The organism is Burkholderia sp. B10, from assembly GCF_004368385.1.
Classification (GTDB): Bacteria; Pseudomonadota; Gammaproteobacteria; order Burkholderiales; family Burkholderiaceae; genus Burkholderia; species Burkholderia vietnamiensis.
In genome coordinates this window covers 1-81,117 of record NZ_PQMX01000027.1, presented here as the reverse complement: position 1 = coordinate 81,117, position 81,117 = coordinate 1, and the positions used below count along the sequence as shown (strand labels likewise).

73 protein-coding genes and 1 pseudogene are annotated in these 81,117 nt (G+C 66.1%); 50 read left to right on the top strand and 24 right to left on the bottom strand.

Translation table 11 applies throughout. The annotated features are described in order from the left end of the window. Positions 1 to 48: 48 nt before the first annotated feature. The gene (locus tag C3Y15_RS15930; protein WP_011883431.1) at positions 49 to 852 is read right to left on the bottom strand and encodes an EAL domain-containing protein; all 804 of its coding nucleotides are present in this window, start codon (positions 850 to 852) and stop codon (positions 49 to 51) included. A gap of 89 nt (positions 853 to 941) precedes the next feature. Here C3Y15_RS15930 and C3Y15_RS31750 point away from each other — a divergent pair, with 89 nt between their 5' ends. The 6 genes from C3Y15_RS31750 to fahA are packed head-to-tail and all read left to right on the top strand — an operon-like array spanning position 942 to position 7,211. Next, positions 942 to 1,247 carry a hypothetical protein gene (locus C3Y15_RS31750; protein WP_166677051.1) on the top strand — a complete coding sequence of 102 codons (306 nt, stop codon included), beginning with the start codon at positions 942 to 944 and terminating at the stop codon, positions 1,245 to 1,247. Between the two features lie 7 nt (positions 1,248 to 1,254). Further along, positions 1,255 to 2,931, top strand: coding sequence for an FAD-dependent oxidoreductase (locus tag C3Y15_RS15925; protein WP_043290810.1), 1,677 nt, complete (start codon positions 1,255 to 1,257; stop codon positions 2,929 to 2,931). A 40-nt stretch (positions 2,932 to 2,971) separates the two neighbouring features. Further along, positions 2,972 to 3,202 carry a DUF2783 domain-containing protein gene (locus tag C3Y15_RS15920; RefSeq protein ID WP_011883434.1) on the top strand — a complete coding sequence of 77 codons (231 nt, stop codon included), beginning with the start codon at positions 2,972 to 2,974 and terminating at the stop codon, positions 3,200 to 3,202. Continuing rightward, on the top strand, positions 3,199 to 4,560 hold the full coding sequence (locus C3Y15_RS15915) for an MFS transporter (RefSeq protein WP_059559026.1): 1,362 nt from the start codon (positions 3,199 to 3,201) through the stop codon (positions 4,558 to 4,560). Before C3Y15_RS15920 ends, C3Y15_RS15915 begins: the two co-directional genes overlap by 4 nt. A gap of 15 nt (positions 4,561 to 4,575) precedes the next feature. Continuing rightward, positions 4,576 to 5,910: a homogentisate 1,2-dioxygenase gene (gene hmgA / locus C3Y15_RS15910; RefSeq protein WP_011883439.1), complete on the top strand. Its 1,335-nt coding sequence runs from the start codon at positions 4,576 to 4,578 to the stop codon at positions 5,908 to 5,910. After that, complete coding sequence (gene fahA / locus C3Y15_RS15905) at positions 5,907 to 7,211, top strand: fumarylacetoacetase (RefSeq protein WP_059559024.1); 1,305 nt, start codon at positions 5,907 to 5,909, stop codon at positions 7,209 to 7,211. Before hmgA ends, fahA begins: the two co-directional genes overlap by 4 nt. Before the next feature lie 260 nt (positions 7,212 to 7,471). Here the strand turns inward: fahA and C3Y15_RS15900 are convergent, their stop codons facing one another. The 5 genes from C3Y15_RS15900 to C3Y15_RS15880 all read right to left on the bottom strand — a co-directional run bounded on the left by C3Y15_RS15900 (position 7,472) and on the right by C3Y15_RS15880 (position 13,238). Then, a complete protein-coding gene (locus C3Y15_RS15900; RefSeq protein ID WP_124260101.1) occupies positions 7,472 to 8,632 on the bottom strand; it encodes an MFS transporter in 1,161 nt (386 codons plus the stop codon). A gap of 118 nt (positions 8,633 to 8,750) precedes the next feature. Then, positions 8,751 to 9,920: an MFS transporter gene (locus C3Y15_RS15895; protein WP_011883445.1), complete on the bottom strand. Its 1,170-nt coding sequence runs from the start codon at positions 9,918 to 9,920 to the stop codon at positions 8,751 to 8,753. Between the two features lie 409 nt (positions 9,921 to 10,329). Then, positions 10,330 to 11,067: a 5,6-dimethylbenzimidazole synthase gene (gene bluB / locus C3Y15_RS15890; protein ID WP_046426247.1), complete on the bottom strand. Its 738-nt coding sequence runs from the start codon at positions 11,065 to 11,067 to the stop codon at positions 10,330 to 10,332. A 155-nt stretch (positions 11,068 to 11,222) separates the two neighbouring features. Then, positions 11,223 to 12,221 (bottom strand): 2-hydroxyacid dehydrogenase, encoded by a 999-nt coding sequence (locus C3Y15_RS15885; protein WP_011883448.1) that lies wholly within the window; start codon positions 12,219 to 12,221, stop codon positions 11,223 to 11,225. A 30-nt stretch (positions 12,222 to 12,251) separates the two neighbouring features. Beyond that, entirely contained in the window at positions 12,252 to 13,238 is a 987-nt protein-coding gene (locus C3Y15_RS15880) for a LysR family transcriptional regulator (RefSeq protein WP_069246146.1), read from the bottom strand. A 705-nt stretch (positions 13,239 to 13,943) separates the two neighbouring features. On the opposite strand from C3Y15_RS15880, the gene C3Y15_RS15870 reads away from it, so the two are divergent. Then, complete coding sequence (locus C3Y15_RS15870; protein WP_059739323.1) at positions 13,944 to 15,155, top strand: alanine--glyoxylate aminotransferase family protein; 1,212 nt, start codon at positions 13,944 to 13,946, stop codon at positions 15,153 to 15,155. Positions 15,156 to 15,176: 21 nt separating this feature from the next. On the opposite strand, the gene C3Y15_RS15865 is transcribed toward C3Y15_RS15870, so the two are convergent. Next, on the bottom strand, positions 15,177 to 16,112 hold the full coding sequence (locus tag C3Y15_RS15865) for an AraC family transcriptional regulator (protein WP_034194478.1): 936 nt from the start codon (positions 16,110 to 16,112) through the stop codon (positions 15,177 to 15,179). A 133-nt stretch (positions 16,113 to 16,245) separates the two neighbouring features. Here C3Y15_RS15865 and C3Y15_RS15860 point away from each other — a divergent pair, with 133 nt between their 5' ends. After that, positions 16,246 to 17,136, top strand: coding sequence for an EamA family transporter (locus C3Y15_RS15860; RefSeq protein ID WP_014722528.1), 891 nt, complete (start codon positions 16,246 to 16,248; stop codon positions 17,134 to 17,136). A 357-nt stretch (positions 17,137 to 17,493) separates the two neighbouring features. On the opposite strand, the gene C3Y15_RS15855 is transcribed toward C3Y15_RS15860, so the two are convergent. After that, positions 17,494 to 18,708: an MFS transporter gene (locus C3Y15_RS15855; protein ID WP_011883456.1), complete on the bottom strand. Its 1,215-nt coding sequence runs from the start codon at positions 18,706 to 18,708 to the stop codon at positions 17,494 to 17,496. Positions 18,709 to 19,048: 340 nt separating this feature from the next. On the opposite strand from C3Y15_RS15855, the gene xdhA reads away from it, so the two are divergent. The 6 genes from xdhA (at position 19,049) to C3Y15_RS15825 (ending at position 25,267) form a co-directional block, all read left to right on the top strand. Beyond that, positions 19,049 to 20,647 carry a xanthine dehydrogenase small subunit gene (xdhA, locus tag C3Y15_RS15850; protein ID WP_069246147.1) on the top strand — a complete coding sequence of 533 codons (1,599 nt, stop codon included), beginning with the start codon at positions 19,049 to 19,051 and terminating at the stop codon, positions 20,645 to 20,647. 18 nt (positions 20,648 to 20,665) lie between these two features. Next, a complete protein-coding gene (gene xdhB, locus C3Y15_RS15845; RefSeq protein ID WP_011883458.1) occupies positions 20,666 to 23,029 on the top strand; it encodes a xanthine dehydrogenase molybdopterin binding subunit in 2,364 nt (787 codons plus the stop codon). A gap of 87 nt (positions 23,030 to 23,116) precedes the next feature. Then, positions 23,117 to 23,770 (top strand): xanthine dehydrogenase accessory protein XdhC, encoded by a 654-nt coding sequence (xdhC, locus tag C3Y15_RS15840; protein ID WP_069246148.1) that lies wholly within the window; start codon positions 23,117 to 23,119, stop codon positions 23,768 to 23,770. A gap of 326 nt (positions 23,771 to 24,096) precedes the next feature. Further along, entirely contained in the window at positions 24,097 to 24,330 is a 234-nt protein-coding gene (locus tag C3Y15_RS15835; RefSeq protein ID WP_011883461.1) for a DNA-binding protein, read from the top strand. Then, on the top strand, positions 24,317 to 24,736 hold the full coding sequence (locus C3Y15_RS15830; protein ID WP_059894711.1) for a type II toxin-antitoxin system VapC family toxin: 420 nt from the start codon (positions 24,317 to 24,319) through the stop codon (positions 24,734 to 24,736). Before C3Y15_RS15835 ends, C3Y15_RS15830 begins: the two co-directional genes overlap by 14 nt. Positions 24,737 to 24,865: 129 nt before the next feature. Then, on the top strand, positions 24,866 to 25,267 hold the full coding sequence (locus C3Y15_RS15825; RefSeq protein ID WP_046426267.1) for a polyketide cyclase: 402 nt from the start codon (positions 24,866 to 24,868) through the stop codon (positions 25,265 to 25,267). A gap of 40 nt (positions 25,268 to 25,307) precedes the next feature. Here C3Y15_RS15825 and C3Y15_RS15820 read toward each other — a convergent pair whose 3' ends face one another. From C3Y15_RS15820 to C3Y15_RS15810, 3 genes are all read right to left on the bottom strand, one after another. Beyond that, positions 25,308 to 26,252 (bottom strand): LysR family transcriptional regulator, encoded by a 945-nt coding sequence (locus C3Y15_RS15820; RefSeq protein ID WP_069246149.1) that lies wholly within the window; start codon positions 26,250 to 26,252, stop codon positions 25,308 to 25,310. 69 nt (positions 26,253 to 26,321) lie between these two features. Continuing rightward, positions 26,322 to 26,960: a 2-hydroxychromene-2-carboxylate isomerase gene (locus C3Y15_RS15815; protein WP_011883469.1), complete on the bottom strand. Its 639-nt coding sequence runs from the start codon at positions 26,958 to 26,960 to the stop codon at positions 26,322 to 26,324. A gap of 94 nt (positions 26,961 to 27,054) precedes the next feature. Further along, positions 27,055 to 28,488 (bottom strand): TAXI family TRAP transporter solute-binding subunit, encoded by a 1,434-nt coding sequence (locus C3Y15_RS15810; RefSeq protein ID WP_011883471.1) that lies wholly within the window; start codon positions 28,486 to 28,488, stop codon positions 27,055 to 27,057. Between the two features lie 468 nt (positions 28,489 to 28,956). On the opposite strand from C3Y15_RS15810, the gene C3Y15_RS15805 reads away from it, so the two are divergent. The 3 genes from C3Y15_RS15805 to C3Y15_RS15790 all read left to right on the top strand — a co-directional run bounded on the left by C3Y15_RS15805 (position 28,957) and on the right by C3Y15_RS15790 (position 34,007). Next, on the top strand, positions 28,957 to 29,322 hold the full coding sequence (locus C3Y15_RS15805; RefSeq protein ID WP_059567237.1) for a BON domain-containing protein: 366 nt from the start codon (positions 28,957 to 28,959) through the stop codon (positions 29,320 to 29,322). 151 nt (positions 29,323 to 29,473) lie between these two features. Further along, complete coding sequence (locus C3Y15_RS15800; protein WP_059622092.1) at positions 29,474 to 31,564, top strand: 3-hydroxybutyrate oligomer hydrolase family protein; 2,091 nt, start codon at positions 29,474 to 29,476, stop codon at positions 31,562 to 31,564. Between the two features lie 607 nt (positions 31,565 to 32,171). Next, complete coding sequence (locus C3Y15_RS15790; RefSeq protein ID WP_069246150.1) at positions 32,172 to 34,007, top strand: peptidase S1; 1,836 nt, start codon at positions 32,172 to 32,174, stop codon at positions 34,005 to 34,007. Positions 34,008 to 34,177: 170 nt separating this feature from the next. Here C3Y15_RS15790 and C3Y15_RS15785 read toward each other — a convergent pair whose 3' ends face one another. From C3Y15_RS15785 to C3Y15_RS15770, 4 genes are all read right to left on the bottom strand, one after another. Next, the gene (locus tag C3Y15_RS15785; RefSeq protein ID WP_011883481.1) at positions 34,178 to 34,966 is read right to left on the bottom strand and encodes a sulfite exporter TauE/SafE family protein; all 789 of its coding nucleotides are present in this window, start codon (positions 34,964 to 34,966) and stop codon (positions 34,178 to 34,180) included. A gap of 285 nt (positions 34,967 to 35,251) precedes the next feature. Next, positions 35,252 to 36,691 (bottom strand): DHA2 family efflux MFS transporter permease subunit, encoded by a 1,440-nt coding sequence (locus C3Y15_RS15780; protein WP_060122187.1) that lies wholly within the window; start codon positions 36,689 to 36,691, stop codon positions 35,252 to 35,254. Between the two features lie 112 nt (positions 36,692 to 36,803). Further along, the gene (locus tag C3Y15_RS15775; protein ID WP_059462536.1) at positions 36,804 to 37,538 is read right to left on the bottom strand and encodes a DsbA family oxidoreductase; all 735 of its coding nucleotides are present in this window, start codon (positions 37,536 to 37,538) and stop codon (positions 36,804 to 36,806) included. A gap of 146 nt (positions 37,539 to 37,684) precedes the next feature. Next, entirely contained in the window at positions 37,685 to 38,332 is a 648-nt protein-coding gene (locus tag C3Y15_RS15770; protein ID WP_034194486.1) for a PAS domain-containing protein, read from the bottom strand. A gap of 703 nt (positions 38,333 to 39,035) precedes the next feature. On the opposite strand from C3Y15_RS15770, the gene C3Y15_RS15765 reads away from it, so the two are divergent. The 9 genes from C3Y15_RS15765 (at position 39,036) to groL (ending at position 46,658) form a co-directional block, all read left to right on the top strand. After that, the gene (locus tag C3Y15_RS15765; protein ID WP_134206847.1) at positions 39,036 to 40,682 is read left to right on the top strand and encodes a hypothetical protein; all 1,647 of its coding nucleotides are present in this window, start codon (positions 39,036 to 39,038) and stop codon (positions 40,680 to 40,682) included. Between the two features lie 292 nt (positions 40,683 to 40,974). Next, positions 40,975 to 41,334 carry a hypothetical protein gene (locus tag C3Y15_RS15760; RefSeq protein WP_059462534.1) on the top strand — a complete coding sequence of 120 codons (360 nt, stop codon included), beginning with the start codon at positions 40,975 to 40,977 and terminating at the stop codon, positions 41,332 to 41,334. A gap of 49 nt (positions 41,335 to 41,383) precedes the next feature. Continuing rightward, positions 41,384 to 41,899, top strand: coding sequence for a sigma-70 family RNA polymerase sigma factor (locus C3Y15_RS15755; RefSeq protein WP_059462533.1), 516 nt, complete (start codon positions 41,384 to 41,386; stop codon positions 41,897 to 41,899). After that, positions 41,899 to 42,690, top strand: coding sequence for an anti-sigma factor (locus C3Y15_RS15750; protein WP_011883496.1), 792 nt, complete (start codon positions 41,899 to 41,901; stop codon positions 42,688 to 42,690). The genes C3Y15_RS15755 and C3Y15_RS15750 overlap by 1 nt, the downstream gene beginning before the upstream one ends. Before the next feature lie 31 nt (positions 42,691 to 42,721). After that, entirely contained in the window at positions 42,722 to 43,141 is a 420-nt protein-coding gene (locus C3Y15_RS15745) for a hypothetical protein (protein WP_059462550.1), read from the top strand. Continuing rightward, on the top strand, positions 43,138 to 43,770 hold the full coding sequence (locus C3Y15_RS15740) for a membrane protein (protein ID WP_014722546.1): 633 nt from the start codon (positions 43,138 to 43,140) through the stop codon (positions 43,768 to 43,770). Before C3Y15_RS15745 ends, C3Y15_RS15740 begins: the two co-directional genes overlap by 4 nt. A 23-nt stretch (positions 43,771 to 43,793) precedes the next feature. Continuing rightward, positions 43,794 to 44,303: an SRPBCC family protein gene (locus C3Y15_RS15735; protein WP_011883502.1), complete on the top strand. Its 510-nt coding sequence runs from the start codon at positions 43,794 to 43,796 to the stop codon at positions 44,301 to 44,303. Between the two features lie 374 nt (positions 44,304 to 44,677). After that, positions 44,678 to 44,971 (top strand): co-chaperone GroES, encoded by a 294-nt coding sequence (gene groES / locus C3Y15_RS15730; RefSeq protein WP_004186661.1) that lies wholly within the window; start codon positions 44,678 to 44,680, stop codon positions 44,969 to 44,971. Between the two features lie 46 nt (positions 44,972 to 45,017). Next, positions 45,018 to 46,658, top strand: coding sequence for a chaperonin GroEL (gene groL / locus C3Y15_RS15725; RefSeq protein WP_011883504.1), 1,641 nt, complete (start codon positions 45,018 to 45,020; stop codon positions 46,656 to 46,658). A gap of 148 nt (positions 46,659 to 46,806) precedes the next feature. On the opposite strand, the gene C3Y15_RS15720 is transcribed toward groL, so the two are convergent. Continuing rightward, on the bottom strand, positions 46,807 to 47,673 hold the full coding sequence (locus tag C3Y15_RS15720) for a hydroxymethylpyrimidine/phosphomethylpyrimidine kinase (RefSeq protein WP_034194489.1): 867 nt from the start codon (positions 47,671 to 47,673) through the stop codon (positions 46,807 to 46,809). Positions 47,674 to 47,928: 255 nt separating this feature from the next. On the opposite strand from C3Y15_RS15720, the gene C3Y15_RS15715 reads away from it, so the two are divergent. The 8 genes from C3Y15_RS15715 to C3Y15_RS15680 all read left to right on the top strand — a co-directional run bounded on the left by C3Y15_RS15715 (position 47,929) and on the right by C3Y15_RS15680 (position 54,526). Beyond that, positions 47,929 to 48,099 (top strand): rubredoxin, encoded by a 171-nt coding sequence (locus C3Y15_RS15715; RefSeq protein WP_004186709.1) that lies wholly within the window; start codon positions 47,929 to 47,931, stop codon positions 48,097 to 48,099. Positions 48,100 to 48,203: 104 nt separating this feature from the next. After that, positions 48,204 to 49,505, top strand: a complete 1,302-nt coding sequence (locus C3Y15_RS15710; protein ID WP_124260100.1) for a hypothetical protein — start codon at positions 48,204 to 48,206, stop codon at positions 49,503 to 49,505. Between the two features lie 182 nt (positions 49,506 to 49,687). Beyond that, the gene (locus C3Y15_RS15705) at positions 49,688 to 50,266 is read left to right on the top strand and encodes a YqgE/AlgH family protein (RefSeq protein ID WP_011883507.1); all 579 of its coding nucleotides are present in this window, start codon (positions 49,688 to 49,690) and stop codon (positions 50,264 to 50,266) included. Continuing rightward, a complete protein-coding gene (gene ruvX, locus C3Y15_RS15700) occupies positions 50,263 to 50,712 on the top strand; it encodes a Holliday junction resolvase RuvX (protein WP_011883510.1) in 450 nt (149 codons plus the stop codon). The genes C3Y15_RS15705 and ruvX overlap by 4 nt, the downstream gene beginning before the upstream one ends. After that, the gene (gene pyrR, locus C3Y15_RS15695; protein WP_011883512.1) at positions 50,699 to 51,214 is read left to right on the top strand and encodes a bifunctional pyr operon transcriptional regulator/uracil phosphoribosyltransferase PyrR; all 516 of its coding nucleotides are present in this window, start codon (positions 50,699 to 50,701) and stop codon (positions 51,212 to 51,214) included. The genes ruvX and pyrR overlap by 14 nt, the downstream gene beginning before the upstream one ends. A 74-nt stretch (positions 51,215 to 51,288) precedes the next feature. Then, positions 51,289 to 52,320, top strand: a complete 1,032-nt coding sequence (locus tag C3Y15_RS15690) for an aspartate carbamoyltransferase catalytic subunit (protein ID WP_014722549.1) — start codon at positions 51,289 to 51,291, stop codon at positions 52,318 to 52,320. A gap of 51 nt (positions 52,321 to 52,371) precedes the next feature. Continuing rightward, complete coding sequence (locus C3Y15_RS15685; protein ID WP_046426289.1) at positions 52,372 to 53,649, top strand: dihydroorotase; 1,278 nt, start codon at positions 52,372 to 52,374, stop codon at positions 53,647 to 53,649. Positions 53,650 to 53,668: 19 nt separating this feature from the next. Further along, positions 53,669 to 54,526 carry a lysophospholipid acyltransferase family protein gene (locus C3Y15_RS15680; protein WP_046426291.1) on the top strand — a complete coding sequence of 286 codons (858 nt, stop codon included), beginning with the start codon at positions 53,669 to 53,671 and terminating at the stop codon, positions 54,524 to 54,526. A gap of 33 nt (positions 54,527 to 54,559) precedes the next feature. On the opposite strand, the gene C3Y15_RS15675 is transcribed toward C3Y15_RS15680, so the two are convergent. Further along, positions 54,560 to 55,399, bottom strand: a complete 840-nt coding sequence (locus tag C3Y15_RS15675) for a symmetrical bis(5'-nucleosyl)-tetraphosphatase (protein WP_069246152.1) — start codon at positions 55,397 to 55,399, stop codon at positions 54,560 to 54,562. Between the two features lie 333 nt (positions 55,400 to 55,732). On the opposite strand from C3Y15_RS15675, the gene rfbB reads away from it, so the two are divergent. From rfbB to glf, 11 genes are all read left to right on the top strand, one after another. Beyond that, positions 55,733 to 56,794: a dTDP-glucose 4,6-dehydratase gene (gene rfbB, locus C3Y15_RS15670; protein WP_034194494.1), complete on the top strand. Its 1,062-nt coding sequence runs from the start codon at positions 55,733 to 55,735 to the stop codon at positions 56,792 to 56,794. 11 nt (positions 56,795 to 56,805) lie between these two features. Then, entirely contained in the window at positions 56,806 to 57,699 is an 894-nt protein-coding gene (gene rfbA / locus C3Y15_RS15665; RefSeq protein WP_034194495.1) for a glucose-1-phosphate thymidylyltransferase RfbA, read from the top strand. After that, positions 57,684 to 58,235: a dTDP-4-dehydrorhamnose 3,5-epimerase gene (gene rfbC / locus C3Y15_RS15660; RefSeq protein WP_059558988.1), complete on the top strand. Its 552-nt coding sequence runs from the start codon at positions 57,684 to 57,686 to the stop codon at positions 58,233 to 58,235. The genes rfbA and rfbC overlap by 16 nt, the downstream gene beginning before the upstream one ends. A 5-nt stretch (positions 58,236 to 58,240) precedes the next feature. Continuing rightward, a complete protein-coding gene (gene rfbD / locus C3Y15_RS15655; protein ID WP_080484326.1) occupies positions 58,241 to 59,125 on the top strand; it encodes a dTDP-4-dehydrorhamnose reductase in 885 nt (294 codons plus the stop codon). Positions 59,126 to 59,129: 4 nt separating this feature from the next. Continuing rightward, on the top strand, positions 59,130 to 60,038 hold the full coding sequence (locus tag C3Y15_RS15650; RefSeq protein ID WP_051974451.1) for a glycosyltransferase family 2 protein: 909 nt from the start codon (positions 59,130 to 59,132) through the stop codon (positions 60,036 to 60,038). 39 nt (positions 60,039 to 60,077) lie between these two features. Continuing rightward, the gene (locus C3Y15_RS15645) at positions 60,078 to 60,860 is read left to right on the top strand and encodes an ABC transporter permease (protein WP_034194515.1); all 783 of its coding nucleotides are present in this window, start codon (positions 60,078 to 60,080) and stop codon (positions 60,858 to 60,860) included. A gap of 10 nt (positions 60,861 to 60,870) precedes the next feature. Then, positions 60,871 to 61,617, top strand: coding sequence for an ABC transporter ATP-binding protein (locus C3Y15_RS15640; protein ID WP_059459216.1), 747 nt, complete (start codon positions 60,871 to 60,873; stop codon positions 61,615 to 61,617). Positions 61,618 to 61,720: 103 nt separating this feature from the next. Next, positions 61,721 to 62,425: a sulfotransferase family 2 domain-containing protein gene (locus C3Y15_RS15635; RefSeq protein WP_166677050.1), complete on the top strand. Its 705-nt coding sequence runs from the start codon at positions 61,721 to 61,723 to the stop codon at positions 62,423 to 62,425. Positions 62,426 to 62,496: 71 nt separating this feature from the next. Then, positions 62,497 to 63,417, top strand: a complete 921-nt coding sequence (locus C3Y15_RS15630; RefSeq protein WP_059558984.1) for an NAD-dependent epimerase/dehydratase family protein — start codon at positions 62,497 to 62,499, stop codon at positions 63,415 to 63,417. Positions 63,418 to 63,423: 6 nt separating this feature from the next. Next, complete coding sequence (locus tag C3Y15_RS15625; protein WP_080484264.1) at positions 63,424 to 65,337, top strand: DUF4422 domain-containing protein; 1,914 nt, start codon at positions 63,424 to 63,426, stop codon at positions 65,335 to 65,337. A gap of 1 nt (position 65,338) precedes the next feature. Further along, entirely contained in the window at positions 65,339 to 66,487 is a 1,149-nt protein-coding gene (gene glf / locus C3Y15_RS15620) for a UDP-galactopyranose mutase (RefSeq protein WP_034194501.1), read from the top strand. Positions 66,488 to 66,538: 51 nt separating this feature from the next. On the opposite strand, the gene C3Y15_RS15615 is transcribed toward glf, so the two are convergent. Together C3Y15_RS15615 and C3Y15_RS15610 are read right to left on the bottom strand one after the other, a co-directional pair. Next, on the bottom strand, positions 66,539 to 67,498 hold the full coding sequence (locus tag C3Y15_RS15615) for a glycosyltransferase (RefSeq protein WP_072465536.1): 960 nt from the start codon (positions 67,496 to 67,498) through the stop codon (positions 66,539 to 66,541). 3 nt (positions 67,499 to 67,501) lie between these two features. Further along, the gene (locus tag C3Y15_RS15610) at positions 67,502 to 69,937 is read right to left on the bottom strand and encodes a glycosyltransferase (protein ID WP_080484262.1); all 2,436 of its coding nucleotides are present in this window, start codon (positions 69,935 to 69,937) and stop codon (positions 67,502 to 67,504) included. Between the two features lie 393 nt (positions 69,938 to 70,330). Between C3Y15_RS15610 and C3Y15_RS15605 the strand changes: the two genes are divergently transcribed. Genes C3Y15_RS15605 through C3Y15_RS15590 form a run of 4 tightly spaced genes read left to right on the top strand, consistent with a single transcriptional unit; the run spans position 70,331 to position 75,050 of the window. After that, complete coding sequence (locus C3Y15_RS15605; protein WP_230946776.1) at positions 70,331 to 71,170, top strand: glycosyltransferase; 840 nt, start codon at positions 70,331 to 70,333, stop codon at positions 71,168 to 71,170. Then, positions 71,167 to 72,132, top strand: coding sequence for an SDR family oxidoreductase (locus C3Y15_RS15600; protein ID WP_059559037.1), 966 nt, complete (start codon positions 71,167 to 71,169; stop codon positions 72,130 to 72,132). Before C3Y15_RS15605 ends, C3Y15_RS15600 begins: the two co-directional genes overlap by 4 nt. A gap of 5 nt (positions 72,133 to 72,137) precedes the next feature. After that, on the top strand, positions 72,138 to 73,154 hold the full coding sequence (locus tag C3Y15_RS15595) for a glycosyltransferase family 4 protein (protein ID WP_059695544.1): 1,017 nt from the start codon (positions 72,138 to 72,140) through the stop codon (positions 73,152 to 73,154). A gap of 12 nt (positions 73,155 to 73,166) precedes the next feature. Beyond that, the gene (locus tag C3Y15_RS15590; RefSeq protein WP_034194506.1) at positions 73,167 to 75,050 is read left to right on the top strand and encodes a nucleoside-diphosphate sugar epimerase/dehydratase; all 1,884 of its coding nucleotides are present in this window, start codon (positions 73,167 to 73,169) and stop codon (positions 75,048 to 75,050) included. Positions 75,051 to 75,142: 92 nt separating this feature from the next. Here the strand turns inward: C3Y15_RS15590 and C3Y15_RS15585 are convergent, their stop codons facing one another. Genes C3Y15_RS15585 through C3Y15_RS15565 form a run of 5 tightly spaced genes read right to left on the bottom strand, consistent with a single transcriptional unit; the run spans position 75,143 to position 80,581 of the window. After that, entirely contained in the window at positions 75,143 to 76,249 is a 1,107-nt protein-coding gene (locus C3Y15_RS15585) for a glycosyltransferase (protein ID WP_069246153.1), read from the bottom strand. Between the two features lie 27 nt (positions 76,250 to 76,276). Continuing rightward, complete coding sequence (gene galE, locus C3Y15_RS15580) at positions 76,277 to 77,299, bottom strand: UDP-glucose 4-epimerase GalE (RefSeq protein WP_011883551.1); 1,023 nt, start codon at positions 77,297 to 77,299, stop codon at positions 76,277 to 76,279. Positions 77,300 to 77,313: 14 nt separating this feature from the next. Then, positions 77,314 to 78,450 carry a glycosyltransferase family 4 protein gene (locus tag C3Y15_RS15575; RefSeq protein WP_069246154.1) on the bottom strand — a complete coding sequence of 379 codons (1,137 nt, stop codon included), beginning with the start codon at positions 78,448 to 78,450 and terminating at the stop codon, positions 77,314 to 77,316. A gap of 41 nt (positions 78,451 to 78,491) precedes the next feature. Next, entirely contained in the window at positions 78,492 to 79,316 is an 825-nt protein-coding gene (locus tag C3Y15_RS15570; RefSeq protein ID WP_069246155.1) for a glycosyltransferase, read from the bottom strand. Then, positions 79,313 to 80,581, bottom strand: coding sequence for an oligosaccharide flippase family protein (locus C3Y15_RS15565; protein WP_045579390.1), 1,269 nt, complete (start codon positions 80,579 to 80,581; stop codon positions 79,313 to 79,315). Before C3Y15_RS15565 ends, C3Y15_RS15570 begins: the two co-directional genes overlap by 4 nt. Before the next feature lie 217 nt (positions 80,582 to 80,798). Here C3Y15_RS15565 and C3Y15_RS15560 point away from each other — a divergent pair. Then, positions 80,799 to 81,117: pseudogene (locus tag C3Y15_RS15560) on the top strand (phosphomannomutase/phosphoglucomutase); the annotation flags it as partial.

The following is an 81,117-nucleotide window of genomic DNA, read 5'->3' as shown; positions in this document are numbered from 1 at the left end:
CCCCAGCCCCCAGCACAGCACTCACCGCACCCACACGCGCAGCGCCCCTCAGGCCGTCACGACCTTCGCGAACACCGGCCCCTGCATGAAGCGCACGTCGTGCTGACGCAGCAACTCGCACTGCGTCTCGTCGACCACGCCATCGAATATCAGCGGAATCCGCACGCGCTGCGCATACGCGACCAGCGCCTTCACCATCCCGTCGCGCAGCGCGATGCCCGCATCCATCTTGATGTAATCGGGCCGCGCCATCTCCGATTCGACCGCGAGGATCCGGCCGGGGTCGGGCAGCTTGTCCGCGACCTTGAAACCGTGATGCTGATAACTGCGCGTCAGGTAGCCGAGGAAGGTCTTGTGCGCGACCGCGGCCGCCGGCAACTCGATCACGATCCGCTCGGCCGGCAGGCCGAACCGCTGCAGCACCGACGAGAAATGCTTGCCGTGATCGTACTTCACGCTCTTGAGCAGCCGTTCGTGCACGCGCAGGAACAGCAGCCCGTGGCGCTGCGCACCGAAGAAGTTGATCGCGTGCAGCGCCCGCGACAGCCGGTCGATCGCGACGAGCGTCTGGTCGTCGACGGCCGAGTCGACCGGGTCGTGCGCGGCGCCGCTGACCAGCGTGATGGCCTGGAAGCCGAGCTCGTCGCCGTAGCGCTCGATGGCATCCGCGAACGACGTCGACTGCGGCGCGCCGGGCATCGTCACGTCGTAGATCGGCTCGTAGGCGCTCGCGAGCGTGCGCTCCGGCAGATTCGCGCATGCGGTGCCGCCTTCGGCAAGCGCGAGGTGTTCCCGCAGATAAGGCAGTTGCCCGGCACGGGCGACCAGCTCGGGAATGTTGGGCGGGATCATCGGCGTAGGAAGAAAACGGCGGCCGAAAGGGCCGCCTCGTATCTCGATATTAGCAGCGCCCGTCGGGCTCGGCTCGGCGTTTCTCTCATATGGTTATCCCGTTGCCGAACCCATCGCTAGGGTTAACGTTGATTTCACTATACGTAATTGGTTTTACTATTCGTAAATCTAAAGATTTGTTGCCGATCAAGAAAAGCGGCGTTCGGGCGCCGGCAGCGGCGTCGTTTCCCGAACCGAATCAACCAGGAAGCAAGGAGCGAGACGTGGCGGTGGACAGCAGGCGGATGGAGCAGGGCAGGCCGCGCGAGCGGTTGAAGGCGGGCACGAAGGCGGCCATGAACGGCGGCACAAGCGCGGCGGCGCCGCGCGTGCCGGCGCACGTGCGGCGCGGCTGAGGAGCGGATGGCGACCATGAGCATCGATTACCAGACGCTGAAGTTCGATTACCGGCCGCGCGCGGCGCGGGCCGCGCAGGCCGATGCGGCCGTTCACCCGGTGATCGTGGTGGGCGCGGGCCCGGTGGGCCTGGCCGCCGCGATCGATCTGGCGCAGCGCGGTGTGCCGGTCGTGCTGCTCGACGACGACGACACGCTGTCCACCGGCTCGCGCGCGATCTGCTTCGCGAAGCGCACGCTCGAGATCTTCGACCGGCTCGGCTGCGGCGAGCGCTTCGTGGACAAGGGCGTGAGCTGGCACGTCGGCAAGGTGTTCCTGCAGGACGAGCAGCTTTACGCGTTCGACCTGCTGCCCGAGCAGGGCCACGCACGCCCGGCGTTCGTCAACCTGCAGCAGTACTACGTCGAAGGCTATCTGGCCGAGCGCGCGTTCGAACTGCCGAACCTCGAGATCCGCTGGAAGCACAAGGTGACGGGCGTCGCGCAGTCGGCGGAGCACGCGGCGCTGACCGTCGAGACGCCGGAAGGCATCGAGACGCTGCGCGCGCAGTACGTGATCGCGGCCGACGGCTCGCGCAGCCCGCTGCGCGCGGCGATGGGGCTCGAAAGCCGCGGCCGCACGTTCAAAGACCGCTTCCTGATCGCCGACGTGAAGATGAAGGCGGAATTCCCGACCGAGCGCTGGTTCTGGTTCGATCCGCCGTTCCACCGCAACCAGTCGGTGCTGCTGCACCGTCAGCCGGACAACGTGTGGCGCATCGATTTCCAGCTCGGCTGGGACGCCGACCCGGTCGCCGAGAAGCAGCCGGAGCGCGTGATCCCGCGCGTGCGCGCGCTGCTCGGGCCGGACGCCGAATTCGAGCTCGAATGGGTCAGCGTCTATACGTTCCGCTGCCAGCGGATGGATACGTTCCGTCACGGCCGCGTGCTGTTCGCGGGCGACGCGGCGCACGGCGTGTCGCCGTTCGGCGCGCGCGGCGCGAACAGCGGCGTGCAGGACGCCGACAATCTCGCGTGGAAGCTGCAGCTCGTGCTCGACGGCCGCGCGCCCGAGCGCCTGCTCGACACGTATGCGAGCGAGCGCGAGTTCGCCGCGGACGAGAACATCCGCAACTCGACGCGCTCGACCGACTTCATCACGCCGAAGAGCGCGGTGTCGCGCGTGTTCCGCGACGCGACGCTGAAGCTCGCGCGCGACTGCGAATTCGCGCGCCGGCTCGTGAACAGCGGCCGTCTGTCGGTGCCGGCCGTGCTGACGGATTCGCCGCTGAATACGCTCGATCGCGCCGGCGACGCGTTCGCGTGCGCGATGCGTCCCGGCGCGGTCGCGGCCGACGCGCCGGTGCGCGCGCAACAGGCGTCCGGCTGGCTGCTGCGTCATCTCGGCGACGGCTTCGCGGGCGTGCTGTTCGGCCTGCCCGGCGATGCGGGCGCGCTCGCGCAGGCGCTCGACGGTCTCGCGCTGCCGGTGCGGCCCGTGCTGATCGTGCCGGCCGGCCATGCGCAGGCGGTGCCCGGCGTCGACGTCCTCGAAGACGTCGACGGTCTCGCCGCGCAGCGCTACGACGCGCAGCCCGGCACGTTCTACCTGCTGCGCCCGGACCAGCACGTGTGCGCCCGCATGCGCACGCTCGACCGGCACGCGATCGCCGACGCACTCGCCCGTGCGAGCGGCGCATGCTGAACCCGCCTCGAACACGACAACGACACCGGAGACACCCGACATGCCCCCCCTCGACACCCGCCCGCGCCTGGCCGACCCGGACGCGTTCTACGAAGCGCTGATCGACATGCATCGCGATTTGTCGGACGCCGACAGCCAGCTCGTCAACGCGAAGCTGATCCTGCTGCTCGCGAACCAGATCGGCGACGCCGACGTGCTGCGCGAAGCGATGGCGCTCGCGCGCCAGGGCGTGAATCCGCCCGTGCATCCGAACGCCGAGGTGGCGCAATGAGCGCGGCGCCGGCCAACGCGCGCGTGCTCGAAGTCGAGCGCGTGATCGACGACACCCATCGTCCGGGCTTCCACTGGATGCTGCTGGTGCTGTGCGGGCTGTGCCTGGTGGTCGACGGCTTCGACGCGCAGGCGATGGGCTACGTCGCGCCGAGCGTGATCGCCGAGTGGCATGTGCCGAAGCAGGCGCTCGGGCCGGTGTTCAGCGCGAGCCTGTTCGGCATGCTGCTCGGCGCGCTCGGGCTGTCGGTGCTGGCCGACCGCATCGGCCGGCGGCCGGTGCTGATCGGCTCGACGCTGTTCTTCGCGGTGACGATGCTCGCGACCCCGTTCGCGAGTTCGATCCCGGTGCTGATCGCGCTGCGCTTCGTCACGGGCCTGGGCCTCGGCTGCATCATGCCGAACGCGATGGCGCTGGTCGGCGAGTTCAGCCCGGCCGCGCACGGCGTGAAGCGGATGATGATCGTGTCGTGCGGCTTCACGCTGGGCGCCGCGCTGGGCGGCTTCATCAGCGCGGCGCTGATTCCGGCGCTCGGCTGGCGCGCGGTGTTCTTCGTCGGCGGCGCGGTGCCGCTCGTGCTGGCGATCGCGATGCTCGCGCGGCTGCCCGAGTCGCTGCAGTTTCTGGTCCTGAAAGGACGCGTCGCGCAGGCCCGCGACTGGCTCGCGCGGTTCGCGCCGCACGCCGGCATCGATGCCGACACGCGGCTCGTCGTGCGCGAGCGAGCGGCGAGCGGCGCACCGGTCGCCGAACTGTTCCGCGCCGGCCGCCTGCCGGTCACGCTGCTGCTGTGGGCGATCAGCTTCATGAACCTGATCGACCTGTACTTCCTGTCGAACTGGTTGCCGACCGTGATGCGCGACGCCGGCTATACGCCCGGCACGGCGGTGATCGTCGGCACGGTGCTGCAGACGGGCGGCGTGATCGGCACGCTGTCGCTCGGCTGGTTCATCGAGCGCTACGGCTTCGTGCGCGTGCTGTTCGCGTGCTTCGCGTGCGCGGCCGTGTCGGTGGGGCTGATCGGCTCGGTCGCGCATGCGCTGCCGTGGCTGCTGGTCGTCGTGTTCGCGGGCGGCTTCTGCGTGGTCGGCGGGCAGCCGGCCGTCAATGCGCTGGCCGGCCAGTATTACCCGACGTCGCTGCGCTCGACCGGGATCGGCTGGAGCCTCGGCATCGGCCGGATCGGCTCGGTGCTCGGGCCGCTCGTCGGCGGCCAGTTGATTGCGCTGAACTGGAGCAACGGCGCGCTGTTCCATGCGGCCGCGCTGCCCGTGCTGTGCTCGGCGCTGTTCGTGCTCGGGCTGGCCGGCGTCGCGCGGCGCGGCGGCGCGCACGCGGCGAATGCCGCGATGAATTGATGGAGAAAGGAAACGATGACGCTTGACCTGTCGAAACCGGCGACCGCCGGCTACCTGAGCGGTTTCGGGAACGAATTCGCGACCGAGGCGCTGCCCGGCGCGCTGCCGCACGGCCGCAACTCGCCGCAGCGCGCGCCGTACGGGCTGTATGCGGAGCAGCTGTCGGGCACCGCGTTTACCGCGCCGCGCGGCCACAACCGCCGCGCGTGGCTGTACCGGATCCGGCCGGCCGCCGTGCACCGGCCGTTCGAGCCGTTCACGGGGCGGCAGCGGCTCGTCGCGGAGTTCGGCGACTCGGCCGACGTGCCGCCGACGCCGCCGAACCAGCTGCGCTGGGACCCGCTGCCGATGCCGGTCGAGCCGACCGATTTCGTCGAAGGGCTCGTGACGATGGCCGGCAACGGCTCGGCGGCCGCGATGAACGGTTGCGCGATCCACCTGTATGCGGCGAACCGCTCGATGCAGGACCGCTTCTTCTACAGCGCCGACGGCGAATTGCTGATCGTGCCGCAGCAGGGGCGGCTCTTCATCGCGACGGAGTTCGGCCGGCTCGACGTCGAGCCGGCCGAGATCGCGGTGATTCCGCGCGGCGTGCGCTTCGCGGTCGCGCTGCCCGACGGCGACGCGCGCGGCTACATCTGCGAGAACTTCGGCGCGCTGCTGCGCCTGCCCGACCTCGGCCCGATCGGATCGAACGGGCTCGCCAATCCGCGCGATTTCCTGACGCCGCAGGCCGCGTACGAAGACCGCGAAGGCGCGTTCGAGCTGATCGCGAAGCTGAACGGGCGCCTGTGGCGCGCGGACATCGGCCACTCGCCGTTCGACGTCGTCGCATGGCACGGTAACTACGCGCCGTACAAGTACGACCTGCGGCTGTTCAACACGATCGGCTCGATCAGCTACGACCATCCCGATCCGTCGATCTTTCTCGTGCTGCAGTCGCAGAGCGACTCGCCGGGCGTCGACGCGATCGATTTCGTGATCTTCCCGCCGCGCTGGCTCGCGGCCGAAGATACGTTCCGCCCGCCGTGGTTCCACCGCAACGTCGCGAGCGAGTTCATGGGCCTCGTGCACGGCGCGTACGACGCGAAGGCCGAAGGCTTCGTGCCGGGCGGCGCGAGCCTGCACAACTGCATGTCCGGTCACGGGCCGGACGCCGATACGTTCGAGAAGGCGTCGGCGATCGACACGACCCGCCCGCACAAGGTCGACGCGACGATGGCGTTCATGTTCGAAACCCGCACGCTGATCCGGCCGACGCGCTACGCGCTCGACACCGCGCAGCTGCAGGCCGACTACTTCGAATGCTGGCAACGCATCGAGAAACACTTCAACCCGGAGCAACGATGAGCGACACCCGAGACTGGCGTGCGACGCTCGACCCGGCTCGCAAGAGCTGGGTCGACACGGCGAACGATCCCGCCTGCGATTTCCCGATCCAGAACCTGCCGTTCGGCATCTTCAGCGACGCGGCGCAGCCGGCGCGCCGCGCGGGCGTGGCGCTCGGCGACCGGATCGTCGACCTCGCCGCGCTCGCGCGTGCGGGCCTCGTGACGGTGCCGGCCGGCGCCGACGTGTTCGCCGAGCCGACGCTCAACGCGTTCATCGCGCTCGGCCGCGATGCGTGGCGCAGCGTGCGCGTTCAGCTGTCCGAGCTGTTCGCGCGCGACGCTGCGCGGCTCCGCGACGACGCGGCGTTGCGTGCGCGCGTGCTCGTCGCGCAGCGCGACGCGACGCTGCATCTGCCGGTCGACATTCCCGGCTACACCGATTTCTATTCGTCGAAGGAGCACGCGACCAACGTCGGCTCGATGTTCCGCGATCCGAAGAATGCGCTGCTGCCGAACTGGTCGGAGATGCCGATCGGCTACAACGGCCGCGCGTCATCGGTGGTCGTGAGCGGCACGCCGGTGCGGCGGCCGAACGGACAGCTGAAGCTGCCCGAGCAGGAGCGTCCGGTGTTCGGCGCGTGCCGCAAGCTCGACATCGAACTCGAGACGGGCTTCATCGTCGGGCGGGGCAATGCGCTCGGCGAGCCGATCGCCTGCGAGGATGCCGAAGCGCACATCTTCGGGATGGTGCTGTTGAACGACTGGAGCGCGCGCGACATCCAGCAGTGGGAATACGTGCCGCTCGGCCCATTCAACTCGAAGGGCTTCGCGACGACGATCTCGCCGTGGATCGTCACGCTCGACGCGCTCGAACCGTTCCGCGTCGCGCAGCCCGAGCAGGCGCCGCAGCCGCTGCCGTATCTGCGGCACGCGGGCAAGCATGCGTTCGACATCGCGCTCGAAGTCACGCTGCGGGCGGACGGCGCCGCCGAGCCGACGTCGATCTGCCGCACCAACTTCCGGCACATGTACTGGACGATGGCGCAGCAACTCGCGCATCACACGGTCGCGGGCTGCAATACGCGCGTGGGGGACCTGATGGGTTCGGGCACGATCAGCGGGCCGACGCGCGACTCGTTCGGCAGCCTGCTCGAGCTGACGTGGAACGGCAAGGAGCCGCTCGCGCTGAAGGGCGGCGGCAGCCGCACGTTCATCGAGGACGGCGACGAGCTGACGCTCGCGGGCTGGTGCGAGGGCGATGGCTATCGCATCGGCTTCGGGACGTGTACGGGGAAGATCCTGCCGGCGCGTAGCGCGTAGCGGATTGCCGCGCGACGGGTCGCGCGCAGTCCGGAACGGCACGGCGGCCCGCTTGATGCGGGCCGGTTTCGTTTTTATTGGCGGGGGCGGGAGGGGATAGGGCGCTGAGTATGTGTCGCTGGCCACAGGTCACGGATTGCGGGCCACGCGCCACGAGTCACGAGTCACGAGTCACGGATCACGAACCTTGAACCATGCGCGTTCGGCGCAGCGCCCGCGCCGCCGCGTGTGAACATCGAGGCCGTCCGCCGGCCGCCGCGTCAGATCGCGCGCCGCAACGCCGCGCGTCGCTCCCACAATGCGGCCGCGACGAACGCCGCGACGCAGCCGACCAGCACACCGATCAGCGCATTGCTGCCGAGTTGTTCCATCAACGCGCCGGCGACGAGCGGCCCGCCGAAGCTCGCGGCGCTCCACGATGCCGAGACGAGCGAGCTCGCGGTGACGAGCGCCGCGCCGCGGAAGCGCTCGCCGCATGCGACCAGCGACAGCGTGTAGATGCTGCCGGCCGCCGCGCCGAGCACGAACAGCAACGGCCAGCACAGCCACGGGTTCGCAATCACCAACGGCAGCAGCGGCAGGCCCGCGAGCACGATGCAGCCGGCGCCGAGATGCACGCGCTCGCGACCGAGCTTGTCGGCGAGCCAGCCGATCGGGAACTGCATCGCGGTGTCGCCGCACAGCATGATCGACGCGAGCAGCACCGCGGTCGCGCTCGCGACGCCGTGGTCCATCGCGTAGAGCGGCAGCAGCGACAGCGCGAGCGTGTCGAACAGCGCGAAGAAACCGGTGCCGATGATCAGCGCGGGCATGCGCGGCAGCACCGCGAGCCAGCTGTCGTGGGCGGCCTGGCGCGCGTCGTCGCCGGCCAGCGGCGCGCGCCGGATCGTCGCGAGCGTCGGCAATGCAAGCAGGAACAGCGCGCCGCACAGCGCGAAGCGGATGCTGGTGGCGCCCGCGATCTGGCTGACCAGCACGGGCCCGGCCATCTGGAACAGCGTGAAATTGGTCGCATAGATCGCGACCACGCGGCCGCGCGTCGAATCGTCGGCGAGCTGGTTGACCCACGCTTCGCCGATCGTGAACAGCAGCATCAGCGCCGCGCCGCACAGCACGCGCAACACGCCCCATACGATCAGGTTCGACGTGAACTGCATCAGCGTGGTGGCCGCGGCGAGCAGCACGACCGACACGACGATCGCGTGGCGCGCGCCCAGGCGCCGCGCGAGCGCGGTGACGAACGGGACGATCGCGAGGCCGCCGAGCGCCTGCGCGGCGGTCAGCATGCCGACCACGTTGGTGCCGTGGCCGGCTTCGGTCAATGCGAGGGCGGTGAGCGGCAGCGTCGCGCCGGTGCCGAGCCCGACCACCGCGACGCTCAGGATCAGCGCGACGAAATCGCGGGAGAGAACGTTTTTCATCGGGCCGGATGCTACACCGCGGACCTTGAAAGGTCCATGAAGGCCGTCATGCGCGCATGGTTGCGCGCGAAACGCAATGCGGCGGCGCCGTGCGGGCGCCGCGTCGCGCGTCATGGCGTCACACGTACCCGGCGGGCGCGCGGGCCGGACGGCGTTCGAGCGACGCCGACCACAGCGTGAGCGCGAGCGCCGCGACCGCCATCGCGACGCCGACCCACGGCAGGCTCACGAGCGGCACGCCGGCGCCGATCGCCGCGCCGCCGAGCCATGCGCCGGTCGCGTTGCCGAGGTTGAACGCGCCCTGATTGAGCGTCGACGCGAGGTTCGGCGCATCGCTCGCGCGGTCGACGATCAGGATCTGCAGCGGCGGCACGATCGCGAACGCGAGCACGCCCCATACGAAGATCGTCGCCAGCGCCGCGAACGGCACGTGCATCGTGCCGGCAAACAGCGCGAGCACGATGCCGATCAGCGCGAGCGTCGCGATCAGCGACGGCATCCGGCGCCAGTCCGCGAGCCGGCCGCCGAGCGTGCCGCCGACGGTCAGGCCGAGCCCGAACAGCAGCAGCACGTAGGTGACCTGGTGTGGCGAGAAGCGCGTCACGTCCTCGAGGATCGGCGTGATGTACGTGAACACGCTGAACAGGCTCGCGGACGCCAGCACGCTGATGCCGAGCACCATCAGCACCTGCGGGTGCCGCAGCACGCCGAACTCGCGCGTGATGCTGGTGTCGGGCATCGCGAGATGCTTCGGCAGGCACACGGCGAGCGCGGCCGCCGCCGCGATGCCGATGCCGGTGACGGCCCAGAACGTCGCGCGCCAGCCGTAGGCCTGACCGAGCGCGGTGCCGAGCGGCACGCCGAGCACGTTCGCGAGCGTGAGGCCGGTGAACATCAGCGCGATCGCCTGCGCGCGCCGGTTCGGCGCGACGAGGCTGCTCGCGACCACCGAGCCGATCCCGAAGAACGCGCCGTGACAGAACGCAGTGACCACGCGCGCGGCCATCAACACCGCATAGCCGGGCGCGAGCGCGCACAGCAGGTTGCCGGCGATGAACAGTCCGATCAGGCCCATCAGCGCGCGCTTGCGCGGCATCTTCGCGGTGACGACCGCGAGGATCGGCGCGCCGATCGTCACGCCGAGCGCGTAGCCCGACACGAGCATCCCGGCAGCCGGGATCGACACGCCGAGGTCGCGCGCGACGTTCGGCAGCAGCCCCATGATCACGAATTCGGTGGTACCGATTCCAAATGCGGCGACGGCGAGGGCGAAAAGGGGCAAGGGCATCGCGATGGGTCAGGGAAAGAGCCGCGGCCGGGATTCGGCGCGGGATGCGCACGATGGCTGGGCGGGGACGTCAGCCGCGATTCTACGTGAGAGAAAACCCGGACGCTCGGGGCCGGAACGTATTGTTTCGCGGGCCATGCTGGGGCGGCCGACGTCACGCTACGGTGGGGATTTCGATGGGCGCGATTGCGGCGGCGCCGGAAGACGTCGCACTTCCGCAATGCCCGACGCCGCTGCGCTCGGTGCCCACGCCGGTAGGGCGATCATTGCTCGCGCGACATGTCCGGCGGAGCTGACGCACCGCCACGGTGGCGGGACTTCGACGGGTGCGATCGCAGCGGCGCAGCCCGATGTAGCGATGTAGCGATGCCCGGCGCCGCCGCGCTCGGCGCCCACGCCGGAGCGGTGGTCATTGCCCGCGCAGCATGTCCGGCGGCGCGTCGGCGGCGTGCTCCAGCGTTGCCGCGCCGTCGCGGGTCGGCGTCGATTCGGCGCTGGGGTTCGCCTGCGCCGGTGCGTCCCAAGTGTTTTCGAACAGGCACGCTTCGATCGGCATCCGCGCGGCCCAGCGTTGCTGCTCGAGCATCGGCTGCGCGTAGAACGCGTCGACGTGCCCGATGCACAGCACCGCGATCGGCTGCGCGCCGGCCGGCATGCCGAGGAGCGTGCGCAGCGCGTCGACCTCGAACAGCGACACCCAGCCCATGCCCAGCCCCTCCGCACGGGCGGCGAGCCACATGTTCTGGATCGCGCAGGCGGCGGACGCGAGATCCATCTCCGGCAGCGTGCGGCGGCCGAACACGTGGCGCTCGCGATCGTCGGTGAGCGCGACGACCAGCAATTCGCCGCATTCGCGCACGCCTTCGACTTTCAGCCGCATGAACTCGTCCTGGCGCTCGCCGAGCGCGTCGGCGGTCGCGCGGCGCTCGGCCTCGACCAGCCCGTGAATCGCGGTGCGCAGCGCGGCGTCGGTGATGCGGATGAAGCGCCACGGCTGCATGAAGCCGACGCTCGGCGCGTGATGGGCCGCGCGCAGCAGTCGCGCGAGCGTGGCCGGATCGACGGGCGCCGACGTGAAGTGACGCATGTCGCGCCGTTCGAAAATGGCCCGGTAGACCGCAGCGATGGCGGAGTCGTCGAAACGCATGGGGGAGCGGAAGCAAAGGGAAGTCGGCGCAACGATAGCAGAGCGCGGGCGCCGCGCGTTACATCAGGCGAATGAATGGGTCGGCGCGATGCCGGTGCGGTGGGTGTGGAGCGGAGGCACGCGGAACGCCGCAAGCCGAAAGCCAACCCCGCGCTTCAGCGCCCGCCAGTGACGACGTTGGTCGGCGCGCCCGCGCGCCATGCGTCGACGTTCAGCAGCGTCGTATGCGCGATCTCGGCGAGCGCCTCGCGCGTGAAGAACGCCTGATGCGACGTGACGATCACGTTCGGGAAGGTCAGCAGCCGCGCGAGCACGTCGTCCTGCAGCGGCAGGTCCGAGTGATCCTCGAAGAACAGGCCGCTTTCCTCCTCGTACACGTCGAGCCCGAGATGACCGAGCTGGCCGCTCTTGAGCGCCTCGACCAGCGCCTGCGCATCGACCAGCCCGCCGCGCCCGGTATTGATCAGCATCGCGCCGTGCTTCATGCGCGCGAGCGTCTGCGCGTTGATCAGATGATGCGTCGACGGCAGCAGCGGACAATGCAGGCTCACGATGTCCGATTGATGCAGCAGCTCGTCGAGTTCGACGTAGCGCGCGCCGAACGCGATCAGCTCGTCGTCGTGAGGCGGCAGCGAATGCGCGAGCACGCGCATCCCGAAGCCCATCATGATCTTGGCGAACACGCTGCCGATCAGCCCCGTGCCGACCACGCCGACGGTCTTGCCGTGCAGATCGAAGCCGAGCAGCCCGTTCAGCGAGAAGTCGCCCTCGCGCGTGCGCGCGACAGCGCGCGGCAGCCGGCGGTTGAGCGCGAGGATCAGCGCGACCGCGTGCTCGGCGACCGCGTGCGGCGAATACGCGGGCACGCGCACGACCGCGATGCCGAGCCGCTCGGCAGCCGCGAGGTCGACGTGGTTGAAGCCGGCCGAGCGCAGCGCGATCAGGCGCGTGCCGCCGTCGGCGAGCCGCTGCAGCACCGCCGCATCGACGGTGTCGTTGACGAACGGACAGACGACGTCGTAACCGTGCGCGAGGATCGCGGTCTCCGCATCGAGGTGCGACGGCTGAAAGTGCAGCCGATAGCCGAACTGGCGGTTTGCGGCGGTAAACGACTCTTCGTCGTACTGCCGGCTGCTGAACAGGATCACACGCACGCTGCACCTCCGATGGCTGACGCGTGCAGTTTACTGCAGGCCAGCCGGCCGCCCCGCGACGAGATCGGCGCGCTCGGGGGTGCGCAGGAAGCCGTATTCGGAGCGCTCCTGCGCCGCCTGCTGCCCGAAATGCTCGAGCGCATGTTCGACGAAGCTGCGCGTGCGGGCCGGCACGTACTGGCGATTCGGATAGACGAGCGACAGCTGCGCATCCGGATCGTCGATCCGATAGCCGGGCAGCAGCCGCACCAGCGTGCCGGCGGCGAGCGCATCGGCGACGCACGACTCGGGCAGCACCGCGATGCCCGAGCCGGCGAGGGCCGCCGCGTGCACGAGCGCGAGCTGGTTGACGGTGCACGCCGGGCGCACCGTGACCGAATGCGCGGCGCCGTCGTGGCCGACCAGCCGCCACGCGGGCGCATGCTGATGCGGCGCGAGCGCGACCCAGTCGTGACCGGGCAGGTCGTCGGGCGCGCGCGGCTCGCCGCGCCGTTCCAGATACGCGGGCGCCGCGCACGCGACGAACGGGTTCGGCGCGAGGGTGTGACCGATCAGCGTCGGATTGCCGTCGAGCCGGTCGCCGGTGACGATGCCGACGTCGTAGCCCGAATCGAGCACGTCGAGCGGCCCGTCGGCGACGGTCAGCTGCACGCGCAGTTCGGGGTAGCGGTGCCGGAAACCGCTGACGAGCGGCGTCAGCGTGAGCGGCGACAGCAGACCCGACGTGACGACGCGCAGCGTGCCGGCCGGCTCGCGCACCGCGTGCGCGACGGACGCCTCGAGATGATCGAACTCCTCGAGCAGCGCACGGCAGCCGTCGAGGTAGCGCAGCCCGGCTTCGGTCAACGACAGGTTGCGCGTGGTGCGGTGGATCAACCGCGTGTTCAGATGGGACTCGAGCATCGCGATCGAACGCGTGACGAGTGCATTGGACACGCCTAGATGGTGCGCCGCGCGCCGGAAACTCTGCTGCTCGGCAACGCAGACGAACACTCGCATGGTCTGAATCTGGTTCATGTCTCGCGTATTTCTGGCCCGGTGGATTGATTTTGCTTGGAATTTTTCGTCGCGCGACCGGGATTGCCGGTGTGCGTCGTCCGATTTTCGTTCGTATCGAAAAAGCGGCTCTCGATTCCGCAGACGATTGTTCATTACGGAGGCGATATCCGTCAACCTGAGAAAATGGGCGGGTTGCGGAAAATCGAAATCGCGGCTATCGGATTTATGCGGCGGTCTCGTTGGTTTCCCGGCAGTATTGAAACCGGTAGTTCGGTATCTGAATGTTGCTCAGTAAAATCAACGCGTTATGTGTTTTGTACGATGCTTCGCAGCGGTAATTTTCGAACTCTGTCACTAATAGATGCCGCGATAATCGATGTTTTTCCGGCGCATCGGCATTTGGTGGATCCATTCGGTCCGCGCGGTTTTTATCCTGATGCGGCGTATTTCCGACTAATTGGGTCGTCTATTACTGAAGCGGGCGCATCCGCACGCACCGCAATATGGCCGGGAAAATCGCCTGTACCGGGCCGCGGCGGGGCCGCCGGCGTGCTCGCTCGCGATGCGCGGCCGGCTGGCCCGGTCGTCCGACCGAGCCAGCGTCGCGCCGTCCGGCCGCGCGCGCCTCTTGCGCGCGGGCGCGGAACACGGAATCATCGATCGATCCGCCATGCCCTGTGGCGGGCGACGCTCGAGCGTCTTTCTTCATCTTTTTTGCCAGCCATGTCCCTCGACCATTCGCCGATTCCCTGTCCCGTCGTCGTGCCGCTCGACGCGATCCTGCCCGAAGAACCGCTGCTGATGATGGGCGCCGGCCCGGTGCCGATCCCGGCCGCGGTCGCGAAGGCGAACACGATCGTGATCAACCACCTCGGCGCGACGATGGCGAAGATCATCGAGCAGGTGAAGGAGATGGCGCGCTACGTGTTCCAGACCCGCACGAAGTGGGTGCTCGGCGTCGCCGGCCCCGGCTCCGCCGCGATGGAAATGGCGATTTCCAACCTCGCCTGGCGCGGCACGCGCGTGCTGTCGATCCGCAACGGCTTCTTCAGCGCGCGCATGGCCGAGATGGCCACGCGCGTCGGCGCCGACGTCGCGACGCTCGAAGTGGCCGACCGCTCGGTCGCGAGCCTCGAGGAGATCGCCGACGCGATCGCGCGCGAACGCCCGGAGATCGTCACGATCGTGCAGGGCGAGACGTCGAACACCGTGTGGAACCGCGACCTGCGCGAGATCGCGGCGCTCGCGAAGGCGGCCGGCGCGCTGGTGGTCGTCGACGCGGTGTGCACGCTGTCGACGATGCCGCTCGAGATGGACGCATGGGGCATCGACGCGGTCATCACGGGCGGTCAGAAGGGGCTGTCGTCGATTCCCGGCGTGTCGCTGATCGCGTTCTCCGACGCCGCGTGGGACCGGATGAAGCAGCGTCCGGAACCGAACGCGCACTGGTGCCTCGACATGGCGCTCGCGGAAAACTTCTGGCACAACGCGGGCTACCACTACACCGCGCCGGTGTCGGGCGTGCTCGCGCTGCACGAGGCGCTGCGCCTCGTGTGCGCGGAAACGCTCGAAAGCCGTTTCGCGCGCCATCTGCGCTGCACGCTGGCGCTGCAGGCCGGCATCGAGGCGATGGGCCTCGCGCTCTACACGCCGAAGGAATGCCGTCTCAATTCGGTGGTGGGCATCGAGACGCCGGCCGGGCTCACGCCCGGAATGGTCTGCGGCCACATCTCGAAGCAATATCAGGTCGAGATCTCCGGCTCGTTCGGCTTGCCGATCGTGCGGATCGGCCAGATGGGCGAACAGTGCCGCGAACACAACCTGTTCCGCACGCTGCATGCGTTCGGCCGGACGATGGTCGATCTGAAGGTGCCGGTCGACCTGCCGGCGGGCGTTGCCGCGCTCGAGCAGGAACTGTCGCGGCGCGGCATGTAAGCGCGGCCGGCGGCGCGGCGCTCAGCCGCCCCGCATCGCGCGCCGGTATGCGTTCGGCGTCGTCCCGTGCGCGTCGCGAAAGCGGTGGCTGAAATGGGCGGCGTTCGCGTAGCCGCACTCGGCGGCGACCTGCGCGAGCGGCAGCGCCGTCGTGCGCAGCAGCAGGCGCGCGCGGGCCAGCCGCTGCTCGGCCACCCAGGCGTGCGGCGCGCGGCCGAACGACAGCCGGAACATCCGCGAAAAGTGATATTCGGACAGCGCGGCGACGTTCGCGAGTTCGCCGAGCGTGAGCGGCTGCGACAGGTAGCTGTCGATATAGTCGCGCACGCGCCGGCGCACGGCGGGCGCCAGGCCGCCGCGCAACGGCGCGTCGGCGCGCGCGGCGCCCTGGCCGCGCAACAGCAGGCTCAGCACGTCGTGCGCGGCCTCGTTCACGCGCAGTCGCCCGTCCGCATCGTCCCAGCGCTCCAGTGCGAGCGAACGGAACTGCGCGGCGACGCGCGCATCCTCGAAATAGGTGCGGTCGGCGAGTTTCAGTTCGCGCGGTTCGCGGTCGAGCTCGCGGATCGCGCGCTGCGTGAAGTGCTCGGGCAGAAAGTACAGGTGGATGAAGTGCATCTCGCCGCGCACCCACCAGCGCGATTCATGGTCGCCCGGCAGCGTGCACAGCAGGCTCGGCGCGCCGTAGCGCGGCACGCGCTCGCGCTCGGTCCGGTAGCCGCCGTCGAGATAGCACGACAGCGTGTGGTGGCCGGGCTGTTCGTAGACCGTCTCGCTTTCGTCGGTGATGCGCGTCCATTCGGCGATCGCGAGGTGGTCGCCGAGCCACGTGAAGCGCTCGAGCGTCGCGTTCGCGTCGGCGAGCGTGCGGCACACCGACTGCAGCCCGAACGGCATCGTGTCGCCCGCGAGGGCGGCGGCGTGGTCGACGGGCGGAGCGTACAGGGGCGAACTCATGGTGCGACGAGTATAAGCGCGCGCACCGCGTGCCGTGCGCCGGAGCGAAAAAGACCGCAAATCCGGACAATGCGTGCGCGCGGCGCGGCCGCATAGTCGGAATCCGTTCCACTCGTTCCGCTGCGTTGCCGCCATGAATCTGTCGCTTTACTTCATCACCGTGCTGATCTGGGGCACCACCTGGATCGCGATCAAATGGCAGTTGGGTGCCGTGCCGCCGCCCGTGTCGATCGCATGGCGCTTCTGGCTCGCCGCCGCCGTGCTGTTCGCGCTGCTGCGCCTGATGCGCCGGCCGGTGCGTCCGCCGCGCGAAGCGTGGCGTTATCTCGTCGCACAGGGCGTCGCGCTGTTCTGCCTGAATTTCCTGTGCTTCTACTATTCGGAGCAGGTCGTGCCGAGCGGACTCGTCGCGGTGATCTTCTCGACCGCGCCGCTGCTGAATTCGATCAACGGGCGCGTCTTCATGGGGCGGCCGCTGCGGCCGTCCGCGATCGCCGGCGCGCTGCTCGGGCTGACCGGCATCGCATGCCTGTTCTGGCAGCAGATGGCCGGGCATCTGGACGACCACGCGACGTGGATCGGTCTGGCGATCGCGTTCGCGGGCACGATGTGCTTCTCGGCCGGCAACCTGCTGTCGAGCCGGATGCAGGCGATGGGGCTGCACCCGCTCGCGACCAACGGCTGGGCGATGCTGATCGGCGCGGCGATCCTGACGGTCGGCAGCGCCGCGGCCGGATTGCCGTTCGCGCTCGATCCGAGCCCGCGCTATCTCGGCGCGCTCGTCTACCTGGCCGTGCCGGGCTCGGTGATCGGCTTCACCGCGTACCTGACGCTGGTCGGCCGGATCGGGCCGGAGCGCGCCGCGTACTGCACGGTGCTGTTCCCGATCGTCGCGCTGGCCGTGTCGACGGTATTCGAGGGTTATCAGTGGTCGCCGCTCGCCGTGGTGGGGCTGCTGCTCGTGGTGGCCGGCAATCTGGTGGCGTTCGATCTGACGCGCCGGCTGTTTCTGCGCACCGCGTGACGGCTGCGCTGAATGAAAGGCGCCCCGCGCGAAGCGGGTTGAGGGCTGGTTCGCGCCGTGAGCGGAAGATGGTTGCTCGGCATGCAGATGGGGTCGGCCTGTTGGCCTGTCGGGCCGCCAGCCCGATGACGGCCTGATGGGCCGTTAGCCCGAAAGCCGTACAGCCTGATGGCCCGAGAGCCCGAGAGCCCGAGAGCCCAAAAGCCCAAAAGCCCAAAAGCCCAAAAGCCCAAAAGCCCAAAAGCCCAAAAGCCCCACGACCCGACTGCCGCCGTTGGCCCAGCCCCGGCGGCTAGTCGCCGGACGCCGGGCCAACTGCCCACCAGCTAGCTCGACAGCCGCCCGCCGTACCGCCCCTCAAGCCGCCGCGCCGCTCCCCGCCACGCGCGCCTGCCGCTGATACAGCACCATCGACAGCGCGACGCCCGCTGCGGCGGCCGCCGCAGCGAACAGGAACACCTGCGGATACCCGAATGCGCCGGCGATGTAGCCGGCGAGCGGGCCGGTGATCCCGAGCGACAGGTCGAGGAACACCGAATACGCGGACAGCGCCGCGCCGCGGCTCGCCGGCGGCACCAGCGCGACGGCCTCCACGCCGAGCGCCGGGAAGATCAGCGCGAAGCCGAACCCGGTGAGCGCCGCACCGACGAGCGCGACGTGCGGCACCGGCGCGAGCCACAGCAGCAGGAGGCCCGAGGATTCGAACGCGAACGACACGATCGCGACGCGGAAGCCGCCGTAAGTCTTGATCATGTTCGCGAACAGCAGGCGCGCGCCGATGAACAGCGTGCCGAACACGGTCAACGACAGCGCCGCGTTGGGCCAATGGCGCGCCGCGTAGTAGAGCGTGACGAAGGTCGCGATCGAGCCGAAGCCGGCCGAGCCGAGCGCGAGACCGAGGCCGTGCGGCAGCACGCGCGTGAACACGCTCGCGTACGACATCCGTTCGCCGTGCACGAGTGGCACCGCGTCGATCAGGCGGGCCAGATAGAAGCCGGCCGCCGCGAGGGCGATCACGAGCACGCCGATCAACGCCGGATTGAGCGCGTGCGCGATCGCGACGCCGACCGGCGCGCCGAGCGCGAGCGCGCCGTAGGTCGCGATGCCGTTCCACGAGATCACCTTCGCGTTGTGCGCGATGCCGACCCGGCCGATGCCCCACAGGATCGCGCCGGTGCCGCACAGGCTTTCGCCGACGCCGAGCACGAGCCGGCTGCCGATCAGCAGCACGAGGCTCGCGGCCGGCCAGCGCGCGAGCAGCAGCGCCACCAGCAGCAGCACGCCCGACACGCCGCAGCCGATCAGCCCGCGCAGCACCGTCTGCTTCGGCCCCAGCGTATCCGCGAAGCGCCCGGCGAGCGGACGCGACGCGAGCGTCGCGAAATACTGGACGCTGATCGCGGCGCCCGCGACGATCGCGGAATAGCCGAGATCGTCGTGGACGAAGCCCGGCAGCACCGCGAGCGGCAGCCCGATGGTCAGATAGCAGACGAACGTGAAGCAGACGACGGACACGATTTGCAGCGTGACGGCGAGCCCGCTGCGCGGCGGTGTGGCGGAATCGGTGGACATGGGGTCGGATTAGATGAACGAAGCGGGACGACGATCGCGACAGATGCAGCCAAACAACGGAATCCGGATTTTCCCATGGAACCGGTTTTCCCGCAGGTACTACTTAGTTAATCGTGACCCGTTTTAGCGCTGCAATGGGCCCGGCGAAAACAGCCAGCGCCACGCGCATGCTGCACAGCTGGCGGCCCGCCGCCCCCATATCGCGGCCGTGATATGAGCCGCATGCGCGTTCGGCTATGGGTTGCGAAATTTGACGGTGATAGCGTGCAAACTGTCAGAGAAACGTCGGTCGTGCGCTGAGCGCCGGCCGCCTTGCCCCCACTTGAACAACGATTGAGACATGAGTGAGCCGATCCGCTTCTACCATCGTCACGCGGTCCGCGAAGTCAGCGGCGCGGACGTCACCCGCACCGTGCTGCAGTATCTGCGCGAGGATGCGCGCTGCACCGGCACCAAGGAAGGCTGCGCGGAAGGCGACTGCGGCGCGTGCACGGTCGTCGTCGGCGAGCTGACCGACGCAGGCGCGGTGGCGTTCAAGGCCGTCAACGCGTGCATCCAGTTCCTGCCGACGCTCGACGGCAAGGCGCTGCTCACGGTCGAGGACCTGCGCCGGCCGGACGGCTCGCTGCATCCGGTGCAGCAGGCGATGGTCGATTGCCACGGGTCGCAATGCGGTTTCTGCACGCCGGGCTTCGTGATGTCGATGTGGGCGCTGTACGAGCAGCACGGCCATGAGCGCTGCGGCAGCGCAGCTTCGAACGCATCGTGCGTGCAGAGCGTCGCCGGCGTGCCGAGCGTGCCGTCCCGCACCGAGATCGCCGATGCGCTGACCGGCAACCTGTGCCGCTGCACCGGCTACCGGCCGATCATCGACGCGGCGGTGCGGATGTTCGACGCGAGCGGCGAACGCACGCCGGCGCAGGACTCGCCGGTCGACGCGGCCGCGCTCGCGCGCACGCTGGCGTCGCTGCGGCGCGAGCGCACGTTCGAATACGCGGCCGCCGACGGCGCGCGCTTCGCCGCGCCGCGCACGCTCGACGCGCTGGCCGCGCTGAAGGCCGAGCGCCCCGACGCGCGGCTGTTGGCCGGCAGCACCGACATCGGCCTGTGGGTGACCAAGCAGATGCGTCGCCTCGACGACCTGATCTACGTCGGCCAGGTCGCCGAGCTGCAGCGGATCGTGCACGGCGACGACTGGATCGAGATCGGCGCGGGCGTGACGGTCGAGCGCGCGTATGCGGCGCTCGCCGGCACGTATCCGGAGCTGACCGAAATGTGGAAGCGCTTCGCGTCGCTGCCGATCCGCAACGCGGGCACGCTCGGCGGCAACGTCGCGAACGGCTCGCCGATCGGCGACTCGATGCCGGGGCTGATCGCGCTCGGCGCGCGCGTCGTGCTGCGCGGCGGCGACAGCGTGCGCGAGCTGCCGCTCGACGCGCTGTACACCGGCTATCAGCAGAAGGACATGGCGCCGCACGAATTCGTCGTCGCGCTGAAGGTGCCGACCCGCAGCGGCGCGCGCGCGGCGCTGCAGTTCCGCACCTACAAGCTGTCGAAGCGGTTCGACTCCGACATTTCGGCGGTGTGCGCGGCGTTCGCGTTCATCGCGGACGGCGACACGATCCGCGAGCCGCGCATCGCATTCGGCGGGATGGCCGCGACGCCGAAGCGCGCGCCGCACACGGAAGCGGTGCTCGACGGCGCGCCGTGGCACGAAGCCACCGCGCAGGCCGCGATGCAGGCGCTGGAGCGCGACTACCAGCCGCTCACCGATATGCGCGCGACCAGCGCCTATCGCGTCGATGCCGCGAAGAACCTGCTGTACCGGTTCTGGCTCGAGACGCGGATGCACGACCCGCTGCCGGCGCACGCGTTGAACGTGCGCGAAGTGGCCGCCGAAACCGGCGCCGAAGCGGCCGATGGCGCGGCGCGCGTCTGAAGACGGAGAACCCCGAACATGAACCAGCAAGCAGAACCGTTCCTGACCGCGCTCGATGCGCAGACCGACGGCGCGCAGGTCCACGTGTCGCGCGTGCACGAATCCGCGCACCTGCACGTGAGCGGCCGCGCCACTTACACCGACGACATCCCGCTCGTCGCCGGCACGCTGCACGCGGCGCTCGGCCTGTCCGCGAAGCCGCACGCGAAGATCGTGTCGATGAACTTCGACGCGGTGCGCGCGACGCCCGGCGTCGTCGCCGTGTTCACGGCCGCCGACATTCCGGGCGTCAACGACTGCGGGCCGATCGTCCACGACGACCCGGTGCTCGCCGACGGCGTCGTGCAGTTCGTCGGCCAGCCGATGTTCATCGTCGTCGCCACGTCGCACGACATCGCGCGGCTCGCCGCGCGCCGCGCGCAGGTCGACTACGAAGAGCTGCCCGCGATCCTCACCGCGCAGGACGCGCGCAACGCCGAGTCGTACGTCATCCCGCCGCTGAAGCTCGCGCGCGGCGACGCGCCCGCGCGGCTCGCGGCGGCCGCGCATCGCGAGTCCGGCGAGATGTATCTCGGCGGGCAGGAGCAGTTCTATCTGGAAGGGCAGATCGCCTACGCGGTGCCGAAGGACGACGACGGCATGCACGTGTACTGCTCGACGCAGCATCCGAGCGAGATGCAGCACCTGGTCGCGCACGTGCTCGGCGTCGCGTCGCACGACGTGCTGGTCGAATGCCGCCGGATGGGCGGCGGGTTCGGCGGCAAGGAATCGCAGTCGGGCCTGTTCGCGTGCTGCGCCGCGCTCGCCGCATGGAAGCTGCTGTGCCCGGTGAAGCTGCGTCCCGATCGCGACGACGACATGATGATCACCGGCAAGCGGCACGACTTTCATTACCGCTTCGACGTCGGCTACGACGACGACGGCCGCATCGACGGCGTCGCGCTCGACATGACGTCGCGCTGCGGCTTCTCGGCCGACCTGTCGGGCCCGGTGATGACGCGCGCGGTGTGCCACTTCGACAACGCGTACTGGCTCGGCGACGTGGCCATCGCCGGCTACTGCGGCAAGACCAACACGCAGTCGAACACCGCGTTCCGCGGCTTCGGCGGCCCGCAGGGCGCGTTCGCGATCGAGTACATCCTCGACGACATCGCGCGCGCGCTCGGCCGCGATCCGCTCGACGTGCGCTACGCGAACCTGTACGGCAAGACCGAGCGCAACGTGACGCCGTACGGGCAGACCGTCGAGGACAACGTGCTGCACGAACTGCTCGGCGAGCTCGAGACGACGAGCGGCTATCGCGCGCGCCGCGCGGCCGTCAGGGAATTCAACGCGCGCAACGCGGTGCTGAAGAAGGGCATCGCGCTCACGCCGGTGAAGTTCGGCATCGCGTTCAACGTCACGCATTTCAACCAGGCCGGCGCGCTGGTGCACATCTACACCGACGGCTCGGTGCTCGTGAACCACGGCGGCACGGAGATGGGGCAGGGGCTCAACACGAAGGTCGCGCAGGTGGTCGCGCACGAGCTCGGCATCCGCTTCGACCGGATTCGCGTGACCGCGACCGACACGAGCAAGGTGGCGAACACGTCGGCTACCGCCGCGTCGACGGGCTCCGACCTGAACGGCAAGGCCGCGCAGGATGCCGCGCGCCAGCTGCGCGAGCGGCTCGCGGCGTTCGCGGCGAAGCGGTTCGGCGACGGCAGCGTCGCGGCGGCCGACGTGAAGTTCGGCAACGACGTGGTGTGGGTCGGCGCGACCAGCGTGCCGTTCGCCGACGTGGTCGCGAGCGCGTATCTGGCGCGCGTGCAGCTGTGGTCCGACGGCTTCTACGCGACGCCGAAGCTGTACTGGGATCAGTCGAAGCTGCAGGGCCGGCCGTTCTACTACTACTCGTACGGCGCGGCCGTGTCGGAGGTCGTGATCGACACGCTGACGGGCGAAATGCGCACGCTGCGCGTGGACGCGCTGCACGACGTCGGCGCGTCGCTCAATCCCGCGCTCGACATCGGCCAGGTCGAAGGCGCGTTCATCCAGGGGATGGGCTGGCTCACGACCGAGGAGCTGTGGTGGAACGCGGGCGGCAAGCTGATGACGCACGCGCCGTCCACGTACAAGATCCCGACCGTCAACGACACGCCGCCCGAGTTCAACGTGCGGCTGTTCCGCAACCGCAACGTCGAGGACAGCATTCACCGCTCGAAGGCCGTCGGCGAGCCGCCGCTGCTGCTGCCGTTCTCGGTGTTCTTCGCGGTGCGCGACGCGATCGCCGCGGTCGGCGACTACCGCGTGAACCCGCCGCTCGACGCGCCGGCGACCGGCGAGGCGATCCTGCGCGCGGTGCACGCGGTGCGTGCGGCGAGCGCCGCGCGGGCAGGGTGAGATGATGCATCGCCTCTTCACGCTCGCTTCTTGCGCCGGCTTCCGCCCGGCGCTCGGCGTCGTCGGGACGGCCCGGCGGAGGCCGGCATGAACGGCCGCGCTCGTTCGCCGCGCGGCGCGGCGCAGGTGCCGGCCGTCCAATGCGACGACGGCGCGTGCGGCAGCGCGCCGTCGCTGCCGCCGTTCGCGCGCGGCACCGGCCAGCGCAATCGCGCAACCGCGGCGCCGCCGCCGATGCACATCGTGCTGTTCGGCGCGGGGCACGTGGGGCATGCGCTCGTCACGCTGCTCGGCGCGCTGCCGTGCGTCGTGCAGTGGGTCGACACGCGCGACGAGCTGTTCCCCGACGAATGTCCGCCGAACGTGCAGCCGGAGCCGACCGACACGCCTGAAGCGGTGGTCGATGCGGCGCCCGCGGGCGCGTACTTCCTCGTGATGACGCACAACCACGCGCTCGACTTCTCGCTCGCCGCGCAGATCATGCGGCGGCGCGACTTCGCGTATTTCGGCATGATCGGCTCGCGTACCAAGCGCGTGAAGTTCGAGCGCCGGCTCGTCGCGCGCGGCGTCGATGCGGTGCGGCTCGCGGAGATGGTGTGTCCGATCGGCGTGGCCGGCATCGTCGACAAGGCGCCGGGCGCGATCGCGGTGGCCGTGTGCGCGGAGTTGTTGCAGGTGCGCTCGAAGGTACCCGCGCGCCGTTCGCCGAACCATCGTGAAAGCGCCGGTAGTGTGGAGTAAACGGCGGCGGCTCCGAACGGCCGAGCATGCGATGCCGTGCTGGCGTCGTGCGAAGACTTTGCCGCCTTGCACGATCGGCCAATCTGTTGGATTTATGCGGGCGCATCCGTTCGGATGGATCACCCGAGGCCGTCACTCCGGAAGCGTCATCGTTGCTTGACCGCGGCTTCGGCCGAAACCGTCCGTGTTGGAGCCGTTATTTCCAAGGCGGCCGTGACGGTCACGTGCTGAGGCATTCGACGAATGCCACCCTGAAAGGCGATCAGTGCTTGCAGCTTCCGCGAAGAGTGCTAGCATTGATATCAACTCGGATGTGGAGGTGAAGCATGGCAACTCTTCTGGTGAGAAATGTGGACGAGGAACTCGTCCAAAGCCTGCGCGAGCGGGCCGCAGCCAACGGGCGCAGTGCGGAGGCCGAGCATCGAGAGATCCTGGCAAAGGCGCTGCGCGCGCCGCAGCGCAAGACGTTCGCGCAGGTGTTGATGAGTATCCCGAACGTCGGAACCGATGCCGATTTTGCGCGCGTGGATGACGGCGAGGCAGCGAATGTTTTTGGTTGATACCAACGTCATCAGCGAAGTACGGAAGCGGGAGCGAGCAGATAAAGGTGTGATGGCGTTTTTCCGCAAGGCCGCGCAGGACGATGCCGATCTGTACCTTTCCGTGGTGACGGTTGGCGAACTGCGGCGCGGTGTGGAAATCATCCGTCACCGTGGCGACAAGTCCCAGGCGACGCGCCTTGAAAACTGGCTCGATGGCGTACTTCGGGAGTTTGCGTCGAACATTCTGGGGGTGGACGAAGAGATCGGGCAGTTGTGGGGACGCCTGCGCGTCCCGCATCCCGAGCACTCGCTCGACAAGTTGATCGCGGCAACGGCGTTGATCCACGACCTGATCGTCGTGACGCGGAACGTCGATGATTTCGCCGGAACGGGCGCACGCGTTCTGAACCCATTCGAAAGCTGATACCCAACGCCGGAGAAAGCGGAGCGCTGAGCGGTTGTTGCTTGCGGTAACGACGCCAGCCGCGCACGCATTCGTCTACACTCCGCAGATCGTGCGGCACCGGGCCGCGCGTTTTTCCCTGCACACCGCATGTCCGATCCGCAGATCTATCTCGATGCACTCGCCGCGAGCGTCGTCGCCATCGAGCGCTGGCTGTCCGGCGCCGATTCCGAGCCCGCGGCCGTCGATGCGCTGCTCGCCGATTTCGCCGCCGATTTCACGATGATCATGACCGACGGCCGCGTGTTCGACCACGCGGGCACGCACGCGCTGTTCGCGAAGCTGGGCGGCGCGAAGCCGGGGCTGCGCATCGCGCTGTCGGACGTTCGCGTGCTCGCGGCCGACGCATCGCATGCGGTGCTCACCTATCTGGAATCGCAGCACGCGGCGTCGGGTGCGTTGCCCGCACGGCGCGCGACCGCTGTGTTCCGGCGCGACGCCACGGGCGCGGTGCGCTGGACGCATCTGCAGGAAACCTTCTGCACGGCCTGAACGCCGGCGCGGCCCCGAACTGGAACGCGAGTGAGCTGATTCAGCGCTTGCGCACGCGCGCCGCGGTCAGTTCGTCGGACACGCTTTGCATCAGCGCGCACAGCCACGCGATGTCGGTCGGGCGATCGGGCTGCGGATGCGTGAGCAGATAGCTCCTGATACGCGGAAACGGCATGGGTGGTTCGACCACGACGAGCGGCAGCAACTGCGCGTAGTGCGTCGCGAAGCGGCGCGTCGTCGTGAAGATCAGGTCCGCCTGCAGCAGCACCTGCGGCACGATGCCGAAGTACGGCAGCGTCGTCACGACGCGGCGCGTGAGCTGCGCACGCGCGAGACCGATCTCGATCGCATTGCGCTTGTCGCCGGTGTAGGGCGTCGGCGCGACGTGCGCGGCCGCGGCATACGCATCGCGCGTGAGCGGCTCATGTGCGAGCGGATGGGCCGCGCGCATCAGGCACACGATCGTGTCGGAGAAGAGGTCCTGGCGCGCGAAGCGCGGGTCGGGCTTCGGCCAGTTGCCGATCACGAGATCGAGCGCGCCCGTTTCGAGCGCGCCCGCATGATCGAGCGCGGGGTTCAGCGAGTCGATTTCCAGATGTGCATGCGGCGCCGCGTCGCGAAAGCGCGCGATCAGCGTCGGCATGAAGAAATCGTTCAGATAGTCGGGCGCGGCGACGCGGAACGTGCGGCGCGCCGACGACGGCTCGAAGTCGCCGTGCGGCGTCGCGATGAAGTCGACCTCGCGCAGCGCGCGCGACGCCGCGCCGAGCAGCGACGCGCCGTACTCGGTCGGCACCATGCCCGACTTGCCGCGCACGAGAATCGGATCGTTCAGCGTTTCGCGCAGCTTGCGCAGCGCGGTGCTGATCGCGGGCTGGGTCTGGTTCAGCCGCAGCGCGGCCTGCGTGACGCTGCGCTCGAGCAGCAGCGTACGCAATACGCGCACGAGCCAGATGTCGAGCGAGGCGGTGCGGTCGTCTTCCATCGATGCAGGGTTGTGCGGGCGAAGCGTAACCTTACCGCAGCCGCCCGCGCGCGGGCGTGATACCGGGCATCACGCGCGGCCCTTCGGCAGCGTGCTGATCCGCTTGACCTCGCCCGACTCGAGCCAGTTCGGCGTGCGTGCGCAGTACAGCACCATCGGCAGTGCATCCTCGCCCCAGAACAGCTGCTGGTTCATCCAGAAGGTCGGCACGCCGAACACGCCGAGCGCGATCGCGTCGTCGGTGTTGCGGCGCAGCTGCGCGCTCGTTTCCTCGAATTCGATCAACTCGTCGCCGTGCCCGACGCCGACGCGCTCGCACAGCGCGGCGAATCCCGCGGGCGTCGACGGATCGTTGCCGTCGTGCCAGATGAAACGGAACATCTCGAGCACGGTGCCGATGTCGGCGCGCATCGCGATCGCGAGGCGCAGCGCCTTGTCGGTGTCGAACGGATGCGCCGGCGGCATCTTGAAGCGGATGCCGAGCTGCTCGGCGCGAAACAGCGCGTGGCGGTACGTGAACACGCGCTTGGCCGGCACGTCGGCGCTCGGCCGCTGTCCCCAATGGCGCTGCAGGTCGGGCAGCGCCACGGCGACGGGCTCGAACGGCACGTCGGGCCACTTGTCGTGCTGTTCGAGCAGCAGGTAGGAGAACGGCGACACGAAGTCGTAGAACCAGGCGGGTTGGGCGGTGTCAAGGCCGGTTGTCATGACGATCTCCAGAGGGGTGGGGCGTGCGCGCCTGGCGGCGGCCTTCATGTTACGCGGTGGCGCGCGGATGCGGTAATGATCGCGGATCGGCCGCTCACGCGGAACCCGGAGTCGCCCGAGGGGTTTCGGCAGTCGGCGGCGCGGCGGCCGCGGGCGGCTGCGACGCGTCCGACATGCGCGCGGGCGCGTCGGGCTCGTGCGCACTCAGCCGTTCGCGCACGAAGCCGATGTGCTCGCGCAGCACGTAGAACTGCCCCGCGTACGCGAGCGGCATCTTCATCCGGTTCACGGCTTCCTCGATATCGTCGAGTTCCTCGAGCAGGTGCACGCGTTCGTCGGCCGTGTGCTCGCCGAGCGCGCGGCGCTCGAGCGCGATCAGCGCGCCGTACCAGCGATAGATCCGCGAGCGCACGCGCCAGCCGTACAGCGACGGCACGAGCCGCAGGCCGGGGATCAGCACGACGATCAGCGGCACCACGACCACCAGCAGCCGGTCGACGAGGCTCGCGACCCAGAACGGCAGCCGGCGGTACAGGAAGCTCTTGCCCGACTTGTAGTAGCGCGCCGCGTCGTCGGACAGCGGGAAGCCGCGCGTGATCGCGGACGGGAATTCGCCGGCGTGCTGCAGGATCGTCGCGTGGCCGTGCACTTCGCGCGCGGCCTCGATCAGCAGGTCCGACAGCGCCGGATGCAGCGTGTCGCGTGCGACCAGCTCGATCGTCGGCGCGACCGTGTGGATGTCGCTGGCCGGCAGGTTGCGGCCGAGATCGTAGACGCCCATCGGCAGCGTGATCGCGGTCAGGTACGGGAAGCGGCGCGCGTACGCTTCGGCCTGCGTGAACGAGTACACGTGTACGCCCGGCGCACGGAACAGCTTCGACATCACCGGGATCTGCGTCGAATCGCCGGACAGGAACGCGGCGTCGATCTTGCCGTCGAGCAGCGCGGTCGCGGCGTCCTCGCCGGCGATCGGCAGCAGCTCGGTCGGGCCGCCCGGCACGATGCCGTTCATCTTCAGCAGCGCGAGGCTCAGCTCGCGTGCACCGCTGCCCTGCGGGCCGAGCGCGAGCCGCTTGCCCTTGAAATCGGACAGGCGCGCGACCACCGCGCCGCGGTACATGATCGCGAGCGGCACGTAGCCGATGCTGCCGAGCGATACCAGTTGCTCGTCGCGTTCCTTCGAACCGATGCCGCTCTGCACGAAGCCGACGTCGACCGGTGCGTTCGGGTCGGACAGCCGCGCGAGGTTCTGCGCGGAGCCCTCGGACGCTTCGACGTCGAGCGTGATGCCGTTCTTCGCGAGGATCGCCTTGTATTTCTGCGCGGCGTTCCAGTACGTGCTGCCGGGCGGCCCGGCCGAAATCACGAGCGTGGACGGCGGCGCGGGCTGGATCAGCTTGACCGCGAGCCACACGGCCGCCGCCGCGAGCAGCACGGTGGGGCCGATCGACAGCGCGAGGTCGCGCCACGACACCGCGACGAAGCGGGCGAGGATGCGGCGGGGTGGACGCGGGCTGGCAGGCTTCATGGAAATCGACAGATGACACGGCCGTGACGCATCGATGACGGCTGGCGCCAACGATGCGGGTTCAGCCGGCGATGGTACCCGGTTTCGCGTCGTTGGCGCGAGTGGGGGTTGTGCGCCGGTTGTGCGCCGTGTGGGGGCCGGAGATTTTGCCCGCCGGCGCCGCTGGACCGGCTTCGCGCGCTCGCGCGTCAAAGTCTTTGCGCTTCCGCGGGCGCTGGATTACATTGTGCGTCGCAGCCGCGACCGATTCGCGCGCGACCCGGCACCCAACGAGACCGGGCGCGTCCGGCCGGCGGCTGTCCGGCCCGGCCGGCCCGCATTTGCGTGCGCCGGCCGCCGGCCCGTGTCGCCTCTCTCGCATCGCCGTGGAAATCATCGGCCGTCCCGCCCCTTCGCGCGCGGGCCGGCTGCCTTTGGGGGTATCCGGCCGTACTGTGCACGGCCGTTCCGAAGTCACAAGGAGATAGCATGAAGTCGATCGTGTTGAGAGCGTTGGGTGTTGCGGCCGTGGCGGCCTGTCTGACGGGCAGCGTGTACGCGCAGTCGAGCGATGCGGCGGCCACCGAGGCGCCGGCTGCGGCGGCGAGCTCGCCTAAGGCCGCGGCCAAGACCGCGAAGAAGGCGAACCGCAAGCTCGGCTACGCGGTGCGCAAGGCCATTACGAAGGCAGGCGGCGTCGACGTGGCGAACCTGGTCGTCCGCTCGAAGGGCGGCGCGATCACGCTGGAGGGCACCGTGCCCGACCAGGCACAGATCGACAAGGCGGAAGAGGCAGCGAAAAGCGTACACGGCGTGACGTCGGTCACGAACAAGCTGACGGTCCAGCAGCAATAATGCGGGGCGGCGGCGCGCGAGCGCGCCGCAAGCGCCTGCTTTCCGGCGGGCCCCGGCGTGCCGGGGCCCGTTTGCGCTTCAGGGCCGTGCGCCGCGCACGACGCGGCGGCCGGCCGATAACGATATCGATATCGACACTGAGAGGGCGGCAATGGACACGCACGGGTGGGGTAGTCGAATTCTTGTCGGCGCGGCGCTCGCCGCACTCACGATGCTGGGCGCCTGCAACGGCGACGAGACGGCCGAGCGCAACCAGCTGCCCGTGTTCGTGTCGGGCTCGGTGCGCACGACCGCGTACGACGGCGCGAGCGACGACCTGCTGACGGCCGGCCTCGGCAAGACGGGCCTCGCGTCCGCCGCCGCGCCCGCGTTCGCGGACCCGTCGCGGCCGACCGCCGCCGAGCTGCGCCGCGTCGCGATCTGGTCGAATTACCGCGCGCTCGTCGACATGAGCGCGAACGGCGGATACGGCCGCTTCTGGGGGCCGAACGTCGACCTCGACGGCAACGACACGCTCGGCGAAGGCAAGATCGCCGGCACCGAATATCTCGCGTATGCCGACGACGGCAGCGGCCGCAAGAACGTGACGCTGCTCGTGCAGGTGCCGGCGAGCTTCGATCCCGCGCAGCCGTGCATCGTCACCGCGACGTCGTCGGGCTCGCGCGGCGTGTACGGCGCCATTTCCGCGGCCGGCGAATGGGGCCTCAAGCGCGGCTGCGCGGTCGCATACAACGACAAGGGCGGCGGCAACGGCGCGCAGGAGCTCGGCTCCAACACCGTCACGCTGATCGACGGCACGCTCGCCAACGCGGTGCTGGCCGGCAGCGCGAGCCTGTTTACCGCCAACCTGACGAGCGGCGACCTCGCCGCGTTCAACAGCCGCTTCCCGAACCGCTACGCGTTCAAGCACGCGCATTCGCAGCAGAACCCCGAGCACGACTGGGGCCGCGCGACGCTGCAGTCGGTCGAATTCGCATACTGGGCGCTCAACCAACAGTTCGCGCCGCTCGTCGACGGCTCGCATCGCGGCGTGCGCTACCGCGCGGGCGACATCACGACGATCGCCGCGTCGGTGAGCAACGGCGGCGGCGCGGCGCTCGCGGCGGCCGAACAGGACACGCGCCGCTGGATCACCGCGGTGGTGGTCGGCGAGCCGCAGATCAACGTGCGGATGGCGCCGAACGCCGTCGTGCGCGAAAGCGGCCGGCCGGTGCCGTCGTTCGGCCGGCCGCTGGCCGACTACGCGACGCTCGCGAACCTGCTGGAGCCGTGCGCGGCCGCGTCGGCGTCGCTCGCGGGCGAGCCCTATCTGAGCGCGCTGCCGCTCGCGACCACGCAGTCGATCCGCACGCAGCGCTGCGCGACGCTCGCCGCAGCCGGGCTCGTATCGGGCGCCGATACGCAGAGCCAGGCCGCCGACGCGCTCGCGCAACTGCATGCGGCCGGCTACCTCGCCGATTCGGACCTGCTGCAGGCGTCGATGTGGGATTCGCAGGCGATTCCGGCGATCGCGGTCACCTATGCGAACGCGTACACGCGCTCGAGCGCCGCCGACAACCTGTGCAACTTCAGCTTCGCGACGACCAATGCGGCGACCGGCGCGGTGGCGGCGCCTGCCGCGTCGCCGATGCCGGCCGTGTTCGGCCTCGGCAACGGCGTGCCGCCGACGGCCGGCATCAACCTCGTGTTCAACACCGGCGCGGGCGTCGACCACCGGCTCGCGACGCCCGACGCGAGCTTCGCGGGCGCGCTATGCCTGCGTCAGCTGTGGACCAACGGGATGCTCGACATGCCGGCGAACGTCGAGGCCGTGCGCGTGAACGCGAACCTGCAGGGCAAGCCCGCGATCATCGTGCAGGGCCGCAGCGACGCGCTCGTGCCGGTGAACCACGCGTCGCGCGCGTACGTCGCGCAGAACAGCATCAGCGAAGGCGGGCGCAGCCAACTGGTGTTCTACGAGGTGACCAACGGGCAGCACTTCGATGCGTTCCTGCCGGTCGCGGGCTTCGACACGCGCTTCGTGCCGGTCCACTACTACAACGTGCAGGCGCTGAACCTGATGTGGCGGCATCTGAAGAGCGGCGCGCCGCTGCCGCCGTCGCAGGTGATCCGCACGGTGCCGCGCGGCGGCACGCCGGGCGCCGCGCCGGCGCTGACCAGCGCGAACCTGCCGCCGATCTCGACGGCGCCGGGTGCGAACGCGATCGCGGCCGGCGCCGGCGCGATCGACGTGCCGCTCTGACGGCGCGCCGCGCCGCATTCCCCGCAGCCGGATGGTCGTCCGGCTTTTTCTTTTTTGGCGCTGGAAATCGCTTCGGCGTTCACTCCTCATCGACCGGTCCGCGCTGTAACAAATTATTACTTTACGGCCCAAAACCCCGCTTCTATTATTCGCCGAGATTTTCACTTAATTTAATAAATTACCTTATCGGCGATATTTCTTTCCAAATAGTTATTCGATCCTTTCGGTTTTATTAAATCGGCTCGCATCTCGATTGACCGCTTGTTGCGGTTAATCGGCGTGTCGCCGAAGGGGATTGCTCGTCCATTCCGGGCGACGCGTGCATGGCCGTGCGGGTCAGGCCGGGCAAGTATTTGCCGTTGCATTTCGGCGCGACGCATTGGCGCAGCATGCGCGCGCGGCCGTCGATTATTGAATCGTCGTTCCCGATGGAATTGATTCCATCGTGCATTCGAAATACGAGTGGGGTAAATCGTGCCGGCCGGCAATGGCCGGGGCGGTAAAAAACTCGGAGTGCGTCGCAAAACGAATGCGCTCCCGGTGCGGAGCGTCGGCGCAAATGATCCTTTGCGCCGACGGTATTTATCGTTCTATTCGAGAGGCAATAATGACGACACGGAAGTCCTTGAAAGACGGTTTCGCGCTATTTGGAACGACACTGAGCGTGCCGCTCGCGGCGGCGGCGGCCGCGGCGCTGCTCGTCACCGGCTGCGGCGGCGACGACGGCTCCGGCCCGAGCGCCGCCACCGCGGCGGCCGCGACGGCGGCCAACGGCAGCACGTCCGCCACGACGAATGCCACGGCCGCCGTGCCCGCGGACCAGCCGTACGTCGACGACGACGTCTACGGCACCGGCCCGGACGATGCGGTCACCGACTCGGCCGAAGGCGCGGCGGTCGTGCATCGCCAGGTCGCGATCGGCGGCAAGACGATCCAGTACACGGCCACGACCGGCCACCTGACGACGATCGATCCGGTCACGTCCGCACCGAACGCGAAGATGTTCTACGTCGCCTACACGCAGGACAATCCCGACCCGTCGAAGCCGCGCCCGGTCACGTTCTTTTACAACGGCGGGCCGGGCTCGTCGTCGGTCTACCTGCTGCTCGGCTCGTTCGGGCCGAAGCGCCTGCAATCGTCGTTTCCGAACTTCACGCCGCCCGCGCCGTACAAGCTGCTCGACAACCCCGACAGCCTGCTCGATCGCACCGATCTGGTGTTCATCAACCCGGTCGGCACCGGCTACTCGACGGCGATCGCGCCGGCGAAGAACAAGGACTTCTGGGGCACCGACCAGGACGCGCGCTCGATCGACCGCTTCATCCAGCGCTACCTGACCAAGTATTCGCGCTGGAATTCGCCGAAGTTCCTGTTCGGCGAGTCGTACGGCACGGCGCGCAGCGCGGTCGTGTCGTGGGTGCTGCACGAGGACGGCATCGACCTGAACGGGATCACGCTGCAGTCGTCGATCCTCGACTATGCGAATGCGCTGTCCGCGCCCGGCACGTTCCCGACGCTCGCGGCCGACGCGTTCTACTGGAAGAAGACGACGCTCAGTCCGGCGCCGACCGATCTCGACGCGTACATGGCGCAGGCCCGCCACTACGCCGACAACACGCTCGCGCCGCTCGCGCAGAAGCCGAACCCGCAGGACGGCGGCTTCGTGAACGTGCGGCTGAACCTGAACCAGCGGACCGCGCAGCAGATGGGCGCGTACCTCGGCACCGACGCGACGACGCTGATCCAGACCTTCGGCAACCCGGCCGCGCTCGGCAACGTGCCGTCGTCGGACGACAACCCGCCGTACACGTTCTTCCTGACGCTCGTGCCCGGCACCCAGATCGGCCAGTACGACGGCCGCGCGAACTTCACGGGCAAGGGCATCGCGCCGTACATCCTGCCGAACTCGGGCAGCAACGATCCGTCGATCACGAACGTCGGCGGCGCGTACACGGTGCTGTGGAACAGCTACATCGACACCGATCTCAAGTACACGTCGACGTCGTCGTTCGTGGATCTGAACGACCAGGTGTTCAACAACTGGGACTTCAGCCACACCGACCCGACCGGCGCGAACAAGGGCGGCGGCAATACGCTGTACACGGCCGGCGACCTGGCGGCGACGATGAGCGTCAACCCGGACCTGAAGGTGCTGTCGGCGAACGGCTATTTCGACGCGGTCACGCCGTTCCACCAGACCGAGCTGACGCTGGCGCAGATGCCGCTCGATCCGACGCTCAAGGCGCAGAACCTGACGATCAAGAACTACCCGTCGGGGCACATGATCTATCTGAACGATGCGTCGCGAACCGCGCTGAAGGGCGATCTCGGCAGCTTCTACGACGGGATCCTCGCGAACCGCGGCGCGCTGCAGCGCGTGCTGAAGCTGCAGGCGCGCACGCTGCAGATGAAGCAGCAGCAACTGCAGCAGCAGGGGCAGTAAGCGTCGCGCCGCGGCTCGCGCGGCCCGGCCTCGGGCCGGGCGCTGCGGGCTCGCGGTGCGCTTCCGGATGGATGACAGCCCGATCGGCGCGAGCCGGTCGGGCTGTTTTTTCGGACGAATCGCCGGCGCGCGACGCGCGGGCGGGGCGGCGGGGAACCGCGCGGCCGTGCTTACGCGAGCACGAGCCGCACGCCGACCGCGATCAGCGTCGCGGCGAGCAGGTTGCGCAGCAGCCGCTCGGGCGCGCGCGCCGACAGCAGGCTGCCGATCACGATGCCCGGCAGCGAGCCGAGCAGCAGCGACAGCAGCATCGACCAGTCGACCGAGCCGAGCAGCCAGTGGCCCATGCCGGCGACGAGCGTGAGCGGCACCGCGTGCGCGATGTCGGAACCGACGATGCGGCTGGTCGCGAGCGCCGGATACAGCAACAGCAGCACGGTGACGCCGATCGCACCGGCGCCGACCGACGTCATCGACACCAGCACGCCGAGCACGGCGCCGGTCAGCACGGTCGACCACAGCGTGCGCGCGGGGCTCGGCGCGAGCGGATTGCGCGCGGCGAGCGCGGTGAGCTGCGGGCGGAAGATCAGCGCGAGCGACGTGAGCAGCAGCGCGACGCCGAGCACCAGCTGGATCGTGCGTGCGGTGCTGGGCGAATTCATCCCGTGCGTGTGGAGCACCCACAGCGTGACGGCGGCGGCCGGCACGCTGCCGGCCGCGAGCCGGCCGGTGATGCGCCAGTCGACCGATCCTTTCAGCCCGTGCACGAGCGTGCCGGTGGCCTTGGTCGCGGCCGCGTACAGCAGGTCGGTGCCGACCGCCGTCGCGGGGTGGACGCCGAACAGCAGCACCAGGATCGGCGTCATCAGCGAACCGCCGCCGACGCCCGTCAGACCGACGAGGATGCCGACGAACAGGCCGGACAGGGAGTACAGCGGATCGATATGGGGAAGCGACATCGGAAGCAGGCGGTTATGCGGCGTTCGGCGGCGGCGCGCAGGTCAAAGTCCGCCATTGTCGCAAATGTGGCGAGCCGGTGTACGACTACGTTAAAAATCGATGCGCAAAGTCGGCCGGGAGGCCGATGTCGGAACGTGAAACGGCCATTTGAACGGATCTCGTGGCCGGGGGCGCCGCGGCCCGGCTGCGGGGGCCCCGCGGTGCATGCGCATGCCTTTGGGACCGTGGCGGAACACGGCGCCGCAACGAAGGCCGGCGCGGCCGGCCGCCGCGCCTCAGGGCAGTCAGTGGACCGCGGGACCGACGCCCGGCATCGCATCCTGCCGGCGAATGCGCAGCGCGAGGCCGAGCAGCCCGGCGGCGGCCGCGAACGCCGCGCCGACCGCGAACGCGGCATGGTAGCCGCCGTTCAGCGCGTCGAGCGATGCGGCTCGTGCGGCCGCGAGCGTCTCGGTGCGGGCCGCGGCGAGGCTCGCGAGCACCGCGAGGCCGAGTGCGCCGCCCATCATGAAGGCGGTGTTGACGATGCCCGATGCGAGCCCGGAATCGGCCGGCTCGACGTCGCTCATCGCGGCGAGCAGCACCGGGTTGAATGCGACGCCCGCGCCGATGCCGAGCAGCGTCATGCCGGGCAGCACGTGCCATACGAAGCCGCCGTCCCCGGGCGCGCGCGAGAACAGCGCCAGCCCGCAAGCGGCGATCAGCAGGCCGGCCGCGATCGGGCCGCGGATCCCGCAGCGCATCACGATGCGCGCCGACAGCCCGAGCGAGAACGCGGCCATGATCAGATTGGCCGGCAGGAACGCGAGGCCGACCTGCAGCGGCCCGTAGCCGAGCACGCGCTGCATGTACAGCGCGGACAGGAAGAACCAGGCGAACATCGCCGCCGCCCACAGCACGCCGATCACGTTGGCGAGCGCGACGTTGCGCGCGGCGAACAGCGTCAGCGGCATCAGCGGATGCGCGACGCGCGCCTCGATCGCGATGAACGCCGCGAGCAGCGCGAGCGCCGCGCCGATCAGCCCGACGGTCTGCGGCGACAGCCAGCCGGCCTCGTTGCCGCCGACGATCCCGTAGACGGCCAGCATCAGCGACGCCGTCACGGTGAGCGCGCCCGCGACGTCGAGCCGCGCGGCGTCGGCCGGCACGCGCACGCGCGGCAGCAGCGCGACGCACATCGCATAGACGGCGATGCCGATCGGCAGGTTGACGAGGAAGATCCAGTGCCACGACAGCGTGCTGGTCAGCAGCCCGCCGAGCAGCACGCCGAGACTGCCGCCGCCCGCGCAGACGAAGCCGTAGACGCCCATCGCGCGCGCCCGTTCGCCGGGCTCGGTGAACAGGTTCATGATCAGCGACAGCGACACGGCCGACACCACCGCGCCGCCGAAGCCCTGCACCGCGCGCGCGGCGATCAGCAGCGTCTGCGAGGGCGCGACGCCGCATGCGAGCGACGCGAGCGTGAACACCACGAGGCCCGCGAGGAACATGCGGCGCTGGCCGTACAGGTCGCCGAGCCGGCCGCCGAGCAGCAGGAAGCCGCCGAACGTCAAGAGGTACGCGTTGACGACCCAGACGAGCGCCGTCCCGGTGAAATGGAGGTCGGCGCCGATCGACGGCAGCGCGACGTTCACGATCGTGCTGTCGAGCACGATCATCAGCACGCCGAGGCACAGGACGATCAGCGCATACCAGCGCTGCTGGCCGTGGATTCCATGGGTCATCGTCTGCAGCCTCGCTCTGATAGTTATTTGAAAGGCTGAATTGTAGACGCCGTTCGCGCCGTGTTCCTGTCGGTTTGTGGCAGGAGCGGCGCGTAGTCGCGCGGCCCGTGCGTCATGCGCGCGGCGGCAGTTCGCAGCCGTCGGGGCCGCACGCGGCTGCGTCGTCGCCGTGGAATGCGACGCTCGCGCCGTCGTGCCACGCGCGCTCGAGCGCCTGCGCGAACACGTCGACCGGCTGCGCGCCGGACACCGCGTAACGGCCGCCGAACACGAACAGCGGCACGCCGCGTCCGCCGATCTGCGCGGCGCGCGCGACGTCGGCTTCGACCTCGTCGCGGTACGCATCGCTGCGCAGCGTCGCTTCGACGGCCGCGCGTTCGAGTCCCGCTTCGACCGCGAAGTCGGTCAGCGCCGCGTGGTCGAACAACGCGCCGTGCTCGCATAAATACGCGCGGTAGAGTCGCTCGGTCAGCGCGTGCGCATGACCGGTCGCCTGCCCGAGCTTCACGACGCGGTGTGCGTCGAGCGTGTCGCCGACGAGCGTGCCGGGCAGGTCGTAGCGCAGCCCGACGCTCGCGGCCGCGTCGGTCACCTGGCGCAGCATCTGGTCGACCTGCGCCGCCGACATCCGGTATTTGCCCGCGAGCATCGCCTCGACCGGTTCGACCGGCTGGCCCGGCATGAGCCGGAACGCGCGCAGCACGACGTCGACGTGCTGCGCATGCGGGAATGCGGCGAGCGCGTCGTCGAAGCGGCGCTTGCCGATCCAGCACCACGGGCAGATCAGGTCGGACCAGATCTCGACGGTGAGCATCGGGCGGGCAGGCGGGGCGGGCAGGGGCGTCATCGGCTGTTCGGCGGGAAAAAGTGTAACTGCGACTATAGCATTTGATGCGCCGGCGTTTCGTCGGGCGGCTGCGCTCGCAGACGCATCGTGCATGCCGGCTTGCCTCGCCGGCGCACGCGCGGCGGGCCGGCGGGGTGCAGTCGCGCTTACGCGTCGCCTTGCGTTTCCTTCAGGTGCTTGAGGTGTTTGTAGACGGTCGCGCGGCCCATCCCGAGCACGTTCGCGACGTAGTTGGCCGCGCTCTTGCCGCGGAACGCGCCTTCCGCGTACAGCGCTTCGACCAGCTCGCGCCGGTGCTCGCGCGTGAGACCGTTCAGGCCGACCTGCCGCTCGCGCAGCCAGCCGTGCAGGAACGTGTTGATGCGCTCCTGCCAGTCGTCGCGGAACAGCTCGTCCGGTTGCGCGACGATCCCCGCGCCCTTGATGAACACGTCGAGCGTCGCGCGCACGTCGTCGAACACCGCGATGTTGAAGTTGATGCACATCATCCCGGCCGGGCGGCCTTCGTCGTCGAACAGCACGTTGCTCACGCAACGCATGCGCCGGCCGTCCCAGTTCAGCTTTTCGTACGGGCCGATCACGCGCTCGCGCGCCGAGTGATCGATTTCTTCGAGTGCAGAATCGTCGCCGACCTCGCGCTTCGACAGGTTGTTGGCCAGGTACAGGACGGTCTGGTCGTGCAGGTCGTGGATCACGACTTCCGCATAGGGGAAGAACAGCGCCGCGATGCCGTCGGCGATTGGTGCGTAACGGGAGAGCAGCAGGTCTTTGACGGGGGATGGCTTCTTGCGCATCGGAATCGCGATCTCGGGTGAGCGGGGGCGCGGGCGGCGCGTTCGCGCGCGCTGGCACCGGCGCCGCGGCGGTTGCGCCATTGTATCTAGCCTGCGCAGACGGGCGGCTCATCCGCGCGGCTGTTCGCGCGAGAGCGGCCGGTGGCTCGCCGAGATGATGACCGGCGCGCCGACGATATCGACCCGCATTCGTATCGGCCTGTGGGCTTCGGTTGACTGCGGCCGGGCACGATGTGACGGCCGCTGTGCGAGCGGTTTTCACAGTTTTTCATTCGACTATACGTAGTGGCGAAAACTATGTCGATCGCAATGGTCTGCGTAATTGATCGGAAAGAAATCACCGATAAGAAAATAATAAATCCCGACGATTTTTAAATGCATTTCATCGAAATGAAATGCAAAAGGGATGGGCGGTCCATACGGGTATCGAAGGCGTGGCGACGAATGGCTGCAATGTGCGCGAATGTACCGGAACACGTTACCTGCGGCCTCGAAAACGTTACGTTACATCCGCAGTCCTCGATGCTCTTTCGTCTGACGAGTCGATGGAAATGCGCCGTCCTTTTCCCTATAGATCCATATAAATCCGTTATTGCGTCGCAATAAATAGCCGAGTCGAACCGTTTTATTAGGGTGGCATGCTTCGTGCAATCCGTCCCCATGCTTTATCAACGTAGTGCCAACCGAGATGGGGTAAACAAAGATGGGACAAAACATTAATTTGACGGGTGTGGCGCTGTCGGTCGCGACGGTGTTCGGGGTGCTGGCTTCCGGTTCGGCGATGGCGGCGGCGCTCGATGCGCTGCCGATTCCGCAAGTGATCGTGAATCCGCCGACGAACAACGTGTCGGTCGGGCTGGCCGCGACCGGCACGTCGCCGCTGGGCTCGGTGACCGTGACGACGGGCGGGGCCGGCGCGCTTCAGACGTCGCTCGGCAATCCGGCGCAGGCGTTGTCGGGGGTGGTGAATGGGTTGCCGGGCGCGCTGGGGGGCAGCGGCGGCACGGTGACGCCGCTCGCGCCGGTGCAGGGCGTGGTGAATCAGGTGACGGGCGCGTTGGGGAGTGTCGGGGGCGGCGCGAATCCGTTGGCGGCGGTGCAGGGCGCGGTCGGTCAAGTGACGGGTGCATTGGGTAACGTTGGCAGCGGTAACCCGGCCGGCGCATTGACCGGAGCACTCGGCACGGTGACCGGCGCATTGGGCAACGCTGGTGGCGGTAACCCGGCCGGCGCATTGACCGGCGCACTCGGCAACGTCGGCGGCGCGAATCCCCTTGCCCCTGTCCAGAACGTCATCGATCAGGTCACCGGCACGCTCGGCAGCGGCAATCCGGCCGGCGCGCTGGGCAACGGCGTCAACACGATCACGGGTGCGCTGGGCAACCTGGGTGGCGCCTCGAACCCGCTCGCGCCGGTGCAGGGCGCCGTCACGCAGGTGGCGGGCACGCTCGGCAACGGCAATCCGGCCGAAGCGCTGACGAATGCGGTGAACTCGGTGACCGGCGCGCTCGGCAACCTCGGCAGCACGAGCCCGCTGGCGCCGGTGCAGGGCGTCGTCAATCAGGTCGTCGGCACGCTGTCCGGCGCTGGCGGCAGCAACCCGATCGCGCCGATCACGAACCTCGTCAACGGCTTGCAGAACGCGCTGCCGACCGGCGGCAACGCCGCGGGCGCGCTGACCGGCGCACTCGGTACGGTCACCGGCGCCTTGGGTAACCTCGGCAGCACGAGCCCGCTGGCGCCGGTGCAAGGCGTCGTGAACCAGGTCGTCGGCACGCTCGGCGGCAGCAACCCGGCCGGTGCGCTGACCAACGCACTCGGCACGGTCACCGGCGCCTTGGGCAACCTCGGCGGCACGAACCCGTTGGCGCCGGTGCAGGGCGTCGTGAATCAGGTCGTCGGCACGCTCGCGGGCGCTGGCGGCGGCAACCCGATCGCGCCGATCACGAACCTCGTCGGCGGTCTGACCGGCGGCAACAACCCGGCCGGCGCGCTGACCGGCGCACTCGGCTCGGTGACGGGCGCGCTCGCGAACGGCCCGGCGGCACTCGGGCAGGCCGCGGGTGCGTTGACCGGTGCGGCCGGTTCTGCCGCCGCGGCCGGCGGCGGCTTGCTCGGCTCAGGCGCCAGCGCCGGGGGCAGCACGGCAGGCGCGGTCGGCTCGCTGGTGTCGACCACGGGCAATGCGACGGCGACGGTCGTCAACGCGGCCGGCACGACGGTGGGCACCGCGCTGGGCTCCACGCCGGGCCTGTCGGTCACGCCGCACTCGGGCAACGGTTCGGCGAACAACCCGCTCGCGCCGGTGTCGACGCTCCTCCAGGCAGTAACGGCCGCCTTGCCGAGGTAACCACCGCACAGCGCGCGGCGGCGGCGCATCGCTCGCCGCGCGCAATGCGTCACACGACGCGGCATGACTTCAACGTCATGCCGCGTTTTCTTTTGCATCGCGCCCGTTTCTCATCTCACCAATAGCCGATGCGCGCCCGCTGCAGTGGAGCGGCCGCGCGGAATAACCACCCACGCTCATTCGTTTACATACCGAGTCGCAGCGCACACGCACGGCGGGATAATGGTCGGCACCATGCCGAGCGTCCCGTCGGGCCGCACCGTGCCGCGATGCCACGCAAAGGAGAACGGCAATGAAGACGATGATGGTTGCGCTCGCGCTGACCGCCGCGATTGCACGCCCGGCCGCCGCCGAGCCGCCGCAGGTCGGCGACGGGAAACTGGTCGACGAACACCGGATGACGCTGTACGTGTTCGACCACGACGCGCCCGGCAAGAGCACGTGCACGGGCGCCTGCGTGGCGAACTGGCCGCCCGCGCTCGCCGACGGCTACGACCACGCAGCAGGCCCGCTCACCCTCGTCGCGCGCGACGACGGCAGCAAGCAATGGGCATATCGCGGCCGTCCGCTGTATCGCTGGAAGATGGACCGCAAGGCCGGCGACGCGAGCGGCGACGGGGTCGGCGGCATGTGGCACGTCGCGCGTCCCTGAGCGAGCGACGGCCTGACGGCGCGCGACGCGCGATGCGCGAGGCATCCGGATGAGCTACGAATCGGATCTGCTGGTATGGCTGCCGCATCTGACGCGGTATGCGCGCGCGCTGACGGGCGAGCGCGCGTGGGCCGACGATCTCGTGCAGGACACGCTCGAGCGCGCGCTGAACCGGCCGCCGCGCGACACCGCGAACCTGCGCGCGTGGCTGCTGACGTTGCTGCGGCACCGTTTCATCGACCAGTTGCGCGCGCGGCACGAGATCGCGGTGGACGATGCGACCGCGCCCTGGCAGACGATGGCCGCGCCGGGCGGCGAGATCGGCGGGCTGGTGTTGCGCGACGTGCAGCGCGCGCTGTACCGGCTGCCGGTCGAGCAACGCGAGGTGCTGCTGCTGGTGGCGCTCGAGGAACTGAGCTACCGCGATGCCGCTCAGGTGCTGGGCGTGCCGGTCGGGACGGTGATGTCGCGGCTGTCGCGGGCGCGCGAACAGATGCGCGTGCTGCTGTCCGGCGAGCCGCCGACGCACGGCACGGCCGCACTACGGGTGATCGGGAAGACATGATGGACGACGAACCGCGCACACCTTCGCACGATGCGGACGAAACCGCATCGGCCCAGCTGCTGTCGGCATTGCTCGATGGCGAACTGTCCGGGCCGGAGCGCCGCGAGGTGCTCGAGCGGCTGCGGTCCGATCCGCAGTCGGCCGACCGGTTCGCGCATTACGGCGCACAGCGCGACGCATTGCACGCGCTGTTTCCGCTGCCGCCCGCCGCGCCGGCGCTGTTCGTGCAGCGTCGCGCGTCGCGCCGGCACGCGGCCGCGTACGCATTCGCCGGGCTTGCGGCCGGGCTGCTGCTCAGCGTCGCGCTGCATGCCGGCTGGACGGCGTTCGGCGCAGCTCCCGCGTTCGCCGCGCGCGCGGACGCCGCATACGCGGTGTACGCGCTCGACCGCGACCATCCGGTCGAAGTCGGCGCGCACGATGCCGGCGATGCGGCGCGCCTGACCGGCTGGCTGTCCGCGCGGCTCGGGCGGCCGGTGCGCGCGCCGGCGCTCGACGAATACGGTTATGCGCTGCTCGGCGGCCGGCTGCTGCCGGGCGACGCCGGCCCGGCCGCGCAGCTGATGTATCAGCGTGCCGACGGCGCACGCGTGACGCTTTACATGACCGCGTACGACGCGCGGCGTCTCGCGCCGCGCGCGCTGTCGTCGCAAGGTCGCCATACGTATTTCTGGTCGGATCGCGGCATCGGTTACGCGCTGTCCGGCGATGGCGACGAACGCCGGCTGCGCGAGCTCGCGATCGATGCGTGCGGCGCACTCGGCGGCCCGACCGACGCGTGGAAGGGATGACCGCCCACCGTGCGGCGGCATGGAGCAGACGATGAATCCGAAGATCCTGAAGCTGTTGACGGCTGGCGCGCTCGCGGCAGGCACCGCGCTTGCTCGCGCTGATGCAACGGTGCCGACGCGCGTGCCGGTCGACGCGGACGGCGTGCAGCGCGTGACCATCGTCGGCGGCAGTTACTTCTTCCGCCCGGCGCTGGTGATCGTGCGCGCCGACGTACCGGTCGAGCTGACCGTATCGGCCGAGCCGGGCGTCGTGCCGCACAGTTTCGAAATAGACGCGCCGCAGGCCGGCATCGCGGTGCACACCGAATTGGCCACGACGCCGCGCACGCTGCGCTTCACGCCGACGCAGCCCGGTCGCTTCGCCTACTATTGCACGCACCGGCTGCTGTTCCTGCGCAGCCATCGCGAGCGCGGCATGGCGGGCGTGCTGGTCGTCGAGGCGGCGCCGTGATCGCCGCGCTGCTGGCCGCGAGCCTGATAGGAGCAAGCATGACAGCCGATCCCGTAACCGTCGCGCACGCCCATTTCGAGCAGGTTCACTCGTATCGGGCGACGATCCGCTCGTCGGCGCGCAGCGGCGAGCATGCCGAAATCCATTACGCGTACCTCAAACCCGGTTTCGTCCGGATGGACTTCGTGTCGCCGCATCACGGCGCCGTGCTCGCATACGATCCGGGCGACGGCAAGGTCCGGCTGCGTCCGTTCGGCGAGCATGTGCCGCCGGCGCTGACGCTGTCGCCGGCCAATCCGCTGGTACGCGACCACAGCGGCCACCGGGTCGACCGGTCGGACGTCGGCGAGTTGCTGCGCAACGTGCAGGCGCTGCAGCAGGGCGGCGCGACGGTGACCGAAGGCGAGGAAACGATCGGCGGCCGGGCCGCGCTGCGTGTGACGGTGACCGGCGCGCCCGCGCATGCGGTGGACGGCGTGCATCGCTACCGGTTGTGGCTCGACGCCGACGACGGTTTTCCGCTGAAGGTCGTCAGCTTCGCGGACGGCGACGGCGAGCCGCTCGAGACGGTGACGCTCGACGACGTCGAGATCGACGTCGCGTTTCCCGCCCGCTTTTTCGCGCCCTGATTCCGCTTCGTGCCGGAGGCTGCATGGCGGAATACCGGTTTTCGACGACCTGGCGCGTGGACGCGCCGCTCGCGGCCGTCTGGGACGCGATCTACCAGGTCGATCGCTGGCCCGAATGGTGGAAGGGCGCGGTGCGGACCGTCGAGCTCGAGCCGGGCGACGCGCGCGGCGTCGGCGCGCTGCAGCGCTATACGTGGAAGGGCGCGTTGCCGTACCGTCTGACCTTCGACATGCGCGTGCTGCGCGTCGAGCGGCCGCGCGTGCTCGCAGGCCGCGCGAGCGGCGCGATCGAAGGCGACGGCCGCTGGTCGTTCCGCGGCGACGGCGCGCGCACGGTCGTGCGCTACGACTGGCACATCCGCACGCGCGAACCCTGGATGAACTGGCTCGCGCCGGTCGCGCGTCCGCTGTTCACGTGGAATCACGACGTCGTGATGCGCGAAGGCGCGCGCGGGCTCGCGCGGCTGCTCGGCACCACCGTCGAGACCGACGGCCGGACGTTCCGGCCGGTCGCCGGCTGTCCGGATATGTAACGGCGCCGCACCGGTCGCCCGGTCGCCGCCCGGCGTGCCGGCTGGATTCTCGGCGCCGTGCGATGTTCGCGGAACTTGCTGCCGGCCACGTGTCAAATTGGTGCAACGATCGGGAAATCCCGTAGGGCAGCGGCGCTTCGATGCCTCGAAGCGACACCTATCTCCTTGTTTTGAAACGATTTGGTGCCTTCTTCGACCGCAATTCCACCGCTTTCGTGCCGCTGAAAAATCCTCCTGCTCCCCTTCTTGAATTTGTCAAAACCCGTCCATATAATTAGCACTCGCTGCACGAGAGTGCTAACAATTCTCTGCCGGGCGACCAGCCGGGCAGATTCCCTAAGCGTTCTTCAATCTCATTCAAGAGAGGAGTGAATATGAACCTTCGTCCGTTGCACGATCGCGTGATCGTCAAGCGCCTGGATCAGGAAACCAAGACCGCCTCGGGTATCGTGATTCCCGACGCAGCGGCCGAAAAGCCGGATCAAGGTGAAGTCCTGGCCATCGGCCCGGGCAAGCGCGACGACAAGGGCGCGCCGATCGCGCTCGACGTGAAGGTCGGCGACCGCGTGCTGTTCGGCAAGTACGCTGGCCAGACCGTCAAGGTCGACGGCCAGGAGCTGCTCGTCATGCGCGAAGAAGACATCATGGCCGTGGTCAACGCTAAGTAAGCGTCCACTGACGGTACATATTCCCAAGAATTCAAGGAGTTAGAAGATGGCAGCTAAAGACGTCGTATTCGGCGATTCCGCCCGTTCGAAGATGGTCGAAGGCGTGAACATTCTGGCCAACGCGGTCAAGGTCACGCTGGGTCCGAAGGGCCGCAACGTCGTGCTCGAGCGCAGCTTCGGCGGCCCGACGGTCACCAAGGACGGTGTGTCGGTCGCGAAGGAAATCGAGCTGAAGGACAAGCTCCAGAACATGGGCGCGCAAATGGTCAAGGAAGTGGCTTCCAAGACCAGCGACAACGCAGGCGACGGCACGACGACGGCAACCGTCCTCGCGCAATCGATCGTTCGCGAAGGCATGAAGTACGTCGCATCGGGCATGAACCCGATGGACCTGAAGCGCGGCATCGACAAGGCAGTCGCAGCGGCTGTCGAAGAGCTGAAGAAGATCAGCAAGCCGTGCACGACGAACAAGGAAATCGCACAGGTCGGCTCGATCTCGGCAAACAGCGACTCGTCGATCGGCGATCGCATCGCTGAAGCGATGGACAAGGTCGGCAAGGAAGGCGTGATCACCGTCGAAGACGGCAAGTCGCTGGCCGACGAGCTGGACGTCGTCGAAGGCATGCAATTCGACCGCGGCTACCTGTCGCCGTACTTCATCAACAACCCGGACAAGCAAGTCGCCGTCCTCGACAACCCGTTCGTGCTGCTGCACGACAAGAAGGTGTCGAACATCCGTGATCTGCTGCCGGTGCTCGAGCAAGTCGCGAAGGCTGGCCGTCCGCTGCTGATCATCGCTGAAGACGTCGAAGGCGAAGCGCTCGCAACGCTGGTTGTCAACAACATCCGCGGCATCCTGAAGACCGTTGCGGTCAAGGCGCCGGGCTTCGGCGATCGCCGCAAGGCCATGCTGGAAGACATCGCGATCCTGACCGGCGGTCAAGTCATCGCGGAAGAAACCGGCCTGACGCTCGAGAAGGCAACGCTGGCAGAACTGGGCCAGGCGAAGCGCATCGAAGTGGGCAAGGAAAACACGACGATCATCGACGGCGCAGGCGAAGCTGCAAGCATCGAAGCGCGCGTGAAGCAAGTTCGCACGCAAATCGAAGAAGCGACGTCGGACTACGACCGTGAAAAGCTGCAAGAGCGCGTGGCCAAGCTGGCCGGCGGCGTGGCAGTGATCAAGGTCGGTGCTGCGACCGAAGTCGAAATGAAGGAAAAGAAGGCACGTGTCGAAGACGCACTGCACGCAACGCGCGCAGCTGTCGAAGAAGGCATCGTGGCAGGCGGCGGCGTTGCGCTGATCCGCGCTCGCACCGCGATCGCAGGCCTGACCGGCGCGAACGCCGACCAGAACGCCGGCATCAAGATCGTGCTGCGCGCAATGGAAGAGCCGCTGCGCCAGATCGTCACGAACGGTGGCGAAGAAGCGAGCGTCGTGGTGGCGGCAGTTGCTGCAGGCAAGGGCAACTACGGCTACAACGCAGCGACGGGCGAGTACGTCGACATGGTTGAAGCCGGCGTCGTCGACCCGACCAAGGTCACGCGCACCGCACTGCAGAACGCAGCTTCGGTTGCGGGCCTGCTGCTGACGACGGACGCAGCTGTCGCAGAACTGCCGAAGGAAGACGCTCCGATGCCGGGCGGCATGCCGGGCGGCATGGGCGGCATGGGCATGGACATGTAATCGACTTCGGTCGATGGTGTCCGGAACGCGCAGCGATGCGCGTTCCAGCCAAAAGAAAAGACCCGCAGCGATGCGGGTCTTTTTTTATTTGCGTCAGGCCTTCGCGCCTTCGCATCTTCGCGGCAGCGGGCTGCCGCGAAAGCGTCCGTCAATGCCGATGCGACGTCCTCGGCACCGGCTCGACCTTCGTCGCGCGCGGCGTGTCGGTTTCCTCGTTGCTGCGCGCCCAGAAGAACCGGTCGGGCAGGTACGCGCCCATGCCGGGCCGGAATGCATCCCGCACCGACTGGTACAGGTATTCCTGCGCTTCGCGCACCGCTTCGGGCGGCTCCTGGCCGTTGGCGAGCAGCGCGGCGATCGCCGCGCCGAGCGTGTCGGTGATGCCCATCAGCCGGTGCGGCGAACGATCCCACATGTCCTCGCGCAGTTGGCCTTCCTCGCCGTACAGCGTGTTGACGAGCCGGTGCGAGCCCGTCTCCGACGACAGGATGTATTCGCAGCCCTGCGATAGCAGGTGCGACACGGCCGCGTCGAGATTCGGCGCCTCGGCGTCGCCGTCGGGCTGCGCGAGCGCGATCAGCGTCGCATGATCGGCGACCAGCAGCGTCGTCTGCGGCGCGAGCAGATCGGCGATCGACTCGCGCAGATCGTCCGCGGCGAGCACGTGCTCGTCGTCGAGCGTGAAGTCCGGCGCGAGCACGAGCGGCACGCCGTCGTAGTCGGCGACCACTTCCGCGATTGCGCTGACGACTTCCGCGCGCGTCGCCGCGCCGATCTTGAACGCGGCGACCGGCATGTCCTCGAGCAGCATGCGCGCCTGGGCGGCGACGACGTCTGGGTCGAGGCCGGTCACTTCTTCGCAGGCGGCCGAGTCGCGCACGGTATAGCCGGTCAGGACGGACACGCCGTGACAGCCCATGCTCGCCAGGGTCATCAGATCGGCTTGGAGGCCGGAGCCGCCGGTGGGATCGGACAGGCCGAAGGTAAGGACGATCGGAGGGGCGTTGCTGGGCATGTAGAAATGGGGCAAGAAAAAAACGGGAAAGCGACTGAGATGCGGACCGCGAGGCGAGATGGGCCGTTTGGGGCCCTGTGTTGCCCGGCAGGCCGCACGTTGCAGCCATTATGCGGCGGAAACCGGCCCGCACGATGGATTTTTTAGCGCGGCGCGACATAGTCGCGCTACTCGACCGCGATTGCTAGGCAGCCCGGCCCCGACACGGTACCATCATGGCTCCCGAATTTACCGACTTTCCCGACGCGGCTTAAGATGGAATACAAGAGCTGGATGTGCCTGATTTGTGGCTGGATTTATGACGAAGAAGCCGGGCTGCCCGAAGAGGGCATCGCACCGGGCACGCGCTGGGAAGACGTCCCGATCAACTGGACGTGCCCGGAATGCGGCGCCCGCAAGGAAGACTTCGAGATGGTCCAGATCTGATCGGGACCCCGGCCCACGGACACTCCGCTCCGGCCTCGCGGCTTCCCGGCGCTTGCACGGGCCGGCCGTCGCGAGCGACTCGACGATGACAGGCGCGCGTGTCCATGACGTCCGATCCGGCGAACATTCCCCTCCCTGACGCATTGCCCAACCCGCGCGGCGGCGCCGTGCGGGCGGCCGATGCGTGGCTCGCGGCCGCCGCCGACGCGGCCGTCGGCCACGACGATGCCGCCGGGCCGCTGTCGGCCGCTGCCGCCGTGCTGGCGGAAGCCGGCTGGCTGCCGGCCGCGCGCTTTGCCGGGCAACTGGCCGCCGCCGCGCCGCTGGTGGCGACGGAACCGACTTCCGCGGCGTGGCGCGCGGCGCTCGCCGATTTCCGCGCGGCGGTCGCGCGGCACAATCTGCGCGAGCTGGCCTGCTCGCCGCTCCTCTTCGATCATTTCCGGACGCTGCGCGCGCAAAGCGCCGCGGACCTGCACGCGAGCGTGCCGCACGACGTGCTGGCGCTCGTCGGACGCGCGCTGCCGCGGGCGACGCTGCGCGCGCTGCCCGATGCGTTCGCAAGCCGCGCGCGGGCTCGTTACGAGCAGGCTTTGCTCGGCGTGCTGCGCGCGACGGCCGGCACGCCGGACACGGCGCTCGACGAACTCGACACGACGCTCACTGCGCTCGCCGACGGGTCGCCCTACGACTTCTGGCGGCTCGGCGCCGCATGCCTGCGCGCGCTGCGCGCGAGCGCGGCGCCGGAGCTGAAGCGGTTTCTCGCCCGGACCAATCTGCTGCTGCGCGAACAGGCGCAGGGCCGTCGCGAAGCGCAGCCCGAACTCGTGCGCGAGACCGTTGCGTTGCTATGGCGCGATTTAGCGTTGTACGGCGCGGCGGCCGAGGACGTCGCACTCGTCGACGTGCTGCACGACTACGGTCTGACGGTCGACTGGCACGTCGCCGGCACGCCCGCGTCCGAAGCGCTGTGGGAGGCCGGCGCCGCACGCGCCGAGCACGACGCGATCGCGGCGGCGCCCACGCGCCTGCTCGGCGTCGTGACCGTCAACGCGCACGCTTATGAGGATTTCCTGCAGACGGCCGGCGCGTCGATGGCCGACCTGGCCGTCGATCCGGCCGCGGCCGATGCGGGTGACGCATGGCGCGCGTCGGCGGCCGCGTATCGTGTCGGGACGGCCGCGTGTGCGCTCGGGCTCGGCCACACGGCGCTGCTGGCCGACACGCTCGGCGTCGCGTGGCGCCTTGCCGCGCATGGCGTGCCGCTCGCCGACGGCGCCCGCGCCGCGCACGCTCGCGCATCCGACATGCTGCGCGCCGCGCTGCTGAAGATCGCGGCCGGCGTGGCGCCGCCCGACCTGACGGCGGCGTCCGAGGCGCTCGGCGCGGCGCTCGCGCGGGCATGAAGCGAGACCGGCCGGAGGACGGGCGGCAGCCGTCGTTTGGCGGGGCGGCAACACGCTGCCGACAGCACGCGCGCGCATGTTAGAGTGCCGTGTGATCCGCGCGCGCCGTTGCCAGCGTGGCGCGGCGTTGCTTGTTGATCGCGGCCCGGTCAGGCCGCGGCGTCTTTGCTAAAATTCAAACCATGTCAAAGCCTTCCGATCGCATCAATCTCACCAACCAGTTCCTGATCGCCATGCCGAACATGGCGGATCCGACGTTTTCGGGAACGGTGGTCTACCTTTGCGATCACAGCGAGCGCGGCGCGCTCGGCCTCGTCATCAACCGTCCCACCGACATCGATCTCGAATCGCTGTTCAATCGCATCGACCTGAAGCTCGACATCGAGCCGCTGCTGCACATTCCCGTGTACTTCGGCGGCCCGGTGCAGACCGAGCGCGGCTTCGTGCTGCACGAGCCGGTCGAAGGCGCGAACTACAACTCGTCGATGTCGATCGAGGGCGGGCTGGAGATGACGACGTCGAAGGACGTGCTCGAAGCGGTCGCGACGGGTACCGGCCCGAAGCGCTTCCTGTTGACGCTCGGCCACGCCGGCTGGGGCGCCGGCCAGCTCGAGGAAGAAATTTCCCGCAACGGCTGGCTGACCGTGCCGGCCGACCCGCGCATCGTGTTCGACACGCCGGCCGAGGAGCGCTTCGAAGCCGCGCTCGGCCTGCTGGGCGTCAGCTCGTCGATGCTGTCCGGCGAAGCAGGGCACGCATGAGCGGCGCGAGCGCGCGCGATGCGACGTTCCTGGCGTTCGATTACGGCGAGAAGCGGATCGGCGTCGCGCTCGGCAATGCGCTGACGCGCTCGGCCCGCGCGCTCGTCGTGATTCCCAACCTGAACCGCGAGCACCGCTTCAAGGCGGTCGGCGAGCTGCTGGCCGAATGGCGGCCCGACGCGCTGGTGGTCGGCCTGCCGATGCATCCCGACGGCACGCCGCACGACATGACGCAGCAGGCGAAGCGCTTCGGCAATCAGCTGAACGGCCGCTTCGGGCTGCCCGTCACGTGGGTCGACGAACGCTATTCGTCGGTCGAGGCCGAAGCCGGGCTGCGCGAGCGCAACGTCCGCGGCCGCGCGCGCACCGACATGCTGGACGCCGAGGCCGCGCGCGTGATCCTTCAACAGTATTTCGATGAATTGTCCGACCATGAGCACCATTGACGCCGACGCGCTCTATCGCGTCCTGCTCGACCAGATCCGCGGCGCGTACGGCACCGCGTTCGCCGAGCCGGGCGGCCCGCGGCTCGCCGGCATTCACAGCGGCGGCGCATGGCTCGCCGAGCGTCTCGCGCGCGATCTCGGCGCGCCGGCCTTCGGCGTCGTGAACGTCGCGCTGCATCGCGACGACTACGCGAAGAAGGGGCTGCACAGCCAGGCGAGCCCGACGTCGCTGCCGTTCGACGTCGACGGCGCGCGCATCGTGCTGGTCGACGACGTGCTGTACACCGGCCGCACCGTGCGGGCCGCGCTCAACGAGCTGTTCGACTACGGCCGTCCGGCTGCGGTCGAGCTCGCGGTGCTCGCCGATCGCGGCGGCCGCGAGCTGCCCGTCGCCGCGCGCTTCTCGGGCGGCTCGCTCGACGTGCCGGCCGACGCGACGCTCGTGCTGGCGCGGGACGATGCCGCGCAGTTCACGCTGCGCGTCGAGGCGCGCGGCGCCTGATCGAATCGCGCAACCGTATCCCGGGCCGCCGGTTCGTACCGCGGCCCGTTTGCATAGTTGGAATCACGCACATCATGACCACCGACACCACTGGCCGCACCGGCAAGCCCGCCGCGGCCGCGAGCCCCGAGCGGTTCCGCTACGGCTTCCTGAAGGGCAATCCGCAGCTCACGAAGAACGGCGAGCTGAAACATCTGCTGTCGATCGAGGGCCTGCCGCGCTCGATCGTGAATCACATCCTCGATACGGCCGAGCAGTTCGTCAGCGTGACGGACCGCGAGGTGAAGAAGGTGCCGCTGTTGCGCGGCAAGTCGGTGTTCAACCTGTTCTTCGAGAACTCGACGCGCACGCGCACCACCTTCGAAATCGCCGCGACGCGCCTGTCGGCCGACGTGCTGAACCTGAACATCAACGCGTCGTCGACGAGCAAGGGCGAGTCGCTGCTCGACACCATCAACAACCTGTCGGCGATGCATGCCGACCTGTTCGTCGTGCGCCATGCGTCGAGCGGCGCGCCGTACCTGATCGCCGAGCACTGCGCGCCGCACGTGCACGTGATCAACGCCGGCGACGGCCGTCATGCGCACCCGACGCAGGGCCTGCTCGACATGTACACGATCCGCCATTACAAGCGCGACTTCACGAAGCTGCGTGTGGCGATCGTCGGCGACATCCTGCACTCGCGGGTTGCGCGCTCGGACATCCACGCGCTGACCACGCTCGGCGTGCCCGAAGTGCGCGCGATCGGCCCGCGCACGCTGCTGCCGGGCGGTCTCGAGCAGATGGGCGTGAAGGTGTTCCACAACCTCGACGAAGGGCTGAAGGGCGTCGACGTGATCATCATGCTGCGCCTGCAGAACGAGCGGATGAGCGGCGCGCTGCTGCCGTCCGCGCAGGAATACTTCAAGACCTGGGGCCTGACGCCCGAGCGCCTCGCGCTCGCCGCGCCCGACGCGATCGTCATGCATCCGGGGCCGATGAACCGCGGCGTCGAGATCGACTCGCAGGTCGCGGACGGCCCGCAGTCGGTCATTCTCAACCAGGTCACGTTCGGCATCGCCGTGCGGATGGCGGTGATGGGCATCGTCGCCGGCAACAACGACTGAGCCCGCGTTCGCGCGCCCCATTCAAGCAATCAACGCATTCACAGACAGCGCATGAAGATTCATATCCAAGGCGGCACGCTGATCGATCCGGTCGCCGGCACCGAACGGCAGGCTGACGTATTCGTCGCGGACGGCAAGATCGCCGCGCTCGGCACGGCTCCGGCCGGTTTCAACGCAGACCGGACCATCGACGCGACCGGCCTGATCGTCTCGCCCGGCCTCGTCGACCTGTGCGCGCGGCTGCGCGAGCCCGGCTACGAGCACAAGGCGACGCTCGCCTCCGAGATGGCCGCGGCGGTCGCCGGGGGCGTCACGACGCTCGTGTGCCCGCCCGACACCGACCCCGTGCTCGACGAGCCGGGCCTCGTCGAGATGCTCAAGTTCCGCGCGCGCAACCTGCGGCAGGCGAACGTGCATCCGCTCGGCGCGCTCACCGTCGGCCTGAAGGGCGAAGTGATCACCGAGATGGTCGCGCTGACCGAATCGGGCTGCGTCGGCTTCACGCATGCGAACGTGCCGGTGCGCGACACGCAGGTGCTGCTGCGCGCGCTGCAATACGCGAGCACCTATGGCTATACGACGTGGCTGCGCCCGCAGGACGCGTTCATCGGCCGCGGCGGCGTGGCGGCGAGCGGTGCGCTCGCGTCGCGGCTCGGCTTGTCCGGCGTGCCGGTGGCCGCGGAGACCATCGCGCTGCACACGATCTTCGAACTGATGCGCGTGACCGGCGCGCGCGTGCACCTTGCGCGCCTGTCGTCGGCCGCCGGCCTCGCGCTCGTGCGCGAGGCGAAGGCCGAGGGGCTGCCCGTCACCTGCGATGTGGGCGTGAATCATCTGCACTTGATCGACGTCGATATCGGCTACTTCGATTCGCAGTTCCGGCTCGATCCGCCGCTGCGCGGCGAGCGCGATCGCGAAGCGATCCGCGCGGCGCTCACGGACGGCACGATCGATGCGATCTGCTCCGACCACACGCCGGTCGACGACGACGAGAAGCTGCTGCCGTTCGCCGAAGCCACGCCGGGCGCGACGGGGCTCGAGCTGCTGCTGTCGCTGACGGTGAAATGGGCCGACGAAACCGGCACGCCGCTCGCGCAGGCGCTGCGCCGCATCACCGCCGCGCCGGCCGATGTGCTGCAGCTGCCGGCAGGGCGCCTCACCGAAGGCGGCGCCGCCGACCTGTGCGTGTTCGATCCGCGTGCGCACTGGCGCGTCGAGCCGCGTGCGCTGAAGAGCCAAGGCCACAACTCGCCGTTCCTCGGCTACGAATTGCCTGCTTGCGTGCGCGCGACGCTCGTGGGCGGGCACGTCGCGTTCGAGCGCCACTGAACCACGCCGGATCTTCGTCATGATCGCACTTCGCAAGCTGCGTCTCGTTTTTCATCTGTTGCGCGGGATGGCGATCGTCGCGCTGCGCTTTTCGCACGTATCGCCCGCGCGCCGTGCGGAGATGACGCGCCGCTGGTCGATCAAGATGCTGCGGATCTGCGGGATGCGCGTCGTCGTCCACAACGACGGCGCGCGCGTCGATGCGGGAGCACTCGTCGTCGGCAATCACGTGTCGTGGCTCGATATCTATACGGTCAACGCGTGGCGGCCGACGCCGTTCGTGTCGAAGGCCGAGGTGCGGCAGTGGCCGGTGGTCGGCTGGCTCGCCGAGAAGCTCGATACCGTGTTCCTGCAGCGCGAGAAGCGCACCGAGGCGATGCGCGTCATGCACGAAATGGCCGAGCGGCTGCGCAACGGCGGCGTGATGTGCGTGTTCCCGGAGGGCACCACGTCGGACGGGCAGGGGTTGCTGCCGTTTCACGCGAACCTGTTCCAGGCTGCGGTGTCGGCGGGCTGCGCGGTGCAGCCGATCTGCCTGATGTACGAGGACGCGCAGGGGCGGCAGTCGGTCACGCCGGCCTACACGGGCGAGCTGGCGCTCGGCAAGTCGCTCGACATGGTGTTGCGCGGCGGCCCGCTCGTCGCGCATCTGTACGTGTGCGAGCCGATCGCGCCGGGCGGCGATCGCCGCGCGACGTCGGCGGCGGCGCGCGACGCGATCGCGGCCGCGCTCGAAGCGATGCAGGCGCAGGTCGGCAAGCCGTCGCCCGAAGCGCTGGCGGAGCTCGAGCGGCATGCATATCCGGTGAGCGAAGTCGGCGCCGCGGCGGCCGGTGATACGGCGGCCGAGGAGCCGGTGCCGGGGCGCGAAGGCTGATGCTTCATTCGGCCCGCGCGCTGTGCGTGCGGGTCATTCGCCGCCGGGCGTGCGGCACGCGTCGCATTGCACCTGCGTGACCGTGCGCTGCGCCGGGTCGGCCGTGAGCCGGACGGCCGACAACTGGTTTCCCCATACACATCCCGAATCGAGCGCGACGAGGTTGTCGCGCAGCATCAACCCGAGCGCGGCCCAGTGGCCGAATACGACCGTCACGTTCTCCGTGCGGCGTGCCGGCGCGTCGAACCACGGCAGGTAGCCGGGCGGCGCGCTGTCGGGGCCGCCGTTCGCCTTGAACTCCATCGCGCCGTCGGGCGTGCAGAAGCGCAGACGCGTGAACGCGTTGAACGCGACGCGCATCCGGTCGCGTTTTTTCAGGTTCGGGTTCCACTGGTTCGGCTCGTTGCCGTATAGCGCCTGCAGCGTTTCCCGCCAGTCGGGGGCGCGCAGCGCGCGCTGGAGTTCGTCGGCGAGTTCGAGCGCGAGCGTGACGTCCCATTGAGGCAGCACGCCCGCGTGGACGAGGAGCTTGCCGTCGTCGAAATGTGCGAACGGGCGGTGGCGCACCCAGTCGAGCAGGGCGGCGGCGTCGGGGGCGGCGAGGATCTCGCCGATGGTGTCGCCGGGACGCTCGGTGCGGATGCCGGCTGAGACTGCGAGCAGGTGGAGGTCGTGGTTGCCGAGGACGACGGTGGCGCGGGGGCCGAGGTCGACCACGGCGCGGAGGGCGGCGAGTGAGCCGGGGCCGCGGTTGACGAGGTCGCCGGCGATCCAGAGGGGGGTGTCGGAGGGCGGCGACAGCTTTTGCAGTAGCGTATTGAAAGCTGAATGGCAGCCTTGGATGTCGCCGATGGCGAGGGGGGTGTGAGTCATGACAGGTGACTGTTACAATTTGTGACGTTCGCGAAACATGATCACCAAAATGTGCCGGATACGCAAATTTTGTTCTCCTGAAGCGGACAATGGGAATGAAAATTTATCCGATAGGCAAGGGGCGGAGCGCTGTTTCAAGTTGTTAGCGGCATGGCTTTTGCGCGGCGCGGGTCCCTATAATTGCTTCTTTTCCCAACAAAATTAGCACTTCGTGACTTTGACGGCCGGGGCGACCGGGTAAAATCCTCGGCCTGATGTGACTGTCATTGTCACCTGCCATTCTCAGCGGCAAGCGCCGATTGGTGCTTGCCGCGCTTTACTAGAGGGAGCCTCATGATCCTGGTTACGGGCGGCGCGGGTTTTATTGGTGCCAACTTTGTTCTCGACTGGCTGCGCGAATCTGCCGAAGCCGTGCTCAATGTCGACAAGCTCACGTATGCGGGCAATCTCCGTACGCTGCAGTCCCTCGACGGCAATCCGAAGCACGTGTTCGCACGCGTCGACATCTGCGATCGTACCGCGCTCGACGCGCTGTTCGCCGAGCACAAGCCGCGCGCCGTGCTGCACTTCGCCGCCGAAAGCCACGTCGACCGCTCGATCCACGGCCCGGCCGACTTTGTTCAGACCAACGTCGTCGGCACGTTCACGCTGCTGGAAGCCGCCCGCCAATACTGGAATGGCCTGAACGATGCCGACAAGGCGGCGTTCCGTTTCCTGCACGTGTCGACCGACGAAGTGTTCGGCTCGCTGTCGGCGACGGACCCGCAGTTCTCCGAAACGACGCCGTATGCACCGAATAGCCCCTATTCGGCGACGAAGGCCGGTTCCGACCATCTCGTGCGTGCATACCATCATACATACGGCCTCCCGACGCTGACCACGAACTGTTCGAACAACTACGGTCCGTACCAGTTCCCCGAGAAGCTGATCCCGCTGATGATCGCGAACGCGCTCGCCGGCAAGCCGCTGCCGGTGTACGGCGACGGCCAGAACGTGCGCGACTGGTTGTATGTCGGTGACCACTGCAGTGCGATTCGCGAGGTGCTGGCGCGCGGCGTGCCGGGTGAGACGTACAACGTCGGCGGCTGGAACGAGAAGAAGAACCTCGAAGTCGTGCACACGCTGTGCGACCTGCTCGACAAGGCGCGGCCGAAGGCTGCCGGGTCGTATCGCGACCAGATCACCTACGTGACGGACCGTCCGGGACACGATCGACGCTACGCGATCGATGCGCGCAAGCTCGAGCGCGAACTCGGCTGGAAGCCGGCGGAAACATTCGAAACCGGCCTGGCCAAGACGGTCGACTGGTATCTCGACAATCAGGCGTGGGCCGACGAAGTGGCGTCGGGCGAATACCGCAAATGGGTCGAGACCAACTACGCGCAACGCAGCTGAGGAGACACGCGATGGCACGTAAAGGCATCATCCTCGCGGGCGGTTCGGGCACGCGGCTGTATCCGATCACGCACGTCGTGTCGAAGCAGCTGCTGCCGGTGTACGACAAGCCGATGATTTACTACCCGCTGTCGACGCTGATGGTCGCCGGCATTCGCGACGTACTGATCATCTCGACGCCGCAGGACACACCGCGCTTCGAGGCGATGCTCGGCGACGGCAGCCAGTGGGGGATGAACATCCAGTACGCGGTGCAGCCGTCGCCTGACGGGCTGGCGCAGGCGTTCATCATCGGCAAGGAATTTGTCGGAAACGATCCGTCGGCGCTCATTCTCGGCGACAACATTTTCTACGGGCACGATCTCGCGGGACAGCTCGAGCGGGCGGATGCACGTGAGTCCGGGGCGACTGTATTCGCCTACCATGTCCACGACCCGGAGCGATATGGTGTCGTTGAGTTCGACAAGTCGTTCCGTGCGATTTCTATCGAAGAGAAGCCGCCGCAGCCCCGCTCAAACTACGCAGTGACGGGATTGTACTTCTACGACAATCGGGTCTGCGACATCGCGGCGGAGATCAAACCATCCGCGCGCGGCGAACTGGAGATCACCGATGTCAATTCACGCTATCTGCTGGATGGGGTGCTCAACGTCGAGATCATGGGGCGCGGTTACGCGTGGCTAGATACGGGAACTCACGACTCGTTGATCGAGGCCGCGAGCTTTATTGCGACGCTGCAGAAGCGACAAGGTTTGGTCGTGGCATGTCCGGAGGAAATTGCATTCCGGAAGCACTGGATCGACGGGGAGCAACTGTCCAGACTCGCGCAGCCGCTCGCCAAGAATGGCTACGGTCAGTACCTCAAGAACATTCTTACGGATCAGGTTGCATGGGCATCGAAGTAAAAGCGACAGCGATTCCAGACGTCAAATTGATCGTTCCCCGTGTGTTCGGGGACGCGCGCGGCTTTTTTCTCGAGAGCTTTAATGCGCGCGAATTTTCCGAGAAGCTCGGCGTCGATGCGCCGTTCGTTCAGGACAATCATTCGCGCTCGACGAAAGGTGTGCTTCGCGGTCTGCACTATCAAATTGAGCATTCGCAGGGCAAGCTCGTCCGCGTGGTGGATGGCGAGGTATTTGATGTCGCTGTAGACATTAGGAAAAGTTCGCCTACCTTCGGGAAATGGGTCGGCGCTGTCCTCAGCGCGTCGAATTTTCACCAGCTTTGGATTCCGCCGGGCTTCGCGCATGGATTCGTTGTGTTATCGGAAACGGCGGATTTCCAGTACAAGACCACCGATTACTGGTACCCGGAGCATGAGCGCAGCATAGCGTGGAATGACCCGGAAATTGGTATCGAGTGGCCAATCGACTTTCAGCCCAAGCTGGCAGCGAAAGATCTGGCGGGCCGGCCTTTGAGCGAAGCGGACGTTTTCGCGTGAGAGGTATTGTGAATAAGCCGACAATTGTTGTCACGGGCGTGAGCGGACAGGTTGGCTTCGAACTCCAGCGCACTCTTCAGTGCCTAGGGCATGTTGTGCCTTGCGATCGCGCTACTCTCGACCTGTCCGACCTCGCGCGCGTGCGTGAATTCATCCGGAGAACCGCGCCCTCAATCATCGTCAATCCAGCTGCCTATACCGCAGTGGATCGGGCCGAGACTGATGAAGTGATGGCAATGCGCATCAATGCGGAGCTACCTGCGACCCTTGCTCAAGAGGCGGCGTCGCTGGGTGCGGTGCTTGTCCATTATTCGACCGACTATGTTTTCGACGGGCAGAAAGCCGGACCCTATGTCGAAGACGATCAGCCGAACCCACAAAATGTCTACGGGAAGAGCAAACTCGCCGGCGAGCTCGGTATTGCCGCGGCAGCTTGTGCTCACCTGATCTTGCGTACGAGCTGGGTTTACGGGCGGCGGGGTAAGAACTTCCTGCTGACGATGCAGCGACTTGCCGCTGAACGTCCAGAGTTGAAGGTGGTGGATGATCAGATCGGTGCGCCGACCTGGTCTCGGACAATTGCAGAGGCAACTGGGCAGATTATTTCGCAAGGCATCGCTGCAAACAGCTCCCAATGGTGGCGGGAGCGCTCGGGTGTTTACCACCTTACTGCAGCAGGTGAGACGTCGTGGTGTGGCTTTGCGAAGGCAATTCTTCAGCGTGATGGCAATCATGCCGATACGGTGGTGGTGCCGATCTCCTCGCGCGAATACCCGACACCCGCTGCGCGACCATCTAATTCCAGAATGAGCGCGGCGAAGATATCCACGGTATTTGGTCTGCACATGCCTGCATGGGACGAGGCGCTGGGCCTTTGTCTCGGTGATTGATCGAATGACCGAGTGTTCCGTTTCCTCCCAAAAGACCGGCATTGTCGTCGTCTTTTATCGTCCCAATGCTGATTGCATACGTAATGCGAATCGCCTCGTTGGTTTTGGCGATTGCATCGTTGTGGACAATACGGAGGGCAACCACAATGCGGGCCTTCTCGGACTTGATCCGGAGATCGAGTACATCGCGAACGGACGAAATCTGGGGATTGCAACAGCATTGAATCAGGGTGTCGAGCGTTTGCTGGAGCGCGGTTGTCGCTGGGCTTTGCTATTTGATCAAGACAGCCAGCCGACATCTGAGCTCCTGACCGGTTTGCCAAAGCGGATCGATGTCGCAGTCAGACGCAATCCCCGTGTTGCGCTTGCCGGTCCAGCGTATGCAGATGCGAGGTTGGGGGGCGTTGCGCCGTTCATTCAATTCCGCCATTTTTCACTCAAACGCATTCGACCAACATCGACTGAGCCGGTGTCGGTAGATTTTCTGATCACATCGGGATCGTGCCTCAATTTGTCGTTATGGCATGAAATTGGTCCGATGGACGATTCGTTATTTATCGATTTCGTCGACCTCGAGTGGTGCGTTCGCGCTCGTGCGCGTGGTTGTCTTATTCTCGGTATACCGGACATCACGCTAGTACACGAATTGGGAGGTGAGCCGGTCAGAGTGTTTGGTCGGCTCTATCCGAGCCACAGCGCGCTACGGCATTACTACTTGTTTCGAAATGCTGTACTTCTAATCAAGCGGGACTATGTTCCGCTGAGTTGGAAGAGTACCGAGCTGATCAAGTTCCCGTTCAGGCTTGCCATCTATGGCGCGTTCATGACTCCGAGGATGCAGCACATTCGCCTGTCTCTGCTGGGGTTGTGGCACGGGCTGAGCGGGCGTAGTGGAAGGCTGGATCTGCAATGAAGTTTGACACAGAGATTCTGATATCGATTGATGGTTCTTATGTTCAATAGTGCACTAATTGACCTGCGGCAGAGTTTGGCATCTTGGCGGCTCTGGACGTTGCTGGGGTGGCTCGAAATCCGCCAACGATATGCTCGCTCGCGGGTAGGGCCGTTCTGGCTCACCATCAGCATGGGCGTGATGGTTGGCTCATTGGGCGTCGTTTATGGCACGCTCTTCGGTCAGAAAATGAGCGATTATCTGCCCTTCCTTGCGACGAGCATCGTCATGTGGGGCTTCTTTTCCCAGGTGGTCCAAGAGGGCAGCCTGTCATACATCAATAGTGGCTCCTACATCCGCCAGACACCAACCGCAAAAATTCTCTTCGTTTTGCAGGTCGTGTGGCGGAATCTGGTGGTGTTGAGCCACAATTTTGCCATCATCCTCATACTGCTCGTCGTCTTCGGCGTAAAGGACTGGATATCGTTGGTCTTCTTCGTGCCGGCATTCTGTCTCTACGTCCTGAACGCCGTGTGGATCGCGATGTTGGCCGGCCTCTTGTCGGCCCGGTTTCGGGACCTCCCTCAGATCATCGGGGCGTTTCTCCAAGTTGCGTTCTACGTGACGCCGATCATCTTCAAGCCGAATTCATTAAATCGATTCTCATTCATCGTTGAGTGGAATCCCCTGGCCTACATGATCGATATCGTTCGTGCTCCGTTGATCGGCGAGATCCCGGGCGCTACTACGTGGATCGTTGTTGGGGGAATGGCTCTGGTCGGCTGGCCCGTCGCATTGATGTTGACCGGGCGCTATCTCAAGCGTATCCCGTACTGGATTTGAGGGACCGAAAGTGGCTTACATAGAACTCAAAAACGCGACACTAGATTTGCCCATCTACGACCTTCAGGGGCGATCCCTGAAGAAAAAGGTGATGCGAATGGGGCGGCGAAATACCATCGCTGAGGACAACGATGGAGTAATTGTTGTTCGCGCCCTTGATAGTGTCTCGATGCGATTCCAGAGCGGCGATCGAGTGGGGCTGATCGGGCACAACGGTGCAGGGAAATCGACTTTGCTCCGAACGATGGCTGGGATCTATACGCCAACGTCCGGAGAAGTGCAGCGAAGCGGAAAGGTCGTGCCACTGCTGGATATCAGCCTCGGAATGGACGAGAATTCTACAGGCCTGCAGAACATTCGCCTGCGGGGCCTGTTGCTCGGTATGTCCGATACAGAAATCAGGGCAAAGCAAGAAGAAATTGCCGAATTTTGTGAGCTTGGCGACTACCTAGACTTACCGATTCGGACGTACTCAAGTGGCATGAGGGTCCGTCTTGCATTCGCAGTGTCGACAGCTGTGGACGCGGAGATCCTGTTGCTGGACGAAGTCATGGGGGTGGGCGATGCGTCCTTCATGCAAAAGGCTAAGACGCGACTGCAGGACTTGCACGGTCGCGCCGAGATTGTCGTCCTCGCCATGCACTCCAACGCCGAAATTCGTCGGGTGTGCAATAAGGTGTTATGGATGGAAAGAGGCCGCGTCCATCGATTTGGCGACGTCGAAGAAGTGCTCCAGGAATACGAGGCCCAGGTGTGAGTCACTTCGTATCGGTGTCGTCCATCGTGGAAGGGAGCCGTCGAACGCGACACGTCTCTCTCAAAGAACCAGCAGGAGTTCAGTCGGTACCGCAACTATGACGATGATGTACTTCAATGACCACAAGCTTCGGTTCATTCGTATCCCGAAGAATGCGTGCTCGACGGTTATCAATACCCTGGGTTTCTCAAGAACCCAAGGACGAAATCCGCATCACGTTGGGGAACCGTTCGCTGATGCTCCGGCGGACGCCGTCGACTGGCCGTGCCTCGTGGTACTGCGAGATCCCTTCGAGCGGGTTGTATCTGCATACCTGAACAAGTTCACGGAAATTCTGCCCGACGAACTATTCGTGCACGAGCTTGTCGAGTACATGTGGCGAGCTCAAAGAGGGAAACCCCGTCCGTCATCTACGTCGTCAATTACGTTCCGGGAGTTCGTAACACATCTGTGCGCCTTTCCTGATGAGCAGCTCGATCCTCATTGGCGCAGCCAGTCGGCGTTCCTGACCGAGAAACCGACAATCTTCCTCCGCATGGAAGCACTGCGGGATCAGTGGATCAGTCACCCGTTGTTGAGGGAAATTGAACTCAAGACATATGCGCCGCACGCGACTAAGTCAAACCTCAACGTTGGCATCAACGTACTTGACGTAAGCGGTGAAGCGTTCCTTGGATTCAAGGAAATCTGCGGACAGTTCCCGGCATCGTCACAGTTCCGAGATTTGGATCTCGTTGAGCGTGTCCGTGCAAGGTTTGCGCAAGATTACGCGCTGATCGACTCCGTGTTTGGTTCGTCCGAAAAGTAAGTAGTACACGGCTTCGCTCATGGCCATGCGGCGATGCAACGCAATATCAAAGATCTGGCGGATTTAGAGAGATGAGAGCATTAATCACTGGGGGATTCGGTTTCATCGGTTCCCATTTGACTCGCCACCTTCTTGACAAGGGTTGGGGCGTTACCGTTGTCGATCTGGAGGGGGCTGCGCCGTGCGTAGCGTTGCCGATGGAAAAATTGACCGTCATCAACGGGCCCTACTACGCGCCGGAGGTCATTGCGCAATGCAGCGGAGAGATCGACGTGTGCTTTCACCTTGCATCGAGCGTGGGCCCCGCACTGTCGAACGAGAAGATCGTATTCGATATCGAAACCAACTTGATCGGAACGGTATCGTTGCTTGATGCGCTCTCTCCAAAGCAAATTCGGCGATTTGTCTATATTTCGTCGGGCGGCACTGTTTATGGAACAGTGCCAAGTGTACCGATTTCGGAAGACCAACATGGTTTCCCTACGTGTTCGTACGGTATCGTAAAAAAGGCGGTCGAGTATTATTTGCACCTGTACAGCAAAATTTATGGGATGCGCTACAACGTGATTCGCCTCGCCAACCCGTACGGGGTCGGCCAGCGACTGAATTACAATCAAGGTGCGATTGCCAATTTTATCGGAAAAATTATTAACAACGTCCCACTCGAGATCTGGGGGGATGGGTCTGTAATTCGAGATTATATTTATATAGACGATGTGGTGCGGGCGATCGTCGCGGCAGCGGAGAGCGATGCTGAAAACGAAATCTTCAATGTTGGCTCCGGCGTGGGGCTTTCGTTGAATCAAATAGTAAAAATTCTCCGAGACGATTTCCAGTTGCCATTCGAGGTGAAATATCAGGCATCAAGAAATGTGGATGTCCCTGTCAACATTCTAGACATCACGAAGGCACTTGCCAAACTAAACTGGCGACCCGAGGTTGACGTCAAGAGTGGTATCGAGGCCACCTTGACATGGGCCCGCGGCCAATGAGGCCTAATGTCGCGCGCGGAAATCTCGAAAGCTACCGGCCACGCTGAGTCGAAAGTTATTCCAATGAAAATCTCTCTCTATATTAACTATTTTAACCCCGCGTACATGGTGAAAAGTGGGGTGATGAAGCCGATTCAGACGGGGTGTGCATTATCGAAGCACGATTTGCCGACTCTCAAAGACAACGTCGGGGACAATATTTCCGGAAAAAATGCCTCGTACTGTGAGCTGACGGGGCAATATTGGGTTTGGAAAAACGACAAAGATTCGGATTATGTCGGTTTTGTTCACTATCGCCGCTTCTTTGACTTTTTTCCCGAGAGAGGCGATCGCGTTGTTGATTCGAGTGGCCTCGTCATTGAAGATCGGCTGTCTGCAGAAGTGCTGGCTAAGTATGGCCTGACGGATCACGATATCGAACGCTGTGTCGTCGATGCGGACATGATTTTGCCTGAGCCGTGGAACGTCGCCGGCTGCGGGGCCACAACGATTTACAGTCAATACCGTGACGCTACATTTCATCACATAAAAGATTTGGATCTGGCCGGTGAAATAATCTATGAAACATGTCCGGAGTACTATGGACATTTCAAAAAAGTGATGGACTCGGAAGCGGGTTTGTTCACGAACATGTTTGTCTTTAAGCGTGAGATATTCGAAGAATACTCGGCTTGGCTTTTCCCGTTGCTCGCCGAACTGGAGAAGCGCATTGATGTTTCGGATTATGGCCCTGCGGAGCGCCGTGTCATCGGATATATCGCAGAGCGCATGGTTGGAGTATTTGTCTCAAAAAAATTGGCGGACGACAAAAACTTACGTGTCAAATACCTGCGCCGCGTATTCGTAAAGGATACTTCCCCCACTGCGCAATGCCCGCCGTTGCCAGTAACCGATCTCAGGCCCGTATCAGTTGTCGCCGCCACGGACTCGCATTACGTTGCTCACATGGCCGCGCTTATCGCGTCGGTTTTTTCGAACGCCGCTCAGGATCGATTCATTGATTTTCTGGTTCTTGATGGCGGAATGACCGAACTCGAACGGCGCGGTCTCCAGGCGCTGGAACGGTTGCATCCACATGCAAAGATTTCATTCATCGATATGTCGATGCAGTTTCTCGACATCGATGCGCACATGTACTTCACGCGCGCCACGTTCTATCGCCTCGCGTTACCGGAAATTGTTTACAACCGCAGTAAGATCTTATTTCTCGATACCGACGCGGTTGTGATCGACGACGTCGCCAAGATATTCGATACGGAGCTGGATGGAAAGTCGGCCGCGGCCGTGAAGGATGTGATCATGGCGTCCTTCGTTGCCATGGGAGTTCGCTCAATGGCCGAGACAGGTGGTTATCCGACCGCGAAATACTTATCCGATGTGGTCGGGATGAAGGATCAATATCGCGACTATTTTCAAGCGGGGCTGATTTTATTCAATCTTGAGCGGCTTCGGGAAAATCGCTTGTGTCAGAAAATGATTTCTGATTTGAAGCGCAATCGATATTGGTTCCTCGATCAAGATATTTTGAACAAGTATCTTGTCGGTGACGTCAAGTTTCTTGATTTGACTTGGAATAGTGTCAGTTTGCCGCCCGGGCACGGCAGCGCATTGCCGGTTGATATATACAATGCCTACCTCGAATCACGAAAGAATCCCTCGATGTTGCATTACGCAGGCGCGGTCAAGCCATGGAACGATCCGAGTTCTGAGTTTGCGCAATATTATTGGTTTTATCTGAGAATGACGCTTTGGTACGAAGATCGCCTTCTGAGACTGAATCCATCGTCCACTCCGTTGTCGTTGCGGCGCAATACCACGAAACGACGGATTGCATCGGCAGTGTGGCGACGACTGCCGGGATTCCTTAGGCGCGCGATTTTTCCTCTAGCCACGGCATTGGATCAACGGTGGAAGGATTGATATGGAAAAGATACTCGTTGTTGGCGCGGGCTTGTCTGGTGCGGTCATCGCGCGTGAACTGGCCGAGCAAGGAGTCAAGGTCACAGTGGTGGAGTCGCGAGATCACGTAGCCGGTAACTGCCACACGGAGCGGGACACAAGAACTGGCGTGATGGTTCACGTGCATGGTCCGCATATTTTCCATACGGACAACGAGCGTGTCTGGAAGTATGTAAACAGTTTCGCGCAGTTTGCTCCGTATATTTGTCGGGTGAAGGCGACAACCGGCGGTAACGTGTACGGGCTTCCGATAAATTTGCATACGATCAATCAGTTTTTTGGAAAAACTTTTAATCCAAAGCAAGCGAAAGAATTTATCGAGCAACTAGCAGAAAAATCGATTTCCGAGGTTCGAAGCTTTGAGGATCAGGCATTGCGTTTTCTCGGGAAAGATCTGTACCATGCTTTTTTTCGCGGTTATCCGATCAAGCAATGGGGCCTGCCACCAAGTGAGCTGCCGGCTTCCGTCTTGAAGAGGTTGCCAATTCGATTTAACTACGATGACAACTACTTCAGTCATCGTTTTCAAGGGATGCCAGTCGAAGGTTACACCGTCATGGTGCAGCGTATGCTCGATCACGAAAATATTGACGTTCACTTGAGAACAGAATTCGACTCGACATCGGTGTCGAAATACGATCACGTGTTTTTTAGTGGGCCGTTGGATAGCTGGTTTGAGCACAAATTGGGACGCCTCGCATATCGAACGCTAACGTTTGAGCCTTTCTACGACAAAGGAGATTTTCAAGGTTGTGCTGTGATGAGCTACCCGGATGAAGACGTTCCGTATACGCGAATTACCGAACATAAACACTTTACTCCTTGGGAAGAGCACGAGGAAACCATCGTGTTCAAGGAGTTTAGTAGCCAATGCCGGCCAGGTGATACGCCTTACTATCCGATTCGCTTGGTCGAAGATAAGGCAATGCTTCGGGACTACGTCGATTTGGCCGAAGCTCAGCGAAACGTCACGTTCGTGGGGAGACTGGGCACATATCGCTACCTCGACATGGACGTTACTATTGCCGAAGCGCTCGACGTTGCCGACTCTTTCTTGAAAGCGCGTGGGACGCAGGCACGGATGCCTGCATTCGTTGTGTCGCCTCTTTGATCTGAGGAGATTCTGCCCTTTTTGCCAAATAGGTATTTGGCAAAAAGGGGCTTATATAGAGCGAAGTCGCTGTACCGAATGAAGGATTTTTTCTGCGCGATTTTGGTATGTGTGATCTCGCAGAGTGCGGGCCTGAGCGGCGAGTGCGATTCTTTTTGCCATTGCGGGATCGTCTTTCAGCATTTCACAATGCTGTCGTAACTCCGCGGGTGAATCGAATAACAAGATTTCTCCGCTCGATTCATCGTAATAGTCACTGATCTCGAGGCCTTCGACGAACATGCACTGCACGGTGCCGGCTGCGGCCGCTTCAAATGTTCGTGGCCCCGGTGTCGATGCATCGAGATTGAATCGCTCGTTCGCCAGGTTGTGCCGTCTCCCAACGTTCAACGTAATTAGCGATGAAGCGTACATATCCGGAAGCGCGTCGTTACGGATCCGTCGATTCGCCGCAAAACCCAGATCTTCCGGCCAACCGTCACCAAGTACCTCAACATTGATGTCGCGCAGATGAGCGGCACAATCCCGTAGAAGTTGAACGCGATTATTGAATCCGACTCCACAGAAGAACAGGTCGCGTGCTTTTTCTGTTTTGAAATTCCGGAAATGTGCGTTTGGATCCGCTGCGAGCGGAAGATGAACGACATGTGGATGTGGGTAATGCGTGGAGGTCCACTTGTCATTTGAAAAAATTATGTCCGCAAGCGGTACGATCTTCGCTGCGTGATCAAATTCATATGGGTCGTCATGAAGCCAAAAGGCCATCGTGGCGCCAAGGTCCATGGCAACTTGCTTTAAAGGAAGATAGTGTGCCTCCAAGGGCATGCAGGATCCAAACACCAGAATCAGATCCGGCACTGCGGCTTTTGCGATCATCGTGGCGCTCTCGAGTGAACAAACGGTCACGTCCGCTACTTTATCGAGGCCACGAAAACCATTTGCCACATATCCCCGAAGTACTGCATTGTTGTTGATTGCGTCGGGCGACGCACCCGCGATTAAAACTTTCATGCTTTACCTCGAGACGCGAATTCGGTTTGCAATGATGCGCAGCGTCGGACGAAAACCGTGGATCTTGTAGAATGCTGCCAGCTTGTGCGCCTTCCGTACTGCGCCCGAAAACACTTGTCCGCCGAGTGGCAAGTGCTGCGTTCCATGGTGCCAACTCGATGGAAGGGGCGCGATTCCTGTGTCTGCGAGATTCAATTCACCCACAGATGGTGCACTGCTTCGAGACAGATGGGGCAGCAACCGCGAATACGCAGATCTCAGAGCGGTCACGTGATCGGAAGTGCGCGAGTAGAGCGCCGGAGAGATATTTGATCGATACTTCGCCAGTGCTGATGGCGAGTCGATAAGTGCATGGACGGCGTCAATCAGATCTCCCTCACTGCCGGGGGCGATTTTCAGCCCGTTGACACCATGCTGGATGCGTTCTCCAAGGGCACCGATATCTGTAACGATGGGCACGAGGCCCATCTGAAGCGCTTCAGACAGGGTTAAGCAGTAAGTCTCGGGCCAAATCGATAAATGGAGGGAGACGTCACAATCCTTCAACGCGGCCGGCATGTCATCGTACCGGTAACTTCCGTGGGTGACGACGTTAGGATAGCGGGCGCGATTCGAAAAATCGGCGTACTGCGGGTCGATTCGGCCAAATAGATGGAATTCGACCGGTGCGTGTGCGAGTAGGGGAAGGGCGCGCGCAAGAATATCACCCCCTTTCTGATGAGTGACATTGCCGAGCCACGCCACTTTGAGTGGTGTGGGTTTGGTGTGGCATGTCGTCGCGGCCGTACGGTCAGGGATAGGTACCGGAATCACCTGTACGTTGGCGTGACTCCTCACTGAGGGATAGATCCGCTCGTAGATGCGTTTGCTCTGTTTCGTATTGAAGACGAGCATATCGACGCGGCTCAGCACGTCGTTCCAAAAACTCCGTCTTATTGCCTGCGATCCCGGCGCAATATGGTGCTTCTGCCATAAACATACATCGCATTGGGACAGTGGAATATCTGGTGCGCCGCAGTATGTGTCCTTGAACGACAGCAAATTAAACTCGTGACAGACACCGTAAAAATCATGTGCGGTGAATGCGCTCGAAATTCCAAGCAGTGGTGGCGCGAAGATGAGCGACGGCGGGTGGCCGATGGTGTGATGGAAATGGACGAGATCGACCTTATACTTGCTCAGGATATTTCGGAATGTGTTTTCCCTTTCTTCGCATCGAAGCATATCTGTTTCGTATCGACGTGCGAACTGAAAGGTTTCGAGCGTTTCGTAAGTCTCTGACAAAAGGCGAGCGGACCGCCCGGTTCCATTGTCGGGAACATAGAACAGTACGTTGAAATCATTTCGCAATTCGGGACGTAGAAGGTCGAGATATACCTCAACTCCGCCGAAATTAGCGCCGCCTATGACATTGTGTGTCACGAATATGATTGTTCGCCGATCCGAGGTCACCGGTTGCGCTGCGGGGGATGGAATATTCGACGCGGCGGCCAGGATGGTATCGACGCGTCGATCGTACGTATGTAACTGAGTTGCCTTCGTACGAGCTGCCTCTGCAATCTCGTTACGATAGGCGCGATCGTCGATTATCCGTGTCGCTTTCTGGATGAAATCACGTTCGTCCGAGAAGAGGACAAGCTCCCTATCCGGTACAAAGAAGTCCTTAACCTCTGTCAGCGACTCGTGAACGATCTGAACGGACCCCGAGAGCGCGGCCTCGAACAATCGAGGGGGAGGCGTCTCCGCGAATTCGCGGCCTCCAGACGCGGTGAAAACGCGGGGCAGCATCAGGGTCATGGCACTTCGATTTGCAAAACGTGCGAAGTCAGACGGCGATGTGCGCCAGGAGAGGGCGCTAGTCGGCAGATCGATTCCGTGCGGAGGGAGGAACGGATTGGTCGGAAGCGCTAGCTTGTATTTCCAATTCTCGGGTAATTGCTTGAGAACCGAGCGCAAGAACTCGCTGCGGTTCGGCCAGGCGGTGCCGGCGAAAAACATGTGATAACGCAGTTCTTGCTCCGGTGGCAGGACCGGAAGTGAATGAAACTCCACTGCGCCTGCGAGCGGCAAATGTCTACCCCGATTTCCGTATGCTGAAACACTGGACGAATCGTTCGTGAACACGACGTCGAACAGTTCGGCATTTTTCTGATTAATTGGAAGCTCGTAGGGATCTTCGGTCACCCAAAGCACGGAGCGGCCACAAATCGCTGCAAGTGTCGCGCACAGATCCTTGCGGAGTTCCTCGCCATCGAAGGCGATGAACAGATTGCAATTCTGATGCATCGCCGTGGGAGCGGCATCGATGGGATCTACTTTCGCGACGAATGCGACGTCCGGGTGTCGCTGCAAGGCATGAAAAATCGCGAGGCAAATGTAGTGGTTCGGGTTGCGATATTTCGTGTCAAGCAGCAATACGCGGAATTTTGGGTGAGTCATAGATCTTCTTTGCCGACGGGGAAATGCTCAAGGTCATGAGGACGCCACGGGGAGCAGTCTTTGTCGCGGCCGCCCCGAGTACTCGCTTACGCTTCCGGTAGCAACTGTGGCCGCTCCATGGTGGCGCGGTGGCGTCCGGGACTGGCGCATGCTGAGATTGAAGAGACGTGCTCCATGGGTGTTCTTGTGCGAGCAGGCAATGTTAACGCACAACACCGGTTCCGACGCCTGCTCCAGTCATTGCGGAAGTCTAGCAAGTGGAGCGAATGCTCATGTAAGTATCGGTAACCGTGGTCACGGGCGTCGCTTGCCAAGGGGGCGTCTTATGCCCAAACTTACGGCTTTTAGGGAACGGTACGGGATGGTCAGGAACCAAATTCGATGGTGTGCGCGGTGACCGCAAGCACGCGGAGCGAGGGCACGCAACTTTCAGTTTCGGTGGTTGTGTTCCGGCCGGATGTCCCGGCCTTGGTGAGGACTCTCGACACGCTACGGGGCGCGATATCAATTCTTGGCGAGGGAAGGGTACCGAGCAGGACGTCGATCTACCTGATCGACAACGGCGGGCTACCGGACCTGGCGAGTCCTATCCAGTCGCTACATGCAGTCTGCGCAGACGTCGTGATTGCCGCAGGGCATGGCAATATCGGATACGGTCGCGGCCATAACAGTGTTTTGCAGAGCCTGGGTAGCCGATACCACCTCGTCCTGAATCCAGATGTCGACATCGACCCATCTGCACTAGTTGAGGCGATAGCCTTTCTCGACGAGAACGATCAGGTGGGACTGCTTGCGCCGCGTATCAGTAATGAGGATGGAACATTGCAGCACCTTTGCCGGCGCTTTCCCACCGTGATGGATCTTGCCGTGCGTGGATTCCTGCCGGCAGGGTGGCGCAAGCGGTTCCATCGCCGCCTCGCCCACTACGAAATGCGCGACGTCATCAACGACCACGACATCGTCTGGGACCCGCCCATCGTCAGCGGCTGCTTCATGCTGTTCCGCACCGAAGTGCTGAAGAAACTCGGCGGCTTCGATCCGCGCTATTTCCTCTACTTCGAGGACTATGACCTCAGCCTGCGCACGCACGACGTCGCGCGCGTCGCCTATGTCCCGTCGGTGCGGGTGATCCACCATGGCGGCGGCGCGTCGCGCAAGGGCTTCGCGCACATCCGCATGTTCGCCGCGTCGGCCTTCAAGTTCTACAACCGTTTCGGCTGGAGGCTGTGGTGAGCCACCTCATCGTCACCGGCGCAAACGGCTTTGTCGGGCGCGCGGTCTGCCGGCGCGCGCTGGAGGCCGGGCACACCGTCACCGCCTTGGTCAGGCGCCAGGGCGGGTCTGTCGCCGGCGTGCGCGAATGGGTGCACGACGCCGCCGATTTCGACGGTGTCGACCAAGCATGGCCCGCCGATCTGGCCGCCGACTGCGTGATACATCTGGCCGCTCGCGTACACGTGATGCGCGACGAGTCGCCGGATCCCGACGCCGCGTTCGACGCGACCAACGTCGCCGGCACCATGCGGCTCGCCCAAGCCGCGCGCCGGCACGGCGTTCGCCGCATCGTGTACGCCAGCAGCATCAAGGCGGTCGGCGAGAGCGATGGCGGCGCGCCATTGTCGGAAGCGGTGCCCCCCGCTCCTCAGGACGCCTACGGTCGCTCGAAGCTGCGCGCGGAGCGCGAACTCGCGCAGTTCGGTGCGTCGAACGGGCTCGACGTCGTGATCGTTCGTCCGCCGCTCGTCTACGGTCCTGCCGTCCGAGCGAACTTCCTGAAGATGATGGACGCCGTCGCGCGCGGGATGCCGCTACCGCTCGGCTCAATCCCGGCACGCCGCAGCATCGTCTACGTCGACAACCTCGCCGACGCGCTACTGCGATGCGCAATCGATCCGCGTGCGGCGGGCGAATGCTTCCACGTGGCCGACGACGACGCACCGTCGGTCACCGGCCTGCTGCGGCTGGTCGGTGAAGCGCTGGGCAAGCCGGCCCGCCTGATTCCGGTCCCGTCTGCCGTGCTGCGTGTCGTTGGCGCGCTGACCGGCCGCCGGGCGGCAATCGACCGCCTGACGGGCAGTCTCCAGCTCGACACGGGCCGAATCACCCGTGTGCTCGGTTGGCATCCGCCCTACACGACACGACAGGGCCTCGAAGCGACGGCTGCATGGTATCGTTTGCGCGATACACAACAATAGCCGACATGCATTTCACCCTCTCCACGTGGCCGCAGGCGGCCGCGGTGGCGCTGGCCGCTGCCATCGCGTCGACGGCCATCCTGCGCATCCTGCTCGCCACCGGCCTGGCGTGGCGCCTCGCCACCGATATTCCGAACGACCGTTCGCTCCATACGCTGCCGACGCCGCGCGTCGGCGGGTGGGGCATCGTCCCGGTCTGCGTCGTTGCGTTGCTCGCGCTGGCGCCGCACCTGTGGCTGATCGCGGCCGCCGCCGCTGGCCTGGCCGCGATGTCGCAGATCGACGACCGGCGCGGGCTGCCGGCACGCGTGCGGTTCTCGGCGCACCTCGCAGCGGTCGTCGCGCTGCTCGCGGTGTATCCGGCCGACGCACCGTGGTGGTTGCTGGCCGGCATCGGCTTCGTGATGGTCTGGTTGACGAACCTGTACAACTTCATGGATGGCGCGGACGGCCTCGCGGGCGGCATGGCGCTGTTCGGCTTCGGCGCATATGCGATCGCGGCCCTCGGCGGCCCAGGACCGTCGCCGGATCTGGTCGTCGCCGGCGCCGCCATCTCGGGCGCCGCGCTCGGCTTTCTTCTGCTGAATTTCCATCCGGCCCGGCTGTTTCTCGGCGATGCGGGCTCGATTCCGCTCGGATTCCTCGCCGGTGCCGTCGGCTATTGGGGCTGGCGAGGGAACGTGTGGCCGATCTGGTTTCCCGCGCTCGTCTTCGCTCCCTTTATTGCGGATGCATCTGTAACACTTTCGAGACGATTGTTACGCGGAGAAAAGTTCTGGCAGGCCCATCGGGAGCACTATTATCAGAGGATGGTCCGCGCGGGCGTAGGTCATAGCCGGACCGCTCTTTATTGGTACCTCATCATGCTCGCAGGCATAATCGTTGCTCTGTGGGCGAAGGGCCGCCCGGAACCGCAGCAGTGGCTGGCGTTCTTCGGATGGTACGGCGTCCTGGCATGTCTCGGACTCTTGATCGACATGCGTTGGCGCCGGTTTCAGTCGGCTGCCGAAAATAACTCTTGAGGTTTCCTGCCGATGTTGCGAACCAAGGCATCATGGCTTTCGCTGAGCGCTTTCCTGTTTGACCTGACGGCGGTCACCACCGCGTGGTTGTTCGCCTATCTCGTCCGTTTCAACGGCAGCGTGCCGTCCGACTTCATGAGCGGCGCGCTGACGGCGCTCGTCTGGGTGCTGCCCGTCTACGCGCTGATGTTTCACGTGTTCGGCCTGTATCGCGGCCTGTGGGTGTTCGCAAGCCTCCCCGATCTGGTCCGGATCTCGAAGGCGGTCGTCGGCGGCGGAGTGATCGTGATGATCGGCGCGGTGATGTTCCAGCCGTCCCCCATCATCCCGCGCTCCGTGCTGCTCGTGTCGCCGCTGATGTTGTTCCTGGCGATGGGCGGCGCCCGCGCGCTGTACCGCGCGACGAAGGAGTTCTACCTGTATGGTGGGCTGGTCGGGCAAGGCAAGCCGATACTCGTGCTCGGTGCCGGCACGGCCGGCGCGAGCCTCGCCCGCGAACTGTCGCGATCGGGTGAATGGCGTCTGGTCGGCCTGCTCGACGACGATCCGACCAAGCGCGGGCGCGAAATCTATGGCTATAAAGTGCTCGGTTCATTCAACGACCTGAAGCACTGGACCGACGCGCTGAAAGTGGAATACGCGATCATCGCGATTCCGTCGGCGTCGGTCGAAACACAGCGCCGCGTCGCGACGCTGTGCGTGCGCGCCGGCATCAAGGCGATGGTGCTGCCGTCGCTGACCGCCCTGATGCCGGGGCAGGGCTTCCTGTCGCAGGTGCGCAACATCGACCTCGAGGATTTGCTCGGTCGCGACGCGGTGACGATCGATACACCGCACGTCGAAGCGCTGCTGCGCGGCCGCGTGGTGATGGTGACCGGCGCGGGCGGGTCGATCGGCTCCGAGCTGTGCCGGCAGATTCTCCGCTTCAAGCCGGCGCAATTGGTCGCGTTCGACCTGTCCGAATATGCGATGTATCGGCTCACCGAGGAGTTGCGCGAGCGCTTCCCCGACCAGCACGTGGTGCCCATCATCGGCGATGCGAAGGATTCGCTGCTGCTCGATCAGGTGATGTCGCGCTATGCGCCGCATATCGTCTTCCACGCGGCCGCTTACAAGCACGTGCCGCTGATGGAAGAGCTCAACGCGTGGCAGGCGCTGCGCAACAATGTGCTCGGTACGTACCGCGTCGCACGCTCGGCGATCCGTCACGACGTGCGCCATTTCGTGCTGATCTCGACCGACAAGGCCGTCAACCCGACCAACGTGATGGGCGCGAGCAAGCGGCTCGCCGAAATGGCGTGCCAGGCGCTTCAACAGACGAGCGAGGGCACGCAGTTCGAGACGGTGCGCTTCGGCAACGTGCTCGGCAGTGCCGGCAGCGTGATCCCGAAGTTCCAGCAGCAGATCGCGAAGGGCGGCCCGGTGACGGTCACGCATCCCGAGATCACGCGTTTCTTCATGACGATTCCCGAGGCGTCGCAGCTCGTGCTGCAGGCATCGAGCATGGGCCATGGCGGCGAGATCTTCATTCTGGACATGGGCGAGCCGGTCAAGATCGTCGACCTCGCGCGCGACCTGATTCGTCTCTACGGTTTCTCGGAAGGGCAGATCCGGATCGAATTCACGGGGCTGCGTCCGGGCGAGAAGCTGTACGAGGAACTGCTCGCCGACGACGAAACGACCACGCGCACGCCGCATCCGAAGCTGCGGATCGCCCGTGCGCGGGAAGTGCCGGACCACCTGCTCGACGAGTTGCTGCCGTGGCTGATGCAGCACCGCGTGCTCAACGACGACGAGGTGCGGCGCGACTTGCGGCGATGGGTGCCGGAGTATCAGCCGTCCGTCGCGCCGGTGCTGCAGAGTGTGCCTTTGGTGCGAGCGGTATCGAACGAATGAGCGCGCACGCGCTTCGGCTGCCGCTTCGGCTGCGTTAGTGCCGACCAGGAAAAAGCGTCCCGCGGGACGCTTTTTCGTTTTGGCAGCGTGACTTAATGCCCCCGCCTCTCCTTCCTCACCACCATCCACTTCGGCGCCCTGAACCTGACGATGCTGAGATAAAGCCAAACGTAAGTGAGCGCAAACAGCACGACAAACACGAACAGATGCACCGTATGCCGCCAGAACAGCGTCGCCGGAATCACCGCAACCAGGCACAGCAGCCACAGATAAGGTGAGGTAAGCGAATTGCGCCGCGTCAGATCATGCGCATGCTTGGTCCCCACCGCCCACCGCATCAGCCGCTTGTACACGAGCATGTGCAGATGCACGCCGTCCGGAATCCCCGGCGACATCCCGCGGATGAACTTCTTCCGGTAGATCGAGAAGCACGTCTCGAAGATCGGATACATGAACAGCAGCACCGGATACCACGCCGACACCTCGCGATTGCGCATCACGAGCATGATCGCGAGTTCCGCCAGCATGAACCCGATGAAATAAGCGCCGCCGTCGCCGAGAAAGATCAACCCGGCCGGGAAATTCCACAGAAAGAACCCGAGCACGGCGCCCATCATGATGATCGACGCCGACATCACGACCGCGTCGTTGACGTGGAACGCGACATACGCGAGCGACGCGAACATCATGAAGCTCACCATCGAAGCAAGCCCGTTGAACCCGTCGATGATGTTGATCGCGTTCGCGAGCGCCGCGACCGCGAGCACCGTGATGAACGCCGAGATGACCACGTAGCCCAGCAGAAAGTCGAGCGGCGGCACGCTGATGCGCTTGACCGCGATGCCCAGCAGCCAGAACGCGAGCGCGGCCGCGCCCATCGTGCACAGCAGCCGCGCGCGCGGCGACACGCGCTTGGTCAGATCCTCGACGAGCCCCGACAGGAACGCCGGCATCCCGCATGCGGCGATCCCGAGGATGCTGCCGGCGATCGTCGGATAGCGCCGCGACAGGATCAGCGCGGCGATGACGACCCCGGCCAGGATCCCGATGCCGCCCACCCGCGGCACCGGCCGCACGTGGAATTTCTGCACGCCAGCCAGATCGCTGTCGACCGAGAATTTCTCGTGCAGATGCGCGTAGCGGACGATGAACAACGTGACGAGCAGGGAGGCGATGAAGCCGGACGCGAAGCTGAGCATGGGATCGCTCGAAAAATGGACAGCGGATTATACAAAACCGCGCGGGTTCCCCTCCTGCCATTTCCAGTGGTCGACGCACATCTCTTCGATGCCGAGCGTCGCGCGCCAGCCGATGATGTCGGCGGCGGCCTGCGGGTTCGCGTAGCACTCTGCGATGTCGCCCGGGCGGCGCGCGACGAGTTCGTACGGCACCGGCCGGCCCGACGCCTTCTCGAACGCGCGCACGACTTCGAGCACGCTGTAGCCCTGGCCGGTGCCGAGGTTCACGACGAAGCTCGCGTCGCGCGTCGCGAGCGCATCGAGCGCGGCGATGTGCCCCTTCGCGAGATCGACGACGTGGATGTAGTCGCGTACGCCGGTGCCGTCCGGCGTCGGATAGTCGGAGCCGAACACGCGCAGCTTCTCGAGCTTGCCCACCGCGACCTGCGCGACATACGGCATCAGGTTGTTCGGAATGCCGGCCGGATCCTCGCCGATCAGCCCGCTCGAATGCGCCCCGACCGGATTGAAGTAGCGCAGCGTCGCGATGCGCCACGACGGGTCGGACACCTCGAGGTCGCGCAGGATCTGCTCGGCGATCAGCTTCGACTGGCCGTACGGATTGGTCGCGGACAACGGGAACGACTCGTCGATCGGCGAGCGCTCGGGCACGCCGTATACGGTCGCCGACGAGCTGAACACGAACTGCCGCACATTGCGCTCGCGCATCACCTTCAGCACGGCAAGCAGCCCGCCGAGGTTGTTCTGGTAGTACTCGAGCGGCTTCGCGACCGATTCGCCGACCGCCTTGAGCGCCGCGAAGTGGATCGTGCCGGTGATCGGGTGCGCGTCGAACACCTTGGCGAGCGCGGCTTCGTCGCACACGTCGACCTGGTGAAACGCCGGCGTCTTGCCGGTGATGCGCTCGATCCGGCGCACGGCTTCGACCTTGCTGTTGACGAGGTTGTCGACGATCACGACATCGTAGCCGTTGTCGAGCAGCTCGACGGCGGTGTGCGAGCCGATGTAGCCCGCACCGCCGGTCACGAGGATGGTGCCTTTAGCGGTCATGCTGATGCGCTCCTTCAGAGTGTGATGCCGGTCAATGTATGAATGGTCTGCCGGTAGCGTTCGACGACCTGCTGCTCGTCGAATTCCGCGGCCACCTTGCGGCGCCCGCGCGCGCCCATCGCTTCACGTCCCGGCGCGCCGAGCTCGATCATGCGGATCATCTGTTCGGCGAGACTCGCGCCGTCCCGCACGCGGCACAGGAAACCCGTGTCGCCGTCGGCGACGACGTCGCGGCAGCCCGGCACGTCGGTCGCGACGATCGGGCGGCCCATCGCGGACGCTTCCATCAGCGTGCGCGGCACGCCCTCGCGATACGACGGCAGCACGACGCAGTCGGCCGCCGCGATGTGCGGCCGCACGTCGTGCGCCTCGCCGAGGTACTCGACGACGCCTTCGCCAACCCACGCGTCGACGTCCGCACGGCCGATCGCGCTCGGATTGTCGACGCCGAGCGGGCCGAGCAGCTGGAAGCGCGCGTCGGGATAGTGCGCACGCACCGCGCGCGCGGCCTCGACGTATTCGCGCACGCCCTTGTCCCACAGCAGCCGGCCGATCAGGATGAACACGGGGCCGCGGCCGGCCGGCAACGGCGCCGGCGCGAACTGCTCGAGATCGACGCCTTCGCCGTGCAGCAGCCGTGCGCGCTCGGGATGCGCGAGCAACTGCTCGTCGGTGAAGGTCGCGAGATCGTCGCGGTTCAGGAACCAGACTTCACGCGGGAAGCGGAACGCGAAGCGGTACAGGCGCTTCGCGACGCTGGCCGCGCGGCTCTTCTGGATGAACACGTAGCCGAGGCCCGTGGTGACGGCGATCGACGGCACGCGCGCGAGCCACGCGGCGATCGACCCGTAGATGTTCGGCTTGATCGTGTAATGAAACACGAGATCGGGCTTCAGCGCGCGGTAGTGACGCACCAGCGCGGCCAGCGTGCCGAGATCCTCGCGCGGGCTGGTGCCTTTCGATGCGACGGCGAGCGCGACGTAGCGGCAGCCCATCTGTTCGAGCAGCGGCACCGTGCGGTCGTACGGCGCGATCACGACGACCTCGGCGCCGCGCGCGACGAGCGCACGGATCAGCCCGTGTCGGTACGTGTAGATCGCCCAGGCCGTGTTGCAGACGAGCGCGATGCGCAGCGGGGAGGTGGCGGACATGAAAAAAAGAAAAAATAAAGCGTCGAAAAAGCCGGTGCGGACTACGCGGACGGCCGCGCGGCGAACAGCGTCTGCTTGATCCGCTGCAGCGTGCGATACGGCGTCACGAAATGCAGCAGGTTCTTGGCGAGGCCGGCCCAGTCGTACGGGTTCAGCACGTTGAAGTGACGCAGCAGCAGCGACAGCGTCGAGATCAGCTGGCGGCGGCGCTTGGTCGCGCTGATCCCGCCCTCGTTGAGCTCGTAATAGAGGCCGAGCTCGGGCAGGTTCGCGCAATCGTAACGTTGCATTAACCGTAAATAAAGATCGAGATCCTCGGCCGCGCGGTACTTCGCGCGATAGTTGCCGACTTCGCGCACGGCGTCGATGCGCAGCATCACCGACGGATGCACGAGCGGCGAGCGCAGAAAGCGCGTGCGGCGCAGCGTGCGCGGGTCGGCCGGCGGCGTCAGCATGAAACGCGCTTCGCCGACGCGCGACACGACCTGCGTCCACATGCCGACACAGGCCACGCGCGGATGCGCATCGAGATACGCACGCTGTTTCGCGAGCCGCTGCGGCGCGGCGAGGTCGCCGGCGTCGATGCGCGCCGCATAGCGGAAGCCGCGCGCGGCGAGCGTGTCGATGCCGGCCTCGAGCGCGCGCTCGATGCCGCCGTTGCGCGGCATGCGCAGCACCTCGATCGCGAGGCCCGGCAGCGCGGGCGCGACGATCGGCGGCGTGCTGCCGTCGTCGACGATCAGCACGTGCACGCGCGCATCCTCGCGAAACGACGCGAGGGTGCGCACGACGTCGTCGTGCCCGTTGTAGGCGGGCATCAGCACGGCCACGTCGTCGAGCAGGGGCGGGCAATCGGAAGGCGTCATGGGCGCAGCTTGATACGGATGTAATAAAAGTTGACGGCGGCGGCCGCGACGTAGCCCGCGGCCAGTCCGACGAGCGCGCCGTACAGGCCGAGCCGCGGGATCGCGAGCACGTTGACGAGCGCGGCGATCGCGAGCGCGAGCACCCATTTCGCCAGCAACACGAATTTTGCTTGATATTTGAGAACGATAAGATTGCCTATCGCCTCGATGCCGGCCGGCACGGACAGCCAGACGGCCCAGCGGAAGATGTCGACCGACGCCTCGTAGCCGCGGCCGAACACCTTGCCCACGACGAGCGGCGCGGCGGCGTCCAGCACCAGCGCGCCGGCCGTCATCAGCGCGGCGGTCATCGCGATCAGCCGGACGATGTTGCGGCGCAGCCGCGCGACGTCCTGCACGCGGTACACGAACGCGGGCGCGATGGTCTGCGCGAGCATCAGCGCGAGCGTGATCCAGTTCTCGTTGAGCTGCTGGGCGGCCGCATAGCGGCCCAGGTCGGCGAACGACACGTGACGCTCGAGCATCAGGCGGTCGAGCTTCAGGAACAGGTACATGCAGATCAGGCCGAGCCAGAACACGGTGCCGGCCGTCGCGAAGTGCCTGAACAGCGGCTTGTCGAACGTCCAGCCGAGCGCGCCGCCGTTACGGTGGCGGTAGTAGAGCAGCAGCGCGAAGCCGATCGCCGCGGCCTCGAGCGCCCACAGCCACGCGAAGCGGGCCGGGCCGGCGGCCGCGCGCACGAGCAGCCAGACGAGCAGCGCCTTGACCAGCGCCGTCACCATGCTGGTGACGAGCTGCGGCTTGCTGTACGTCATGCTCTGCAGCCACGCGTTGATCACGCCGACGAACGGCTCGCGGAACACCATCGTGACCGCGAGGCCCGCGAGCATCGCGCCGACGAGCGGGTCGAACGCGCCGGCGCCGATCGCGATCCAGGTCGCGGCGAGCGCGGCGGCCGACACGCCGATGCGCAGCACGAACGCGCTGCCGAGCACCGCGCCGGGTTGCGTGCCGGGTTGCGCGCCGGCGCGCTGCACGATGGTCGGAACCAGGATTTCGGCGCCGCACACCCAGGTGAGCGGCGCCAGTACGAGGAGGAGCGTATTCGCATACTGCCATTTGCCGAACACGTCCGGCCCGAAATACCGGGCCAGAAGGCCGCTGATCGCGATCGCGACGCCGATCTGCGTGAGCCGTTCGAGCCCGAGCCAGACGAGGTTCGCGACGGCCTTCGCGACGTCCGGGTTGCCGAATCGCTTCAGCATGCGCGGCGGCCGCACGCGCTGGCGGCGGCCGGGAAAGCGCCCGGAGGCGGCAGGTGGGCGGCGGCGGAACGGCTAGGCATTAAAATGGCTACGATGCGCGTCATCAAAACCCGCGATTATAAGTGGGATCGGGGCCGCTCCAGCCGTCCCGTCCGTTGCGCCGAGGGGCCCGCAGTATGATGCCGGGCGCACGCGACAGGCGGCCAGACAATTTTCCATGCAGGCAACAGAGAGAGAACTGATGATCTCCCAATCCATCTTCAAGGCATATGACATTCGCGGCGTGGTCGGCAAGACGCTCGACGCCGACACGGCGCGCGCCATCGGCCGCGCGTTCGGCAGCGAAGTGCGCGCGCAAGGCGGCGACGCCGTCGTGGTCGCGCGCGACGGCCGCCTGTCCGGGCCGGAACTCGTCGGCGCGCTGGCCGATGGCCTGCGTGCGGCGGGCGTCGACGTCGTCGACGTCGGCATGGTGCCCACGCCGGTCGGCTATTTCGCGGCGAGCGTGCCGCTCGCGCTGAAGGGCGGCGAGCGCC

What these genes read in the sequence shown, in the direction of transcription:
- C3Y15_RS15930 (WP_011883431.1), bottom strand. Translation starts at nt 852, where the DNA reads ATGATCCCGCCCAACATTCCCGAGCTGGTCGCCCGTGCCGGGCAACTG.
- C3Y15_RS31750 (WP_166677051.1), top strand. Translation starts at nt 942, where the DNA reads ATGGTTATCCCGTTGCCGAACCCATCGCTAGGGTTAACGTTGATTTCA.
- C3Y15_RS15925 (WP_043290810.1), top strand. Translation starts at nt 1,255, where the DNA reads ATGGCGACCATGAGCATCGATTACCAGACGCTGAAGTTCGATTACCGG.
- C3Y15_RS15920 (WP_011883434.1), top strand. Translation starts at nt 2,972, where the DNA reads ATGCCCCCCCTCGACACCCGCCCGCGCCTGGCCGACCCGGACGCGTTC.
- C3Y15_RS15915 (WP_059559026.1), top strand. Translation starts at nt 3,199, where the DNA reads ATGAGCGCGGCGCCGGCCAACGCGCGCGTGCTCGAAGTCGAGCGCGTG.
- hmgA (WP_011883439.1), top strand. Translation starts at nt 4,576, where the DNA reads ATGACGCTTGACCTGTCGAAACCGGCGACCGCCGGCTACCTGAGCGGT.
- fahA (WP_059559024.1), top strand. Translation starts at nt 5,907, where the DNA reads ATGAGCGACACCCGAGACTGGCGTGCGACGCTCGACCCGGCTCGCAAG.
- C3Y15_RS15900 (WP_124260101.1), bottom strand. Translation starts at nt 8,632, where the DNA reads ATGAAAAACGTTCTCTCCCGCGATTTCGTCGCGCTGATCCTGAGCGTC.
- C3Y15_RS15895 (WP_011883445.1), bottom strand. Translation starts at nt 9,920, where the DNA reads ATGCCCTTGCCCCTTTTCGCCCTCGCCGTCGCCGCATTTGGAATCGGT.
- bluB (WP_046426247.1), bottom strand. Translation starts at nt 11,067, where the DNA reads ATGCGTTTCGACGACTCCGCCATCGCTGCGGTCTACCGGGCCATTTTC.
- C3Y15_RS15880 (WP_069246146.1), bottom strand. Translation starts at nt 13,238, where the DNA reads ATGAACCAGATTCAGACCATGCGAGTGTTCGTCTGCGTTGCCGAGCAG.
- C3Y15_RS15870 (WP_059739323.1), top strand. Translation starts at nt 13,944, where the DNA reads ATGTCCCTCGACCATTCGCCGATTCCCTGTCCCGTCGTCGTGCCGCTC.
- C3Y15_RS15865 (WP_034194478.1), bottom strand. Translation starts at nt 16,112, where the DNA reads ATGAGTTCGCCCCTGTACGCTCCGCCCGTCGACCACGCCGCCGCCCTC.
- C3Y15_RS15860 (WP_014722528.1), top strand. Translation starts at nt 16,246, where the DNA reads ATGAATCTGTCGCTTTACTTCATCACCGTGCTGATCTGGGGCACCACC.
- C3Y15_RS15855 (WP_011883456.1), bottom strand. Translation starts at nt 18,708, where the DNA reads ATGTCCACCGATTCCGCCACACCGCCGCGCAGCGGGCTCGCCGTCACG.
- xdhA (WP_069246147.1), top strand. Translation starts at nt 19,049, where the DNA reads ATGAGTGAGCCGATCCGCTTCTACCATCGTCACGCGGTCCGCGAAGTC.
- xdhB (WP_011883458.1), top strand. Translation starts at nt 20,666, where the DNA reads ATGAACCAGCAAGCAGAACCGTTCCTGACCGCGCTCGATGCGCAGACC.
- xdhC (WP_069246148.1), top strand. Translation starts at nt 23,117, where the DNA reads ATGAACGGCCGCGCTCGTTCGCCGCGCGGCGCGGCGCAGGTGCCGGCC.
- C3Y15_RS15835 (WP_011883461.1), top strand. Translation starts at nt 24,097, where the DNA reads ATGGCAACTCTTCTGGTGAGAAATGTGGACGAGGAACTCGTCCAAAGC.
- C3Y15_RS15830 (WP_059894711.1), top strand. Translation starts at nt 24,317, where the DNA reads ATGTTTTTGGTTGATACCAACGTCATCAGCGAAGTACGGAAGCGGGAG.
- C3Y15_RS15825 (WP_046426267.1), top strand. Translation starts at nt 24,866, where the DNA reads ATGTCCGATCCGCAGATCTATCTCGATGCACTCGCCGCGAGCGTCGTC.
- C3Y15_RS15820 (WP_069246149.1), bottom strand. Translation starts at nt 26,252, where the DNA reads ATGGAAGACGACCGCACCGCCTCGCTCGACATCTGGCTCGTGCGCGTA.
- C3Y15_RS15815 (WP_011883469.1), bottom strand. Translation starts at nt 26,960, where the DNA reads ATGACAACCGGCCTTGACACCGCCCAACCCGCCTGGTTCTACGACTTC.
- C3Y15_RS15810 (WP_011883471.1), bottom strand. Translation starts at nt 28,488, where the DNA reads ATGAAGCCTGCCAGCCCGCGTCCACCCCGCCGCATCCTCGCCCGCTTC.
- C3Y15_RS15805 (WP_059567237.1), top strand. Translation starts at nt 28,957, where the DNA reads ATGAAGTCGATCGTGTTGAGAGCGTTGGGTGTTGCGGCCGTGGCGGCC.
- C3Y15_RS15800 (WP_059622092.1), top strand. Translation starts at nt 29,474, where the DNA reads ATGGACACGCACGGGTGGGGTAGTCGAATTCTTGTCGGCGCGGCGCTC.
- C3Y15_RS15790 (WP_069246150.1), top strand. Translation starts at nt 32,172, where the DNA reads ATGACGACACGGAAGTCCTTGAAAGACGGTTTCGCGCTATTTGGAACG.
- C3Y15_RS15785 (WP_011883481.1), bottom strand. Translation starts at nt 34,966, where the DNA reads ATGTCGCTTCCCCATATCGATCCGCTGTACTCCCTGTCCGGCCTGTTC.
- C3Y15_RS15780 (WP_060122187.1), bottom strand. Translation starts at nt 36,691, where the DNA reads ATGACCCATGGAATCCACGGCCAGCAGCGCTGGTATGCGCTGATCGTC.
- C3Y15_RS15775 (WP_059462536.1), bottom strand. Translation starts at nt 37,538, where the DNA reads ATGACGCCCCTGCCCGCCCCGCCTGCCCGCCCGATGCTCACCGTCGAG.
- C3Y15_RS15770 (WP_034194486.1), bottom strand. Translation starts at nt 38,332, where the DNA reads ATGCGCAAGAAGCCATCCCCCGTCAAAGACCTGCTGCTCTCCCGTTAC.
- C3Y15_RS15765 (WP_134206847.1), top strand. Translation starts at nt 39,036, where the DNA reads ATGGGACAAAACATTAATTTGACGGGTGTGGCGCTGTCGGTCGCGACG.
- C3Y15_RS15760 (WP_059462534.1), top strand. Translation starts at nt 40,975, where the DNA reads ATGAAGACGATGATGGTTGCGCTCGCGCTGACCGCCGCGATTGCACGC.
- C3Y15_RS15755 (WP_059462533.1), top strand. Translation starts at nt 41,384, where the DNA reads ATGAGCTACGAATCGGATCTGCTGGTATGGCTGCCGCATCTGACGCGG.
- C3Y15_RS15750 (WP_011883496.1), top strand. Translation starts at nt 41,899, where the DNA reads ATGGACGACGAACCGCGCACACCTTCGCACGATGCGGACGAAACCGCA.
- C3Y15_RS15745 (WP_059462550.1), top strand. Translation starts at nt 42,722, where the DNA reads ATGAATCCGAAGATCCTGAAGCTGTTGACGGCTGGCGCGCTCGCGGCA.
- C3Y15_RS15735 (WP_011883502.1), top strand. Translation starts at nt 43,794, where the DNA reads ATGGCGGAATACCGGTTTTCGACGACCTGGCGCGTGGACGCGCCGCTC.
- groES (WP_004186661.1), top strand. Translation starts at nt 44,678, where the DNA reads ATGAACCTTCGTCCGTTGCACGATCGCGTGATCGTCAAGCGCCTGGAT.
- groL (WP_011883504.1), top strand. Translation starts at nt 45,018, where the DNA reads ATGGCAGCTAAAGACGTCGTATTCGGCGATTCCGCCCGTTCGAAGATG.
- C3Y15_RS15720 (WP_034194489.1), bottom strand. Translation starts at nt 47,673, where the DNA reads ATGCCCAGCAACGCCCCTCCGATCGTCCTTACCTTCGGCCTGTCCGAT.
- C3Y15_RS15715 (WP_004186709.1), top strand. Translation starts at nt 47,929, where the DNA reads ATGGAATACAAGAGCTGGATGTGCCTGATTTGTGGCTGGATTTATGAC.
- C3Y15_RS15710 (WP_124260100.1), top strand. Translation starts at nt 48,204, where the DNA reads ATGACGTCCGATCCGGCGAACATTCCCCTCCCTGACGCATTGCCCAAC.
- C3Y15_RS15705 (WP_011883507.1), top strand. Translation starts at nt 49,688, where the DNA reads ATGTCAAAGCCTTCCGATCGCATCAATCTCACCAACCAGTTCCTGATC.
- ruvX (WP_011883510.1), top strand. Translation starts at nt 50,263, where the DNA reads ATGAGCGGCGCGAGCGCGCGCGATGCGACGTTCCTGGCGTTCGATTAC.
- pyrR (WP_011883512.1), top strand. Translation starts at nt 50,699, where the DNA reads ATGAGCACCATTGACGCCGACGCGCTCTATCGCGTCCTGCTCGACCAG.
- C3Y15_RS15690 (WP_014722549.1), top strand. Translation starts at nt 51,289, where the DNA reads ATGACCACCGACACCACTGGCCGCACCGGCAAGCCCGCCGCGGCCGCG.
- C3Y15_RS15685 (WP_046426289.1), top strand. Translation starts at nt 52,372, where the DNA reads ATGAAGATTCATATCCAAGGCGGCACGCTGATCGATCCGGTCGCCGGC.
- C3Y15_RS15680 (WP_046426291.1), top strand. Translation starts at nt 53,669, where the DNA reads ATGATCGCACTTCGCAAGCTGCGTCTCGTTTTTCATCTGTTGCGCGGG.
- C3Y15_RS15675 (WP_069246152.1), bottom strand. Translation starts at nt 55,399, where the DNA reads ATGACTCACACCCCCCTCGCCATCGGCGACATCCAAGGCTGCCATTCA.
- rfbB (WP_034194494.1), top strand. Translation starts at nt 55,733, where the DNA reads ATGATCCTGGTTACGGGCGGCGCGGGTTTTATTGGTGCCAACTTTGTT.
- rfbA (WP_034194495.1), top strand. Translation starts at nt 56,806, where the DNA reads ATGGCACGTAAAGGCATCATCCTCGCGGGCGGTTCGGGCACGCGGCTG.
- rfbC (WP_059558988.1), top strand. Translation starts at nt 57,684, where the DNA reads ATGGGCATCGAAGTAAAAGCGACAGCGATTCCAGACGTCAAATTGATC.
- C3Y15_RS15650 (WP_051974451.1), top strand. Translation starts at nt 59,130, where the DNA reads ATGACCGAGTGTTCCGTTTCCTCCCAAAAGACCGGCATTGTCGTCGTC.
- C3Y15_RS15645 (WP_034194515.1), top strand. Translation starts at nt 60,078, where the DNA reads ATGTTCAATAGTGCACTAATTGACCTGCGGCAGAGTTTGGCATCTTGG.
- C3Y15_RS15635 (WP_166677050.1), top strand. Translation starts at nt 61,721, where the DNA reads ATGATGTACTTCAATGACCACAAGCTTCGGTTCATTCGTATCCCGAAG.
- C3Y15_RS15630 (WP_059558984.1), top strand. Translation starts at nt 62,497, where the DNA reads ATGAGAGCATTAATCACTGGGGGATTCGGTTTCATCGGTTCCCATTTG.
- C3Y15_RS15625 (WP_080484264.1), top strand. Translation starts at nt 63,424, where the DNA reads ATGTCGCGCGCGGAAATCTCGAAAGCTACCGGCCACGCTGAGTCGAAA.
- glf (WP_034194501.1), top strand. Translation starts at nt 65,339, where the DNA reads ATGGAAAAGATACTCGTTGTTGGCGCGGGCTTGTCTGGTGCGGTCATC.
- C3Y15_RS15615 (WP_072465536.1), bottom strand. Translation starts at nt 67,498, where the DNA reads ATGAAAGTTTTAATCGCGGGTGCGTCGCCCGACGCAATCAACAACAAT.
- C3Y15_RS15610 (WP_080484262.1), bottom strand. Translation starts at nt 69,937, where the DNA reads ATGACTCACCCAAAATTCCGCGTATTGCTGCTTGACACGAAATATCGC.
- C3Y15_RS15595 (WP_059695544.1), top strand. Translation starts at nt 72,138, where the DNA reads ATGCATTTCACCCTCTCCACGTGGCCGCAGGCGGCCGCGGTGGCGCTG.
- C3Y15_RS15590 (WP_034194506.1), top strand. Translation starts at nt 73,167, where the DNA reads ATGTTGCGAACCAAGGCATCATGGCTTTCGCTGAGCGCTTTCCTGTTT.
- C3Y15_RS15585 (WP_069246153.1), bottom strand. Translation starts at nt 76,249, where the DNA reads ATGCTCAGCTTCGCGTCCGGCTTCATCGCCTCCCTGCTCGTCACGTTG.
- galE (WP_011883551.1), bottom strand. Translation starts at nt 77,299, where the DNA reads ATGACCGCTAAAGGCACCATCCTCGTGACCGGCGGTGCGGGCTACATC.
- C3Y15_RS15575 (WP_069246154.1), bottom strand. Translation starts at nt 78,450, where the DNA reads ATGTCCGCCACCTCCCCGCTGCGCATCGCGCTCGTCTGCAACACGGCC.
- C3Y15_RS15570 (WP_069246155.1), bottom strand. Translation starts at nt 79,316, where the DNA reads ATGACGCCTTCCGATTGCCCGCCCCTGCTCGACGACGTGGCCGTGCTG.
- C3Y15_RS15565 (WP_045579390.1), bottom strand. Translation starts at nt 80,581, where the DNA reads ATGCTGAAGCGATTCGGCAACCCGGACGTCGCGAAGGCCGTCGCGAAC.